Here is a 115343-nt window from a genome sequence, read left to right on the forward strand (position 1 = left end):
TCAGGTTCTTGATCGCGATATAGATCAAGGTTCTGATCTCCATCAGGTTCTTGATCGCGACATAGATCATGGTTCTGATCTCCATCAGGTTCTTGATCGCGATATAGATCAAGGTTCTGATCTCCATCAGGTTCTTGATCGCGACCTAGATCAAGGTTCTGATCTCCATCAGGTTCTTGATCGCGACATAGATCATGGTTCTGATCTCCATCAGGTTCTTGATCTCAATCGCGGTTCTGATCTCGACCACGGATAGAGTCGGCATAGATCGTCGTTTAAAAAGCGTTTGAGTCACGCATTACATGGCGCTTCGGGTCTCTTGCGCAATCGCATCGCGCAGCAAAATGTCCACGGTCGTCCCGATGCCAAGCTCGCTGCGAATGCGGAAATCCGCCCGGTCGCCGTAATTGAGCTTCAACCGGTAGTACACGTTCGCAATTCCGATATGCTCGCCCATTTCCTCGCCGCCGGCCAGCTCGTCCATCAAGGTCCGCAGCCGCTCCGGCTCGATGCCGCCGCCGTTGTCCGCGACCGAGCATAACAGTCCTTCCGGCGTGCGCCGGACGATGACGCGGATGAGGCCCGCGCGCTTCACCGCTTCGATCCCGTGGATGCTCGCGTTCTCGACGAGCGGCTGGAGCGTCATCTTCGGCATGAGCGCGCTCTCGGCGGCCGGGTCGACTTCGATCTCGTAGCGCAACTTGTCCTCGAAGCGATACTGCTGGATTTGGAGAAAGCAGGCAACCAGATCGATCTCCTCCCGGACGCTGACCCAATCCTTGCCCCAGGCGAGCGATCGGCGGAAAATTTTGGCCATGTTATGAATAATGTGCGCCGTCTCCTGCTCCTGCTTGATCAGGCTGCGCATGCGGATCGTCTCCAAGGCATTGAACAGGAAATGCGGATTGATCTGGCTTTGCAGCGCGTTCAGCTGCGCTTGGTTGCGCCCGAGCTCCAGTTCCTTCTTCTGAATGTCCGCGATATAGACGTCGTTGATCAAGCGGCGGATTTGCAGCGTCATCTGGTTGAACGCCTCGGTCAGCTGCCCGATCTCGTCGCGCGTCTCCGGCTCGGTGATCGGCTCGAACGTCTGGTTCTTCACCCGCTTCATCTGCTTCAAGATGCGGACAAGACGCGTGTTCATCGAGCGGTTGAACCAAATAATGATGAGCGTCGGCACGAGCAGATTGACCAGCGCGAAATAGAACAGGAATTGGCGCGACTCGCGCACGTCGGCGAGCACGTCCTCCTCCCGGAACGCCCCGGTCACCTGCCAACCCGCCAGATAAGACGCCGAGAACGACTCCCTGAACAGCAGCATGCCCCGCTCCTGTTCGGCATCGGTCTTCCATACGCCGCTCTCCTTGTCTGCTCCAGGGTCGGTCGAGTACAGCAGCCGCTTGCCCTTGGAGAGATAGAGCGTGCCGGTAAGCGTCGCGTTCTTGAACACGTCCTCCGTCAGCGCAGGGTGAAAATCGATGCGCAGCAGGATCGGACGCCGCACGCCTTCCTCCGACCCGCGAATGCGCCGCAGAAGACTGATCGTCTTCTGTCCGCCCGGCGTCTCCGGCGCCAGCTCCAGCGCGATGACGTCCGATGGCGAAGCGATGCTGACCAGCGGATACCACGACTGCCGGCGAACCCAATCGTCGATCGGCTGGACGCGGCCGCCGTAGACGATCGAATCGTTGTCCGTGTAGATCGTGATCGCTTGGATCGTCTCATAGAGCGGACTGTACTTCTCCAGCATAAGGCTGACGTAGCTGTTGTAATGCTCGACGTAATCCGCCGGTTCGTCGTACCGCTGGCTGACGTATTCCCACAGCAGCGTGTCGTTGTACAGCACCGTCGAAATACCGGCCGCGGCGTTGATACTGCCTTGCAGCTCGTCGCGAATTTGCTTGACGGCCATCGAGATATCGTTCATTTTCTGATGGCGAATGTTGCCGGTCGTAATCGCGTAGAAGACGACGTTCGTCGCCACGACCGGGATGAAAACCGAGAGCACGTACATGAGCAGCATCTTGTTCCGCAGCCGGACGTTGTTCAAGTTCAGCAGCATTCGCAATCGTTGTCTCATGACGTCCTCGCCTGCTTGTATTCCGTCGGCGAGCACGCCTCCACCTTCTCGAATTGCTTGATGAAATACTCCGAGCTGCTGAAGCCGACGAGTTCGGCGATTTCGTAAATTTTGCGATCGGTCTGCCGCAGCAGCCGCTTCGCTTCGCCGATGCGCAGCTGAAGCAGGAAATCGTTGAAATAGACGCCGTACGTATTCTTGAACAGCTGGCCCAAGTAGACGGGGTTGATGAAGAAGCGCTTGGCCATGCCCTTCAGCGTAATCTCCTCGTTGTAATGCGCCTCGATATACTGCCGAACCCGATGGATGCTGCCGCTCGTCTTCCGCTTGCGCTGCTGCTCCATGCAGGCCGCGCTCTCGATCAGGAAGTTCTCCAGCTTCTTGAGCAGCATGCTCAGCGTCTTCGGCGCCTGGTTCCACTGCACGAGCGGCGCGAGCGAAGCGAGCTCGGGCTCCTGCTCCTCGTCCATCCGCCGCAGCGTGTCGAGCACGCGCATGACGCACTTGGACAGCGATGCCATCACCGCGTCGGTCGTGAACGCCTGCCGCTTGAAATCCGCGCCGATCCGGGCGACCAGCCCCGAGAGCAGCGGAATGTCGTTCTCCTCCACGCCTTCCTGCAGAGCGGCATAGACGTCCGCCTCCAAGTCGCGGTAAGCAAGTCCGGCTTGCGCCGCCATGCCGGCGGTCAGCACCTGGCGGTCGTCCAAGGCGAACTTCGCGTTCATCGCATCCCGCGCCGCTTCATAGGAGCGCTTCAGCTCGGCCGGCCGGTCGACGACCGGGCCAACGTACAGGCGGAGGAAGCCGCCTTCCTCGCCCCCTGCCCGGTGCAGCAATCTCGCGCCGAGACGCTCCAGCTCGGCAGCGCCGGAATCGGATAGATGATTCGGCGTCAGCAAGAAGCCGAACGTATAGGGACTCAGGTCGTGCAGGATCGGCGCACCGCCGCCAAGACGCATGAGCGCTTCGCCGATGGCGCGCTTCCACTGCCGCAGCGACTGCGCCTCCGCCTCCGCGCTCTCCCCGCAGCCATTGCGTTCGGCGATGCCGTAGCAGCATGGTCCCGACCCGAGCCGCAGCACCGCCTCCAGATCGGCGGGCAGCGTACCATCCACGCCTTCGAACAGCAGCTCGTTCAGCACCGCATCCGCCGTGCGCTGCCGGCCGCCCTCTTCGTCCCGCCGCGCGAGCCTGCGGTTCATCCGCGTCAGCGTATCCGACAGCTCCCCGTCATCGATCGGCTTCAGAATGAAATCCTGCACGCCGAAGCGCATCGCCCGCTGAGCATACGAGAATTCGTTGTAACCGCTTAAGATGATGAACTCCGGTGCGCGCCCGCCGCCTTCCTTGACGGACTCGATCAAAGACAGACCGTCCATAACCGGCATACGGATATCCGTCAGCACGAGATCCGGCCCGTGCCGCTCGATGAGCTGGGCAGCCTCTTCGCCGTCTTCCGCCTCCGCGACGATCTCGTAGCCGAACGCTTCCCACGGAATCAGCTCTCGGAGCCCTTTGCGCACGAAAATTTCATCATCGACCAGCAATACTTTTCTCATCACGACGCCTCCTTCACATGTAAGCGCTTAAAATTCTAAAGATAGCACAGCACGTTCTATACTTCTTCCATTACGTCCTCATCCTTGGCGGCGGTAAGCTAACGGTGATTCCAAGATAAGCCGGAGCTTGAGGGCTCCGGGAGGGAGAGATCAACGTGTCGACGACGATGAGACGAGGGGCCTATGCGACCGGCCAATACCGGAATTTGCTGCAAGAATACGGGTACGCCGCGGATGCGGTCGACGCCCGCCTCGAAGCTTGCTGGGAAACACTGTTCGGGGATTCGCCCGAAACCCGGATCTATTACGAAGCCGAAGGCGGGATGGGCTATCTGCTCGATACCGGCAATCTGGATGTGCGCACCGAGGGGATGTCGTATGGGATGATGATGGCCGTTCAGATGGACCGGCAGGACGTATTCGACCGCATCTGGCGCTGGACGATGGCGTACATGTACTTAGAAGACGGTCCGAACGCCGGTTACTTCGCGTGGTCGTGCCTGCCGGACGGCTCGCGCAATTCGAACGGTCCGGCGCCGGATGGCGAGGAGTACTTCGCGCTGGCGCTTCTCTTCGCATCCCACCGCTGGGGCGACGGCGATGAGTCGCCGATGGATTACAGCCGCCAGGCGCGCAAGCTGCTGCATGCGTGCATTCATAAGGGTGAGAACGGCGACGGGTATCCGATGTGGAATCCGGCCAACAAGCTGATCAAATTCGTGCCGAACTGCGAGTTTACCGATCCGTCCTACCACCTGCCGCACTTCTACGAGCTGTTCGCCGAGTGGGCGGAGCCGGAGGATCGCGACTTCTGGCGGGAAGCGACGGTCGCAAGCCGAGACTACTTGCCGCTCGCCTGCCACCCCGTCACCGGGCTGGCCCCGGAATACGCGCATTACGACGGCACGCCGAACGACGAGCGCGGCTACGGCCACTTCTTCAGCGACGCCTACCGGGTGGCGGCCAACTTGGGCCTTGACGCCGAATGGTTCGGCGGCGACCCGCGCCACGCCGCGATCGCCGAGCGGATTCTCGCGTTCTTCGCGGACAAGGCGCCGGACGACTACCGCCGATATACGATCGCGGGGGAGCCGTTCGAGGAGAAGTCGCTCCACCCCGTCGGCCTGCTGGCGACGAACGCCGCGGCGGCGCTTGCTGCGCCGGATTCCGCGTACGCCCGCGCCGCGGTCCGGCTATTCTGGGAAACGCCGATGCGCGAGGGAGACCGGCGTTATTACGACAACTGTCTGTATTTCTTTAGTTTGCTAATGTTAAGCGGACGGTACCGGATCTGGGGTCCGGCTCAGGCGTAACAGGAAAGGACGAGTTCGGCTTCGGTCGAATCTCGTCCTTTTTTCACAGGGTTGTAACCCCTTACAAGTTGAAGTGCGGCACTGGCGGCCTTGACATGACGCCCGATCCGCGCTTACAGAATACCATGGGCGTCTGGCGGGCGTAAGGCAATGGATTTTGGAGAAAGTTCCACTATTTTTGGCAATCGGAGCGTTGGACATGCGTTGGACCATATGGATAAATTCTGCCGAAGAAGCGAACCACGTTCGCGAAGAACCAGGCGCCGCCACCGAAAAAATAGTCCCCGCATCTCGCCGATCGATGCGGAAGTCCGCTGACTGCAACCGCCCAGCATTGTATAATATTACTAGTCTTCGTTACACCAAAAACGAGATTCGGAGGTTGCCAGCAATGAAACGAACCTTATTCGCCGCGCTGCTCGCCATCGCCATCACGGCCAGCGCCGCACCACTGGTCCCCGCAATGCCCGTCTCCGCAGCCTCGTTGACGTCCACGAGCGTGTACATCAACGGGGCGCTCATCCCATCATCGGAACTCAAGCCTATGGTAGACAAGTCTGGCGTCTACCTACCGTACAAGCCGCTGTTCGCCCGCCTAGGCTATACGGCCGCTTATGACGCGAAAGCCAAGCTGTACGTGCTGGCCAAGCCCGGCACCAAAATCGTCTTCGCCGCCGGAAGCCGCTCGGCAACCGTTAACGGGAAGGCCATCAAGCTATCCGCGCCTTCGCGAGCGGTCGGCGGCACCGTCTACGTTCCGCTCCGCTTCGCGCAGGAGACGGCCAAAGTTCCGGTTGTCTACGACCGGGAGGCGGGACTTGTCCAATTCGGCAGCACCTTCCTTGCCGACCAGTTCTTCCGGGCTCGCTTCGGCATGACGGTTGGCGAGCTGAAGAAGCGCATCAAGACTGCGCCCTCGGAAGAGCGTCAGACGGAAGAAGGGTACATTGTCGAGTACCACAGGCTGGCGCAGCCGCAAGGACGCGAAGGGTATTACGATTTTACATTCGTTGATGGCAAGCTCGTTGAGATGCAAGTTGCCTTCATGGAACACGCCTCGGATTTCCAAGCGTCTATGACCGCATATGCCAAGGATAAGTCGTACTTGGACCGTCTCTACAACGAAGGCGAAAGCGCCGCCGACGTGCAATGGAACTTGGATGCGAAAGAGCAGCGCGAATATATTCAAACGTTCAAAGACGACGAGTTCAAGCTGATCCAAGAAGCGATCACGGTCGGCGCCATGAACCTGGAGGCTCATTACGCGAACCCCGGATATTCCGTCCAAATTCATTTGTCGAATGCCAATTGGGACGAGGCGAACGACCCGTTCTTCGTGGAGACGTTGACGTATGCGAAGCAATAGCCGCTCGGCGCGAGATGGGAGCGGTAGGATCAGAGGAGGGACACATTGAGAAGCGACACCGACATGTTGAGGCTGCTGCTGGATTTGGCCGAGAGAGACGAACGCATTCGACTCGTCACGCTGGAAGGATCGCGAACGAACCGGAACATTCCGGCTGACATCTACCAGGATTACGATATTTCTTATTTCGTTACCGATTTGGAGGCGTTCAAGCAATCCGATCGGTGGCTGCAGCATTTCGGGGAACCGCTTATGATGCAAAAGCCCGAGGCTATGGAGCTTTTCCCGCCGGAACTGGGCAACTGGTTCTCCTACCTGATTCTGTTCAAGGATGGCGTTAAGCTGGACTTGACGCTGATTCCCATCGGCGAGACGGACGACTATTTCGCCCAAAGCGACGGTCTGGTCGAGGTGCTGCTCGATAAGGATGCGCGCGTCCGAAACGCAATCGTCCCTAGCGATCGTCACTATTGGATTCGAAAACCAACCGCGCGCGAATTCGACGATTGCTGCAACGAGTTCTGGATGGCGTCGACCTACGTGGTCAAAGGGTTGACACGACAAGAAATCCTCTATGCCATCGACCATCTGCACGAAGTGGTCCGGCCGAATTTGCTGCGCATGATGACGTGGCTAATCGGATCGGAGCATGGGTACGCCTTCAGCGTGGGGAAGAACTATAAGTTTATCCAGCGCTACCTTCCGCCTCCTGATTGGGAAACGCTGCTCTCCACCTACTCCGGGAACGGATATCCCGAAATGCGACGCGCGTTGACGGTTTGCCAGGCGTTGTTCCGACAATATGCGAAGGCCGTGGCTGGACGCTTGGGTTATTCGTATCCCGCGTACGACGAGGCCGTCACGATATATACGGAGCGACTCTACGTCGATTAAGCATAGACAAGCACGAATGGCGCCGAGTGCGCGTACGAATGGAAAAAGCAGCAGCGGCGAGCTGCTGCTTTTGTTATTGCCGCGTATCCGTTGAGCGGCGTACGATCGTGGTTATTCGGCGTTCAGACGAAACCAACGGCGGTAGCTCGCACCAGGTTTACTCCTTTATTACAGCTCCGGCCACACGTATCCGGTCGCTTGCTCGCTCCAATCCCAGAAGCGGCGCGCTTGCTCCGCATCGTTCGCCCGCGCCGTGACGGCAGCGGGCTTCTGCTTGTAGTAGTACCCGCCGCTTGCGCCCTGAACGTCCGCGGATGTCGCCAGATAGACCGCGGTGGCCGAGCCCTGCTCCGGCGTCAGGAAGAACGGGCGCAGCAGCCGATGGACCACCGTGCCGAAGCCCGTGCGGCGATCCACGCCGATGTCGGTCGAGACCGCGCCGGGATGGAGCGCGTTCACCGTGACCGATGTGCCCGCGAGACGGCGGGCGAGCTCTTGGGCGAACCATATATTCGCCAGCTTGGAGCGGCCGTAAGCCCCCCACACCGTATAGCGGTTGCGCATGTCCGGATCGTCATAATTCATGCGGCCGATCTTGTGCGCGCCGGAGGAGACGACGACGATTCGTCCGGCCTCGCCGCGCAGCAGCAGCGGCAGCAGCAGCCCGGTCAACACGAAATGGCCGAGATGATTCACGCCCAGTTGGCGCTCGAAGCCATCTTCGGTCTCCTCCCGCTTGAGCGTCACGACGCCGGCATTGTTGACGAGCACGTCGATATGCGTACAGGCGGCGCTCAATTCCGCTGCCGCGGCTCGCACGCTCGCTAGCGATGCCAGGTCGCACAAGATGAGCTCCGCGTCGCTTCTGCCGCTGCGGTCATTGACGTAACGGACCGCCTCCATCCCTTTCTCCCGGCTCCGCGCTACGAGATATACCTTCATCCCGTGCTCGGCGGCGAGCAGCGCGGCCGTCGCCCTGCCCATTCCTCCGCTAGCTCCGGTAATTACCGCAACAGATCGGTTTTGTACATCCGCCATTTTCCCAACTCCCTCCCGGTGATCGATGGAGCACATCATGGTTCAAGCTCTAGAAACCGTCGATTTGGTCGATGCTCCAGTTCCCCGTGTTGTCTTTTAACAGATATACGACTGCATGATGAGCCTCACTATATAAAATCTCATTGTTCACGGCTTGCTTGTAGAGCACGATTCTGTAATTGATCGCTCTTCTATTCTCACTAATCTTGGTGTGGCTCGCAACTTCGATTTTATTGAAATACTGGTGGCGAAGCGCTTCTTTGATATGAAAATAATCTTCATCGGAAATCCGGACCTGATTCATCTGTTGGTTGTTTTTAATACGCTCAAATGCCGGATAGACGCTACTTTCTAGACGTTCATTCGTCCGGCGCTTCTCAACCTGGGAGTAAACCAACCGGAACCAGCAGCCAGCACGATAAGCGTTACTAATAAGAGGGTCTTTCTCATCATAGCAGCACCTCGCACACGCCCAGCTTTCCCGCTGTAGGTCGAACGGTGGAAATCTAGGCCGTTAGTAACAATTTCTTGACTTATTCAACATGACTCCTAATTTAAGCGCATATACGCGTTCGACAAGGCATGCTATATTTTTGTGAATCTATTACACAAAGAGTGGTGAACACAATTGCAAGTCGATACCGATTCTTACTTCTGCCTCATGTGCGGAGCGCTGCATGAACGCCGGGATGCCGAGTTTGTGTTATCAACCGGCTGGGTATACCGGGAACATACTCAATACCCGGTCGGGTTGTGCTGCCAATGCGCAAGGGATAAGGATGGCTTACATCCCCGGCCGATGCCGCCTGCCGCAGGATAATGATCCTCTCGTCCCGTCCCGCATGCCCCCCAATCATCGCCCCACACGGCTCCATGATTGCTTCACGCTTCGTGCTTCCCACTGCCATTTCTATCTTATCCATGATTATATTACAACAACTGGAGCCGGGTAAGACGCCCGATTCTGGATGCGCGGGAGAGTGCTTCAGCGCGGTTACAACTTATATTGCGCCTGCAGCTCCGCCAGTCGCTCCCGAATCGCTTCCTTCAATTCTTCCGGTTCCTCCACAAGCGCCTCCCGTCCCAACCCGATGAAGAAATCGGCGTAGAACGGGATGTCGCCGCGCGAGACGTCGCGGTCGATCCGCCCGCCCCCGTCTTCGTACACCTCGATGAGCGGGGATAGCCACAGCTCGGATTCGCAGCGTTGGACGCCCGCGCGGGTCAGCTTCGCGCCCAGCCGGATCGGATCGTGCAGCACCTCGTGCTCCCGGCGGCTCAGCCGAATCTCGCCAAGATCGAGCGGCTTCACGTCCGCCGCCTCGCTCGCCGATCGGATCCGGTCAGCCCGGAATACGCGGAAGCCTTCGCGCAGGAAGCAATACGCCGTGCAGTACCAGAGGCCGTTGTTCGCATAGATGCAGACCGGCTGTATACAGCGCTCGCCTGATCCTTCTTCCTTCGTCTCGTATTCGATCCGCAGCACTTTCCGATGGACGGCGGCATCGAGCAGAATGGCCAAGCACGGCGCATCCCCCCGCCTCACCGGCGTCACGAAGTCGACCCGATCCTTCATGCTGTCTATCCGGTCCCGGACATCGCCGGGCATGTGGCGGTAGAACTTGCCGAGCGCAGAGGCCGACTCTGCTTCGAACGGCAAGGAGGCGTAGTGGCGGAGCGCGTGTACGGCGAAAAACATCGCCACGGCTTCTTCCTCGGTGAATGCGATTGGCGGCAGCACACGCTCCCGCACTACCTGATACCCTCCATGCGGACCAGCCTCTGAATAGAGCGGGACCCCAAGCTCGCTAAGTTCTTGCAGATCCCGGAGAATCGTACGGGTCGAAACGCCGAATTCATCGGCCAGCTCCCGCACTTTGAACCTTCGCTTGCGGTTGACGGTCATCATCAATTCCATGAGTCGCTTCGACTTGGGCATAGCGGATAAGAACAACTCCTTTCGCGACTTTCGCAACCATGCCAGAAACTGTCACCATTGTACGCTACGATAAGACCGCAAGCAATTCCGACGTTCTAGGAGTGATCTCTATGCGCAAATACCTTGTCCTGTTCTTCCTGATCATGTTCATGATCGGCACCGACACGTTCCTGATCTCGCCGCTGCTGCCTACGCTTCAGACGGAATTCGGCGTATCGACCGCTCAGGCCGGATGGATGCTCGGTGCTTATACGCTCGGCTCGGCGGTATTCGCGCTCATCGCAGGCCCCTTGTCCGACGGTTGGAACCGCCGAACCGTGCTGCTGTGCGGGCTGCTCGCCTTCTCCGTCTCCACGGCGCTGTGCGGGTTCGCGAACGACTTCTGGACGATGTGCCTGTTCCGCCTGCTCGCCGGCATAAGCGCCGCCTTCACCGCACCGCAGGTATGGGCCGCGATCCCGGCCGTGCTGCCCCCCAGCCGGATATCCGGCGCGATGGGCGTCGCCTTCGGCGGCCTTGCCGCCGCGCAGGCGCTCGGCGTTCCGATCGGCAGCTGGCTGGCCGCCGTCGATTGGCCGGTACCCTTCTGGGTCGTCGGCGCCGCTTCGCTGCTGCTCGCCGCGCTCGCTTATGTTTGGCTGCCGGAGATGAAGCCGAAGGACGCCCGGCGCGGGCAATCCGCGATTCTGCGCCGTTACGCTCCGCTCCTGGCGGATCGCAAAGCCCGAACCGGCTTCCTGGCTTACCTGCTCTTGCATCTGGGGAGCGGCGCAGCGCTTGCATTCGCCGGCAAGTGGTTGGCCGACGACTTCGCCTTGTCCATCAGCCAGATCGGCGCGGTGATGATGGCGCTTGGCTTCGGCACGTTCGCCGGCAGCTTGATCAGCGGCTTCGCGGCGCGCAAGCTCGGCAACGTCCGCGCCGTCATGGGCGGGATGACGCTTGTCCTCCTCCTCTATGCCGCGACGCCTCGGCTTACGAATCTGACGGCCGCGACGGCGCTCTACATGGTGATCTTCGCGACGCTCGGCATTCTCTTCCCGCTGATCATGGGTGCCCTTACATCGCTGAACGCCTCGATTCGGGGCACGATCTCAAGCTTGGCGAACGCGACGATGAACGGGGCCAACACGCTCGGCGCGTGGCTGGCCGGCCTGATCTACGTCCAACTGGGCGGTTATCCGTCGATCGGTCTTTTCGCCGCGGCGTGCCTAGCCCTCTCGCTCCTCGTCTTCCGAGCGGGCGGCATCCTCGGGACGCCGGCTCCGCGCGGCGCGGAACAAGAACCACGTGCAGCGTCCCTAGGTGAAAAAGCGAACTGAAGCTGAAAGAAGCTCGCGATCTCGATATCGAGGTCGCGAGCTTCTTGCCGTGCGGCGATAACCGTTGTACATGACAGAACACCAGGAAGACCAGCCAAGGAACGATCCCCGCCCGACATCCTGTTCGCGCGCCGCGAGTACTTCCCTTCCTGATCGAACTATTGTTACAAGCTGATATACGATTTGGTCATTTCCTGCTGCGTGAAGCGGTGAACCGCGACCGGTGCGCCCTTCTTGTTTTTCCCCCAAGCGGATACCAGAACGTTCTGGCTGCGGACGATAAACTGCACCTCGAATTGCAGCAAATTGGCCACGAACAGTTCGGCTAACGAAGACGATTTCGGATTTAACGTCAGCGTCTGCGAACTAATCAGCGTCTTCTTTCCGTTCAGCCGGTATAGATTAATCGTGACCCTCGTCCGCTTCGACCCGTTATTCAACACCTTGGCAAATACAGTCCGGGAGATGCCCGGTACGTCTGCGAATCCGATCGCGTTCTCTACCGGACCCGTAGAGTACTTAATACCTATCGCCATCTATCAACACTTCCTTCCAAGCGGGATAATAAAGCATATGAAAGGAAGCGCGAAGTGTTATGGTCCATCGCATAAATAGGTAGATTAATAGGCACGCGGCTTAAGAATGGGTAACTCTTATGGAATTAACGGGTCCTGCTTGATCGGCGAGGACAGCACGATCAGCGTGGTCGAATCGCCGAAAACGCCAAGCTCGTTGATCGCAAACTCCAGCGTCTGGAGCGATTCCGTGACGACTTTGACGAGAAAATTGTACTGGTGCCCGCTAATGCGATGCAGTTCCACCACGTCGCGCGCCACCTTGCAGTACTCCACGAATCTGTCGCAGCCCTTGGTATAGAACAGGATGAACGCGGCAATCGGCTTGCCGATCTTCTCCGGCGCGACGACGGCGCGGTAGTGATCGATAACGCCCTTCTCTTCCATGCGCCGCACCCGTTCCGTCACAGCCGGCTGGGATAAGGACACGGCCTTACCGAGATCCGTCATCGAGATGCGTCCCTGCTCCTGTAGAACGAGCAAAATATGTTTGTCCAATTCATCCATCACGCGGCCTCCTTTATTTTCACGGTCATTCCGACCAATTACGATTATTTTGAAAGCCAACCCCCGTCAAAACCAGGATTCTGCCATGGGTTAAGCCGTTATTATTATATAAAATACAAGTCAAGAAAGGAATGAACCAAAGGGAGTGACGCTATATGACGAATCATGAGCTATTGCAGCCGGTGCGCGTCGGCGCTTGGCATCTCCGCACGCGAATCGCGATGGCGCCGATGACGCGCGGATTCGCGGACAATGAGGCGGGGACGGTCGACGAGAAGGTCGCCGCTTACTATAGAAGGCGGGCCGCAGACGGAATCGGCTTAATCATTACCGAAGGCATTACACCATCGCCGCTAGGCAAAGGCACCTTCGGCGTGCCCGGCTTATACACGAAGGAGCAAGCTTGCTCCTGGCGCGGCGTAACGGAAGCGGTGCATGCCGAGGGCGGCACAATCGTAGCGCAGCTGTGGCATGTCGGCAGGCTGACTCATCCAGACCTAATCGGCGGCCATGCGCCCCAAGCTCCGTCTGCCATCCAAGCGGAAGGGCTTGTGCATCGTCTGCGCAAGCCCTTCGCAATGCCAAGCGCCATGACGGCGGACGAAATCCGGGAGGCGGTCCGGGACTATAAGCTGGCGGCGAGGTACGCGATTGAAGCCGGCTTCGATGGCGTCGAGATCCATGGCGCGCACGGTTATTTGATCGATCAATACGCTTCGACGGCCACGAATCTTCGCAGCGACCGCTATGGCGGCAGCAGGAGCAATCGGCTGCGGCTGATGAAGGACGTCCTCGAAGCCGTGGGCGAAGCGATCGGGATGGAGCGCGTCATCGTTCGCTTCTCCGAGTTGAAGGACGATCAGCCAAGCTTCCGCTGGGTAGAGCCAGAAGCGGAGATCGAAGCACTCCTTGACGTCTTCCGCGAAGCCGGCTTGCGCGTCATTCATCCCTCGACGAATGCGTTTGCGCAGCCGATGACAAGCGGATTAACACTGCATGAGCTCGCGCGGCAGCGGTGGGATGGAGCCATCATCGGCGTTGGCGGGCTGACCATGAACACGGCCGCCGATGCGATTCGCGCCGGCACGATCGATGTGGCCGCGTTCGGCCGTCCGCTGCTGGCGAATCCGGATTTCGTGGCGCGGCTACGGAGCGGGCGACCGCTGGTCCCGTACGAGCCGTCCGTTCATTTGTCGGAGCTGCTGTAATCGGTTGACGCGCTTGCAGCGATACTTTCGGGAATCCCCGCATCAAGCCAAGAAGAAGCCGTCGCTCGCAGCGACGGCTTCTTCCTTTGATCGGTATCCGTTATTCGAATCCTTCCAGCACGACCTTGCCGATCGTCCTCCCCGTCTCAAGCAGCGCATGCGCCCGCCGCAAACGGCGTCGGCTCGATCGCGACGCAATTGGCGAAGCACGCCGGCCTGACGGTCATCGGTACGGCTTCCCGTCCGGACGGAGGCCGAGGATGACGAGAACGTGACCGGCTACCGGATCATGAACGGTTCGACCGTGGTGAGCGAGATGGACGTCAATACGCGGACGAAAGGGATCGAAGGACTGCAGCCCGGCACCGTCTACACGTTCAAAATCGAAGCGCGCGATCGGTCCGGCAATTGGTCGGCAGACGGACCATCGGTCACGGTCAACACGCTGCCCGCTAATTAAGCGAATATCCGAATTAACCAGCAATCCCCCGCCGGCACATGCCGGCGGGGGATTGCTTATTTCGTCGATTCGCAAGAAGAATAGAGTCGAGGGTGTTGGACGAATCAGTCTAGGTCTCGACCGCCAAATACAGATCCATCTCGAGCTCCTCATCCTCCGCCTTGCTGCCCCAATTGCGCGTCATCTCGATCCGCCAAGCCTGCGGGTCTGGCGTCATTCCGGCTTGCTCCAGCAGCTCATGCATGCGTTGATAGGTCGCTTGGACACCGGAGCGCAAGCCATAGTGCCACTTCACAGCGTAGCGCCGGCCAGGCAGGGTAACCGCTTCCATGCCTGCCGGAATATTCGCGGACGTGCTGACCTGCAAGCCCACCCAATAATCTGCTTGACCGGGGAGATGAGCGCCGATCATGAAGAACGGATCGAGCGCGCCGGCGATCTCGCCTGCCCTTGCCCGAAGCGCTTGAGCTGCCTCTTGGATAAGCGCAATTCGGTCCGCCACTTCCGGCAGCGTTAGTCTGTAGCCGACCAGATGGATCGACTCCACATCTCTCATCCGAATCTCGAAGCTCTGGCTGACCAAGACGGCGTTGCCGTCCAAGTCCCTGAACGCGAAGGACGAGTAATCCGGGAACCATCGGATCGGATCGACCGCAACGCCCCGCTCCTGCAGCATCCGATGGGTCATCTCGATGTCCAACGAGGCGAAAGAGAACACAGGGGAAGGATGAGGCGTCACCGCACCACGGGCCGGCGTAAGGTGGAACATGTACTGTCCGCCAAGCAGCATTTCGGCGAAGGAACCGAACTCATGAGGGCCGATCTCGAAGCCGAGATTATCCCGGTACCACTCGGCGGCTTGTCTGACATCGCGGACGTTGTGAATGAGGTTCGGTTTTTGGTGATCCAAATGTGCGGTCATCGTTCGTTCTCCTTCCATTACCGTTCCATAGGATGGGAACTGCTCCTTATGGCGCAATCCGCCTGCTATGACCTTGAGCGCCAGGGGCAGCGAAGTGGGCTTGTAACCTTCCGTCATCGGCTTCATGGGCTTATTCATCATCTACCTCCACGCCTCGGAATCCACTTTCTGGGATACCTTCAATGGAGTTCATTTTACCAAAGCGGGTCGCGCTGAACAGATCATTTTTTATCAAATCCCGCCAACATGACAATAATGTCATGCTGCGGCTCGTTTTCGTCACGATAATCGATGGCAGCCAACTTCCAGGGACGTTACGTTTAAACAAGCGGGCACAATAAGCCTGCCATTCGCGTTCACGGAAGGAAAGGAGTTTCGTTACCGTATGACATTCTGCCCAAAATCCGCGCTCTACTTCATCGCGTGTTTACTTCTCGCGTGCCTCCTCCTGCCTAAGCCAGCCATTGCCCAAACTCAGGACACGCTGCGAAAAATGGAAGCGTTCGTGGAGGAGCAGCGCCTGAAAGGCAAAATTCCCGGGCTAGCCGTCGTCGTCGTCGAGAAAGACCGCATCGTCTATCAGAGAGGCTTCGGTTACGCTGATCTAAAGCGCCGCATCCCCGTAACCGCCAATACGCTATTCGAGCTCGGCTCCAATACGAAAGCCTTTACGGCGCTGGCCATCCTTCAGCTTGAGAAACAAGGACGATTGCGATTAGACGACGACGTCCGCACCTATATCCCGTGGTTAATCTTAACCTACCAGGGCAAGAGCCAGCCCGTCACGCTGCGTCAGCTGCTGCATCATACTAGCGGGATCGCTTCGAATACAATCGCGCGCATCCCGCCAAGCCGGGCGAACGATGCGCTTGTCCGTACCGTCAAGACGCTGGCAGAGCGGCCTCTTCATCGAATGCCGGGAAGCGCCTACGAATATGCGACCATCAATTACGATGTGCTCGGACTCGTGCTGGAGACCGTTACGAAGAAGCCGTACGAAGACTATATCCAGCAATTCATTCTAACCCCCATCGGCATGGATGCGTCTATGGTCGGACAGCCAGCGCAATCGGTTGGCATGGCTAGCGGGTACAAGATCGGTTTAACGCGGGCGATCGCCTATACGCCACCTGTCTACCGGGGGAACACGCCGGCAGGCTATCTGATCAGCAATGCGAACGATATCGCGAAATGGTTGAATGTTCAGCTCGGGACCGCGCCGGGCCGCCCGATCGATCCGCGTCTCATCGCCGCTTCGCATATCCCGGATAAGAGCGTGAAGCCGTTTGCTGCAAACTCAACCTATGCATACGGATGGAGCATTGAGCAAAAGAACGGACGCGCCTTTGTCTTGCATGCGGGAGAAAACCCGACGTTCTCGTCCTACATCATCATGCAGCCCGAGCAAGGCATCGGCATCGCGGTGATGGCCAATATGCGGACGACCGCGACGACGGCAATCGGCGAAGGTCTGATGGCGCTGTGGCAAGGCTGGCCTGCGGACACGAACCACTTCGATCCCTACCAGAAGCTGGACCAATTCGTTACCGTGGTTTGGATGGTGATGACCGGTACCGGAATCGTCTTGCTGGCACTGCTCCTGAAGCTTGTGAGAAATCTTGCGGGCAAGCGCAAGCAGCGCAGGTGGGCCTCTCGATCCGGGAAACGGGTACTGCTGCTCATCTTGCATATCATTCTCGCGGCAACCGGACTAACAGGCGTCATCGCACTGCCGCAGCTCCTGCTCGGGGGGTTGCCTTGGTCCTTCATTCTCGTCTGGGCGCCGACCTCGATCACGCTGTCGGTTTATACCTGTCTGGCCGTCATGGCGGTGTATTTTGGTTGGGGGATGCTCCTGATTATGACGAAGAAGAGTCAAGCGCGGTAAGCTTATTACCGATGACAAAAAGCAGCCGCTCATGCGGACACATGAGCGGCTGCTGCCGTTTAATGTAACGTCATAATCACCAAACAGACGCCTAAAAAAACGCACAACGGCGAATATAGCGCGGAATCCCATTTGGCGAATACCGTTCCTTTATGCTTCTTGAAGAAACCGACCCAGCGAAAGTCGCCGACGGCTCTGATTAGGAAGATCGCCGATAACGCCCAGCCCCCGTAAGAGTAGAACGATTCGGACAAAGGCAAACGTCCCGCGGCCCCCCCAAGCGCCAGCGCAAACCAGCCCGCTGCCGCCAATGAAAGAGCCACCGCCCCCGTAGCGGCCATCGTCGGCCGAAAGAGCGGCTTCCTGCCCTTGCTCGGCACCACCGCGATCGTCCCTTTCTTCCCGCCGGCCATCCAATAGAGATGAACGCCGCTTAGCAGAATGAGAATGCTCCCTACGATCCAAGTGACAAGATGGACCATCGTCTCTCCCCCCTATATCCCCAATAATTGACGTCGCAGCAGATCGACATGACGATGCGGTTCTTCTTCACCGATTGATTGATCCTTGTGCCGCTCATACCACCCCAAGTAATAGTGGTAGAGGAGGCTGGACTTATGTCCGGCCGTCTCGGGATCCATGCCCGCTTGAATCAGAAGCTGCCGCGCGTAGTCCATTCTTGTTCGCTCGATCTGTTCGAGCACCTCGTCATAATACGGATTCTCCCGGCCCAATTTACGCAAGTAAAATAGAAAGTCCCCCACTCGGGTCACGGAAAACATCTGCGTCAGCAGCGCGATCAGCCGCTCCAAGGATTGCTCGGCACCGTCTGCCTTGCGCATCACTTGCTGGGTCGTTACATGAGCCCAGTGATCCACGATCTTGGCAATAAACTCGCTTCGGTCGTTGAAATACCAGTAGAAGCTGCTTTTGCTGCAGCCCAGCTCCGACGCCATTCGCTCGATGACCAGCCCGTCTACGCCGTTATTCGCGAACCGCTTCATCCCTAATCGAATCCACTGCTCTTCGGTCACGATGACCTTCGGCATGATCCCGCCCCTTTCTGTACGAAACCGTACAGAACATAGCTTAACCCATTTCCTGGAATGATTCAATGACCAGAGAGACTGCGAACGGCAGAGTTTCCCCTGGTCGTCGCGACTTTGCATCTGAAGAACAAGTAGAATAGTCCCGACCAGAAGAGTACCCCGACTAACGCCATCGGGCGGAAGCCGTCAAGCTTGCACATGAGAACGGGGCGTACTCCTCAAGCTTGAGGGTTGAGGGTTGAAGGTTGAGGGTTGAGGCACGCTCCACGCGAAATAGATCAGCATGAACCTATCATCGCATCACAACCAAAAGGGCTCCGCAGATGAATGATCATCGTGCAAAGCCCTATTTGAATTCGAGGAAGTCCCCCGTATATCGGTTTAGCTGTTCAGGAAATCAATCAATGCGGCATTGAATTCCTTGGCGTGCGTCGCATTCAGCCCGTGCGGAGCATCTTTGATGACGACAAGCGAGCTGCCCGGAATCAGCTCATGCGCGCGTTGGCCGCTCACCTCGATCGGGACGATAGCATCGGCATCGCTATGAATGATGAGCGTCGGCAGATCGAACTTAGCCAGATCTTCGCGGAAGTCGGTCCGTCCGAAGGCGGAGACGCAATCCAACGTGCCTTTCGGGGATGCCAAAGCCGCAATATCGCGCGTATAGGCCCGGAACGCCTCGCTAACCAAGTCCGTCCGGCCGCGAACGGCGAAGAAATTCGTCGTGAAGTTGTCCAGGAACGCGATCCGGTCGGATTTGATGCCGTCTTGGAACGCCTGAATCGTCGCTTCGTCCAGTCCGCCTTCCGGATGCGCGTCCGACTTATAGAAAAACGGTGGAACCGCGGCCGCCAATACCGCCTTCGCCACCCGCTTGCTGCCATAAGTGCCAATATAACGGGCCACTTCGCCTCCGCCCATCGAGAAGCCGACCAGCGTGACGTCCTGCAGGTTCAAATGCGCAAGCAGTCTGTCGAGATCGGCAGCAAACGTATCGTAATCATAACCGTCCCATGGTTGGGACGACTTGCCGAAGCCGCGACGGTCGTACGTGATGACGCGATAACCCGCCTCGACCAATGCCGGCACTTGCGCCTCCCACGAACGCCCGCTTAACGGCCAGCCGTGAATCAGCACGACCGGCTTCCCGGTTCCTTGATCCTCATAATAAAGATCTACGGGTGCCCCATTCTCTTGTGCAACAGTTACAAAAGCCATCGTTCATTCCCCTCTCCGGATATCCGAACAGACCGCATTACGCGCTGTCCATGTTTGCCTTCCATGCACTCATCGTATTGGAATAAAGTGGGGCGAACAATGCCGTTTTTTCTATAGCAAAGATAGAGAAATATTATACTCTGCGCTTCTGCTGTCCGGAGCATGGATACCTCGTCCATCTCAAGGTTATGTTTTGTCGTATTGACTGGAAATCGTTGTTCTCATCTTCGACCGCGTGGATTCCGCCCATACTTCGATCGGTGGAACACGCAACAGAAGAGGCGTCCGCTAAGGTACCATTTCTCGTACTCCGCGCACTACAACCGCGGTTTCATCGACTTCCTTTAATTCCTACAGTACGTTCTTTACTTCCTCAAGTGCTTGCCAAACCGCCGAAACGTTATGATGAAAGCGCTTTACTTCACTTAACGAAGGGGGTTACGCAAATGCGCAGCAGCATCAACAAGGCGGCGTCGCTGCTCTTGGCCGCCGCCCTGCTTCTGCCCGGGGGCTGGTCGCCCGCGAAGGCGGAAGCGGCCGAGATCGGTACGGTCGTTCTGCGGCAGGATTTCGAGGACGGCGCGGCCGGCGGCTGGACGAAGCTGGCATGGGGCAAGGCTGGGGACGCGGTCGTGACGACCGATCAGGCTAGCGACGGCACGCATGCCTTGAAATTCACCAAACGGGAATCCAGCGACAGCAAGCCGAGCTTGAATCTAACGGGCATTCTCTTATCCGACCATGTGTACGACATCTCACTTAAGGTCAGACATGGAGACGGCACGGGCACGTACCACATCGGCTCCAAGATCGACTCGCCGAAGCTGGATAACAAGTACCCGTGGATCGTCGGCAACCAGCCGGTGACCGCAGATGCGTGGACGACGTTCGAGAAGAAAGACTTCGAGATGCCGAGCGGCACGAAGGAAGCGCTCATCTGGGTCGAAGCCGGCGACGGCACGACTTCGAGCGCCGATCTGTATATCGACGAAGTGCTGATCGTAGACGTGACGCCGGACTCGGGCGGCGAGCAGCCGGGCGGCGGCGACCAATCCGGCTTGTCGGCCGACTTCGAGACGAATGGCCTTCAAGGCTGGGTCGCGCGCAACGGCGCTGACCCGATCGAAGTCTCGGCGGCCGACAACCATACGGCAGGCGGATCGAAGTCACTGCTTACGGCAGCTTCCGGGCAATACCAAGGGCCTCTGCTGAACGTGCTCGGCAAGATGCAGAAGAACGGCAAGTACCGTTTGTCCGCCTGGGCCAAAATGGCGTCTGGACAAGAAGCGACCGTCATACGCATCAGCGTGCAGCACGGCGACAATACGTTCACGAACGTATCGGCCAACACGACTGTGACCGACGGCGCATGGGTTCAGCTGAGCGGCGACTTCACGCTGCCGAACACGCCGTCCGTCCTGAACGCGTATGTGGAAGTCGCCAACGATTACGGCAGCCCGCGTTCATTCTACATCGACGACTTCAAGTTGGACTTTCTTGGCGCCGTCGAAGGCCCGCTTCCGGTGCAGACGGATATCCCGCAGCTGAAGACGGTCTATGACGACTACTTCGAGATCGGCGCGGCGGTCGAACCCGCCCAGCTCGAGGGGGCGCACGAGGAGCTGCTGCTGCTGCACTATAATTCCATCGTCGCCGAGAACTCCATGAAGCCCGACTCGATCAGCAAGAATGGGGACAGCGCGACGTGGAATTTCGCTACGGCGGACAATATTGCGAACTTCGCGCGGGATCACGGCTTGACGCTTCGCTTCCATACCCTGCTCTGGCACCAGCAAGGGGCGGAATGGATGCTGAAGGACGCGCAAGGGCAATATTTCGAGCCTAGTGAAGCGAACAAAGCGACAGCGCTTAAGCGGCTCTCGGATTACATCGACATCGTCGTTCCCCGTTATGCCGACGTCGCCAAAGCGTACGATGTCGTGAACGAAGTCATCGACGAAGGCCGGCCGGACGGCATGCGGGACAGCCAGTGGTACCGCATTACGGGTGATGATTTCATCCGAACCGCGTTCACGCGCACGCGCTACGTCCTCGACCATCTGCAGGACTTCAAGCCGGATGCCTCGGCAGCCGCGATCGCGAATGCGAAGAACGCCAAGCTCTATATCAACGACTACAGCACGCATAATCCGAAGAAGCGGGATTTCCTGTTCGATCTGGTCACCCGGCTGAAATCAGACGGCGTGCCGATCGACGGCGTCGGCCACCAGACGCACATCAACATTACCGGTCCGTCGATTCAGCAAATCTCGGATTCGATCCGCAAATTCGGCCAGGCCGGCTTCGATAATCAACTTACGGAACTCGACGTCTCGGTGTATACGAACAACACCGACGCGTATACGACCGTGCCGGACAATCTGTTGAATAAGCAAGGCTACCGGTACAAGGAGCTGTTCGACGCACTGCGCAAGCTCGACGACGAAGGCCGCACGGCGCAAAATCCCGGCGGCTGGATCAGCAACGTCACGATCTGGGGCGTCGCCGACGACCATACGTGGTTGACGAACCGTCCGATCACCAGACAAGACGCGCCGTTCCCGTTCAGCACGCGGCTGCAGGCGAAGCCCGCTTACTGGGGTATGGTCGATCCGACTAAGCTGCCCGTCGTGGGCAAGCTCGGCTCCGTCGTCCAAGGGACGCCGGTTCAGGGCGCAGCAGATCCGGCATGGCAGCTCGTGCCGGCCCTGAAGACGGAAGAGGTCGGTACCTTGAGCGCCGACGTGAAAGTACTCTGGGACGAGACGAAACTATACGCGAAGGTATTCGTGAAGGACGCATCCATCGCGGCGGATGACAGCGTTGAGCTGTTCCTCCAGAACAACGGCACGCAGACGGTGAAGATCGTTCGCGGCGGTCAAGGAGCGACGGAAGGCGCCGGCGGCTATACCGCCTATGCGGCGCTCCCGATTCCACCTGGCGCGGCGATCGGCAGCCAACTCGCCTTCGACGTGCGCGTCTCGGACAGCGGCGTCAACGACGGCTCCGAGCAGGGGCGCAACGGCGCCATCGTCTCCTGGAGCGACCCGCGCAGCGCGCAGGACGCGGATGCGGCCGGGTACGGCAAGCTGACGCTCGCCGCCGCGCCGAAGGTCGCCGAATCCATCTTCGGCACGCCTCAGGTAGACGGCGTCATGGATGCGGCATGGAATAACGCCGCCGAACTGGCCACCGGAATCTGGGTCGAAGGCGCAAGCGGCTCCACGGCGAAATTCCGCACGATGTGGGACGCCGACAATCTATACGTCTACGCGGTCGTGACGGACGCCAAGCTGTCCGACGCGAGCGCGAACGCCTATGAGCAGGATTCCGTCGAGCTGTTCGTGGACCAGAACAATGGCAAGACCGAGTCCTACGAGGATGACGACGGGCAATACCGGATTAACTACAAGAACGTCAAGACGGTCGGCGGCCATGCGTCGCAGGACAATTACGTCTCGGCGACCAAGACGATCGAAGGCGGCTACGTCATCGAGACCGCGATCGCCCTCGATACGATTACGCCGGCGGACGGCGCTCTCGTCGGCTTCGACTTCCAGGTGAACAACGACGAAGACGGCGACGGCGACCGGGACAGCGTAGCTAACTGGGCCGACCCTTCCGGCTCATCCTACATGAACACGTCCAAGCTCGGCGGCCTCCGCCTGACGAAGACGAACACGCCGTCGCCTTCGGGCGGCAGCTCGGCCGCTTCATCACCGCCGGCGGGTACGAAGATCGAGACGAAGAACGGACAAATCGTCGTCACTCCGTCCGTGCAGGTGAAGGATGGACGGGCGATGGCGGTCTTGAACGCTAATAGCCTGAGCGAAGCGTTGCAGCAGGCACCGGCGGACGCGCAAGGACATAAGCAGGTGGTCATCGAGCTGCCGGCGCAGCCGAACGCGGCCGGGTATGTCGTGCAGCTGCCCGCTTCGTTCCTCAGCAGCGAGAAGGATTACGCGATTACCGTACGTACCGAAGCTGGAGCAGTCTCCCTGACGGCGGGTATGCTTGCCAGCGCGAATGTAGGCGGTGCCGAGCTGGTTACGCTTCGGATCGGCGCCAGCACCCTCGCGGCAGGCATATCCGATGCGGCCCGCGAACAGATCGGGAAGCGTCCAGTCATCTCGCTCGAGCTCGCGGCAGGCGATAAGACGCTTGCCTGGAACAACCCAGCCGCTCCGGTCGAGATCGCGGTCCCGTACGTGCCTACGGCGGAGGAACGCCAACATCCGGATCGAATCGTCGTCTGGTACATATCGGAGAACGGTCCAATCGAGCCAGTCTCGAACAGCCGTTACGATGCGGCCAGCGGAACGGTTCAATTCCGCACGACGCACTTCAGCACGTACGCGGTCGCCTACTCGGCAAAGACGTTCGGCGATCTGCAAGCCGCGCCATGGGCGAAGGACGCGGTCGAAGCGTTGGCGGCCCGCGGCATCGTGAGCGGTATCACAAATGGGGCTTTCGCGCCCGCAAACGCCATCACTCGTGCCGATTTCGTCGCGCAGCTTGTTCGCGCACTGGAGCTGGAATCAGACAAGCAGGCGAATACACCGTTCGCCGACGTAAAGCCATCCGATTATTACTATGAAGCGGTCTCCACCGCACGGGCGCTCGGCATCACGTCCGGCACCGGCCAGAATCAGTTCCTGCCCGAGCAAGCCATTACCCGCCAAGACATGATGACCATGACCGCGCTCGCCTTGAAGGCGGCAGGCAAGCCGCTGTCAGCGGGCGGTTCGCTCGAAGCGTTCGCCGATGCGGGCAGCGTGGCTGGCTATGCCAAGGAAAGCGCAGCCGCGCTTGTTGCGGCGGGCATCGTGAAGGGCAGCGCGAACCAGCTTCGCCCGCAAGCGAAGCTGTCGCGCGCCGAAGCAGCCGTCATCGTGCAGGCGGCGTGGGCACTGCGGTGAAGGGGGTCCATTCAAGCCGGACTGCACAAAGGCGGACGGTGTCCGTGGGATTAAGACGTGCAGCTTTCGCTTGCCGATAATCAGCTGACGCAAGCCGCAGTGGACCGCAAAAGGCAAATGGCGCTACAGGGATAAGACCCTGTAACGCCATTTTTTGTGCAATTAGGAGGCATGTTGCCCATGAATCCGACATCCGAACTGAGCGGTCGTACGCTTGAGCGTGAGACGCTAAATAATTTTCCTGTTCGCGGCATGGTTAGAGCCGAAGAATGCCGCAAGCTCAGGCGCAATGACGCCGGTATTCAGCTTCTTCGTATGGCCAAGCCCTTTCTTGCTGAGAAGCCGGGCATTCGGTAAGACATCCGCCAGCGCTTGCGCCCCGTGACGCAGTCCGGGCGGGCTCTCCGTGCCTTCCAACACGAGCGTCGGGATGTTGACATGGCTCCATTGCTGCGCAGGAAGCGGTGTTCCGTCCATATAGCCATCCAGCAAAGCCGCGTCATAGGGAAGCGTGTGCGCGACCGCCAGCAGCTTGGACCATACGCCCGGCATCATGCGCATCATGGCGACGACGAAAGAAGGAGCGCCCATGCCGGCTACCATGAAATACTTGATGGCCTCTGCCCGTTGTCCAGCCTGAATGAGCCGATGAACATGAATTGCAAAATCTTTCGGCGGCGTCCGGTCTGTCGGCTGAACGACGAAAGGAGGCTCGTGAAGGGCCAGCTTCGCGATGTTCGCCCCTCGCGCTGCAGCATGCAGTGCAAGGGCCGCGCCGGATGACAATCCCCATACGTACGCTTCCCCGCCAGCCGCCTCGATGATGGCCTTCAGATCCTCAATTTCCCGCTCAACCGCATAATCCCGGGCATCGCCGCTGTCTCCGCGACCCCGACGGTCGTAATTGTAGACGGTGAACTGCGAAGACAAGCGGTTTGCCAGTTCAAGCTGTCCCGGGAACTTCCGATAGCTGAATGCGCCGGCCGTCAGAATAAGCGCCGGCCCCTGGCCTGTTTTGTCATACGCGATGGGAGTCCCATCCTTCGAAATAACAATGTTCATATCGAGGAAATCTCCTTTACCACGTGTTAAAGTCCTTCGGAAGCTTGAGCGACCAACGATGCAAGCAAATCGACGTCGAGCTCCTGATCTTTTTTCGCCTTAATCGTTTTGCGTTCCGGCGGTCCGTCGAACAGACCCTCGGGCAAGACCAGCTCACCCGCATTGAAAATAGTGAAGCTCACGGCATCCTTCGAGATGGAGATGACCGCGGCGTACTTGCCATTTTTCAAAAAATGCGGTTTCTTGTATTGAATCCGCTCCTGCACATCCGGAACGGATTGGTGAACGGCATCCCGAAGGCGGGCTGCCAGTTCGGCCTGCCACGGCTCCTGAATCGCTTCGATAAATTGGGTTACTTCCGGGTTCATAGGGGTCACATCTCCTTTAAGTAGGGTGCAATCCTTTGATCGGATTTGCCGCCCTTTATCTACACGACGAACGGAGAACGATCAGATCGACAGGCTGGCAAAAAAGATTGCGTCTTTTTTCAGTTTTGCCGCAAACACCGGTAAATCCGGCGAAGCCGCTGTCTCCGCGGCCGCCCCGACGCTTGCTTCATAGCCGGCCAGCTGGCGCAGCTCGATCTGCCCGTCGCCATAACCGTTCGGGTCCGGCATCTGTTTGGCCCACGCAACAGCCTCCTCCAGATCGCTCACCTCGATCACGGTGAAAGCTGCAATGAGGTCTCTTGCTTGGTCAAAAGGTCCGGGCTGGACCACCGCCTCCGCTTGTTGAGCCGGGAATGAAATTCGGATCCCGCTTGCGCTTGGCGTCAGTCGTTCTGACGCAACCAGTACGCCATGCTCCGCCAGACGGGCATGGAAGGCATCCATCGCCTCCGCCAGTTCCCGTTTGCCATTGACGCCTGCTTCCGAGAAGCAAGTCGCCTTGATGATCAGTATAAACCGCATTCGTCATGCCTCCATTCCAATGGTAGAACGGCAGCCGTCTTTGCTGCCGTATCTATTGGAGCGACGAATGGGAAGGCAGGAACTCGACATCTCGCATCATGATTGGTTGCATTCGCCGGCGCGTTTGCGCAGCAGGTCGCGTTCCCGCTCATTGCCCGTCATGGCCGCAGCCCGTTCGAAGGCTGCCTGCGCTTCCTCGTAGCGGCCCAGCTGGAACAGGAAATCGCCCTGCACGCTCGGCAGCAAATGATAATGTTGGAGCGCGGGCACTTCAACCAGCATGTCGGCAAGCTGAAGACCGAATTCGGGACCGAATGCTTTGCCGATCGCGACTGCCCGGTTTAATTCAACGACCGGAGAAGGCAGCACGCGCGACAAAGCCTCATATAGGGCGGCAATGCGGACCCAATCCGTCTCCGCTTCGCTGCGGGCTTCGGCATGGCAAGCCGAAATCGCCGCCTGCAGCGCATAAGGCCCCAACGGCCGCCCCTGCGCTCTGGCCCGTTCGAGTGCAGCCAGCCCGCGGCGGATAAGCAGTGGATCCCAGTCCGCGCGGTTCTGGTCCATCAATCGGACTAGCTCGCCATTGCGGTTCACCCGGGCGCGCATCCGGGACGACTGCAGCTCCATGAGCGCGACAAGCCCGTGCACTTCGGCCTCCGCAGGCGACATGGCGGCCAGAATCCGCCCAAGCCGCAGCGCTTCCTGGCAGAGCAGCGGGCGTATTAGATGTTGACCGGCCGTCGCGGTGTACCCCTCGTTAAACATCAGATAGATGACTTCCAGCACGGTGGGCAGCCGTTCCTTGAACGCTTCCCCGACCGGCGTCTCGAACGGAATCTGCTTCTGGCTGAGCGTCCGCTTCGCCCGCACGATCCGCTGGGCGATGGTCGGTTCGGGGACGAGGAAGGCGTGGGCGATCTCGTCGGTCGTCAGTCCGCCGAGCAGGCGAAGCGTCAGGGCTACGCGCGCCTCTTGCGAGAGTACAGGGTGACAGGTCGTAAAAATAAGCCGGAGGAGATCGTCGCCGATCTCCCCGTCCAGTAGACGATCCACGTCCTGCTCGGTGTAAGGCAGGCTGCTGCGTCCGACTTCCTCGAGCTTCTCCTGATACCGCTTATTCCGGCGCAGCAGATCGATCGCGCGGCGCTTGGCGCTGGTCATGAGCCAGGCGCCGGGATTGTCCGGGATGCCGGTTGCCGGCCATTTCTCCAGGGCAATGACCAGCGCATCCTGGGCCAAATCCTCCGCAATCCCGACATCGCGAACGATTCGCGCGAGCGCCGCGATCAGTCTCGGCGATTCCATGCGCCAGATGGCCGCGATCCGCTCGCTTGCGGCCGCCCTCACGATTGAGACTTCTCTACCTGTTCGCGAATAGCGGCTTCCCGCGCCAACCACTCGGCATCCTGCGTCAATTCCGTCAGATCGAATACTTGGCGCAGCTCGATCTGGCCCTCGCCAAAGCCGTGCGGGTCCGGCATCCGGAGTGCCCATTCGATCGCTTCTTCCCTCGATCTCACCTCGATCAGCGTATAGCCGGCGATGATCTCTTTCACTTCCGTGAATGGACCGTCCGTCACTTTCGGCTTGCCGCCGGGCTCCGGGTAGGAAATCCGGATCGCGCCCGAGCTCGGATGCAGGCCATCTGCGGCTAGCAGCACGCCTGCTTTCATAAGCTCCTCATTATACCGCTGCATCGCCTCGAACATCTCCTGGCTTGGCATGACGCCGGCTTCCGAATCCTTCGTTGCTTTGACAACCATCATAAATCTCATCTTGATCGCCTCCTAAGATTGAATGGGGTTAATGTGCTTTCATATAGTCCGACGAAGGGCGGGAGCTGAAATCGACAGGGAATACAAAAAAATCTCTAGATTTTTCTGGCTTACCATTTCGTCATGCAGGAAGAAGACTCCTCTCCCCTTGGCTGTTGAGCATATCGGCTGGCTAAGCCCAGTCGCGTCCCCACTTCTTCATCTCGTGCAAAATGCCGCTGAACGCTTTCCCTTTATCCGTCAGATGGTACTCAACGGTTGGCGGAACGGTGGCATGAATTTCGCGGATGACGATTTGATTCTCCTCCAGATGCCGAAGCGTTTCGGTCAGCGACTTGGAGCTGATGCCGGGAATGGCGCTCTTCAGCCCGGTGAACCGTTTTGTATCATGAAAGAACAGCTCCCGAATGACGAGAAACGACCATTTGCCCCCGATGATCCGCAGCGATTTCTCGATGGCGCATTCATATTCTTCCGGATGTCCCATGGGCGGATGCCTCCTATGCGTTTGGTGAGAGATTTCGATAACGATTTCCCCGCTGCATGCCGCTTCTCCTGCCAATAGTCACCCCAAGGTAACAAACTACGGCAAAAGTGCGTACTTCCGTCCATCGCGTCCTATCGGATAAGATAACGGCAGAGTGCTATTCCAAGGAGGTTCGCGTTTGTTCACGAGAAAGCTTGGCAAGACGGGGATCGAAGTTTCGGAAGTCGGATTCGGCGCATGGGCCATCGGCGGTGACGCCTGGGGGCCGGTCGATGACGCGCAATCGCTGCGGGCGATGGAGGCCGCGGTCGAGCTGGGCGTGAACTTCATCGATACGGCGGATGTATACGGCAACGGCCGGAGCGAGAAGCTCGTGGCGCAGCTGATTGAAGGACGGCGAGACAAGCTGGTCATCTCCACCAAAGGCGGGCTGATGGGCCATCACCGCGATCCGCAAGGCAAGCCTGTCTATGACCGTCCATCCAAAGTCGTGGAAGCCTTCGAGAACAGCTTGCAGCGGCTGAAGACGGATTACATCGACGTCTACTTCTGCCATCTCTGGTGGGATAAGCATGAGGAGACGGAAGCGTTCATGCAGGCGTTCGAGCAGCTGAAGCGCGATGGCAAAGTTAGAGCGGTCGGCGTCTCCACCGAAAATTTCGATTACATTAAGCATTTCAACCAAGGCGGCGGACTGGATGCCGTTCAACTCGACTACAGCATTTTGAATCGCGCCGTCGAGCCCGAGGTGCTGCCTTATCTGCACGAGCATGGCATCGGCGCAGTTGTACGCGGACCGCTGCGGATGGGGATCTTGACTGGTTAATTCAATGCGGGAACGGAGTTTCCGGAAGGCGACATCCGGAGAAACTGGCCGAAGGAAGCCTGGTTCGCAGACAATCTCGCCAAAGTGGAAGCGCTTCGGCCGCTTGCGAACGAACAACGCACCTTATCGCAGTTGGCGCTTCGGTATGTACTGAATCATCCGGCGGTTTCCGTCGCGATACCGGGTGCGAAGACCGCGGAGCAAGCGGCGCAGAACGTATCCGCTTCGGTGCGCCCGCTGCTGACGGATGATGAGGCAACCGCAATCGGAAGCATCTGATCGAGGAACGTAGAACAGAGGAGGAGAAGCCAGCGATGAACGTACTTGTAACCGGAGCATCCGGCAATGGCGGACAGGCCGTATGCCGCGCGCTGCTGCAGGCAGGCCATCGCATCAGGATGGCGGACGTGATGCCCTCGCAGGCGGCAGACCTGGCAACGTCGGAATTTGTCCGATGCGATACGCGGACGGCATCGGACGTCCGCCAGGCGGTTCGCGGCATGGACGGCGTCATTCATCTGGCTGCTTGGCATTGCGCCCATCAGCCGCCAGTTAGCGACGATACGATTTTCGCGGTCAATGTCGACGGCACCTACAATGTGCTGGAAGCTTGCCGGCAGGAAGGCATCCGTTCCATCGTGTACGCCTCGTCGATGGCTTATGGCTGGTGGTCCGTCTACGGCGTCAGCAAGGTGATCGGCGAAGATCTGTGCCGAGCTTATCACGAAATGACGGGCGCCTCGATCGCGATGCTTCGTTATCATGAATTCATTCCGCGCCCGTATTTGGAGTTCGGCGCGCGGCTGCTGCGCAACGGCGTCGACCGAAGAGACGTCGCTTCGGCGACGGTCAAGGCGCTGGAAGGCGCGGACAGGCAAGCCTTCGGCTTGTTCCGCACGGTCGTCCATACCGACCATGGGATGCCCGAGCAAGTGCGGGCGGATTTCGCCCGTCACGGGCTGGACTGGTGCGAACAGCAAGTACCCGGCTCGTCGGCGCTGTTGGCGAAATACGCGATTGAGCTGCCGGAGGAGGTCGAGCAGCACGATCTGTCGGAAGCCCGGCGCATACTGGGCTGGCAGCCTCAAGTCGGGTTTGCCGATTTCCTGAAGGACTTGAAGCGAAGAGATGAGCTCGGTATTGACGTAAGCGGACTTATCGTGCCATCCGAGCTTCCGCAAGCATGAGAGCGTCTGCTGCAAGATGCAGAACAAGCGGCTGTGCGAATGTGCACAGCCGCTTGTTCGCTGCGGCGTGCGCCGCGAGCGTTACCCTTTGACCGACCCGGCCGTCATCCCTTCGACGATCCGGTTGCTCAGGACGAAGAACACGATCAGAATCGGCAAAATGCTGATCATGAGCGTCGCGCCGATCGCGCCCCAATCCGTCGTATACTGGCCGATGAAGTTCTGGATGCCGACGGTGAGCGTCTTTAGGCCGTCCGAGCTGATGAACGTGTTAACGAAGACGAATTCGTTCCAGTTGTAGATCATGTTGATGATGACCGTCGTCGCGATCACCGAGGCCGTCATGGGCAGGATGATCTGGAAGAATATCCGGTTGACCGAGCAGCCGTCCATGACCGCCGCTTCCTCGACCTCGCGCGGGAGCGTCTGATAGAAGCCGAGCAGAATCATGATCGTCAGCGGCAGGTTGAAGGCGGTGTACGTCAGAATGATCGACAACGGATGGTCCGTCAGGTTCGCCTTCATGAACATTTGGAACAGCGGAATGAGCGTCGAGTGGATCGGAATCATGATGCCGACCATGAACAAGCCGAGCACCGGCTTCTTCAGCTTCCAGTTCATCCGCGTCAGCGCGAACGTCACGAGGCTGGCCAGCAGCACAGTCAGCACGACCGCCGCCACCGTGTACCACACGCTGTTGAAGAAATACCGGCTAATGTTGCCCTCGGTCCACACCTTCGCGTAATTCTCCCACTTGGGATCGGTCGGCAGTGCGAACGGCGATAGATTGAACACTTCCTGGTTGTCCTTCAAGGAGAAGAACAGCAGCCAGATCAGCGGAAAAACTTGCAGAACGGCGATGATGCCCAGTACAACGTACAGGAGCGCCATGCCGACGGTGCGGCCGACAGGGCGGCCCGCGGTGCGCGCGGCCGAACCTGGTGCGGCTAATGTTTGTGCCATAATAAGGTCGCTCCTCTCCTTATGAATATTGTATCTCTTCCCCGGCGGTCAGCTTACGAATCAGCCATGTCACGACAAGGCAGATGAGCAGCAGGAAGAAGCCGATCGCACTGCCGTAGCCGAAATCGAAGCTGCGGAATGCTTGGTGGTACATATAGGAGGCCATCACTTCGCTGGACCCGTTCGGACCGCCGTCGGTCATGACATAGATGAGGTCGAAATACTTGAGCGAGCCGACGATCGCCAGCACGATCGTCATCTTCGAGACGCTTGCGATGAGCGGCAGCTTGACGCGCAGCGCGATCTGCAGCGGGTTGGCCCCGTCGATGCGCGCCGCCTCGACGAGCGAGGACGGGATGTTTTTCAGCGCCGCGTAGTAGATCAGAATATAGAATCCGGCATACTGCCAGATGATCGGGATGAAAATCGCGAGCAGCACGATGCGCGTATCCGACAGCCACTCGATCGTACCATCGAAGCCGAGCGAGGCGAGCAGGCTGTTCACGACGCCGTTCGTTGGGTGGTAGATCTTCAGCCATAGCTGTGCGATCGCAACCGACGAGAGCAGCATCGGAATCAGGTATATTTTGCGCAGCAGGTTCGCGCCCTTGATCTCGCCGGATAGGACGAGCGCCACCGCCAAGTACGCGAGCAGGCTCAGCGCGGAGAAGAGCGCGAGCAGCAGCGCGTGGTAGGCGCTCTGCCAGAAGGCCGAATCCTGGACGAGCCTGCTGTAATTGTCGAGACCGACGAATTCCATGGCGCCGATGCCGTCCCACTTCATGAGGCCATAATAGCCGGTGAGTACGATCGGCACGTAGATCAGCGCGAGCACGAGCGCCAGCGCAGGCAGCACGTACAGCGCGATCATTTTTTTGTTCGACATGACATTATCCATTCGAGACACGCTCCTTCGGGTGAACGTTACGCAGCCCTGCGCCGAGTCGAGGCAAGCCAGGGCAAGCGCCTTCACCGGTTGCCGGTTGCTGCATTTTTACGGGACAACTGCACGTCCGCGGGGCGCGATTTCGCGCGATTTCGCCCCGGTAGCGGACTTTTTGGGTGCAGAAAAGGACATATCGCGCACCTAAGGGGGATATGTCCTTCTCCTCAGTTCCTGGATTCCTTGTTACCTTGCGATTATACGGCTGCGGTTACTTGCCCGCTTCCTGCTTCAGCGCCTCTTCGTGATTCTTCGCGAAGTCCGCCGGCGACACTTCCTTGCCGAACAGCGCCTGGATCATATTCAGGTGAGTCTGCGCGACGGCCGGGCTCATCTGCACGTCCGCGAACAGCGTAATGTTGCTGGCCTTGCCCAGTTCGTTCAGAATGTCGATGTACATTTGCGGCAGCTGTCCTTTGGACGTGTCCACCTTAGTCGCCGGGATGACGCCCGCCTTGGTGACCGACTGCTCGCCCCACTTCTCGACGAAGAACTTGACGAACTTCTTCGCCTCCTCCTTCACCTTCGAGTTCTCGGCGACGAACAATCCGACGCCCGGTCCGCCGACCCAGCTGTCGATGTTGCCCTTGCCGCCTTCGATCGTCGGGAATTTGAAGAAGCCGACGCTGTCGCGGAATTCCTGCGGAATCGATTCGTTCGTCGTGAAGTTCGGCAGCTCCCACGTGCCCATCAGGTACATGGCCGCTTTGCCGTTCAGGAATTCGGATTTGCCTTCATCGTTGGAGAGACCGTTGAAGCCTTTGTTGAACGCGTTGCCATCCACGAGCGCTTGCACGTCCTCGGCCGCCTTCACGAGGCTTGGATCCTCGAACGAGCCGCTCCGGTCAATCGCCTTCTTGAGCGTCTCCGGTCCGCCCAGCCGATCGGCCAGGTACATGTACCAAAGCGAGCCGGTCCAGCGGTCCTTGTTGCCAAGCGCGATCGGCGCGATGCCGTTGCTCTGCAGCGTCTCGACGATCTTCTGGAAGTCGGCGTACGTCTGCGGCACCTCAAGATTGTACTTGCTGAAAATTGCCTTGTTGTAGTACACGGGCGCAATGTTGAGCTCGAGCGGCAGCGCGTACGTCTTTCCGTCCACTGCGTATGCCTCGGTCGTGCCGGAGACGAACGTATCTTTCAGCCCGCCTTCGAGCGTGTCGTCGAGCGGCGCGAACAGCTGGCCTTTGACGTACGGCGTCAGGAAGCCCGCGGCCCACGTCATGCCGACGTCCGGCAGATCGTTCGAGGCGGAGAGCACCTTCAGCTTGTTCTTGTATTGCTCGTTCTCGAGAATCTCCTGTTTGATCGTCACGTTCGGGTTCGCTTCCTGGTACTGGGCGATGATATCGTTGACGATCATGTTCTGCTGCTTGGAGCTGCCGGCCGGCCACAGATGCATCATCTTGAGCGTGACTTTCTCCGCCGAGCCCGTGTTGCCGCCCGCATTGCCTTCCGCTGGCGCGTTGCCGCCCGCATTGGATCCGCCTGCCGCATTGCCGTTGTTATTGCTGCTGCCGCACCCGGTCAGCGCCAGCGCGGAAGCGAGCGCGACGGTCATCGCTACGGTTAATGGTTTCTTCTTGAACATGTTTTCTTCTCCCCTTGTCGCTAAGGATAGCGGTTACATTTCCAATGATAGCGCTTCATACACCGCTCAGGTAAGGTCACGGCGATTAGGGAAAAGTCCGATATTTTTAGGTGGCCAGAAGTCCGGTGAAAACAAGCTGCCTCCGGTCGATTTGGGCTTCCACTCGCTGTTCCATCTCCATATCGATCCTCCGGCATCTTCTTCACCGGACTTCTACCGTTCCGGCAGATCCTTGCGGTACTGACTCGGCGTCATGCCCTCGTATTCCTTGAACAGCGTGATGAAATATTTGGCCGTCGCATAGCCGACCTCTTCGGCGATGTCCGCGATCGGCATGCCTGTCGAATAAAGCAGCTTTTTGGCCGCCTGCATCTTGCCGCGCACGACGAATTCGCTGAACGTCATGCCCGTCTTCTCCTTGAACAAGGAGCTGAAGTAGCTGGCGTTCAGATGGACATGCTCGGCCACCTCGCGCAGCGTCAACGCCTGCTTCACGTTCGCCTCGATGTAGCGGATCGCCTCCTGGATCGGCTGCGGCACGAGACGGTCCTCCTCGCGTATGGCGACGAGCTCCTTGTCCACGATTTTCTCCATGGCGCCCGTCCGCACCCGATCCTTCGCGATTCGCAGCGCTTCCTCCACCGCCTCCAGCAGTTTCGCCTTCTGCACCGGCTTGAGCAGGTAGTTGACGACCCCCAGCCGAATGCCCTCCTGCGCGTATTCGAACTCGGAATAACCCGAGAGCAGGATGACGACGGGGTCGCTCCCGCCCTCGCGGATCGCCTTGATCAGCTCCAGCCCGTTCATCTCCGGCATCCGGATATCGGTCAGCAGCAGTTGAATCGGCCGCTTCGCCGCGATGTCGAGCGCCTCGTCGCCGTTCTCAGCCGTCACGATCTCGCAATCGCTGGCCACCCACGTCTCCAGCGTCTTCTTCAGTCCTTGCCGCGTCCGCGGCTCGTCGTCCACGATCAAGATCGTCGTGCCGTTCCTCATGGCGCACCTCCCGGTATTTCGAATCCGACGACCGTGCCTTCCCCGGGGACGCTCGCGATCGTCAGCCCGCCCAGCTCGTCGTCTTTATAATACAGCTGTATCCGCTTGTTCACGTTGGCCAGCGCAAGCCCGCTGCCCTTGCCGGTCGAGAACCCGCCCGAGCCGAGAGAGCGCATCAGCTCCTGCACGAGCGCGCCGTCCATGCCCGGTCCGTCGTCTCTCACTTGGATCGTCCACTTCCCGTCCTCTGATGGAGTAATGACGAGGGAGACCGAGCCCGGCCCCTTCTTGTTCCCCGCGCCGTGCAGAATCGCGTTCTCGACGAGCGGCTGGATGAGCAGCTTCGGCATCCGCACGGACAAGCACGCCTCCGGCGCGTCGATCCGCCACGCGAGCTCCTCGCCGAAGCGCAGCTTCATCAGCGCCATATAACGCTCGACATGCTCCAGCTCCTCCTTGACGCTCACCCACTCGCTCTGATTGTCGCTGCCGATCGTATAGCGGAACAGCTCCGACATCGCCACGACGAGATCGGCCAGCTCTTCCTCGTCCTTCTCCTGCAGCGCCCAGTAGAGCGCCTCCAGCGTGTTGTACAGGAAATGCGGGTTGATCTGCGCCTGCAGCGCTTTCAGCTCCGTCCGGCTGCGTACCAGCTCTTTCTCGTAGATGACTTGGATGAGATCGTTCATATGGCCGACAAGCCCGTTGTACGTCTTCGTCAGCTCGTTGAGCTCCACCGTCGAATGCATCTCGGGACTTGGCCGCAGCTCGCCGAGCCGCGCGCCGCGCATCGTCTTGATGAGCCGCAGAATCGGCCGGGTGATCATGGCGGAGAGGAAGAACGAGCAGACGAGGCAGATCAGGAACCCGACGGCCCCCGAGACGACGATCGCCGTGCGCAGCACGTTGATGCCCTCGGTCAGACTGCTGACCGGCGAGAGAATGACCAGCTTCCAGCCCGTCAGCTCCGAGCGGCGGTCGACCCGGATGTAATCCTCCTGGCCGAGCGTCAGCTGCCGCTGCCCCGCCGCACTCAAGTCAAGCGCCTCCGCTCCCTCGTAATTGGAGGCGATTAACGCTTCCCGCTCGTCGAACAGCATCATGTACTCCCGGCGGCTGTCCTCATTCTCGTCGCCCAGCTGGAAATAATCCCGGTTGATGCGCACGAGCAAGTAGCCGCCGTTCTCGAACCAGTGATCCATCAGCCTCACCTGCCGCAGAGCCAGAAAATAAGACGGGTCCCGCGGATCCTCCCCAATCCAGACCAGCCGGCCCCTCGCCTCGTCCGCCTGACGCACACGGTCCGGGCCGATGCGCGTGACGAGCGTCGTATCGTCGAGCGGGAACAAGCTTCGGCTATCGGCCGTATACAGATCGAACGCGTTGATGCCATCCGAATACACCTGGAACGTGCCGACGCTCTGCATGACGGACTGCCGCTGCTGGAACCCCGCGTGAATGCCTTTCGCCTCCTGCTGAAGAAGCTGCTGCACGTCGCCGGTCGTCATCACCTGGCTGGACAGCATGTCTACCTGCCGGTAAAGCGTTTCCAATCTGCCGGTAGCTTCGAACGCGGTCTGCTGCAGCTGGCGCTCCGCGTTGTTCGTTATAAGTGCGGACACCCGGTTGTAGGTGACCAGCCCGACGAAGCAGAGCACGAGCGCCATGACCAGGAGGCAGACCGCCAATATTTGATTGCGAAGCGTGTTGTGATTGTGAAGCCAAGCCCGCATGCGTTTCCTTCCTTTCGCCCGCTTAGGTCCTCATTCATGGGAATGTGCTTAATTATAGGGGCGTCACAGCCGTAGCGACAAGACCTTTACAGGAAAAATGTACGTGCGTACAGAAATTACCATAACGACCATTCCCCTTTTCTAAGCAGCAGAAAAACCCTGCCTCGGCGGCAGGGTTGAAAGGTTGAAAGCTTCACATTGAGTCTGGACAGCATTCCGGGAATATCGTTCGAAAAGCGCCATCACACCCCCGAATACGCCATGAATCCGCCATCTACCGGGACGGTCACGCCGGTGACGAAGCCCGAAGTCTCCGAGTCTGCGAGCCACAGCAGCGTACCGAGCAGGTCTTTCGGATCGCCGAACCGGCGCATCGGCGTGTGGGCGATGATCTTCCGGGAACGCTCGGTCAGCGAGCCGTCCTCGTTCGTCAGCAGCCGGCGGTTCTGCTCCGTCAGGAAGAAGCCCGGGGCGATCGCGTTCACCCGGATGCCCGCCTCGGCCATATGCACGGCCAGCCACTGCGTGAAGTTGTCGATCGCCGCCTTCGCCGCGCTGTAAGCCGGCACCTTCGTCATCGGGCTAGGCGCGCTCATCGAGGAGATGTTGATGATGACGGCGCCTTCGCGCTCGGTCATCCCGCGGCCGAACACTTGGCTTGGGATCAGCGTGCCGAGGAAATTCAGATGCAGCACGTCCGTGAAGCCCGCCACCGTCAGGTCGAAGAACGTCTTCACCTCGGGATTATCCAAGTCGGCCTGCTCGAAGATCTCCTTGCTCGTGATGCCGTCCGGATGGTTGCCGCCCGCGCCGTTGACCAAGATGTCGCACGCGCCCAGCCGCTCGCGCACCGTCTCCTCCGCCGCCGCGACGCTCGCTTGGTCCAGCACGTTGCAGGCAACGGCGATCGCCTCGCCGCCAGCCCGCCGGATATCCACCGCGACCGCTTCTCCCTTCTCGACCGTTCGATTCAGCACCGCAACCTTAACGCCGTGCGCCGCCAGTTCCTTCGCCATCGCCGAGCATAACACGCCGCTGCCGCCGGTAATGACCGCGACGCGGCCGCTCAAGCTCTCATGCCGTCCGCTCATGCGTGAACGCCTCCCGTCCTATTTTGGTTACCTCGCTTCAGGGCATCCCAGATGCCCCACAAATACATGATGCCAAGCGCCCGATCGTACAGTCCGTATCCCGGTCTGCATTGCTCCTCCCAAATATGACGGCCGTGGTCCGGCCTGGCGTAGCCCGCGAAGCCGCTCTCGTGCAGCGCCTGCACGATGCCGCACATATCGACGGTGCCGTCTTCCGCGCGATGCGACGTCTCGATGAAATCGCCGTTATCGTACACCCGCACGTTGCGAAGATGGGTGAACGGGATGCGGCCCGCGAATTCGCGCGCCATCGCCGGAATATCGTTATCTTGACGAACGCCGAGCGACCCGCTGCACAGCGTAATGCCGTTGGCCGGACTGTCCGCGAAGCTGAGAATGGCCCGCAGATCCGCCGCATTCTTGACGATGCGCGGCAGGCCGAACACCGAATACGGCGGGTCGTCGGGATGGATGGCCATCTGGATGCCGCACCGCTCCGCCGTCGGAATAATCTGCGCAAGGAAGTAGCGGAGGTTGTCCCGCAAATCGTCTTCCGACACATCGCGGTACGCGTCGAACAGCTCGCTTAATCTTGCCAGACGCTCCGGCTCCCAGCCGGGCATCGTGAAATCCGGATTGCCCGCGATCGTGCGGACGAGCTCCTGCGGGTCCATCGCTTCGATCTTCGCCTTCTCCAGGAACAACGCGGTCGATCCGTCCGCTAGCTCCTTATGCATATCCGTGCGCACCCAATCGAATACGGGCATGAAGTTGTAGCAGATGACTTTGACGCCGACGCTTGCGAGCTTCTCGATCGTCTTCTTATAGTTGTCGATGTACCGCTCCCGCGTCGGCAAGCCGAGCTTGATGTCTTCGTGGACATTCACGCTCTCCACCACTTCCAAATGCAGGCCGTGCGCATCCGCCAGCTCCTGATAAACCCGGATTTTGTCCATCGGCCACTCTTCTCCGGCCGGCACGTCGTGCAGCGCCCACACGATGCCTTCCACGCCGGGAATCTGCTTGATCTGCCGAAGCGTTACCGTATCGTTGCCTTCGCCATACCACCGAAATACCATTCTCATCGTCTAAGGCCCTCCTCTTTTGCGCTTGCAATTCCGTTATGCCGTTTTATACTAACGCTATATAAGTTGAACAAAATTGCGGAGAGGCGTAAGTTCAACGCGAGATTACGCGACATGGAGGCCGTGACCGCATGACGTACATCCAACCGATCGATCTCAAAGAAACGCCCCTATATTACGCGCACCGGCGCACCAGCACGAACGCCGAACAGTTCCAAGGCACGTTCCACGCCCATCAAGGCGTCGAAATTCTCCTCGTGCACGAAGGCCGCGGAACGCTCATTCTCGACGGCGTCCAATACGAGGTTGGCGCTGGCTGCATATGCGTCTTTCAACCCTACCAGCTGCATCATGTCCAAATGGAGCTGAGCGAGGAGCAGCCCTTCGTGCGCTCCATCGTCCATTACGAGCCATCCTCCTACGACGCCTACCTGACGCCGTGGCCCGCGCTTCAGACCTTCTTCCGGCATCTTCACAAAGGAAAGCTGGCCGCCCACGTCTGGCTGGAGCCGGACCTGGAATCGGTCGCAGGCACGCTGCTGGACTTGGACGAGCGATGCCTCGGACTGCCCCGGGACCGGCGCATGGAGGAATGCTCGCTCTTCCTCATCGCCTTCTTCCGCGTCTTGAAGCCGCTGTGGGAGAAACGCCATCAAGCAGCCAAGCTGGAGGAGCTGCGCAAGCCTCATCAAGCCGAGCGAATGATCGAATGGCTCGATCATCATTATCGGGAGCCGCTGCGACTTACGCGAATGAGCCGTGATCTGCATCTGTCGACCTACCACTTGTCGCACTTGTTCAAAGCGAGCACGGGCAGCAGCATCACCGACTATTTGACCGCCAAGCGGATGCAGCAAGCCGTGCTTCTCTTGCAATCGACCGACATGGCGGTCGCCCGAATCGCGGAAGAAGTCGGCATGATGAGCGCTTCCCACTTCTGCAAAGTATTCAAGGACCACTATGGCATGACCCCGTACCGCTACCGCAAGCGGTGGAGCGAGCAGCCCTTGGTCCGGAAGACCGGCCGTCTCTAGTGAAATCGTAGCAAGCGGCGGCGGTCGGCGGTGCGGGCCGGTTGCGCAAAAATGCCGCCGCGTTGCGGCGCCGACGCTTCGTGAGCATCAGCTGTTACAACAAACAGGCCATGCTGGACGGCAATCGTCCGGCATGGCCTGTTCGCGTGCGACTTCCGCGTTCTACGCGGAAGGTAACCTCTTAAATTTTAAATTCGCGCACCTTGTCGTTCAGCTTGTTGGCGATGTCCGCCACGTCCTTGGACGCGCCGGCAATGTCCTTCACCGTGGACGTCTGGGCGTCCGCCGACGCTGCCGCTTCCTCGGAAGCCGTCGCCGACACCTCGACCAGGCGGTTAATGTGGTCGATCGCGTCCATGACCGCTTGCGAGCTGTCCGCAAGCGTCTCGAGCGTCCGCTTCACGTCTACCGTGTTCGCCTCCGTCGACGCCGTCATCGCGACAATCTCCTTGAGCGCCTGCCCGCCGAGGGTAATGATCTCGACCTGCTCCTCGACCGACTTCAAGTTGTGCTCCATCGTGCCTACCGTCTCATTCGTCTCCGCTTGCACGTCGTCGATGAGCGCGCGGATCCGCTCCGCCGACTGCTTCGACTGCTCGGCCAGCTTGCTGACTTCCGAGGCGACAACGGAGAATCCGCGCCCGTGCTCGCCGGCACGCGCCGCCTCGATCGCCGCGTTGAGCGCCAGCAGATTCGTCTGGCTCGCGATATCCGAGATGACGTGCACGATGCCGCCGATCTCCGACGACCGCTTGCCGAGCTTGTGAATCGCGTCCGTCGCGAATTCGACCGTCTGCGTCACGGTCGACAGGTTCGCGATCGCGTTGTTGATCGCTTCGTCGCCGCGCTTCGCCACTTCCGCCGCGGCAACCGCTTCGCGCAGCGTGTCTTGAATTTTATGTCCGCCGCCTTCAACTTGACGCAGCGTCTCCTTCATCCGGTACTGGATCGAATGAGCGTATTCCGATTGCTCGGTTGCGCCTTCCGCGACGCTGTGGATCGCGCCGGCGACCTCCTGCGAAGTCTGTCCGGTGCGGGAAGCCGCTTCGGACAAGGAGACGCTGTTCTCCTTCAACTGAACGGACATGTCCCCCACCTGCGTCATCATCTCGCGAAGGCTCAACCGCATCCGCTCGAACGAATCCGCCAGCTGGCCGATCTCGTCCTTCGACTTCGACTGCACCGATAGCGTCAAATCTTTGTCCGCGATCTGTCCGGTGACGGCCACCAGTCCGCGAATGCTCTTCATGACCGGACGGCTGATCAAGTAGCAGAAGATTAGCGCGCCGACCAGAACCAGAACGCTGATCAAATAGATATTGCCCTTGAAGTCGTTGGCCATCTTGTCGAACGGGGTGGACGGCACGCCGACGTACAGAATGCCGACGATCGCGCCCGCGCCGTCTTTGATCGGCTTGTAGATCGTCTGATTGACCGTGCCGACGACATCCGCTTCCCCGACATATACTCCGCCCTTCTGAAGCACGGCCGCGTTGACCGCTTCGGATACTTGCGTGCCGACCGCCCGCTTGCCTTCTTTCAGCACATTCGTCGTGACCCGTGTATCGTGCAAGAAAATTGTGACCGTATCGCCGGTAAGCTTACCGACCTCGTCCACGAATTCGAAATTGTCGTTTAGCAGCGTGGTCCCCTTGTAAAGCTGATCGCCTTGCGCCGACCACTCGCCCGGAATCCTTAATTCCAGATATTTCTCCGTAAGCGCCATGTCAGAGGCTAGCTTCTCTTGTGCTGCCAGGACCAGCTTGTCCTTGACCGCGCCGCCGACGTAGAAGTTGAGAATGATCGCGAACAAGGCGAGCACCACCGCAAGCGCCAGCATTAGCTTGGTGAGTAAGGAATTACGAATCTTCATTGTTCTGTCTGCCCCCCGGGTAGAAATTTCGCCGCATAGCAAATCGCACAATCTTGCCAAGCGACTCTACTATCCACTGGATTTATATCGGCCGCGAGGGTCTAGCATATTACAGTAGTAAACAAAAAAAGGCCTCGCCTGTTCGCATCGCTTGCAGCGGGATGCCGAAAGCGATGGCAGACGTGAACCCTCTTGCATGCGTTATACTTGCATGACGATGGCAGGCCGGGAATAATCACATCGGAAATCACACAATATATAAGAAAATAACGCTCGCTCTCGGCAAGCGACTGCAATTCGAACGCAATTCAGCTGCACGTCTACCTCTCGCAATTCTGAAGCAGCTTCATAATCGCGGCATGGACATCTCCCTGATAACGGCCCCCATGATAGCAAATAAGCTCGTCGATCTCGTAATCCAGCATGCGCCGGACGGAACGGACCGCTTCCTCGAGATCGAGCGTATACTGCGGATTGGCAATCGCAAGCTCGCCTTCCTCGATCACGACGGCATCGGCCGCGATCATCGTTCGGCTTGCGGGCAGATAGAGCGAAATATGGCCGGGCATGTGGCCGGGCGTATGGACGACCTCGATGCCGTCGCACCACGGGAGTCTCTCGCCGGAAGCTGCTGTACGATCGACGGGAACCGGCTCGATCGTGCCGAGGAAGGCAATGAAGCCCGAAGCTGCTTCTTTCGCATCTTCCGGCAGAGCGTCATACGAGGCTTCCGCCTGCGCAAGTCGCAGCGACTTCGCGGCCCCCGCGATATAGGGCGCTTCCGTTTCGTGCGCGATAATTTCAATATGCGGATAAGTACGCTTCACCTCGGCCGCCGAGCCGATATGGTCCATATCGTGGTGGGTCAAGATGACGCGTGTGAGCGACGACAGCGCCACGCCGTGCTTCGCCGCAGCCGCTTCCAGCAGCTGCACGGACTGCGGATACCCGCAATCGACGAGAATCGTCTCGGTGTCGTCTCGCACGATAACCGGCGACAGCTGCTGACCCTGATCACCGCCCGGGATAGGCAAGTCTAATACATAAATGTCGTGCATGGAAAATTCTCCTTTCGGACGGAACGGATCGGACGGACGACCGGTGTCATGGCTGTCCTCCTCGCATTCCGAAGTCGCTCCCATTGAGCATTGTTCGCGCAAACCGGAAGCCCCTTCACTGTATATGGTTGCATACACGCTGGCAAGGGATGGTTTGGTTATAATCGATTGATGCCGAAATAGATCTAGCAGCGGTGTTCCGTATACTCATTAGCAATTAGGTAACCGGACTGAACATCAGTGCGTTGCATGAAGAAGCCCTGACCAGCTCGGTCAGGGCTTTTCGCTTATTCTTTGGTCTCCAACCGCCATTTCTGCCGATCCAGCGCCGAATCTTGAGCGTTCAACGTCAAGCCATCCCCGGTCTCGGCCGCTTCGAGCGCTTTGCCGTTATGGGCCGAGACGATGCTCACCGCGCCGTCCTCGTGCCGGCGAACGAGCCAGCGCTGATTGTCGAAGCCTAAGTACGCGTAGAGCTGGATTTTGTTCTGACCAACATCCAGATCGAGCGCTTGGCCTTCCGGCGTACGAATCGAAAAGGAGCCCTGATCGTCGCCCGTCGGCACGAGCACCCAAGTCTGGCCGCTTGCGCCGACCTCGGCATCCTGGATAGCAACAGGCTCTCCGTTTCGCGATACCGCGGCGTAGAGAAGCTTGCCGACTCCGGCATTCGCAATGCTGACGCGCTGCAGGTTCGCAGGCCGCAGGTCGGTTGCGTACACGTCCTGGTAATACGCCTGACCGCCGAATGCGTTCACGCCGAAATACCCCTCCGAGAACGTCCCGTCCTTCAGGTCGATGATTGGGGCATCATCCACGTATACTTGCAGTCGCGGCCCTTCCGCCACAATCTTCACGCGGTACGTCCGACCCGGCTGCACGAAGGCCGGCACCTTCGCGAGCACCTGCCGGTCGGCGAACGCGCCGTCCGACTTGTAGAACAATCGGAACGCCTTCATGTTCGGATCGAGGTTGAAATAGTACCCGCTGCGTCCGTCCCGGCTCGCGCGGAACAGCAGCGAGCCTGCTCCGCCGGTCTCGCCGAGCCGCATGTTCGCCTCGTAGGTGAAATCTCCCGCCTGCTCCTGCGCCATATAATTGGCGTCGCTGCCATAGCTGCCCCGGATGCCGTACGCCGTCTCGATCCATCCGGACGCAGACAGATCAGCTTGCCAACCTGTCAGATTCGTGCGAAACTCGCCATCCGATACCAGCACCGGCACGCTTGCCGACGTCTTGCCGTTCGGTGTCGAGACCGTGACGAACGCCTCGCCTACGCCAGCCGCCAGAATGACCGCCTGCTTATTATCCGCTGCATCGATCCGTACGACGGCTGGGTTGGAAGAGCGCCATCGAAGCGGCTGCGCGCCGCCCCGCTTGCCGCCGTCGATCGCCGCACGCAGCGTCTGACCGCTCCCGAGGCTCAGCTCGCGGACGGCGGTGTCCATCATAACCCGGGCCGATTCGTCCGCCGCTGTGCGCCATACATTGGACAGCGCGTACACCTTCAAGGACACCACGTTCACGCTGCCTCCTTTGGCGTAGAAGCGCATGCCGCGGCTTGCGGGGTCCGGGAAGATCAGGTCGCTGAAGACGACCGTGCCATCGCCGGCGAACAGTTCGACCGACGACTCATCCACGAAGATGCGCAGCTTGACGCGGCCGTTGCTTGGCGCAAGCGGCGCCTCGTGCCGGGTGGAGAACAGATTCGAGAAGTCGGTCACGCCGGAGGCCGAACGGTCGACGATCATCCGCGCGCCTGCGACGTCATAAGCCAAGTCGGTATGCTCCTCGGCGCCCTCGCGAAGGCGGAATCCGAATTCCTGCACGCCGCTTCCCGACGGAATGGCGATCTCGGCTTCGATCTCGTAGGCTCCGCTCGTCAGCCCCTCCAGCAAATTCGCGCTACTCGGACGAACTTCGCGGTTTACCGCCGAATAGATTTCGCTTCGCAGCGATTGCAGCTCCTTGACCGGCGCCTGCGCTAGCCGCAGCCCTTCGTTCGTCCGTTTGAGCGTCACCTCGCGCGGCAGCGAAATCTCGCCTTTCCAGCCCGCGGTCGGGAACGCGAACGGGTAGTCCCAGTTCGTCATCCAAGCGACCATGACCCGGCGATCGTTCGGCAGTCCGGCGAAGGACATCGAAGCGTAGAATTCTTTGCCGTAGTCGGTGCGAAGCACGCTGCCAGCCGGGTTGTCGTTGACGAATTTGCCTTCAGGCGTCAATGTACCGACGAAATATTCGGCGTCCGAGCCTTGCGTCTTCGGATTGGCGCCGGTGCTGATCATGAGCACCCACTTGGTCTCTCCCGTCCCCTCGACCTTCATCGGGAACAAGTCCGGACATTCCCATACCCCGCCGCGGACGTAATTGCCGTAGCCGAAGTTATCGGTCAGACTCCAATCGAGCAGGTTGGTCGAGGTGAAGAATCGAACGTGATCGCCGCCCGAGACGACCATCACCCAGCGGTTGTTCGCCGCGTCGCGGACGACCTTCGGGTCGCGGAAGTCCCAGCCGCCTAGATCGTCGCCCTGCTTGCCTGGATTCTCGATAACGATCGGGCGCGTTGCCGGATAAACCCACGTCCGGCCCCGATCGGTGCTGGTGGCGATGCCGATTCGCTGGTTGCCGCCCGGCAGATCCGGATTGAACGACGTATAATATGCGATAAGACCTTTGCCGCCCGAGGCCGTGAATAACCCCGAAGCGTTGCTGTCGTCCGCGATAGCCGAGCCGGACCAGACATGCCCCTGATCGTTCCACGGCAGCGCGATCGGCAGCCGCTTCCAGTGCACGAGATCCGTGCTCACCGCGTGCGCCCACGTCCCGCCGTCTTGATGGAACAGATGATATTCTCCTTCGTAATAGACCAGCCCGTTCGGATCGCTGGCCGACCCGCGCGCCGGGCTGTAATGATAGGCCGACCGGAATGTCTCCGTGTAATAATTGGCCGCCGCCGTGATGTACATGTTCTGAAAATATGCGCTACCCGACGACACCGACAGGCCGGCTTGTCCGACGGCGTAACTGCCGTCGGTCACCGCCAACGCAGCTTCTGCGTAGCCATCGACATGCACCTGGATCCGGCTGCCGACCGCGCTGATCTCCACATGATGCCGTGCACCCGGCTGCGAAAGGAACGTGCGTGCCGAAGACGCGATGACCGTGCCGCTGGCCCGCTTCAGTTGGACGCGGACTTGTCCGTTCTCCCGGCGCAGCGCGACCGCATACCCCGTCAGCCCCTTCTCGTCGCTGCGGATGCGCAGCGACGCCTCTGCCGTATCCGAACCGAACGCAACGTCGCCTTCGTACACGAAGTCCCGGTGGCTGGCTCCGTAGATTTGAATGGCTTGCTGCGATGCGGTTCCCGTACCTTTGGCGCCTCGAAGATCCGGCTGCCATAAGCCGGCTCGATAAGCCGCCGTGCCGAGATTGCCGTTCAGCCCGCTCACGCGTACATTTTGGAACACCGCCGAACCGTCCCATACGTGCAAGCCGAGCAGGCCCGAGCGGTAAGCCGCGTCCTTCACGTCGATGATCGGCTTATAGCGGTCGCCCCAATAGACCTTGAGCGCGTCGCCTTCGGCCTTCACCTTCAGATGATAGATGCCTCCGGCCGCCAAGCTCGCCTGCCGCTCCTCGAACAGCCCGCCGCCGCGCGCGTCCTTCAGCCGAATCAGCCCGGCTTGCGGCACGAGCTGCAGCATGTAGGAGGACCAGCCGTCCCCATCCGAACGGAACACGAGCGTCGCGTCGGCCTTCATGTCCGTAATCTGCACGTCGGCTTCGTAGACGAAGTCGTCCGCGCGCGTAGCCGACAGCGCGATGACGTTCTCCTTCGGGTCGGAAGTCAGCACCAATCCCTGCGTCGTATCCTCCAGTCGGCCTTTCCCCTTGATGGTCCAGCCGGCCAAGTCGCTATTCGCTTTGGTTACGCTTACAAAAATAGACGTATCCTCCTCTGCCGTTTGATTGACGGCCGGCTCTTCCGCTGCCATAGCAACAGCCCCGAGCGGGGCCGAGCCGAGCAGCAGCGCAAAAGCCAGCAGCGCGGGCATTCCTTTGTTCCATGACATCCTTACGCACCCCTATTCGATGAATTAAGAAGGGCTCCGCCCCTTTGACCCCACATTTGTTGTTTCCTCCCCCTTCCCCCTCCGCCGAGGGGAACCAGAGGACTTCGCCCTCTGGACTCCCTTTTTCGTGCTGGCACGTTTGTTCGCGGTTGGCGGGTGGGTTCAAGCTGGCACGCTTTTGTCCTCGCGGACAAAGCTTCATGCGTGCGCTGCTCCCCCTTCCACCGCCGCCGCAATGCTGTCAGGTTAAGAAGGGCTCCGCCCCTTTTCGTGCTGGCACGTTTGTTCGCGGTCGGCGGGTTGCTTCGAGCTGGCACGCTTACTGCGCAGTGTTGTTTGTTCGCGTACGCCGCATTGCGGCAAGCCCTGCGCCTAGCCCGCTGCCCCGTTCAGCGCCGCAAGACCCAACGCCACCGCGCCGCGCAATCCCGCTTGCTGACCGAGTCCCGGCGGTACGATGTAGCCGTCGATATTCTCAAGAATCTCGCGAGCGCTCACATAGCCGTTCAGGTTGCGCTTCACTTCCGCGCGAATGAGCGGGAACAGCTGGGCCTGCTGCATGACGCCGCCGCCGAGAATGACCTTCTCCGGCGAGTTGAGCAGGACGGCGCCCGCGATCGACTGCCCGAGATAGAACGCTTCGATCGCCCAGGCCGGATGATCCGCCGGAAGCTCGTGTCCCTTCGCTCCCCAACGCGCCTCGATCGCAGGACCTGCCGCCATGCCCTCGAGGCAATCGCCATGATACGGACACCGACCAGCGTAATTATCGTCCGGATGGCGCCTTGGCAGCGTATGCCCCCCTTCGGGATGAATCATCCCGTGCACGAGCCGGCCTTCCGCATAGACGCCGATGCCGATGCCCGTGCCGACCGTGTAATACAAGCAGCTGTTCAAGCCGCGGGCCGCGCCCCACGTCGCTTCGCCGAGCGCCGCCGCGTTCACGTCGGTGTCCCAGCCGCACGGCACGCCGAATTCGCGCCGCAGCGCGCCGAGCAGGTCGACATTCGACCAGCCCGGCTTCGGCGTCGTGGTGACATAGCCATAGGTCGGGCTCCCGGGCCGAAGATCGATCGGCCCGAAGGAGCCGACGCCGATGGCGTCGATGCCTTTATCCTTGAAATAAGCGATCGCCTGGCCGAGCGTCTGCTCGGGCCCTTCCGTCGGAAAGCTTATAGAGTCTTCGATCTCGCCCCTCTCGCTGCCGATGCCGCAGACGAACTTCGTGCCGCCTGCTTCGATTGCGCCGATACGCATCATATGTCCGCCGCCTCCCTTCAAGCTCCAGCCGATCCGCCAGTTGGCGGCTTCAGCGCATAGACGGACAGGGAAGCGAAGATAAGACCATCGTCTCCGGTCACCGAGAGACCTGCGGCAGCGGCGTTCGGATAGATCAGGTCGGTCAAGACCGCCTGCCCGCCATTCGCGAACGCTTCAACGGACGAGCGATCCACGAGTATCGTCAAGTCGTGCGAGACGCCCGCCGCGCGTCCGGCCGTAAGCTTCGCCGCATGCCGCCCGCCGAATTGCTCATGAAATCCGCTCAAGCCGGAATTCGACCGGTCCACGTACACTTCACCAAGAGAAGCATCCACGCCGACGACCGTCTCTTCGCCGCCTCCGGCTCTCACCTGGAACGCGAAGGAGGAGCCTTGCGCCGCCTCCGCCCGCAGTTCATAGCTATCGAGCCGAAGTCCCACGAGTGCCGCTTGCGCTTGAGCAAGCGTTGCATCCTGCAATGCAACCAGCGGCACGCGCGCGGCAGCCAGCTCGCGAACCGGCTGCTGCGCCAGTGCGGCGCTGCCGTCCGCAAGCGTGCGAAGCGAGAGCTCTCTGGCCACCGTCATTGCGCCGCGGAATCCTTCGGTCGGGGTCAAGTTGGCGTATTTCCAATTGCTCATCCATCCGATGAACAACCTTCTTCCGTCTTCGGCCGGCACGTCGGACCAGCTGACGCCCGCGTAGTTATCCCGCCCGTAATCCAACCAGCGCGCCGTCTGCGAATGCGGGTCCGGCACGAACGTCTCGCCGTCGAAATCCCCGGTGAAATACTGCGTGCGCGAGCCTTCCGGATAGTCCGGGCTATCGCCGATGCTCACGAGCATGACCCACTTCCGCCTCGAATCGTCGCCGTCCACCGGCAGCGGGAACAAATCCGGACATTCCCACACCCCGCCGTGGAATCCGATTCCCTCCCCGAACTCGCTCGCCAGCGTCCACGATTTCAGATCCGGCGAATGATACAGACACACCGATTGGCCGCAGGCGACGATCATGACCCAGCGTCCCTTCTCCGCGTGCCAGAACACCTTAGGATCGCGGAAATCGACGAAGGACGCGTGCGTCAGCACCGGATTGCCCGCGTATTTGGTCCAAGTGCGCCCCGCGTCCTTGCTATAAGCAAGGCTCTGCGTCTGCAAGGCGGCTTGACCTTCCCGCTCCAGATGGTGCGTGAAGATCGCGACCAGCCCAGGCTCCTCATCGAAGAAGCCCGTCGTATTCTGCCCATCCACCACCGCGCTGCCGGAGAAAATCATGCCCAGCTCATCCGGCGCGAGCGCGATCGGAAGCTCCTCCCATGTGATCAAATCCTTGCTGACCGCGTGGCCCCAATGCATAGGACCCCACTTCATCCCGCTAGGGTGATGCTGGTAGAACAGATGGTATTCCCCTCGGAAATACACCATCCCATTCGGATCGTTCATCCACTTCTCGCGCGGCGAGAAATGATAGACGCCTCTGTAATCATGCTGCATCATCGTAGACATGCATGCCTCTCTCCTTTGTTCTTCTCTATATGCGCCTTCGGCAGCGGCGCTACCCGGTTCCGTTTATAGGCCGCCTATATAAGTTGAACTTGTGCATCTAACAAAAGAGCGGAGCAAGAGAGATGAATCTGAAGAAACCGAGAGCTTTCCGCAAGAAAGCTGCATCGGAAGCATAAGCTAGTGGTCGCCTTTGTGAACAGAATCCATCTACAGCTTCTTGAATCAAGGAATCCGTGAACAACAGCGATCGAAAGATCATCACTCTTGCGTAGCAATCTTTGTTGAATAATTCGTTCAACTTATATAGAGCAGCAGCCAATCAGCCGTCGTTACTTCTGCGTCGCCCGGTCGTAGCCGGCCTGCTTGATCTCCAGCCATTTCGGCAGACCCAGGCGGTCCAGCTCCTTCAGGTACTCCTCCCACTGCTCGTCGATCTTGCCGTTCTGGTACCATTCGGTGCGCATGCGCAGCACGTAGGCGAATAGATCCGTCTCGATCGTCGTCAGGGCGTCCAGCTCATCGATCGAATTGAACACGCTCGGCATGACGTTGTCCGCTTTCATGTGCGGCACCATGATCTCCTTGACGATGCGCAGTCTCTCCTTCGCGTCGTCCGGCACGGTTGTATACTTGCCATAGTAGCTGTCCAGAATAGCGAGCGGACCTGCCACGCTCGTCTTCTCCCGCAGCTCGACCGGCGCTGTGCCGTTCAGCGGCAGATGCTTCAAGGAATTGCTCGCTTCGTCGTATTCGAAAATGTTCTGCTGCGTCTCGTCGCCGTAGGTGCCCCAGTTGTTCTGCACGGATTGGATCGGGTCGTACATTTGGTCGATCCACTTGGCCGTCGCCTCCAGGTTCTTGTTGGTGCTCGTCACGACGGTCCGGCCGCGATGGAAGCCAAGCGCGTTCGTGCGGGTGACGTTGATCTCGCCGCTCGGGCCGGCAATCGGAGGCATGACGTCGTAGCTGTCGTTGGCGCCGGTAATATTGCTCTTGTCCCAGGAGAAATAAAGGCCGTATTTCTGATCCTTGCCCTTGGCCAAATACGTGCTCCAATCCTGCGTGTACGCCTCTACGTCGATGAGCCCTTCCTTATACAGCTCGTGGATGTACTTCACCGCGTTCTTGTAGCCTTCCTCGGCCGGCGTGAAGACGACCTTGCCGTCGTTCGTGACGACCGCGTGGTCCGGGTTCTCGCCCAGGCCGAACGAGGCGAACAGGAAGGCGAGATCCTCGGCGCCCGGCTTGTTGATGAAGGAGAGCGGAATTTCGTCCGCCTGGCCGTTGCCGTTCGGGTCCTGCGTCTTGAAGGCGATGAGCGCCTGCTTCAGCTCTTCCGTCGTCTTCGGCATCGCAAGGCCGAGCTTCTTCAGCCACTCGACGTTAATCCATGGCACCGCGTCTACCGCCTGGATCCGTTCCTTGCCGCTGCCGAGCTCTTCGATCCAAGGGAAAGCATAGATGTTGCCGTCCGGCGCGGTCATCATCGACTTGTACTCGGGCGCTTCTTCCAATACTTTCTTCAGGTTCGGCATCTGCGTCTCAATTAATTCGTTCAGCGGAATGATCGCCCCGTCCTTGGCCAGCTTGAGCAGCTCATAGTCGCCGTAGCCGGCGTCGAAGATGGCGTCGGGCAGATCGCCGCTCGCCATGGCGAGGTTGCGCTTCTCGGCGAACACGTCGCGAGTGAAGTTCTTCCAATTGACATGAACGTTCGTCTTCTCCTCGAGCCGCTTGAAGATGAGCTTCTCGTTCGGATCGGCCGGCGCGAGCGGCGAGCTCTGCGTCATGATGTTCAGCGTCACTTTGCCGCTGCTTGCGTCCTGATTCGGACTTGCGGCGCCCTCGCTGCCTCCATCGCCGCCCCCATTGCTGCAGGCGGACAGCAGAAGCGCGGAGACGAGCACGGTGGCGGAGACGGTTTTCAAAGCGGCTTGCGGTTGTCTGGTCTTGTTCATCGGTTTGACCTCCCATTTTATCGCTGAGATGAAGCATTTATGTGCAGCCGATCGCTATTTAAGCGAACCGACCATGACACCTTTCTCGAAGTACTTCTGGAAGAACGGGTACATGACGAGCAGCGGCAGACTGGAGATGACGATCGCCGCGTATTTGATCATCTCGGACAGCCGCTTCATCTCCGCCATCGCCAGCTGGTCGCCGATCATGCCGGGATCGACCTGATTCTGGATGAGAATGGAACGCAGCACGAGCTGCAGCGGATGCAAGCTGGCGTTGTCCAGATAGATCATCGCATCGAAATAGGAGTTCCACTGGCCGACGAACGCGTACAGCGCCAGCACGAAAATAATCGGCTTCGAGAGCGGCAGCACGATGCTAGCGAACACTTTCCACTCGGAAGCTCCGTCCACGTAAGCCGCTTCCTTCAGCTCGAAGGGCACCCCGCGGAAGAACGTCCGGGCCAAAATGATGTTCCACACGTTCACCGCCCCCGGAATGACGACAGCCCAAATCGTGTCGATCATGCCGAGCTTCTTGACGAGCAGGTAGGTCGGCACGAGGCCCCCGCCGAAGAACAGCGTGATCAGGAAGAGCGTCATGAAGATTTTCCTGCCCTTCAGCCGGTCGTCGGCCATGGCATAGCCGGCGCATACCGACAGGAACACGGTCGTCAGCGAGAACAAGACCGAGTAGAGGACGGCGTTGCCGAAGCCGCGCACCATCGCCGGGTTCGCGAGGATTTTCTCGTAGCCGTCCAGCGTCCAGTCCGACACCTTGAACGACAGGCCGCGGCTGAGCAGCACGGACGGGTCCATGAACGACGCGACGACGATATACAGAAGCGGCAGCACGACGACGAGAACGGCGAGCGTCAGCAGAATGCCGTTCAAGGCGAGCAGGAAGCGGTCCAGTCCGGTTGGTTTGACGTACATGTGTGGTTGCTCCTCTCTAATAAAGTCCTTCGCCCTCGTTCAGCTTCTTCACGACGAGATTCACCGTGATGAGCAGCAGGACGTTGATGACGGAATTGAACAGCCCCACGGCCGCGGAATACGAGTAGTCCCCCGCTTGCAGGCCGATTTTGTACACGTAGGTCGGAATAATCTCGGAGGTGGGCAAGTTCATCGCCGTCTGCATCAGGTAAGCCTTTTCAAAACCGATCGACATAATGCCGCCGGCCGCCAAAATGAAGACGATAGCCATGATCGGACGAATGGTCGGCAGATCGATATGGCGGATGCGCTGCAGCAGATTGGCCCCATCAAGACTGGCCGCATTGTGGAGCTCCGGATCCACATTGGCGAGCGCCGCCACGTAGATGATCGATGCCCATCCGGCACCGGTCCAGATGTCGGAGAGGATGTAGATCCACCGGAAATACTCGGCCTTCAGCATGAACATGACCGGCTCGCCCGTCGCCCAGACGATAAGCTGATTGATCGGACCCGTCGGCGAAAGGAAGATGAACAGCATCCCGACGATGACGACGACGGAGATGAAGTTCGGCGCGTACAGGAACAGCTGGATGTTCTTCTTCACGGCCGCCCTGCGCACCTGATTGAGCATAAGCGCCAGCAGAATCGGCACCGGGAAACCGAGCAGGAGCCCGTAGGCGCTTAATTTCAGCGTGTTGAGCAGAATGAGTTCGAAATTAGGCGAAGACAGGAATTTGTCGAAGTGCTTGAAGCCGACCCATTCGCTGCCCATGATGCCTTTGATCGGGCTGAAATCCTTGAATGCGATGACCGCGCCGTACATTGGACCGTATTTGAAAATAAGCGTCAGGATAAGCGCGGGCGCCAGCAGCACGTACAGCACATAATGCTTCTTCAAATAATCGAATCCGCTCTGCCTGTCGGCCCTTTCCGCAGCCTTCTTGCCTTCCATTGCCTGTACTGAATGTTGCATCTTGTATCTTTGACCCTCCTTATTTTTACATTTGTAAACAGTAAGGGCTTTCAATTACGGTCTCCCAACTGTTTCTGCTGCTGATTCCACTATCAATTTAGCATCGCATTGTGCATTCGTCAACATATTTTGTAAAATTTATTGTGTTCATATGACAATTAATATTCGACAAATAAAGATAATATAGTTTACATTTGCACACTTCATTTGAATTCTTCCGTGCATTTTAAGGGTTTATGAAGCCAGACTGTCACCAAACTGCCTATTATTTAAGGGCAATTCGATGTGACGAGGTAGATTTTCCCTATTCTTTTGTAAACCTCCGTGACAACCACGCAAATGTAATTGTGCATTTGTAAAACCTGCATTGATATTTTTCACAAACTGATATACATTTGTAGAAGAAAAGCATAGAGAAACTTGAGGTGAACCGATGGCGAAGGAACGCGTGACGATACAAGACATCGCCGATGCGCTGGGGATCTCGCGCAATACCGCCTCCAAGGCGCTGAACGGGAGCGGCGGCATCCCGGACGAGACGCGAAGCAAAGTGATCAAGAAAGCAGTCGAATTGAAATATAAACAGTTCGCTTATATGGACGGCGAGAACCTGCTGCCTCGCACGCCGGGCAACATCGCGTTATTAACGGCCAACCTGCCGAACACGTCCCACTTCGGCTCTGCTTTAATTAGCGGGCTGGAGAAGCGGATTAGCGCCGAGGGCTATAATTTGTCCATCCATATCATCCGGGACATCGAGCTGCGCAGCCTGTCCTTGCCGAATAACTTCGACGCCTCGAACGTCGACGGCATCATCTGCATCGAGCTGTTCGACTTGGCCTACAGTCAGGTCATTACGGATCTGAGCATCCCGACGCTGTTCATCGACTGCTCGGCATCCGTCAGCTACCCCGACTTCCAAGCCGATGTGCTGCTGATGGAGAACGAGCACAGCACGTACAGCCTCGTCAAGAAGCTGATCGACGGCGGGTACGGCAGCGTCGGGTTCGTCGGCGATTTCAACCATTGCCGCAGCTTCCGCGAACGGTGGGTGGGCTTCAACCGCGCTTTGGCCGATGCCGGCATCAACTTGAATGCCGGCCAATGCATTACGGGCGAGGATCGGTATTACGGGCAGCCCGGCTGGCTGGACGAGCAGTTGGGCGAGATGGCGCAGCTGCCGGCCGCGTTCGTGTGCGCGAACGATTTTCTCGCCGTTAATTTGATGAAGGCGCTCAAGAACCGCGGCGTGCGCATTCCCGGCGACGTCGCCGTGTGCGGCTTCGACAACAGCCCGGAATCCGACATCGTGGAACCGCACTTGACGACGGTCCATATTTATCGCAGCGAGATGGGCATTAAGGGTGCCGAAATGCTGCTCTCGCGCATCGCCGACCCCGAGCAGCCGTATCAGGTGTCGCATATTTACACGAAACCGGTTATTCGGGCATCGACGCCGAATATCGGGTGAGCGGAGAAGGTTATCCGGAACGTTCGACCCGCATAGCAAAGCCCTGCCGACGCGCTTGCGGCAGGGCTTCTGATCGTTCCACCTGATATCGGCGATCGCGGCGTTTTTCCCCAAAGACTTGATTTATCGCGATGACTAAGTACAATAGTTGTATGACTACTCAAAAAACGGCAGATGACGAACTCCGAGTCAAAATCTTCAAGGCATTGGCCGACGAAACCAGACTAGACATCATACGAGCGCTATATGCCGGCAAGAGCGAGATGAATTGCGGCGAAATCGGCGACATTCGCGATACGACGAAATCGAACACGTCGTATCACCTGCGCATGTTGAAGGAGGCGAGATTGATCCAAGTACGAAAAGAAGCGCAATCGAAGTACATGCGCATCGATGCAGAGACGTTTCAAACTTACTTGCCGGGATTTCTGGATACGTTGTAGAAGGAAGTCTCTTTTTTTGTTCATTAGTTCAATTGTTTTTGAACTATACAACAAAACGAAAGGGTGATGACCATGTTTCGATTAACCGCCTTATTCTTCCTCGTCATGTTCGTGATCGGCACGGATACGTTCTTAATTTCTCCGCTCATTCCTACGCTGCAAGCGTTGTTTCATATCCCGACCGCGTATTCCGGGTGGATGGTGGGAGCCTATGCATTAGGCTATGCCTTATTCGCGCTAATTGCCGGCCCCCTCTCCGATGGCTGGAACCGCAAAAAAGTCATGTTCTTCGGCATGGTCGGTTTCTCGGTTTCCACCGCTCTATGCGGATTCGCCACCGGGTTTTGGTCGATGTTCCTATTCCGTTTGTTAGCGGGCGTGAGCGCGGCATTCGCGGCGCCTCAAGTGTGGGCTTCGATCCCGGCTCTCATTCCAGCGCCCCGCATCGCCCAAGTATCCGGAATCGTAATGGCTGGGTTAGCCGCTTCCCAAGCTTTCGGCATCCCGCTCGGAAGTCTGCTTGCCTCCACCCATTGGTCTTATCCTTTCTTTACGATCGGAGCCTGTTCATTGGCCGTGGCGGCGTTCATCTCCTATGCGTTGCCCGACATGAAACCGAATCTTGACCCTGCTGCCAGAACTCCGATTTTCAGTCGATATCTCCCGCTGCTCCAGAGCCGAATCGCGAGAAGAGCATTCCTCGCCCATTTCTTGTTTCAATGCGGATTTTTCGCCGCCTTTTCCTTCATCGGGAAATGGGTGACGGACCGCTTTCACCTTTCCGTCGATCAAGCGGGCTATGTGATGTTTTTTCTTGGTCTTGGGAATATCGTCGGCAGCTTGGGCGGCGCCTATGCGGTTAAGACGTTCAACCGTTTCCGTACGCTCGCCGCGGGCTTCCTGGTCGCTATCGTTTGTTTTATCGCGCTGCCTCACTTGCCGTCGGTCGCGGCTTTCGAAGGGGTATATTTCTTCATCTTCGTACATATGGGCATCGCGTTCCCGCTCATATTGGGTCTCTTGAACGCCTTAAATCCGACGATCCGCGGCACGATCTCCAGCTTGGCCAACTCGATTATGTATGCCGCGACAACGCTCGGCGCTTGGCTCGCGGGCTTGATGTACGCGACGTTTAACGGTTTCGCCGCCGTCGGCTTGTTTGCCGCGGTTTGCTTTGCCGGTTCACTGGCCGCTTTTGTATCCAGCGGTTTGTTAACCCGCCGGGCGGGCGAAAAAGCTTGAAGACGGCGCTGCAACGGCGCATGCGCTAACATGCGTCCATCGATATGACAAAGGGAGCAGGTCCTGCCGAACGCGGCAGCTGCTCCCTCATGCGAGAAGACAACGGACGGATTACGATCGCGATTCAGCGTTTCTTCTTCGTTTATACAGCCATATCCCGCTTATCCCCGTCAATGCGATCGCGAGAATGCCTTCCGGGCTCGGCATGGCGATGACGGCGAATTCCTCGTGGACGAGAATGAATTTCTTCAGAATTAACGGATCGATGAAGGCATTGCCCGCCGCGTGCATCAAGACGGCCGGCCAGACGCTGCGGGTCATCAGCAGCAGCTCGCCGTACAGAACGGCCATCGCGATGACGCCGAGCATCATGCGAGGGATGTACGTGATCATGCTCTCCGTGGTGTCCACGAATAGGAACAAATAAGGAAAATGCCACGCTCCCCATATGACCCCGACGGCGATATGGACGAGAAAGCGATTGTACCCGAGGGAGAACAATCTCGGCGCCAGATAGCCCCGCCATGCGAATTCCTCGAAAATATTCTTGATCAGGCTCGGCAGAAGCGCCATGCCGAATGCCGCCAAATACGAGGACGACGACGAAGGCGCATCCACCCACCCGCTTCCCAAGCCGATGCCGACGATGACCGTCGCTAACAAAGGAAAGAATAGAATGCTGAACAGGTAGGGAAACCCGTTTCCTTTGAAACGAGGCTTCAGACCAAAGTCCTGCCACCCGTCTCCCGCCCAGACGCGCAGAACGACCATGCATAGCAGCGGCGAAACAAGCCAAATCAGCTGCCCGAGACTTCCGTTCTCATCCCTGCCGACCAGCATATCCACCAGCCGTCCGATCCATCCGCAGCTCAGCGCCACGATCGAGAAAATGACCGCGTTGCGCAACGCCTTGCTCTCCCGCGCCTTCAAGGCTCCAGCTCCTCTTCGATTCGATTGAGATACTTCCCGTACCAGTCCTTCAAGAACGCATAATACGCCGAACCGAATTCCAGCGTATCCAGCCTGCTCTTCACCTTCGGATCATGCAGCAGCGCTTCGTTCTGCCGGAGATGCTCTGCATTCCGCTGTTGAAACATGCTCAGCATACCCTCGACCTGCTCGATTTCTCGCAGATATGCTTCGACAAGCTCGCGCTGCTTGGCGCTTTCGACATAGTTGAAGAAGAACATTTTGACCAGCGCGGGATCTCTTGGCTTCTCCAAATCAATCGGCTCGCCGGCCCAGCGCAAGAACGCCTTCTCTCCTTCCTCCGTAATCGAGAACGTCTTCTTGATCCTAGCCCCCCGACGCTCCTCCGTAATCCGGACGTGCCCATGCTCGGCGAGCTTCTTCAAGGCCGGTTGGATGCTGCCTTGGCTGGAATTGTAGAAGAATCCGGTACTGGATTCCATGCTCTTCTTCAGGTCGTAGGAAGACTTATCGCCGTCGAGCAATAAGCCCAGAATGATTTTGTCTTGCAAAGTGTACTCCTCCATTGCCATATGTGTCTTATAGATATGTCGTCTAGAAATATTCGTTATAGCCAAGATACCATCTCCGCGCCAACTTGTAAACAATTGGAACAATCGCTCTCAAAATATGGTATCGTACTCGTGAGGCGGGTACACGCCCAAACGCGGATCGAGCCGCGAATTAGGAGACGAGAAGGGGTGCACGCATGACTTACGACAACGCCAAAACAATAATTGAACGCTATCTCGAGGCTTACAACGCGTTCGATATCGAGGGGATGCTTGACCTGCTGCATGAGGGGATCGTATTCCGCAACGTCGTGAGCGGCGAAGCGAACATGGAGACGCAAGGAATCCGCGACTTTCGCAAGTTGGCCGAGCAATCGGCGGCGTTATTCGCCAGCCGTTGTCAGCAAGCGCTCCATTATCGCGATACCCCTGACGGCATAGAGGTCGAGATCGATTACGCGGCCGTGTTGGCGGCGGATTTGCCGAACGGATTACGGGCAGGAGAGCAGCGGAAGCTCAAAGGAAAGTCCGTATTCGGCATTAGCGAGGGCAAAATCGTGCGGATCGAAGATTACAGTTAAGACGATGACATGGATGGAGGCAAGGGAACCTAAAATCCCCTTGGCGTGGAAGCTCGCATTCGGTTTAAAGCTCGCGTTCGACTTTGCTTTATCCGCCGTTTTTTATGTCGAACAATCGATCGCGCCCTTTTGGAAACTCGTTCTTGTCGTCCTGCTGCTCCTGCTGTTCCTTGGTATGAATTGGTACTATGTCCGCGGGAAGAACCGCCGGCGTTGGCTGCTTCACATCCTCCTCCTTGATTTCCTGGTGACCGCCGCATGCGGTTATGGTTATACGATCGGCGATTTTCCGAATCATCTCTTCATCGGCATCACCGCCCTCGCGATTCTCATGTTCATCCAACGCACGCGAATGCTCATCGCGACCTGCGTCCTGCTAATCGCCGTCTACGTCGCGACGATGGCGAGCGTAGACTGGTATTTGCACGATCAGCTCCAAGCCGCCGGCTACTTTGTTTCCGGCTCGTTCATTCTGTTCGCCGGGATCGTGAGCGCCGTCATCCAACACTATCAACGCGCCCGCGACGAGGCGAAGCAGCTATACGCCGAGTTAAAGCAATCTCATGAGCAGCTGCGGGAATACGCGCTCCAGACGGAGGAATGGGCGGCAACCCGGGAGCGCGTGCGCATCGCGCGGGATATTCACGATACGGTGGGCCATAAATTAACGGCCCTATTGGTGCAAATGCAGCTGGCGCGCAAGTTGAGCGAAAGGGATGCTTCGCGTAGTCGGGAAATCTACCTGACGTGCGAAGAGCTGATCAAGTCCTCCCTGCAGGAAGTCCGCCTGTCGGTAAGAGCCATCCGGGACGAACCCGCGGGGAACGACTCCCTGCCGGACAGCCTCGAGAAGCTGTGCGCGGAGTTCGCGAAATTCACCGGCGTGCAAACCGATTTTGAACTGAAGGGAGTGCCTCACGCGCTGCCCCGCAATCTTCAGTTGACGGCCTATCGCATCGTGCAGGAATCCCTGACGAACGCGCAGAAGCACGGCGGCGCCAAACATGCGAGCGTGTCGTTGGCCTATTCGGCGAGCGACCTCACGCTAAGCATTCGCAATGACGGCGCGATCCCCGAAGAGTTGACACCGGGTTTTGGTCTCGTCGGTTTGCAAGAAAGAGCGAAGGAGTGGAACGGGGCGATGCGTTTCGTCTTGGATCGAGACAACGGATTTGCCGTCGAAGGCGTATTCCCCTATGCCGCGGCGGAAAGGGAGCGTGCCTCGCAATGAAAGTTTTGATTGTGGATGACCAACGGCTCATGCGAGAAGGGTTGGCCTCGCTCATCGGTCTTGAGCCCGATATGGACGTGGTCGGGACGGCGGTTGACGGCAGAGATGCCTATACGAAGACGCTGGAGCTGCGGCCTGACGTCGTGCTGATGGATATTCGCATGCCGGGCATGGACGGCATTGAAGGAGCCCGGCTGATCTTCAACCATTTGCCGGAGACGAAGATTCTGATTCTCACCACCTTCGACGACGCGGAATTAATTCTGCGGGCGTTGGAGGAAGGCGTCCATGGCTATTTGTTGAAGGATATGCCGTCCGAGGCGATCGTCAGCGCGATTCATTCCGTTTATAACGGAGGGACGGTGCTTCAAGCCGATATTACGGCCATGCTGCTACGCGAGATGAAGAAGATGGAGGCATGGTCCAAGCCTGCGCCGACCACCCTCCTCGCGGGCGAATCGGCCGCTTTGGAGATGCTGACCGAACGCGAGAAAGAGATTCTCGCTTTACTGGGCCGGGGATTGAATAACAAAGAGATCGCAAGCTTGCTCGTCATCACGGAGGGCACGGCGAAAAACCACGTCTCCAACCTCATCGCCAAGCTTGGTTTGCGAGACCGTACGCAGGCCGCGCTCTTTTCCGTCCGTTCTCAGACCGCTTCCCTGTGAGGGCATGACTTTCGGCATAACCTATGCGATTCGTCATGCGATTGCGATCGCGCGTTCGGCCTTTCGCTTCGCGCATTCATGACTTTAAGCAGCTTTCCCGTATCCCGTTCTCCGCTAGAATTGAATTACGGCACAACCAAACGAGGATACGGGGGAGATGTTAACATGAAATCGATCAAAATCGCTTACTGGATCATCACGGCATGCACGCTCATCGGATTCGCCATCAGCGCATTCAACGAACTTGCGCATTCGCCCAAAACGTTCGTTGGAACGACCGAGCTGCTTGGCTATCCGGTCTACTTCCTGACGCTGCTAGGCGTCGCCAAGGTCATCGGCATTATCGTGCTGCTCGTTCCGAAATATTATCGGCTCAAGGAATGGGCCTATGCCGGCCTGACGATCGATTGCATCTCCGCCTTCTGGTCCCAATTGGCGGTCGGCAACCCAATGGGCGTCATCCAGCCTGTCGCGGTGCTCTTCTTCGTCCTGCTGTCCTATTACCTATTGCGGAAAATGGAGAGCGGTCTAGCCCAAAATCAGAGAAGCGGACTTGCGGCGTCCCGCGCGGAACACCACGTCGTCTGAGCAATCGCGTTCGGCAGACTGGAAATGATTGCGACCAATTCGAAATCAATGGCGGTCGACACCAAAGATCTGCAATAATATACTATAGCGTCTTTCTTCCCGGATGTAGGATATGAGAAGAACCGAAAGGGGTTTTCTCATGGACACTGCATCTTTTTTTATTTACTGCACGGTTGCGACGTTTACGCCGGGACCGACCAATATCGTCCTCTTATCCACCGTGCATCATTCCGGGGCGAGAACGGCCATGCGCTACGCCTACGGCGCCACGATAGGATTTGGCGTATTGCTCGGCCTCTCCGCGCTGCTCAATACGATTCTCGCCGCCTACATTCCCGCCATCCTCATGGGGATGCGGCTCATCGGCAGCGGTTATATGCTCTATCTAGCTTATCGGCTGTACAACATGAACGCCGCTCACTCCGCGACGCCTCATAACGCGACCTTCGGGTCGGGTTTCCTGATGCAGTTTTTGAATCCGAAGGTCGTCCTCTTCGCGTTGACGGTCATCCCGACGTTCTTCTCGCCGAACTTCGCCTCAAGCTCCGCGGTGGCGACCGGCGTCCTCGTTATTACGGGAATCGGATTCGCGGCCTTTGTCGCCTGGGTGCTGTTCGGTTCGATCTTCCGCTCGCTGCTGCTGAAGCATACGAAGCGCGTGAACATCATACTGGCTGGCTCGCTCGCGTATGCGGCCGCGATGATCTGGACCTAGCTTGAAGAGAGGAGCCTGTTGGCAATGGATGCGAATAAATTTATGTATCGGCAATCGGCGGGCGTCACGGCGCTGTCCGCGAGCATGACCGATTTCACCTATAAAAAGCACGCGCACCAGGAGTATGCCGTCGGCGTCACGCTGCGCGGCATTCAAGCGTATACGCTGGAGGGCAGCAAGCAATTATCGTATCCGAACGGCGTCATGCTCTTCAATCCGGAGCAGCCGCATGACGGCATGGCCCACGACCGGAGAGGCTTGGATTACGTCATGCTCTATATTCCGCCGGACTTGCTGCTGGAGGTCATGGAGCGACAGGAGATCGTCCGCTTCTCGAGCCCGATCGTGTACGATGCCGGACTCGAACAAAGCATTTTGGCCCTCTCGCATGCCATCTTGACCGGACAGGACGAGGCATTGTGCAGCGAACGTCTCGTCTCCCTGGCGGATCGACTCGCGCCAGCGACGCTTGCGACCGGCAAGAAGAAGGATCATGCAGCCATACGCAAAGCGAAGGACATGATTCACGCGAATCTGGAACAGGTGCTGAAGCTGGACGAAATCTGCGGCGAGCTGCAGCTCTCCAAGTTCCAGTTGATCCGCTTGTTCAAAGCCGATACCGGCATTTCGCCGTATCAATACTTTCTGAACGGCAAAGTCGAACGCGCGAAGCAGGTGATCGAACGCAGCCAAGACATCTACGCGGCGGTCGCCGCTTGCGGATTCGTGGATTTAACCCATTTGAACAAACACTTCAAGCGCGTCTACGGCATCACGGCGTTCGAGTATTTATCGCATTTGACGTAAAAGGCCAGGCCCTTTAGAACCCGCTTTTCCCCCTCCCCTTCCCCCTAGCCCAACGCTGTCAGGTTAAGAAGGGGCCCCGCCCCTTTGACCCCACTTTTGTTGCTCCTCCCCCTTACCCTCCGCCGCAATGCTGTCAGGTTAAGAAGGGCTCCGCCCCTTTGACCCCGCTTTTGTTGCCCCTCGCCCCTTCCCCCTCCGCCGAGGGGAACCAGAGGACTTCGCCCTCTGGACTCCCTTTTTCGTGCAGCCACAATGGTGCGCGGTCGGCGGGTCGGCTTGAGCTGGGCACGCTTTTGTCCTCGCGGACAAAGCTCCAGTGGGTTTTGAAATCTGTCCCAAGTCATAAGCCTGTCAACTATAGGCCATCGGTGGCTTCACCGGACGTTTTTCCTTAACCTAAAAGCATTGCCCCCTAGCCGAGGGGAACCATAGGACTTCAGCGTCTGCTGCCGAAGTCGTTTTACATTCGGAAAACATTCACCTCTGGACTCCCTCCTTCGTGCCAACACGATTTGTTCGCGGCGGGCGGTTCGAGCTTGGCACGCTTTTGTCCTTGCGGACAAAGCTCCAATCGCGCGTTGGTTCCCTCGTCCTCCTCCGCTATGGGAAACGAACGCTTGGCTTGCTTTTTTATTTGCACGGCAAACAGCCGCCTGAATCTTCCGGCGGCCGTTACTTTTTATATCATTCGTGCACGCGCTCCATGCCCGCCTCTACGCAAGACGGAAGGTTACGCTTAAGCGCCCATGCCTGCGAAAAGCTTAAAGTCCTCCGCCGCAAGCGGTCGCGAGAAGTAATACCCTTGAATCCAGTCGCACCCTTGGAGATGCAAATACTCATATTGCTCGCTCGTCTCTACGCCTTCCGCGATTACCTTCAGCTTCATGCTCGCCGCCATGGCCAGTATCGCGTTCACGATGGTGCGCTGTTCTTGATCGTCTGACAGATCGCGGATGAAAGGCTGCGCGATCTTGAGCGAATCGACCTGATACTGCTTCAGCACGCCAAGGGACGAGTAGCCGGTCCCGAAATCATCCATCGATATATGAAGCCCGCGCTGCTTCAGCGCCTTCAGCTTGAGAATCGCGTCTTCGCCCTCCCGGATGGCCAAGCTCTCGGTAATCTCCAGCACGAGATTGGAAGCATCAATGCCCGTCTCCTCGATGATCGCGACGAACCGTTCGACGAAATCGGGCTCTTCGATCTGGTGAGGAGAGACATTCACGGACAACAGCATATCGTGCAAGCCTCGCGCCCGCCATTCAACGTATTGCTCGCAGGCGCGCCGGAAGATCCATTCGCCGATCGGGATGATCAGGCCGGTCTCTTCCGCCAGCGGGATGAACTGCGCGGGCGACACCATCGGCTGTCCGGATGGCTGCCAGCGCACCAGCACCTCGGCGCCGACGAGCGCCTGCGTTCGCGCACAGATCTGCGGCTGGTAGTGGAGCAGCAGCTCGTTCTTCTCCATCGCCTGGCGGAGCATCTGCTCCAGCCGCATCTTCTTGGCGGTCCTCTCCGCCATCTCGGGCTGATAGAAGCAGTATTGGCTCAATCCCCGGCTCTTCGCCTTGATCAGCGCCATATGAGCGCTTCGCAGCAGCTGGGAGGATGAGCCGCCGTCATACGGCGCCCGAGCGATCCCGATGCTGGCGGTAATGCGCAGCTCCAGATTGCCTAGCGGGAACGGCGCCGAAAGAGCATAGATACAGGCTTTGGCCACCGCCTCGATCCCTTGATTCGAGACTCCGCCGTGGACCATTACAGCGAATTCGTCCCCGCCTTGCCTGGCGATGAGCAGCGAATCCGTGTCAACCAGGCTCTCCAGCCGGGATGCCGTCTCCTTGATGACCTCGTCGCCGATATGCAGTCCGTATGTATCGTTGACGTATTTAAACCGGTTCAAATCAATGAGCAGAATCGCGAATGGCCGCTCGGCTTGATAGCCTTCCGTCAGCTTCATCTCGAAGAAATTCCGGTTCGGCAGACGGGACAGCCCATCGTAATGCGCCAGAAATTCCGTCTCGGCGAGCATCCGCTCCTTCTGCCGAATCAGCGCTTCGTTCTCGAGGATGACCAAGATCTGTCGAATGAAGGTCAGCACGGCGATGAGCGAGCCGACGACAAGCAGCTCTTCCATCTCGTGCAGCCGTTCACGCTTGAAGAGCACGATGATGGCGAGCGCGAAGATGCTGGCGTACGGCGGCAGGATGAGCAGCCACTTATCCACCGCGATTCCCTCGGTTCGCGCGCCCGGGTAAGCCTGCTCCGCAACCGAATCCCCCCTTGCATAGAGCCCGGATACGCCGATGAACAGAAGCGCCGCGCTGTATACCGCGTTAACGGGACTGCCCGCCGAGTAATTCTGTTGGTTCACGATCATGCTCAGGTAATAGCAATCCGCCGCCCAGAAGCACGCCAGCCCCAAGCCGAGCAGAGCGAGCGTCCCGGCGGGGAAGCGGATGCGCTGCGAGTACAGGACTAACAGCAAAATACAGATCATCAGGAAATCCGCAACCGGGTAGAACGCGCTCACGATAATGACCGGCCAAGGCTGGCCGGCCAGCAGCGTATCGATATGGGGCTCCAGCACGAATTCCCACACGAACGTACCGAGCAGCAGAATCACGATGGAGCAGTCCAGCAAAAACCGGGTCCCGCGCGCGTAATGCCATTCCTTGACCAACAAATAACAGAACGCGACGATATACAATAATCCTTGAATGTTCCATAGGATGTCGATCGGATTCGGACTGGAAGGGACACCTCCGGCCAAGCGGTATAGAAGCCTGACCAGCCATGCCGAGGCATAGATGGCCGTCCCAATGCCCAGCAACCGCCAAAATACCTTGCGATGCGGCGCTTCGGCCCGTCCGCCCTGCAGCAGCATGAGGCTGGCCAAGCCCGGAGCGAACATATTCAACGCGATGTGCGCAAGCGAGCCCTCAGGCAATACGTACAACAGAGGCAGTTGTATCAGCATGAAGGCGATGCTGGCCAAGAGCCACGCGCGCGGGTTGCGAAATATGGATACCGGCAAATGAAGTTTCCCCTCTCTAGATTGCCTGATCTTGCTGTCCTATCGATAACTTCAACGCTTGGATCGCGGGCGAGCCGTACGTCCCGCGCAGCCATCCACGTTTTTCCTAATTCGACAAAATTCATGTTTGTTCGACTTCAATTCTACTATGATTATCGAATCGGTAGTAGGCCTATTTTTTGTGTTCCGGCAGCACAGTTAATATGCTGACCCCACCGGCTTGAAAACGCTTGCGCTTAAGCGCGCAAAATCGAGAACGTCGAGCGCCTAACGAATGACAACGACTATCGGACGAGATTATCCATATAATAATGAAAATGATATGGTAGGCAGGTTCTCCGATACACGCAACAAAGCAGCCGATCGTCAGATCGGCTGCTTCGTGATCGTTATCGAGGCATATCGGCCTCATGCCATCACTTATTCCGTTACTCTCCAGACTTGGCCGGCTCGATGTCCAGCACCATCAGCATGAGTACCGCGACTTCCGCGCGAGGCGGCTGTCAGCCTACCTCTTCCAGCATGTTCAAGAAGACTTTCATTGCCGCCCGGTCCGAATCGGTGCGCCACGCTTTCAGCTTCGATTCATTGCCGCTGAAATGCCATTCGATCGCTTGCCTTAGCTGCGACTGGTAATCGCGCTTGCCTGCCGCCTCCTGCTTCATAGCTTGTAGTTGCGCGAGCCAATTGGCCGGTGTCTGTCCGAAATTATGCTCCGGGTACAGCATTGCGAGCTCGAGCGCCGACTCGAAGCCGTCCGACAGCAACAGCTCGGCCGCGAGCAGGTTGCCGACGAAGCGGTGGCTGCCGTCCGCTTGGACGGAGGCGAGGAGCAGTTCCCGCGACTCGGCGTACTTCCCCTGCTCTAGCAGTCCGCTCGCATAAATCGCATCTTCATAGGAATGATCCTTATCCGGATTTCGCGCCACGTACGAAGCATAGTACTTCTCGGCCTCGGTCCAGTTGCGCGTTCGAGCTTCATAATCGAATAAACGAAACAAATAACGATCACTCGGCACGAGCGCATACAGCCGCTTCAAATAAGGTATCGTCGCTTCCTCGCCCGTTGCCGACCGTCCGTCCATGGAAGACTTCGCGTCGTACGAGCGCAGGATCATGCGCAAACTGTGCGTATCCTCGGGATTCGCTTCCGCCTCCTTCTTGTATGCGGTCAATGCTTCAGCGAACCGGTCCGCCAGCAGCAGACGGTCCGCTTCGGTCAGCGAACGACCGGGGAGCCGAAAGAACGGCAGCTCGCCGACGGTCTCCGCGTTCAACCGGTAGCCGTTGCTGCGGGAGATCATCGTGCCGTCCGCGCGGAACGCTTCGACGCTCCAGGAGAATTTTCCCTCCCGATAAGCGAAACCAAGAAGCGAGATCGGATCGGGGATCTGCTTACCTTTGGGCGTTCCGTCCACGGATTTGTACTGAATTCCGCCTCCGCTGGCTTCCAGCTCCGTTAGCGGTACATCCGCCCGATGGTCCTTGATTCGTCCGCGAATCAACGTGCCGGACGAGGAACCGTCGATATGAATATTACCGGACAACTCATAATAAGCCGCCCCGTCTACCGGCTCCCATTCAAAATGGACCGATTCGCCCGTAATCTCCTCGTTATTCACCGGCTCGACGATCGCGATCAACGGTTCAAGGGTAACGGAGCGACTCAGCGACTCCCCGCTCTTCACCTCGATCCATTCGTTCGCCCTGACCGCCCATGCCCACCCGTCAATCTGCTCATAGTCCAAGCCGATGAACAACTGATAATAACCGGGCAGAACATCGGGGAACACGAAATGTCCATGCGCATCGGTCAGCACCTGATAAGGCTCATCCTCCGTCACGCTGTGATTGACTGCCCCTTCTTGCCGTAAGTAGACGCCAATCTGTCCCAATGGCTTGCCGTCGCTTCGCTTAACCGTTCCCGACACGCTCGATAGCTCGATTCCGCCGCCTTGCTCGTACCGACTTGTCTCTAACTGTTCCGCCAATCGCTGCAGCGCTTCCAGCTGGAAACTCGCTTGATCGTTCTTGGCGCCGGCCGCGTCTGGCTTGAGCTGTTCGAGTTCCCGCTTATAGGCGGCCGTATCCGCCTTCACTTTGGCGATCGCCTCGTCGATGCTGCCTTTCCGCAGCAGCAGGGTGGCTTGAAGCTCGGTTAATTGCTGGAGCATCGTATAATTACGCGATTTCTCGTTGCTTGCAAGAACCTGATCCAATATCGCGGACGCTTCCTCATCGCGGCCCATGGACGTCAGCAGCTTGGCCTGATCGATTCCCAGCTGAGCGGATTGCCAGGAATCCGCTATCCGCCCCCTGACACGCTCGAGCACGTTAATCGCCAATTCGGGCTGGCGGTTCGCGTTATAATACATGACCAGCTGCTTCGCCGCCCGGGGCAAATAGCCATCCGCCGGACCGCTCTCCGCGTAGGCTTCGAGATAAGGCAGCTTCTCTTCCCAGGCGAGCTGCGGTTTCTTCGGTTCGGCAGAGCCCGTGGATTGCGACGTCCCCGGCCCGATACGGACATCGAACCCGTTAACAATCGAATCGCCGCCATCCTCTAGGATATAAGTGCGGATCAGCTCCCATTTGTCCTTTCCGTCCTTCGCATTGGCGAGCCGTGCAAGCAGCGTCTCCATCGCCGGAACGCCTCCCTGCTCGATCGTTTGCTCCGCCGCATAACGATTTAATGCAGGTTCGATTACGGTCAAATAACAAGAGAGCAAAATGACGGCACTCGCGGTGGCAAGAACAAGATGTTTGATTTTAATGCGAATCCGCAATCGAAGCCACCGCCCTCTCGTAATCGTCCTTCCAATACGTATTGCCGCCAACCTCGATCAACTGCCGCGGTTCATCGACCGCGAGCGGTTGTTCGGGCGCCGTCTTGTCGCGCGTAAGCAGCAGAGCGCCGATGAGAAGGATGCAGACCGCGGCCACGGGAATCAGCGGCAGCTCGATTTCTGTATTCCACCACGCATTCACACGCTGCTTCCAGCTGTTCCGCCGCAAGGCGCTTTGGAGGAACAGATCCGCGCTCGTGTAATGCAGGCCGTCAAGCTCTTCGTCCAACCGTTTCTTGATCTCCGCTTCCGTATGCTCCACTTGCTTATCCATCATGGCTGCTCCTCCTGATCCAGCTTCAATATTTGTTTCAATTGCGCTCGTCCGCGCGATAGTCTCGCTTTGACCGTGTTGATGTTAACCGCGAGCTGGCTCGAAATTTCGGCAACCGGCATTTCATGATAATAATAAAGCGTGATGACTTCCCGGTAAGTGTAATTCAGTTGATGAATCGCTTGACTGACGTGTCCGCTTCGCCATTCGTTAAAGAACATCTCCTCGGGTCCCGGCTCGCCGCTCTCGATGTGAAGACGCTTCTCCGCCAAAGTGGGGAAAATATGGCGCCAGTTCCACGTCCGCTGCTGCATGCGACAACGATTCATGACAATTCGCAGCAGCCAAGCGTGAAGTTTATCCGGGTGCTGCAGCTGGCCAATCTTCCGGTAGGCTTGCAAAAATGTATCTTGAACCGCTTCTTCCGCGGCTTGCCGATCCTTCGCGAGCAAATAGGCCGTACGCAGCAGTCCGTCCCCGTAGCGGTCCATTAACAGTCGAAGGACTGTTTCATCTTGTTCTTTCAAGCGAGCAACGACTTCCGCAGCTTCCAAGTACAGCCTCACCTCTCTCCTGTTCTAAAGATGCGTCTTGCCTCGAATAGGTTGCATCGTTCCAAACCTTCCTCTTCGCCGCACCTATCTTCGAAGTCTCGGTTGTTTTTGTTCCGTCCGTCATATTCCAATATGTGGTATTATTAAACTAAGTATCGTATTTTAGGTTAGGAGGGATGCGTTGAACCGCCATGTCTTTTATATACTTGTTTCCATCGGGTGTTTTATTTTCCCTCTCGCCATTTTGATATATGGGTATTGGGACGCCTATCAACCCAAGGTTGGCCCCGTAGGGGACGGCGAACCTAATCTTCCGACTTTCGCCCAGATCCTTCCGCTGGCCGCTATGCTGCTCCTCAGCCTCGTCAATATCCCCATTGCCATCATTCGTTACAAAGCATACAACAATTCTAAAGCTCAAGATGGGGAGAGCAAGGACAGGTGAAGGAGACGCGTTATAACGGATAAGGAATCCGGAACTCCAACGGGAGAGACCGGCCGGCATACTCCGGTTATCGTCCGGCGCATTTGATTTGAGAGGAAGATCACTACTTAACGTCAGGCAAACAGATTACGATGATGCCATCGCCCAGCCTGGTACATTCCGCAATCCAGAAGAAACCTTTCCGCTTCCTTTCGGGCATAATCAAGACATGAAATTCAACCAAAAGATTCCAGAGGAGAGGTTTGATTATGTCGATTAGTTTGAACCCGTATTTGAATTTCGATGGCAACACGAAGGAAGCGGTCTATTTCTATGAGAAAGCGCTAGGCGGCAAAGTGATGGGCATCATGCTGTTCGGCGACATGCCGGCGGACCCTGAACATCCGGTTACGGACGAGATGAAGGATCGGGTGATGCACGCGCATCTGAAAGTCGGCGACTTCGATCTCATGTTCTCCGACACGTTCCCGGGCATGCCGTTCCAAGCTGGCGGCGATACGGTGCAGATCGCAATCCACCCGACTGAAGAGGCGCAAGCAAGAGCCATCTTCGCCGCGCTGGAAGACGGCGGGCAAGTCGTCATGCCGCTGCAGCAGACGGAATGGAGCCCGCTCTACGGCATCGTGAAAGACAAATTCGGCGTGACGTTCCAAGTGAACATGCCAGCCGAGCAGCCTTGTGTAGAGTAGGGAGTCGACACGCAACAGCTGCAAACCAAGACCATCTTCGTTCAGACAACCGGAACCACGGGAGCAGGCCGACGCGCCGCTCCCTTATTCGATCTCATGGCGGTGAATCAATTTGGAATTAATCGACATCCATTCCGACAACGTTCACGAGCACGGCTTCTTCTGCATGAGAAGCAAGCCGAAATCCACGGGCTACCGGAAGAAGCTGGCGTGGCTGACGGAACGGTTCAAAGAAGGGCTGCATTTGAAAATGGTCGTCGACGAGGGACAGCCTAGAGGCTTCATCGAGTACATGCCGAGCGAGTATAACTGGAGGGGGATCTCGGGGGCCAACTACATCGTCATTCATTGCCTCTGGATCGTCGGGAAAGGAAAGGGAAAGGGCTACGGCTCCTCGCTCTTGCAAGCCTGCATCGCCCATGCAAAAGCGTTGAACAAATCGGGCGTTGCCATGGTGACCAGCTCGGAGACTTGGCTGTCCGACAAGGCCTTTTTCCTTAAACACGGATTTGCTTCGATCGATGCCGCGCCTCCCTCGTTCGAGTTAATCGTGAACCGGTTCGACGATCAGCCGCCTCCGGCTTTTAATCATGGCTGGGAGAAGCGGGCGGAAGCTTACGCCGAAGGGCTGACGGTAATCCGTGCCGATCAGTGTCCGTATTTCGAGGAAGCGGTCAACACGTTCCGCGAAGCGGCAGCCGAGCGCGGAATTCCCTTTACGCTCGTCGACATCGATCACTGCCAAGATGCGCAGCACGGCCCTTCCCCTTACGGCGTGTTCCATGTCCTCTTGAACGGATCGCTTCTGACGTATCATCCGATGAGCAAACGCGAGCTGCATAAGCGATTGGATGTTCATCTTCTCCAGCATGCGGGCAACTAAATAACGGTCTCATCCATAACGAACGCAAACAGCGGCAAGCCAAGGCGATGCTCATATTCCTGCTTGCGCGATACGCCGCTACGAATGACAAACGGATAAGAAGCTTGGCTGCGGTCGACCGCAGCCAAGCTTTTTTTTGCACGCAAGATCAGCGCCTTAAATCCGCTCTTGCTCGTCCTCTTCTTGCTTACCCGCAATCCGATCCAATCCGGTTAAGATGACCGACAGCGCATAGAGGATCAGCGCGGCGGAATAGCCGCCGATCAACCAGAGGAAAAAGCCTTTATCGATGTACACATTGCCGTAGTTTTGCTCGAATCCTTGATTGAGCGCTCCGATGACCCCGATGATTAGAATGATGGCCGCATGCCACTTGAGGAAGACGGCGAGCTTGCGATACGTGTCGATTGTCGTCCACTCCTTTCCCGAAGGCCACTTTAAAGTGCCTTCTTCTCACATTAAGATGCTTGCAGTATCGTGAAGTTAACGGATCCGGACCGTATTATCCCGCTGAAAGAAGGTCGTTGACGTGAACGAAACACTGCCCGAGCAAACGAAGAAATTCCTGGAGCAAATGTCCGGCTTACCGGCGCTGCATCGGATGACGCCCGAGGAAATCCGTAAGGTCATCATCGCGAATGCGATCTCCGAACGCTTCGAGCTGGCCGGCACGCAGGATGCCGAGCTCCAAGGACCGCACGGCCCGCTGACCGTGCGCATCTACCGCCCGACGAACAAGGAGAAGCTCCCAGTCATCGTCTTCTTCCATGGCGGCGGCTTCGTGTTTAACCGGATGAAGGATTACGATCCGATGTGCGGCAAGCTGGCGCACGCGACGGGACATGCGGTCGTGTCCGTGGATTATCGCCTGGCCCCGGAGTACAAGTTCCCGGTTCAGATCGAGGAAGCGCTCCATGCCACGCAGTGGGTGTACGAGAACGCCGGGACGCTCGGCTTCGACGCCGACAGGGTATCCGTCGCCGGCGAGAGCGTCGGCGGGAGTCTCGCCGCGATCGTGGCGCAGCAAGCGGTCAAGCGCGGATCGCCGCGGATCGCCCAGCAAATTCTGCTCTGCCCGGTGACGGACTGGTCCGGCCGCTACGAATCCAAGTCGACCTACGCTGCCGGATATTTCCTTGAGACCGCGCTGCTCGACTACTGCGCGGGCCACTATCTGCCTAGCGACGACGATCGCGCCAATCCGCTCGCCTCTCCCCTGCTCGGCGACGCTGAGGGTCTGCCTCCCGCGTTGGTCGTGACCGCCGAGCTGGATCCGCTCCGCGACGAAGGCGAGCTGTACGCCCGCAGGCTGGCCGAGAGCGGCGTTCGCATCAGCTGGAAGCGGTACCCCGGCATGATCCACCTGTTCTATGCGCTGACGGACGTATTCGACGACGGGCACGACGTCTATGCGCTCATCGCTCGCGAACTCGGCGCGCCGGATTAATCCGAATCCGAATTGGCCGCATCTGCGAGATCCGGCTCGGCGCCGTCCGCTGCATCCAGCCGGCCATCATATGCCCTCCTCGCCTGCAGGACCGAATCATAATGAGCTTCCGTCCACCGGTGAAGTATTCGCATCGGTTCGATCAGCGTAAGACCGAGCGTCGTGAGCGTATAATCCACGGTCTGCGGGACGGTCGGATAGACACATCGCTTCACCAAGCCATCCCGCTCCAGCTGGCGAAGCGTCTGGGTAAGCATCTTCTGCGTCACGCCTTCAATCCGTTTCTTCAGCTCGCTGTACCGCTTGCTTCCCTCTTCCAGCTCGTAGAAGACGAGGACGGTCCACTTGCTGGAGACAACCTCCAGCGCCCGCCGATAGTGGCATGGCGATTCGGGCTCATAGCCCGGTTGAGACGGATGGGGCATCGAACACGACCTCCGATCGTTGTGCATCTGCTTCGGTACCCATTATAATGCGGAATGGGAATGGAATATAGTGGATGATTGATACCGCCAGGAAGCAGCTTGCCGCAGGCAGGCTGCTTCTTCTTTTCGGCTGATCGGAATTGCCGAACCTGTAACCTTTTCGTGCAAAATATTGCTTGGCGAGGATATTTTCGCGCGTGGAATCGTGTACCTATTGGAGGTGATGGCATGGACGAATATGCGACCGGACGCACGGCGCGCGAATTCGCCGAGATCTACGATCGGCACATCGATCGGGTATACCGGATGTGCTTCATCTTGCTGCGCAATACGGCCGATGCGGACGACGCGGTCCAGTCGGTCTTCCTGAAGCTCTTCAAGCATGACAAGGCGTTCCGCGAACCCGAGCACGAGAAAGCCTGGCTGATCGTGACGACGAAGAATACGTGCAAAGATATGCTGAAAAGCTGGTGGCGCTCCCGACGGGTCGACCTGGACGTTCTACCCGAGAAAACGTATTGGGACCGGCATGACGAAGGGCAGCGGGACGTGCTCGAACGGCTGCTGCGGCTGCCGGAGAAATATAGAACCGTGCTGTACCTCTACTATGTCGAGGATTATTCGGTGCGGGAAATCGCGCAGCTGCTGGATCGCAAAGAGAGCACGCTGCAGACGCAGCTGGCGAAGGGACGCGAACGACTGAGAGCGGAATGGGGAGGGAAAACGATTGACGGGACACCGGATCAAGGAACAATTGGAATCGCTGAAGCCAAACGAGGCTCATAAGGAACGATTATTTCGCGGCATTATGGGCGCGGCCGAGTTCAATCCCTCGGGGAGACGGGAAAGGCGGTCCCGGAGACCGCTGCGATCCGCAATGCTGACGGCCGCGGCCATGATCTGCTTAATCACGACCACGGCTTACGCGGCGGCTTATATGGGGTTGGATGTCAAATGGCTGAACTTCCTTCGTCCGGCCGATAGCGGGCAAGCGGCTTATTTGGAGAATGGCGCTTACGTGGTCAATCAGCGGGTGACGAACGAGAATGGCACGCTCGACGTGAAGCAAGTCATCGGCGACAGCCATCTCATCTACGTGCTGATGGATTTTACCGCGCCGGAGGGTGTAGCGCTGAGCGCAGAGCGGTATCGGTTCGAAACCGACCTGGACTTCGAAGCGCCTGGATCGTATAGTGCCGGAATCGGCTACGAGGTGCTGGACGATGGCCACCCGGATGACAATAAAATCAGTCTTGCTATGAGTTATCAGCTCACGAGGCAAGCGCCGATCGGCAGTCCCGTTACCTTGCGGGTTCGCGATTTGGAAGAGGCGGCTGCTCTTCCGGATGAATTCGAGACGATTGTGCCCGGCGAATGGGAAACCACGTTCATTCTAGATTATAAAGATCTGTCGACTACGCACGCGATACAACGGGAGATCCGACTATATAGCCATCTGGCGACCTTGACCTCCATATCTATTTCTCCCATTGCCGTAACCTTAAAGGTGGACAGTCCGCATCTCAGACAGATTAATGAGGCAGCGCATCTTGAACCGACGGAAATGGCGCCAAACGAATACACGGATCCCTACCCGATCACCATCCACTACAAAGACGGCACTTCGGACACGACAACCATCTGGGAGGGCACGATCGTAGGGGACTACGTAAGCGACACCCTGACGATCATCAAACCGTTCACCCCGATTCTCAATAGCAAAGAAATCGAGGCGGTTTCGTTCTTCGGCGCCTACATTCCGGTGAGCTAGGGCAAGCAGGGGGAGACGCACTACTTCAACACGTACTCGCTCTGATCCCCCATAAGCTGCTTTAAGAACGGAGCCATCAGCTCGTTCGAGACGGCAAGCGCCTCCTCCCGGGTCTTCGCCGGTCCCGCGAACATGAAGCCGTCCTCGCCGTTCCAGCCGCCGCCGGCCTTGTCGTCGGCGCCGGCTTCTTTCGTGTGGCGCAGAAGCGTTAACGAGCTGAAATCATCGCTGGCGAAGAGGATGCCGTGCGTGTCGACGAACGGCTTCGCCTCGGCCGTTCCCGCATGCTCGATACCTCCGCGCACCACGGGACCGTATCCGTTCCGGTCGAAATTCACCGTGACCTCTTCTCCGTTCTTCGGCAGATCGATCGTGCCGCTGGCGGAGCCAATCGTGCCTTGAAAGGTACGCCGTCCCGTCCAGCTTCGCGTCACTTTGCCGTTGATCGTCACGGACTCCGGCTGCACGCTGCCGCTATTCTCCGTCCCAAGCTGATAGTTCACGCCTTCGATCGTCATGTGAATCTCGCGCGGCTGCAGGCTGACAACCCAATAAATAACAATGGCGATAAGCGGCAATACCAGCAGCGTATATTTGCGTTTCATTCGCTTCCTCCTTTTTCCAGAACCCCTACTCTAGTACGAGGGAACGCTTGTCTTTGTTGCACGAGTTGGCAGCAAGAGTAGCTTCGCCTTCACACAAAGGAACCGCTCCCGACCATCAAGAGCGGTTCCTTCTTCGTCTATAACGCCGCATAGTAATCGATGACGAACTGCCGGAACTCGCTCGCCGCTGCTGACATATAATGCCGCTTCGACCATGCCAGCCCCATCGTCACCTTGAATTCGGCGTCGTCGATGAAGACTCGGTTCGGCAGCAAATGCGCTCGCTTCGACCATGAAAATTCGGGCAGGAAGGCGAGCCCGATTCCCCTTCGGAACAAATTCACGATGGCATCCGATTCCTCCACCTCGATAACCGTATTCGGCTTGAAGCCCGCCTTCATGCACATCTGGTCGGTCAAATCCCGGAACCAATAGCCCGTTCGCTGGCCGATGAACGCTTCCTCCTTTAATTCGATCAGCGAGACGCGCTCGCGGCCGGCCAGCGGATGGTGTTCGGGTACGCAGAGAACGATCGCGTCCGTGCGAAGCCCCCGCCACTCGAGCCCCTCGCCTTCGATCGGCGCGGTCGTCAGGCATAAGTCGATCTCCCCGTCCTCCAACATCCGCTTCATGACGGCGGTCGGTTCGAGCACTTGGCGAAAATGCGTCTGCGGATGCCGCTCGAGGAACGCGCTCAGCAGTTCGGGGAGTACATTCGAGATCGAGGCTGCGAGCAGCACGCTTCGCTTGGCCAACCCCGCCATATCCAGCACCTCCCGCTTGCCCGCCTCCAGCTCGGCGAACACGCGCTCCACGTGCTTCAAGTACGCCGCGCCGTAAGCGTTGAGCTTGATGCTTCGTCCCTGACGTTCGAAGAGCGGGACGCCGACATGCTCCTCCAGCCTGGAAATCGTCTTGCTCAAGGATGGCTGCGCGATGCTTAGCGCCTCTGCCGCCTTCGTCATATGTTCGTACTGGGCCACGATCCGAAAGTAATGCAGTTGCAGAAGCTCCATAATAACCTCCGATACATAGACTTCAGTCTATCGAACGATAGTTTAACATGTATTATACAATATAATACCGCTCCCCTATAATTAATCTCATCTTCGATAACGATCGCACGTCCATTTCAAATAAAGGGGTCCTGCACTCATGTCTTCTTCCACCGCAAATCAAGCGCAAACGGCGGCCGTCTCCGCCCAACAGGCGAAGCCCGTCAGCATGCTCAGCCAGCCCAAGGCGGTCTGGGCCGTCGTCTTTGCCAGCATCATCGCCTTCATGGGTCTTGGTCTGGTCGACCCGATTCTGCCGGCAATTGCCGAGAAGCTGCATGCGTCGCACAGCGACGTGACGCTGCTGTTCACCAGCTATAACGCCGTCATGGCGGTCGCAATGCTCATTACGGGCGTCATCTCCTCCCGGCTCGGGGCGAAAGGGACGCTGATGACGGGCATCGTGCTGATCGCTATTTTCTCCGCGCTTGGCGGGATGTCCAACGGTATATGGAGTCTCGTCTGGCTGCGCGGCGGCTGGGGGCTCGGCAACGCGCTGTTCGTCGCCACGGCGCTGTCGGCAATCGTCTCCCTCTCCAGAACCGGCGTCGCCCGTTCGATCATTCTGTTCGAGGTCGCCGTCGGCCTCGGTATTTCCGTCGGCCCGCTGCTCGGCGGCGAGCTGGGCGCAATCTCCTGGCGGGGGCCGTTCTTCGGCGTCGCCGGCCTCATGGTGCTGGCCTTCCTGCTGATCGCGATTGTGATGCCAAGACCGGCTGTCGCTCCGCGCAAGGCGAAAGCCTCGCTCGCGGACCCGTTCCGGGCGCTCAAATTCCGCGCCTTGCGCACGTTCGGCATTGCAGCCGCGCTGTACAATTTCGGATTTTTCACCCTGCTCGTATACGCTGCGCTCGTCCTGGGTAAGTTAGGACTTGATGAACACCAGCTGGGCTACGTATTCCTCGGATGGGGATTGATGCTCGCATTCACATCGGTATTCATGGCGCCGAAGCTCCAGAAGCGGTACGGCACGATTTCCTCCATGCTCGTGCAGCTGCTGCTGTTCGCGGCGACGCTGTTCGTGATGGCGATCTGGACGACGGACAAGGCGGTGCTCATTACGGCCGTCATCATCGCCGGCGCGTTCCTCGGCAATAACAACACGCTCATTACGACGGCGGTTATGAACGCCGCGCCCGTCGAACGCCCGACTGCTTCGGCAGCGTACAGCTTCCTGCGCTTCATCGGCGGCGCGATCGCGCCTTTCCTCGCCGGCAAGCTGGCCGAGTGGTTCAATCCGCATATGCCGTTCATCGTCGGCGGCGCCTTCGTCGTCTTGGCGGTCATCTACTTGGCCGTCAACCGCAAGCATCTTAGCCATGTCGATGCCGTTGAGAGCGGACATTAAGCGAATCGGCCGCAGATAGACTGTGGTGGAGCGGAAGGTTGGGGAGCGGGAAGCGCAAGAGGTGATTGCACGTCTCCCGGTCTCCCCACGGCCTCCGCCGCCACAACGACAAAGCGCTTCGCGCGAGGCTTTGCCCGCGTGAAGCGCTTTTGCTATACCGTTCTATTCGCGACGGCTGGTTGATGAACGTCTTCGCCTCTACGCGGCATGTTCACCGACGAGATCGGGCTGTGCGGTAATGCCCTCTATATGGCAGCTTCACGCTCTGACGCATGCAGGTTTCTTTCGATTTCGCTCAGATGCTGCTCGTAGGACGCAATCTTGTGGTCCAATCTCTCCAACGTCTTCGTCATCTCCTCTACCCGGACTGCGAGCTGCGCCCGCTGCTCGGTTAGCAGATCCTTCCTCGCGTTCATCGACTGATCGCCTTGCTGGAATAGTCCTACGTATTCCGATAGCGCTTCGATGGACAGTCCGGCTTGCCGCATGCATTTTACGAACTCGACCCACTTGAGGTTCTCTTCCGTATATTCCCTGATCCCGCTTGGATTGCGGTTCACGGGAGGCAGCAGTCCGATTCGTTCATAGTATCGCAAGGTGTCCTGCGGGATGCCGAACTTGGCGCTTACTTCGGCCATTCTCATATTCCGTCACCTCCGTGCTCGATTGCCGGATGCGCCGGAAGGCGGCTCCGGGCGAAACAAAGTTTTGCTCCATGATCAGACAACTGTATCCATTATAAATCCAGGCAGGATGAACGCAATAGCAGCCTACGCTGCAGCACATCGCCAAGTCGATCGCCCCGTCCGCCACGCCCAAAAAAAAAGGAACAGCCGCGCCGAGGCGATGCTGTTCCTTGCTGCTCTATCTCCTACCCTGCCATAACCTCGCCCGGCTATCGCGTCGCCCGCTGCCATTCCAACCGGCGCACCGGCTCGGCCGTCACGCTATGGAACTTCGCGACCGCCTTGCCTTCCGATTGCCGCTCCGCCATCTCGGCATCGGGCGCGAAGACCGCCGGACCATCGCGCAGCGGCGTCGTCTCCAGCACGAGCTCCCCGTCCGGCAGCCGGTTACGGAACCGCGACAGCCCTATCTCCCATGGCGCCCCGTTATAGAAATTGTCATGGATGAGCTGCCCGCCTGAGAATGCATAGCCGACATTGCCCGTGTACGAAATACGGAGTATAACATCATCCACCTCATCGAGCGCGTCGGTCGGCAAAACGACCACGAGTTTGTGATCGTGGATTCGCTTCACCTCCAGGGCGATTGCCGCGTCTGGGGCAGCGGCGGTATAGGTCATGAACCACCCCTGCCGCTCCGCTGATGCGGCGCGGTTCTCCTTCGCCGGGAACCACTTCGGTTCGTCATCCCGTGCAGGGACATATTCCCGAAAGGAAGCCTCGCTTCTCCCGCCGCCTAACCAAGCCAGTCCCCCCTCCGCGGGAATCATCGCCTCTGCCGAGAACAGAATCCGCCGCTCGCCTTCATGCTCCATCTCCCACAGCATGGCCGCTTCGCCAGCTTCCATCGCATAGATGCGAACCTCCGCCCCTTCGGCGCGCTGGATACGAATCATGCCGGACGTCTCATGCGGCACCGTGACGCGGTAAGCGCCGTCCGGATCGCGCTCCGCTTGGCCTGCTTCCGCCTCGATCGAGACGATGGACGCGCCGTCCAGCACGAACTCCCCGTCGATTCCTTTCGGCATGAGGAAGAAGTACGTGCGAACGCAATTCGATTCCAGCTCGGTCACCGGCTGAGCCGAGGCGCTGATCAGGTCAAGTCCGTCCAGGTCCATATGCAGCGGCACGAAGAACGAGGCGTTCCGCCTGATCGACCACGACTTGCCGCGCGGGAAGCGGATCGTCTCCTCCTCCAATTCCACGGCGAGGCGGATATCGGCCTGCTCCGCCATCTCGGCATGATCCTGATAGTTGTTCACGAACAGGAAGCCGGATCGGCCATCCGTGCGAAGCGCATACCGCAGCGACTCCGTATCCTCCGGGACAAGACTATCCGCCCCGTCCGGGAGCCGGGTCGCCATCGGGGCCAGCCGACCGCCGAACCGCTGCAGGAAATAATGCAACGGCCGCAGCAGATGGTTGGAAGACCGGATTTGCCCGAACTCGCCGATCGGCGCTTGGAAATCGTACGTAATCCGCGGCGTCGAGCTCTCGTTCAAGTAGCCCGTACGGCCGACCGGATTCGTGCCGCCGTGGAACATGTAGTAGCCGATGAAGTTGCAGCCGCTCGCGATTTTGACCAGACTCATAGCCGCGACGCTCTCCGGCTCCACCTGGAACCGGTCCAAGTACCATGTCTGCATGCCGCCCCCCATCTCGCAGCAGGCGAACGGATAGCTTTCCTTCGGATACGGCGGGTTGAAGTCCCGGGCTTGGGCGGCGTTATCGTGATAGCGCGTGAACAAATATTCGCCCGTCGGCTGCTGCTCGCGCTGCTGCGCCGTAATCGTCCACGGCGTATAAGCGTAGCCGCCATAGAGCGGCAGCACTTCATCTGTCGGCACGGGGGCGTTGCCCCATCCCGTGATGGAATAGATCGGAGCAATGAGCCCCGCTTCCGCTGCCATCGCCTTCAAGCGAAGAATATGCGCCTCCCCGCCGCTGCCCCCGCTCAAATACTCGTCTCCCTGCTTGGCGGTCAGCTCCCACAAGGCGGCAGACGCATTGAACTCGTTCTCCAGCTGAATGCCGATAACCGGCCCGCCGTCCTTGAACATGAGCCCTGCGGCTTGACGGCCGATCTCGTCGTACAGCCGCTTCACGTAACGCAGATAACCCTCATCGTTGGAGCGGACGTCGAACGCCCGGCCGAACAGCCAATCGGGCAGCCCGCCATTGCGGACTTCTCCATGACAGAAGGGGCCGATGCGCAAAATCACGTACATGCCGTTCCTTCCGCACTGCTCGACGAACGCGCGCAGATCGCGGTCGCCATCCCAGTCGAAGCGGCCTTCTTCTTCCTCGTGATGGTTCCAGAAGATATACGTCGGGATGACGTTGATGCCGGACATCTTCATCTTGCGGATCTCGGTCTCCCATTGATCGTGCGGATACCGGGCATAATGGAACTCGCCGCAGATCGCGAAATACGGTCCGCCGCTCAGCTCCATGTAATAATTCGTAAACCCGATCTCGTCCCCTTCGGGATTCGCGCCGCCCAATCGCAGCGTCGACGGATAAATCTCCTTGCGTATGCCTCTTGCTTGAATCGTATGCTCCACCTGCATACAGCCCCTCTCGCGCATGATCCGGCCCAAGCTTCACCCGGCCTTGTATGCTTCGACTATAGGGGAATCGCCACGCCGACCCGTAGCATTTATCCGACGAAAAATCGTACGATCCTCGCAAGTTTGGGAACGTTTGCAAGGGCGGCTCCCCGGACCTCAGCTTTGGCGCCGGTATTCCGCAGGGCCGCAGCCGAAGTGCCGACGGAACAAGGCGGCGAAATGGTTATAGCTCATGAAGCCGACGTCGTAAGCCGCCTCGGTCGCCGTCCGTCCCGCCTGCTTCATAAGCAGCGCCGCCTGCTCGAGCCGCATGCCATTCAGCGTCTCGACGATCGACCTCCCGGTCTCGGCCTTGAACAGATGCGACAGCCGGGAGGCCGACAGTCCGACGCGAGCGGCCAACTCCTCGATTGTCAGCGGCTCCTGCATATGCGCCGACAACAGGCGGATCACCCGGCTGACCCGCGGGTCCAGCCTGTCCGCGAGCTGGCCGGCCATGAGGAGGAGCAGCCCGCTCAGCTGATTGAGGCACAATTCCTCCCAGAAGGCACCGCCTACGCGGGCATCGGACAGCACGGACCGGAAGGCGCGCAGCGCCCGCCGCTGCATAACGCCGGCTGGCAGCCGGGCGATCAAGAGCTCCGTCTCCGGCAGCAGCGCGGTCTCCGGCACGCCCGGGAAATGCGCCCACATGAAGTTCCAGGTCTGCCCGGCGCACGTCCCGTACTCGTGCGGCGCCCCTTTGCGAAGCAGCGCGAGCTCGCCCGCCGCGCAGCGCTGCTCATTGACCGCCGTCCGGAAGTACCCTTCGCCTGCCAGCGTGTAGACGAGCAGCCAGTCCGCCCTTCCGGCTGGCCGCGCCACCGCATACGCATCCGTCTCGCGAAAATGCCCTGTCACAATGCCGCTGCTCGGTTCGATTGCCTTCATCGTGACCTTACTCCTTCTCGTTTTCGTTTGATGTCGGCCTCTCCGTCAAGCCTCGTCCAACTTGGCCTTGGTCTAGGGGAAGGGCTAACGCGCATCGCTGCTCACGGCATGACAGAATCGCGCCATATCCGTTAAGCTCATTATTGTTACTACCATACTCATTTGGCCCCCCGTTGTCTACCGACGCAGCAGAATCCAACCACTAATGTGCATGAATGCGACTTCTGCTATCCACCTCGGCTCGCTACACTAAGCTTAAGCAAACAAGAGGAGAGATGGACAATGACGCGATCGTTAAGAGTATTGACGGACGAACAATTGGCGAGCTTCGAGAAGGAAGGCTATCTGATCGTGCGCCGGTTGTGGAGCGAAGATGAAGTGGACGAAATCAAACGAACGTTCGAGGCGATCGGCGCCCAGCCCGTGCCGGGCTTCTTCGAGCCGGATCTGTCCGGCGCGGCTGACGACCCGCTGAAGCGTTATCCGCGCGTGATGCACCCGCACCGCTTCGATGCGGTCAGCAAGAAATACATGCTGCATCCAGGCGTGCTCGCCATCTTGGAGGATCTCTACGGCGAAGAGGCGCTCGCCGCGCAAAGCATGTTCTATTACAAGCCGCCCGGTTCGCGCGGGCAAGCGCTGCATCAGGATAATTTCTATTTGAAGGTGGAGCCGGGGAACTGCATCGCGGCTTGGGCGGCGATCGACCGGTGCGACGAGGACAACGGCTGCATGCTCCTCGTGCCGAAGACGAACACATACGACATCGTCTGCCCGGAGGTATCCGATTCCCGCGAGTCGTTCACGACCCACTACGTGAAGCCGCCGAAGGAAGAGAAGCCGATCCCCGCGGTCATGGAACCGGGCGATATTCTGTTCTTCAACGGCAATCTCATTCACGGCTCGTACCGCAACCGGACGACCGACCGGTTCCGCCGCGCCTTCATCTCCCACTACGCCAACGTGAGCGCGACGAAAATCTCGCATTGGTACAACCCGCTCTACCGCGCGGACGGCACGGCGCTGACGCTCGAGACGAATCCGGACGGGGGGCCATGCGGCATTGAGACACCAGCTTATCACTAACGGCGGCGCAAGCCTCGGCGTTCACATGTCCTGGTGGGGGATGAACCATCTTCGGACGCACGGACCGGAGCTGGCCATGGAAGAGAAATTCCGAATGATCGCGGAGGCGGGCTTCGATGGCATCGACGCTTTCGTGCCGAAGCCAGGCGAAGCCGCCGCTTGGCGCGACCTGCTGGACCGCTATGGGCTGTCGCTGAGCGTGAACGCTTACCCGTCTTCCGTGAATGACTTGCGGGAAGAATTGGCGCGCGCGTCTGACTTCGGCGGCATCCGCGCGGTGAACGTACAGGTCATGACGCCTTTCGCGACCGGAGATGACGCGAGCCGCCTGCTCGAAGGCATCGCGACGCTCGCCGGCGAGTACGGACTGCCGGTTAACGTGGAGACTCACCGGGGGACGATCACGCAGGATCTGATCCGGACCGCCGAATACGTGCGGCGCATTCCCGGACTGCGGCTGACCGCCGACTTCTCGCATTATATACTCGCTGGCGAGATGCTCCGCATTCCCGAAGAAGCGCAGACGCTATTCCGCCTGCTGCTGTCGCGCGCGGATTGCGTGCACGGCCGGGTCTCGAACGGCGAGCAGATTCAGGTCGGCTGCTTCGCCGCCGAGGAGCATCCGATGCTCGCCCATTACGGCCGATGGTGGGAGAGCGCGATGCGCGGATGGCTGGAGCGAGGCATGGACGGAGACGGCCGCGCCTTCCTGTTCGTTCCTGAGCTAGGACCGCCGCCTTATGCCATCACGAATGAAGATGGGATCGAGTTGAACGACCGGTGGCGGCAGTCGCTCGCGCTCGCGGATTATGCGCGGCGGCTGTGGGACCGCGTGCTCCAAGCCGAACGTGCGGGAACGGGGAACGATGAGCGCGGATCGGAGAACAGCTAGCGGAGTGAAGCAGATCGCATGGCGGTCTGCTTTTTTTTGCGAAATGAAGGTTGAATATAGCGCTCGGCCTCGAGCTGCTCATGGATCACGGCTGGATCGGCACCTATGGCTCCGACGAGACGATGAACGTGCAAATCAGCTTCGCCTCGCAGGGGGGTTCGGACACGCCGGTGCCGGATCTGTCGATCGAGGTCGACGACGTCGACGAAGCGTTCGAACGGATGCGGAGCGCCGGCTTCAAGGTCGAATACGGACCGGCGGACGAGCCTTGGGGCGTACGACGCTTTTATGTCCGCGATCCTTTTGGCAAGCTGGTCAACATTTTGGCTCACGACAGGTAGCCCGTGATTGGTATATAATGGGCGCAAGGAGCGTGATTTTTTGCCAACGATTCGAAAAGAAATCTTGATCGACGCCTCGCCCGAACAAGTATGGGATGCGGTTAGCGATGTCGGCGCCGTGCATCACCGTCTGGTTCCCGTCTATACCTTGGATACGCGGATGGATGGCCACGAACGAACGCTTATCTTCCCTCAAGGCGGCAAGGCGCGCGAGTACATCGTGTCCATCGATGATGCGGAGCGTCGAATGGCCTACGCGGTCGTGGAAGGAAGCATGCCGCTGCTGCATCACCACGCATCGTTCCAGGTATTCTCGAACGATCAAACGTCCAGCAAGCTGGTGTGGATCACCGATTTCCTCCCGGCAGAACTATCGGCGGAAATTCAAGCTCGCTTAGACCGCGGAGCGCAGGTCATGAAAGCGACGATCGAGGCTGAGGCGCGAAGAGGGTCTTGAATTGGCAAAACATAATCCGCATGAACCCCGTTCTTATATAGGGTATGTGAGGCAGCATATTGAACGAAACAAGGGCAGCCATCTCCGGCTGCCCTTGTTTATGTTCATGAACGTTCTTCGAGCGGGCTGAACGACGTACGCGGGGGCGTTGGGAGTAACGACAGCGCGGAATGGATGCAGTTCTCGATCCATTCCCGATTAGGATTAGATTTCCTTAAAACGGTTATTCCGATAAAAGCCGCCACAAGGGAATGAGCGATTGCTCGGCAGTGGACCGATCCATCGATCTCTCCGGAGGTTACTCCCCGTTCAAGCGTCTCTTCAAATATCGCCGCCAAATATTGTTGATGCTCTCGTGTTAAAATTTCAAACTTCGCGTCGTGCGGAGCCAACTCCACCATTGTATTGATGCAGAAGCAGCCATTCCGCTCATGCGGTCCTTCAGGAAATGCCCCTTCCAGAAATAGGAGCCTGAAAGCAGTCTTGACGCTAGTCATTTTGTTGAGCTTCAAGCGAACGAATTTAGCATGCAATTGGTTATAGTTACGAAGCGCGGATTCAAACAAAGACAATTTGTCTCCGAACGCAGCATATAAACTAGGCTTCTGAATGCCCATGCGAGAGGTTAAGTCGCTTAGCGAGGTAGCTTCGTACCCTTTTTCCCAAAAAACATGCATGGCTTCCGTTAATGCCTTTTGTTCATCGAACTCGCGATTTCTAGCCATAATTGCCTCCTGAATACAATACCTTTTGGTACAATAAATATGATAGTAAAAACGTCCATAAAGATCAAGATGCCGTTGACACTCTCGCTGTTTTATGGGTTAATTAGACTCAATAATAACATACCGTTCGGTAAAGTAAAAGGAGGCCTTCCAATGTCAAGTTCCTCAAAGCTCCGTTCGCATTCCATAGAGTCACAAGCTCAACTTTCGAGCGCAGCGCTTTTACTGTATGCGGTCATCTGCGGATCGGCTGTAGCCACGGTCTATTATTCCCAACCTTTGCTTGACGCGATGGCTTTAGAATTTGGCATCAAGAGCACGATTATCGGCACGCTGGTAACCGTCACCCAGTTGTGTTATGCGCTTGGGCTATTTTTCCTCGTTCCCCTAGGGGATTTGCTTGACCCACGCAAGCTTGTAACCGGGATGTTGGTGATGATAACGATCGCTTTAAGTATCGTTGCGTTAGCTTCGAATACTTTGTTTCTGTTCACCGGCATGGGAATGGTTGGGTCCCAGGCTGTAGTAGCACAAGTCCTTGTTGCACTTGCCGCTAATCGAGCGCCGCTCCACAGTCGTGGCCGGGCCATTGGTGTCGTTACGAGCGGAATCGTAGTAGGGATTCTATTGGGCCGTACCTTCTCGGGCACCTTAGCGGATTTGGCCGGATGGCGGTCCGTATATATAGTCACAGCAGTAATCATGATCTGCGTGGCTTGTCTATTCCTAACCGTTACACCCGCTACACGGCGTCCGCCTAGTCAAAGCACGTATCGGAGCATGCTCAGCTCCATGAAAGATTTATTCGTTCAATTACCGCTATTGAGAATTCGCGGATTACTTGCCTTCTTCATATTTTCGGACTTTAGTATTTTATGGTCCTCCATGGTATTGCCGATGAGCTCCCCGCCCCTTTCGTTCAGCCACAGCGTCATTGGATTGTTTGGCCTTGCCGGTGTAGCGGGGGCCGTGGCCGCCAGCAGTGCGGGACGACTGGCAGACCGGGGATTAGGACAGCGGACGACTGGCATCGCTTTGTTGCTGTTAATGCTTTCTTGGCTGCCAATAGGGTTACTACAGCATTCCTTGTTGCTGTTTATCATAGGGGTCGTTATGTTGGATTTCGCAGTGCAGGCGATTCACGTTACGAATCAGAGCATGATATTAAGCGCTCGTCCAGAAGCAAGGAGCAGGCTAACCGCCGGGTACATGATCTTTTATTCCTTTGGAAGCGCAGCAGGTGCAATAGCGTCAACCTGGATTTATTCATGGGCGGGGTGGTTCGGCGTGTGCATACTAGGGACCCTGGTAAGCATGATAGCGGTATGTTTTTGGGGATGTACGTTGAAAATGTCCTATCGTTCTACGAATGCACTGCCATGAAGTAAAGGCCTGAATGAAAAAAAAGCAGCTGCCGCGGCGACAAACTGCTTCTGGATCGTTGAACTACATTTCCCAGATCGTTTAACGAGCTGCGATGCGCATGATCTAAACCTTGCTTAGCACCCATTCCTTAATTTGGTGGGCGACGTCCTGAACCGGGGTATTCGTGGTATCGATAATTGGAATATTGGAATCGAGCGCCGAAGTATACAGATCCCGAGAAGCAGCTAATCCCTTGTGAATTAGTTCCTCACTCCAACCTCCTCTAGCTGTCAGGCGCTCAATTCGAGTTGATTCATTGCAGTGCAGAAGAAGTTTATGAATAGGGTTAAACAAAAGAATGTGTTCGCTTAATTCTAGATTGTAACCGTATGGCACGCTACCAAATAAGATCGTATGATTCCCGCAGAGATAGTTAATATAAGCGATCAAAAGCCAGTTGTTGCAAGCTTCTTGATACTGCTCGTTTACGACAATCAAATCCATATCGTATACCGTGAAGCCTCGGCCCAAAGCTTGCCCGACATTCGTGAATGTTGTACTCTTTCCAGCGCCACTATACCCGTATACTAAAAACAAGGGAGCATTCGGAGCATTCATTCTTTATAATCCCTCCTTTCCGTTATATCGCTACGCGTATCACACTCTCTCTCTCATAAATTATGTATTGCGTGCACCAATTGCTTGTACGGGCGCGCATGGCAGCCAGCGTCCTGTAGGAACAAGAAACGAGCGAGACTTCCTATTAAAAACTCCCCTCCTTGCAGCAGGTTTGGATGGTTCTACCTGTCTGCCTGAAGGGGAGTCTCTGCAAATCGATAGACATTGCATTCTCGTTAAGCGCGGTTATTCGCTATCATTCACTGGGCCGCGCGGCCTGAGAGCAGCCGCGCCTCCCTTATTACCCCAGCTTCTGCTTGATCGCTTCCTCGATCGCGTCCATCGGGTCGGTACCGGGCGCTGGCACGTAGGGCCCCTCCGAACCCTTCGAAGTCGAAGGAGCCGACGACTTGACGTACAAGCCGCTTGCAGCCGCCGTTCCGGCATCAATCGCGCCTTCTTGCTCGACTAGGGTTTGGAGCAGCGTCAGACTGCTGCCGGACGGCTTGGCAAGCAAAGCGGCGTGCGCGATTTCGACCATATGGCCGCGCAGGAACGGACTTGCCGCGCTTAGCCTTGCGGCCGCATCCGCCTGCAGGAGACCGCTTGTCTGCGCGAGCTCAGTCGTCACCTGCGGCGCGGCGTCCGGATAACCGAGCAGCCGAAGCATTAGCGTCAGGAACTCCTTTCCGGTCATCAGGCGCTCTGGCGCGAAGCTTTGGTCGTTCACCCCGCGTACGTACCCCTGCTTGTAAGCATAGGCAATCGAAGCGGCGGCCCAATGCGTGCTCTTCACATCGGCGAAGACTGGCTTCAGGTTTGCCTTCTTCGCATCGTCCTCTTCACCGGCGAGACGAAGCAGCATCGCCGTCCCTTGCGCGCGCGTGAAGACCTTATCCAGCTCGTAGCCTTGCGCCGTGCCGGTGAACAAGCCGAGTGCCTTCAGCGTATCGGCTTGCTTCTGCTGGCTGGCCGAATCCCCGAATGCAGAAGTGGCGAGCAAAAGCAGCAGGGCGACAATCACGGAGAGCGTTGTTGCTTGCTTTTTCATGCCGACGCCCCTCCCTTCATCTGTTCAGGCTCCGCCGCTTCATTGCCTGTACCTTCTGAGGTCCCGGTCGACGGCGCTTCCGTTTTGGGTGCCTCGATTGCTTGAGACGGCTGCTCGCCGGCTTTCGGTTCTTCCTTCTTCGGCTCCTCGGTCGACGGTTGGGCAGGCTCGGATTCGACTTGCTTGCCGTTGATCGTGCCTGCCTGATTAACGCTGTTCGGGTCGGAGGAGTAGGTGCTGACGTAGTTCGAGAACGGGTCCCAGTCCGTGCCCTTCTGAACGAGCGGCTGCGCGTTGAGCTGGAAGCCCGTCACGTTGCCTTGCGGATCGAACGACTGGATGAGCGTGACCGACTTGAGCGGTTCGCCGAAGTCCTTCACGACATCCTTGCCTTCCAGCTTTTTGCCCGACCAGAATTGCACGGAGGTCTGACGTTTGACCGTGTAGGCGGAATCGTAGAAATCGTTGCGCATCGAGTTGCTCAAGAAACGCTCGGAGCCGCCTTCACCGGACATTTTGATAAACTGCTCTTCGATGAAACGCTCTCCGTTATACAGATGCACCATGCCATACATAACCTCGATCGGCTTGTCCGTCCCGCCCGCCAGCTGCGTGAGCCAATGGTCCTGCGCAGCCGCTGTCGGGTACATCTTGAATTCCGCGGCGTACACGACTTCGATCTTGTCGAAGTTATACGTATACATCTCGGCCGCGGCAGCCTGCGACCATGGGACGAGCATGAACATGGCAAGCAGAACAACCGCTAATTTGTTGCTCCTCTTTAACTTCACCTAAGACACCCTCTCTAGCATATTTCCTTCACTTCTTTATGGTACAAAGGTCATGTCCTTTTGTCACGATGTAGTTACACTCCGCACCGGATGTTAATTGTTCTCGACGTTCTTCACACATTTTTCGTAAACAATGAAACGATCAGCAATCGTCAATCAACGAAAGGCCCGCCGTGATTCGCATTCGGCTGTCCCGCAGAAAATCGCGCGTCCAATCGTCAGGCTGCCTTAAATCCCAGCTGCGGTGCATGCCGACGAATACGATAATTTCGCGCAGCCTGAGGAATAGCCCGAGCTGCTCTCTCCAGCCTTCGGGCAGTTGACGGCCCTCTTCCGTGTACCCATGCTCGAAATGCTTCATGAAAAGCTCATACTGCGCCTTCCGCTCGGATTTCGAATCTTCGCCAAACACGTACAGCAAATAGTAGAGCTGGATGGCAATGTCCTCGGCGTACCAGCTGTACTGACATTCATCGAAGTCGAACAGCGTAATCCCGCCCAATTCATCGACCATGAAATTCCCCACATTGATGTCGCCATGGATCAGACCGTAAGTATCAGCCGTAACCGGTAGACGACCCAAGACACCTCGTAGTTCGTCCAGGGCATCGAGAACGGGACGATGCTCCTCCGGGATATACTTTCCCGCCTTCAGGATATATTCATTGTGCTCCCACGTATGCCGCTTCGCCGTAGGCTCGTATCGCTTGGCCAGTGCATGGAGGCGGCCGGTCATACGACCGCATTGTTCATATAGCATGCCATTGTCCAAACATTCCGGATATCCGATACGACGCCCGGGCGCATAGGTAAAGGCGGTTGCGTAGAAATCCACCGTGATGCCCTGAATTCGTTCAACCGATTGTCCGTGGACCGAGAGGATAGGAACTGAAAGCGCCATGCCATGGCGGGAAAGGAAACGAATCCATTCCAGTTCGGCCGCAAGCCCTTCCGGCGTGCGCAAGGTGCTCGGGGTGAAGCGCAAAATATACTTCATTTCATCACGAACGTAAGAATAAATAAAGTTTTGAAAGCCGCCAACGAAAGTCAATTCCTCGGGACGAACACCGTATCGCGCGGCGCCTGCCGCGGCATGCTCGTCCATGAACAATGATCTGGTTTGAGGGTCCATGCGCGTTCTCCTTAAACTTCTAGTAAAGAATCCATTCCTTGTCATCTTACTGATCCATTATTTTACAGTCCATTCAAAACCGCAGCATGCAAAAACAGCCGATCGACGCGATTGGCTGCCTCTATCTTATCTTCAACTAACCCGTTAGCCCGGAGAGTCGGTCGACTTTCACCTATATCTCCAATTGCAGCTTGCGATAATTGTTGATCATGTACTTGTAACCGGAATATGCGGTCAACACGACGGCCGCCATCATGATCGTGCGGTCAACGGGGAAGCTTGTGAGATACGAGAACGGGAAATTTCCTAATAACACGGCCGTGATCGCGACGACCTGGAGCACCATCTTCACTTTCCCATGGTTGTCCGCCGCAAGCGCGGTTCCCTTAGCCGCAGCCAGAATGCGAATGCCCGATACCATCGCTTCGCGGCCAATGATGACGACGGCGATCCAAGAAGGAATCATATCGTGCTGAACCATCATGATCAAAGCCGCCGAGACCAGAAGCTTGTCCGCGAGCGGGTCTAGAAGCTTACCCAGATTGGTGATCTGATTGTACTTGCGCGCGACATATCCATCTACCTTATCTGTAGCGGAGGCCAGTACGAAAATGGCAATCGCCGCATACAACCCGTACTGATTGACGACATGCAGCAATTCAATCCGCTCGGCCATCCACGACGGATACGGTTGAAGCGCCAAGATAAAGAGCGGAATCAACCCGATTCTTGCGATTGTGATTTTGTTCGCGAGGTTCATCTCATCACCGCCTAGTTCGATTCACGGTTCTAAATCGTTCAAGTAAAACAACATTCCCGCCCGGTCCACGTTCGAAAATTGCAGCGGATCTTCCCCCATCATCCGTCTTAATTCCTCTACGGCAACCCAGCGAGGGTTCTTCGTATCATCGCCCGAAGCGAGCATCTCGCCCGATGCTTTGCAGCGGAAGTAGGCGCCGATGGAGTCGAAAGGGCCGTTCAGCGTTTGGTAGACGCCGTAAGGCCGGAGGCATTCCACCTCGAAGCCGGGGTCGATACCGGTCGTCGTCACCCGCATCTCCTCGCCTTCGATCTCAACCACGTCCAGTCCCGTCTCTTCTTTCACTTCCCGGATCAACGCCGCCACGAAAGATTCATAGGGCTCGATTCTGCCGCCGGGCAGTTCGATAGCGGCTGCTTCCCCCGGTTTATTACGCGTCTGTACGACAATCTCCCTCGATCCGTTCATCGTTCTCTCGATAATGGCACGCGAATTGACGAAAAACATGCGATCAGCTCCCATTGGCGCGTTTGTCGATATTCGATTTCATGTTCGTCTGTCTTCCATGATGCCCCATTCTATTCATTGCCATCATACTAACCCATCATTTGACAGTCAATTCGAAGTGATAGGATGTACACGCCCGGCGCAAAAGCAGCCGATCGATCCGATCGGCTGCCCCCGAGCTGGTCACGCGACGCATGGCCGCCATCCCCCAAGCCCTTCCCACGCTAAACATGAATGACAACATTGCCCTTCTTATGTCCGCCATCCACGTAACGATGAGCTTCCACGATCTGCTCGAGCGCGTAGCGGCGATCGATGACCGGGCGCAACTCTCCCGACTCCAGGAGCGTCTTGAGCAAGCGCAGATCCTCCGCCTTCTCTCCCCCGGCCGACGCCCGGAATTTCTTCCCTTCGGACATACGCAGCCGCACACGGCTCCTCATCGCGGACAGCCCCAGGCTGAACGCGCTAAGATAGCTCCCTCCGGGCTTCAGCGACCGGATGCAGCTGTCGAGCTGGCTTTTGCCCACCGTATCGAAGATCAGGTCGTAACGCTCGCCGAGTGCGGCAAAGTCGGATGTCGTGTAATCGACGACGGCGCTCGCTCCTAGCGACTTCACCAGCTCAAGGTTGCCCGTGCTGCATACCGCGGTGACTTCCGCGCCGAATACTCGGGCCAGCTGAACCGCATAGGTGCCAACGCTGCCGGACGCGCCGTAGATCAGAACGCGCTGACCAGCCTGAACGTTGCCGGCGCGTAGGAATCGCAAGGCCGTTCCCCCGCCGATCGGCACGGCTGCCGCTTCGCCGTAGTCCAAGTTGGAGGGCTTCATCGCGATGACGCCGTCCTCCGGCAGACAGCGGTACTCCGCATAAGCCCCGAATCGGATTCCGCAAGAAGCGAAAATTTGATCGCCCGCCTTGAAACGGGTAACCTTGCTCCCGATCGATTCGACCTCGCCCGCCAGTTCGAAAACCAACGTCCGGATGCGGACCGGCTTCGTCAGACCATTGAACAGACGCGCCGCGAAAGGATCGGCCCTGCGCATTCGGCAATCTCCCGCCGATACGGTCGTAGCATGGATTTTGATCAAAATCTCGTTGTCTTTGGGCACAGGCTTTGCCACCTCGCGCATCGTCAGCACGTCCGGTGATCCGTATCTTTCATAGACGACGGCCTTCATCCGAGCCCTCCCCCTTCTATCGCTTCACCCAATTTTCTATCCTATCACTTACTTGTTCGTACTATGCGAGCAAGCACGAGAGTATGCGGACTTTCATGGAATCTCAACGTCCTTACTCGACCGTAATCGTCGTATAGACGCTCTCGTTGTAATGACTGTCGACAACCGATTCGTCCAACGAGAATAAACATGGTCTCGTTCTTCAGCAGTCTCGTTCCCATCAGCTCCGCCGTGCTTGCGCCCTCCATATCGAAATCCAAACCGTCCCTAATCCGGAAACCTACAATCGTACGGCTGCCCCAAACGGTGAATGCATCCCCGTCTCCGATGTACGTCAAGCTCGCGGAATACGGGATCGGTTCGCCTTTCGAGAACGTCACCCTCATCCCCCTATCGCGGTGTTGTACCAAGATAGACGCAAGGAGGAGCGGAGAAAGTTACACCGCCCGCGCAAGAATATACGACCGAACATCCGCTAGTTCCTCTCTCCTACTCGCCCCCTCGATTTTTGAAGATTTCTGACAGAAAGCATGTCTAACCACCTGCCTCATCGACCTATAGATTAATATTTATACGAATTAAACCCGTTAATATTCAATACCATTAACATATTATACCAAAATTAGCTCTTTACAACCTTTTTGAAAGCGCTTATATTATTGCATGAAGGCAAACGCTAATGGATTAATGAAATACTAAATAACATTGTTGTTAAACTGATGGTTGTTTGCTCCCCCGTGTTACATCTTTGTAATCCGGGCAAGAACGCAAGCAGGTTGGACCAAAATGGGAGGTTCGCGCATGAAGAAATGGTTGATGGGTTTGACAATGTTGAGTATGGCGGCCGGCTTGATCGGCTGCGGCGACAATTCTTCCACGGGCGCGACCACGTCCGTCATGAACGACGGAGCCGGGGAAAAGGCCACGACGCTGAAGTATTGGACGTTCGTCGAGCTGCACGGTCAGCACTTTCAATCGATGCTGAAGAAATGGAACGAGACCAATCCCGACCGGCAAATCAAGCTGGAAGTCTCGGTCATGCCTTACGACGATATGCACAATAAGCTGTCCATTGCCTTGCAGACCGGCCAAGGAGCACCGGATATTTCAGACATCGAGGTCGGCAAGTTCCCTAACTTCCTGAACGGCACGCCGCAGCTCGAGCCGCTGAACGATGTCGTGGAGCCGTACAAAGATAAGATCGTCAAGTCGAGGCTGGATCTCTACACGAAGGATGGCACGGTGTACGGGCTGCCGACGCACGTCGGAGCCGCCGTCGCCTTCTATAACACGGAAATTCTGGAGTCTGCCGGCGTCGACTACAAGTCGATCGTCACGTGGGACGATTACAAGAAGGCCGGCATTCAAGTGTACGAGAAGACTGGCAACTACATGGGAACGGCGGATACGAGCGCGGGCTGGCAGGCGTCCATGATGCTCGCGCAGCAGGGCACCGACTTCACGGACGATTCCGGCAAGCCGATCGTCAATTCCCCGGAGATGATCAAAGGCCTCTCCATTCTGAAAGACCTTCAGAAGAGCAACGTTCTCGCCACGGTAGCGGGCGGCCAGCCGGATACCGAGGAAGCTTACGGCGAATTCAACACAGGCAAGTACGCGAGCGCCATGATGCCGTTCTGGTTCATGTCCCGCTTCGTCAACTACATGCCGGATCTGAGCGGCAAGATCGCGATCGCGCCGATTCCGGTCATCGAGAAAGGCATGCCGACCTCCTACGGCGGCGGCGGCACCGGCACGGTCGTCACGAAGCAGGCCAAGGACGTGCAGTTGGCCAAAGACTTCCTCGCCTTCGCGAAGCTGACGCTCGACGCGAACATCAACATTTGGAATACGCTCGGCTTCGACCCGGTCAACATGGACGTGTGGGCGATGGAAGACGTGACGCATAACAAGGACAACAAGTTCGTGCAGTACTTCCAGAACAACCCGTTCGAGGTCTTGAACGAAATTAAGGACGGCATCAATCTCATCAAGTCGACGCCGGCTTCCCCGACGATCAACAACGTCATCAACACGACGACGTTCAACGAAATTTTCGAGAACGACAAGGACGTGACCGAAGCGCTGAACGAAGCGCAGAGCGAGATCGAGCAGCAGCTGAAGTAAGGCATGCTGGTTACGCAGCCGCGCTCGCGAAGCGTCGCTTCCGCAGCTTCCCGGCATCATCCCCGGCTACCCTGGCACTTCAGGGTAGCTTTATTTTCAAATTCGCAAGGAGGGCAGCGTCGTGCTGAAGAACTTTCTCTATTCGCAAAAGGTGGCGCCCTACGTGTTCGTCCTGCCGTTCGTGCTCATCTTCCTGGTCTTCTGGTTCTATCCGCTCGCAAGCTCCGTCGAAATGAGCTTCCAGAAGGTCATGCTCGGGCAGTCCGCGCAATGGGTCGGCTTCGATAATTACGCCAAGCTGATCGACGATTCGATGTTCCTCAAGGCCGTCATGAACAGTGTCACGTATACGGCGTTAACCTTGGTTATCCTCATCCCGTTCCCGATGCTGTTCGCCGTCCTCATCAACGCCAAATTCATGTGGGGCCGCGAGCTGTTCAAATCGGTGTTCTTCTTCCCGGCGCTGACCTCCGTCGTCGTGGCCGGCACGATCTTCCGGCTCATGTTCGGGGAGATGGAAGGCTCGCTGATCAACAGTCTGCTCGGCCTGTTCGGCCTCGAGCCGATCAAGTTCCTGAAGGGGCATACGACCGGCTTCGTCGCCCTGCTGTCGCTGGCGACCTGGCGCTGGATGGGCGTGAACATCCTGTATTTCCTGGCCGGATTGAAGAACATCCCGGAGGATTACTATGAAGCAGCTTCGATCGACGGGGCGTCCACATTCCAGAAATTCCGTTTTATTACGATTCCCCTGCTCAAGCCGACGACGGTCTATGTCCTGACGATCAGCATCTATGCAGGCATGGCGATGTTCGTCGAGAGCCTCATGCTATGGAATGGCAATAACTCGCCGCAGAACATTGGCCTGACGATCATCGGCTATCTGTACCGGCAAGGGATCGAGAAGAATAACCTCGGCTACGCGGCGACGGTCGGCCTCGTGCTGCTGCTGGTGACGATGGTCATCAACCTGACGCAGCTGGCGCTGTCCGGGCTGTTCAAGAAGGAGGAATCGTAACATGGAACGAAGCGCGCGCCTTAACAAAATCCTCCTGCTCGTCTTGTTCGTCCCGCTCAGCCTGTTGGTGCTGCTGCCGTTCTATGCCATCGCGCTCGCGTCGTTCAAGCCGGGCAAGGAGCTCATCCGCTACGGCCTGAATCTCAAGCTGGATTTCTCCGTTATGAGTCTCGACAACTATACCTTCTTGTTCTCGGGAAACAACGATTATTTCACGTGGTTCTTCAATTCCATGCTGCTGACGATCGTGCAGGTCGCGCTCACGCTGTTCATTAGCGCCACCGTCGCGTACGGCTTCTCGGCCTACGAATTCAAAGGGAAGACGTTCTTGTTCATCTGCGTGCTCATGATCATGATGGTGCCGTTCGAAATCCTGCTGCTTCCGCTGTATCGGCTTATTTTCAACCTCGGCCTCATGAACACGTACTCGGCGATCATCCTGCCGGGCCTGGCGAACGCGTCGACGATCTTCTTCTTCCGACAGTACTTGCTCGGGGTGCCAAGGGAGATGATCGCCGCCGGACGGGTCGACGGCGCCAGCGAATACGGCATCTACCTCCGTCTCATCCTGCCCGTCATGAAGCCGGCTTTCGCGGCGATGGGCATTCTGAATGCGATGGGCAGCTGGAATAACCTGCTATGGCCGTTCATGGTGCTGAGCAATCCGGCCAAGTTCACCCTGCCGATCGGGCTGAAGACGCTGCTGACGCCGTACGGCAACAACTACGATCTGCTCGTCGTCGGCTCGTTCTTCTCCATTATCCCGATCTTCATCCTATTCGTCATGTTCCAGAAGTACTTCATCGACGGCATGACCGCAGGCGCGGTGAAGGGGTAATCACTACAATGCGCGACAAAAAGCAGCACGTTCCCACTGATGGGACGTGCTGCTTTTGTGATTTCGGCGGCGGTTAACGCCGCTGCCGATTAATTATGTTTGATGTCGAGCGCATCCGCGAACCGCCTCATATTCGCGCCCGTGAAGTTCTTCACGTTGGCGCCGCCGTCCGGATAGTAGCGCCCGATCACATAGTTGCTGCCCTTCGCCGGACCGATCGTAGCCGTCAAACCGCTGCCCGCAGCCTGTCCCGTCCGATCCCCGGCGAATGGAGCTTTGAAATGCAGGTCCTTCAGTCTTCCGAGCGTATGACGCAGATGCCCCAGCACGTCGTCCGGCGATTTGGCACTCGGCCAGATCGAGTTGTACGCCTTGATATCCATGAAGTCGAATGTCTGATACCGGTGACGGTACATGAAATGCCGCATGCGCTCGTCAGAGATTTCTTCGAACCCAAGCGGACTCGTCCATCCTTTCCCGATAGCCTGGACCGCCCCAACGCCGCTTCGGTCCGCGAACGCGAGCAGCGCATTCGTCTCCGTCGCCAGGATATTCTGCGCTTTCATCCGGCTGGCAACCCCGCCATCCTGCTTGTGGGTCGTCATGAGCGTCTGGATCGCGGCTCTCAGCGGATTGGCGTACGTCATCAGATTCGCCGTCTCGACCGGCGTCAGCCCTTGGCACATGGAGGCGAGCTGCGCCGGCTTCCACCCTGCGTTCAAGTACCCTTGCACGGCGGCCGAAGGCACGCCGCCATCCAGCATCGGCTGGACGTGCAGCGACGGGTCGAGCTTCGACAGGTCAGCTACCATCGCCGGATCGGTGATCGGCGCCTTCTGGTAGAGCGTCAGCAGCTTGCTCCCTTTCGCGCCTTGCAGCGGAAGCAGATCGTCCCGCAACCGGTCGCGGTCCGGCTGGAGCTGAAGCAGCTGTTCCAGAATATCCAGCTCCTTGACCGTCCCCATCAGTCCCATAATAGCCGCCGCATCCGTCAAATCGCCCGGCTTCATCTGCTGCAACGCCCACAGCGTGTCGGTGTTGACTTTGCCTCGGGCAAAGTCAATCACGTCCTCCAGCTTGAGCGAAGGAAGCCGCAGCAGCGATTCCCCGGCAGCCGCTTGTTGTCCTTTCTGACTTAAAATGTCGACCATCCCGGCGACATGCGCTTCGCCGAGCTGTGCGGTCTGCGCGATCGCCCATACCTTCACGCTGTCCGCCAGCTTGGAAGCGATGAACGCCCCCATTATCTGCAGGACAACGGGATCGGCCGACGTATTCTTCACAACCTCTGCCAGATGGGTCAGCTCATCGGGCGCGGTCCGATAGAGGTCCAGAACCGCTTCCAGTTTCGGACCGTCATACGCCGACGCTTGTCCCGCGACGGCTTGAACGAACGGCCCCGGTACGGCGGGAAGAGAACGCAAGTAGCCGTACAGGCGAATCGTTTTCTCCAGCGTTAGTACGTTCCCTGCCGTCATGTCCGTCAGCCAGTCAATATGCTTGGCCGCGACTGCGTGATCTCCCGCATGCTGGAGCACGAGCTGGGTGAGCGCCGCCGCATCGCCGTGGGTCGGCTTGTGCTTGTACAGCCGGATAAGCTGACGGGCCATGTCCGGATTGCCGCCGGCCGTTTGCAGCGCCTCGTGCGCTTCCTTGCTTTGCTGCTCGTCCTGCAGGAACCGCTTCGCCGCCTCGATTTCCTTTTGTTTATCGGTTTCGGCTTCGGACTGTGCCTTTTCTTTATCCGTTGCGACACTCTCGCGGACGGTCTTAATCTCGCCATCCAACTTCTTCTTGGCGGTCTGATCCGTTTTAGAGGCTTTGGCAACAAGACTAACTTTATCGCCCGAGATGCTGGAGATTTTCTTCTCCCGCCCCTCTTTGAACTTCGCGATCTTCGCCGCCACGTCCTGATCGGCCTTCACGTCGATTCCTTGCTCCCTGGTGACCAACGCGTCGTTCTTCCGCTTCTCGGCCCCTTCCTCGACCTGCTGCTTCGTATCCTCCCGGAATCCATACAGCGCTAGCTCGTTCAAGACTTCGCTCGCCCTGGCTAGATCCCGGCCCTGCTGCATGTAGATGTCGCGCGCCTTCTCTAGCAGATCCGGATCGGCGCAATCGTAATTCGGACGCTCCTTCACCAAGTAAGCGCACAGCTTGAATAACCCTTCCGCATCCAGATCGTCCTGGGAAGCAGCCCACCAGGCGATCTCGTAGTTGAAGCCGGTCGCTTGCAGAAAGTGGCCAAGATGTCCCGCCTTCTCGACATCCCCGCCCGCCAAATCGAGCGCCACCCCTCCAAGGCTCTGCAGCTCGCGATGCCGTTGGATGACCGGAAGCGCGAGAGCCGCCGCTTGCCGCGGCTCGTCTGCCCGGCGCTGAAGCGCAAGCATCTGACGTACCGCGCTGTTGCCCGCCATGCGCTGCATCGTTAAGATTGACGCCGCCCCGCCTTGCGCCGTCTGTCCGGCGTTAGGCCGATTGGCCCGCGCCGTCTCGCCGTCATGGCGCCCGACCTCCCGCTTCGCGGGGACGAGCCCGCCGCTTTTATCGCTCATCGTCATTGCTTCTCCTTCAAGCCCGGAATGATCCTCTTGATTCCGACGGCTTAGCGCCTTTTTTAACCTCTATTATACGGTACAATCATGGGGGCGTGGAGCGAATTTCCATTCTCTTGCACCTCGTGTGCCGCAAAATGAATGCTAGCCTGGTTGCCTGCCGTATAGAATGGAGTCATACCTGTTTGAGAAGCTGCTGCATATCCGTAGGATAAGGCGACCGATTGCAATAAGCTGCAGCGATGAACCAATCCAAAAAAGAAAAGAGGCTGTTCATGAAGATCGAGCTGACGACGAATGGACATCAAGCGACACCGGCGGCAGGCACCATGAGAGCGCTAGTATACGAGCGCTACGGAACTCCCGACGTCCTCCGCTTGGAGGAGGTGGACATCCCGAAACCGCGGGACCATGAAGCGCTGATCGCGGTCCGCGCCGCATCGGTCAATTCCTGGGATTGGGATCTGCTGCGCGGCAAACCTTTTATTACCCGGCTCGGCGGTTGGCGTAGTCCCCGTTACCGTACGTTGGGCGCGGACATTGCCGGGCGCGTCGTGGCCGTCGGCACGGCCGTGACGAGATTTCGCCCGGGCGACGAGGTGTTCGGCGACCTGTCCGGCTGTGGGTGGGGCGGATTCGCCGAGTATGTATGCGCCAACGAGGAAGCGCTGACCTTGAAGCCGGCAGGAATCAGCTTCGAACAGGCTGCGGCCATTCCGCAAGCGGCCGTCCTCGCCTTGCAAGGATTGCGCGATCTAGGGAAACTGCGCGAAGGTCATCGCGTGCTGATCAACGGTGCCGGCGGCGGCGTGGGCACGTTCGGCATCCAATATGCCAAGCTGCACGGGGCGGAAGTGACGGGCGTGGACAAATCCGAGAAATTGGAGACGCTGCGCGCCGTCGGGGCAGATCATGCGCTCGATTATACGAAAGCGGATTTCACCGCCAGCGGCCGGCAATACGATCTCATCCTCGACGTGGTCGGCAACCGTTCGATCCGGGCGATCAAACGCGCGCTCGCCACGGATGGTACGTACGTCATGGTCGGCGGCCCAATGCCGCGCATCCTTCAGGCCGCATTGGCAGGTCCGGTGTCGGAACGGCTGGAGCGGAAGAACGTCAAAGTACTCGTACATAAACCCAATCATCACGATCAGTCGATTTGGAGGGACTTGGTCGCGACGGGCCAAGTCAGACCGGTCATCGATCGGCTGTTCTCATTGCAAGAAGCCGCCCAAGCCCTTAGGTATTTCGGAGAAGGCGGCGCGATCGGCAAAGTAATCGTCAGTATGGAGGAGCAGACGAAATAAAGAAAGGATTACGAAAAATCGGCTGCTCGACGGCGAGGTGCCTATCGATGATACAAGTAGCGGATCGATCATGCTAATACGAAGCTGCTCGGCGTGCCGCTCTATAGCGGGTGTAGCTCAATTGAAGCATGTGCAGGCGGGGCGGACGACGTGAGATACCTCGTCTGCCGCTTTATGGATGCACGCCAACAGACAGCCGATCAACTGATCGGCTGTCTGTTGGCACGCTAATAGAGACTGCTGTGATGGCGAGGTATTAGTAGGATTGCTGTCTCGCCAGGCGGCGGAATTTGATGAACGATACGATCCGCCACGGGAGCACATAGCCGAATACGACCGTTATGAAGAGCGCCATCAAGCTCTGAGGATCCATGCCGGATAATTCCTGACGAAGCACGAAGCGAACAATGAGCACCCCCAGGAAGGCCGCGATAAATCCCCAGTTCTTCTGGGTATAAATCTGGTTGTCCTCTCTCACCTCGTAATTCGTTGTCCAAATCAGCGGGATCGAGAATAGAATGCCGAGTCCGAAGGCGGCCCCGAATTCCCAGCCGGGTACGTCGACGTTCTGGTTCGCGATCAGCGACAAGCCGGGAAGCATGAATAAGATCGGGATCAACAGACGAAGGCCTTTGCCTCTTATCGGGCGATACATGCTTCGCGTCCTTCTCCACAATACCAAGGCTGCTATTACGGCGATAATTACGTATAAATTGTATCCAGTCATTCCAGTTCACCTCATATATTGGATAAGTTGTATGTTACGATTTAAGGCGGCACATGGGTAGTGACAAATATCATAACTTTCACCTCCCACCCCAAAAAAGTGATAAACTGGTTGAATGAGGAAGGGTGGTGCTATGCAACAGAACCTTATACCGAGACTCGATCGAAGCGTCCTATGGGGAGTCACGGCGATCCTCATCGCGGCAAGCTGGATCGGCAATCTGTGGTATTACGAGACCATGCAGCTGGAGAAGCCGGTCTTTCTGAAGCATTATATGGTCGTCTATCCCAATGCGAATGATTGGATCGAGCTGACCTATGCGGAGAACAAATCAACGGGCAAGAAGGTGACCGCGGTCCAGATCGAGGAACTGCCTTCGCTCCTGTTCCGAATCGATCCGCACCCGAATACCTACACGCATCAAGTGCTCGGGAAAGCCTATGGCGAATGGAGAACCGGGGACGAAGAGCAGGCGGAGAAGGCATCGATCACGGTCAAGGAAGCCACCGTGTTCTATAGCGAGGGTCCGCCCGAGAAGGTGCCAATTGGGGAAATCCAGATCGTATGGGATCGTCGGCAAGGCGTATTGGAAACATCATCGACCTCGGGTTCCACGGATGGCAGCGGCCATTATAGCGTGAACGTCACGCAGCCGATCACATTGGAGCATGTCGATTACAGCTTCAGCGACAGAACGAGCGCGACGTTCGAGTTGACCATGCAAGGCCGGGGAGAACCCGAACCGCAACTCCCTTTGCATCTGTCCACCGGGGATCTCCTGACATTCAACTATCGGTGGAACATACCGGATAATTCCGCTGCCGCCTACGAGGTTTATAAAACATACATTATGCTGACGTACAAGACAGAGGATGGCCGCACGATACAGGATCGCCTCCCCGTCAATTTCAACAAGAACCTGAGCGAGAAGCAGATGAAGCGGCTGGCGCGCGCGGGAGGTGAGCTTTCTTGAACTATTCCATGCGAACCACGCTCAGGCGGCTCGGCTGGGGACTTGTATTTCCGCTCGTCGATATCCATGTTGGTCCTATCGATGTCCTCCCTGATCTGATCGGATATTTGCTTATCGTAAGCGCCTTAAGGCAGTTGGGAGCCGGATACGGGGTGGATAAGACGGCAATCTGGCTGGCAGCCATCCTGGCTCTCTTGGCTGTGCCGCGGCTCTTAGTGAATACGAGCATGAACATCGACCAATACACGACCAGCCCGTTTGCCCTGCATATTTATGGGCAAGGGGTTGTCATCCTGCACAGTCTGTTGGCGTATCGGGTATTTCAAGGACTGTATGCAAACGCCATAACGGTCGCACCGCCGAAGCTCAAGGATGCCATCGTGAACCGACGCAAATTCTACATGACCGTGTTTGCCGCGCAGCTATTCTTTTATCCTTTCCTGTTGAATCTCGAGTCAGGTTGGGTCATGCTGCTCATGGGTCTGCAGCTGTGCTTTATTCTCGCGGAACTTCTGCTTATCCGGCTGCCTTTTCGGTTGTCGCGCATCCGTATCGCGCCGCCTATAGGCGACCGCGATAATGCGGCAGCCGAACTGTTATAGCGAGCGTACATTAACGCGAATGTCCGTAAAATCCCTCCTCTTTAGCCATCGTTCGTTTTTTGATTGCCGCTATTCACGCAATGAAGCAGCTGCCGGTGTCATCGGCAGCTGCTTTTTCATACGGCTGGCGCTATTCTCTTCTTGCTTACAATCCTGCCGACTGCGCCACTTTCATCGATTCCTCGCCCGTGATCGGACCGGTCACGCCATAGTGAACGCCGTCTACCGACCAGAACAGCTCGGTCATGCCCGGCTGCTCGAAGATCGCCCCGTCTGCGTCGCCGACCTTCGTCTTCGTGAACAGCTCCGCCGGATAGGCGGGAGCCATGCGGCTGGCGGAGAACGTCACCGTCTGCTCGCCGGACGTATACGTCAAGAGAATATCCCGGACCGGCTGGCCAGGCATCCCTACGGCAACCATCTCCGTTAAGGCATATCCTTGCGGCACATCGGCCGGCAGCCGCAAGCCTTCGCCGAAAGCGGCCTTCGCTTCTTCGATCGAACCAAGCGTCGTCGTTGTCAACCGGGACAGATCCGAGCCCGCGACGCCTCCGTTCGTCTGCCCCGGCGGAACGTTCTCCGCCGTGTTGTCCGCAGGCGCCGGCACCCTTGGCTGCCCGACCAGCGGGACGGCGATGACGATCATGACTGCGGCTGCCAGCGCCGCAGCTCCCGCTTTCCATGACTTCGCCAGCGATCGCGGACGCTCTATTTTCTCTCCGGCCGCTTCTTGACGTATTCTCCGCTTCAACTGCTGGCTCATCTCCATGCCCGAAAATAACATCTCGTCCGACTCCTCTCGAAATTGTCGACGCAGCTTCTGATCCCTATCCATCATGCAAAGTTCCCTCCTTACCCATATCGCGGGCAAGCATTTCGCGTGCCCGGTGCAGTCTGTTGCGCACAGTGCCCTCCGGCGTGTTCGTCGCCTCCGCAATCTCGCGCGTGCTAAGGTCCGCGTAATAATACAAGTACAGCGCTTCCTGATACGGTAACGGCAGGCGAAGCACATGCTGCAGCACTTCGCTCTTCTTCAATCGTTCGAGCGCCTCTTCTTCGACGCTAATCGTTCGTCCCAGCTCTAACTTACCGGGCTCGGTGGGCTGCTCCGTAAACATGCGTACGCCCATTTTGTCGTGGCAGACGTTAACCGTGATCGTCGTCAGCCACGTCTTGACGGCGCTGTCGCCGCGGAACGCGGACCAGCTGCGGTATGCGCGGAGGAAGACCTCTTGACTGATATCCTCGGCGAGGTAGGCATCGCCTGTATAGAAGAACGCGGTCCGCAGGACGTTCGCGCCGAACGCATCCATCAGCTGTTCCAGCGCTTGCGCGGGTTCTTTGGCGAAATCTTGCTTGTGTCGTTGGCCGGCCGGCTTCACTTGATCACCACCTCCACCCTATTAGACGGCCCGCGTGCGCAATCCGCTGCACGGCATTCGGCGCCAACGCAAAGATAGGCATCAAGGCAGGTTGTCCGCATATGAAAAAGCCGCAGCCTTGGAAACGAATTCGTCCCGAGACTGCCGCTGTTGTGGGTTCGCGCTACTGTTCGACGTTCGCATGCCGCATCAGCCATGGCTTGATGAGCGGAAGGACGGCTGCCGGCTGCATCGCTTTGGTATGGTCCATGCCGCTCCCCGCCATTATCTCGACCTTCCAGCCCAGCTCCGCCAGCAGTGTCCGGTTCCGCTTGAGCGCCCCGGCAATATCGACGGTGACGCCGCCGAACGGCTCGCCGTAGACGATCGTGTCGTGCTCTCCTGCAAAGGCGAGCCGCGGAAGATGTTGCAGCTTCTGTTGAATCAGGCGGTCGTCGAAATCCGCAAGGCTCTCGTACATCGTCACGAATTGCTTCGTAATCTCGGGCCGGATCGTCACTTTAATATTGTCCCAATCGATATCCTGCGGGTCCGCGAGCGGGTCGGAAGGGCCTGCGGGCGTCTCCGCCTCTTGCTGGTTGCGCAGCGCCTGCTCATGCGTACGCTTCGTCACGATCAACATTTCCCGGTACGGTCCTTCGTAGGGCGGGAAGCCGCCCATGATCAAGCTGTCCAGCCGATCCGTCCTGATCGCCAGCTGCAGTCCCGCGAGCGCCAGCCAAGAGTAGCCGTAATAGCTGAACGACTTCACCTGCATGGCATCCGCGATGTGAAGCAAGTCTTGGACGACCCGCTCGGCCGTCAGCTGCTCCACCGGATGCGCGAACAGATAGCTTTCATAGTCGAAATAGAGCACTTGAAACGCGTCAGCCAAGCCTTCCACGAAATGCTTGCCTAAATCGGGGTCGACGCCCCACAGCTTCAGGTTGTCAGCTTCTGGTCCTTCGACGGACTTCTTCGCGACCGGCAGCATGACGACCGGACGATCCGGGGCGCCGGCCAATCCCACTTCGATGTCGGCGCTGCTCGAGAGGCGTATGTTTCGAATCAATGGCATTCGCTCCTTTATCGTGTCCTCTCTATAAGAATAGTACATTCATGCAATCTTTCGGTTTGGTCGGCCGATCGCCTTGATTCCCGCCCGACAAACACGTATCCATGTTGTTGGAGCACTTGAAGGTTTCACTTGAAGTTAACCCCATGCACATTCCGAACGCGATTACGCCCCATATGAGCTTCACGAATATAAAGGGAATTTCGATGATGCCGTAGATGCCAAGCAGCGCGGATACTGCCATCAGAATCAGCGATATGCCTTTGGACGGTCGAGATTGGTACATGCGCGATTCCTCCTTGGATTTGGTTGCATTCACTAAGCCGTTCATGCCCGCGTCCGCCCAATTGTAACCTGTACACCACTATCGAACAGCGCACGGACGCCGACGAGATCGATAGCGACCTGTACGTCTCTATCGAACCGCGTACTAGCGCCGACGAGATCGATAGCGACCTGTACGTTACTATCGAACCGCGCCCCGGCGCCGACGAGATCGATAGCGACCTGTACGTCACTATCGACCCACATACCGACTCCCACAAGCTCGATAGTGACCTGTACGTCTCTATCGAACCGCGCACCGGCGCCGACGAGACCGATAGTGACCTGTACGTCACTATCGACCCGAACATCGACGCCCGCGAGATCGATAGCGACCTGTACGTCTCTATCGACCCACATACCGACTCCCACGAGCTCGATAGTGACCTGTACGTCTCTATCGAACCGCGCACCGGCGCCGACGAGATCGATAGCGACCTGTACGTCTCTATCGACCCGCGCACGGACGCCGACGAGCTCCATAGTGATCCGTACGTCACTATCGAACCGCGCACCGACGCCGAACGAGCCCCGATTGGGATGTGCCAGCACCCGCTTCTAAGCAACAGTGGCGGCCTAGGCCTAACACCGCAAAGCGCCAACTCGCGCTTGCCGACTGCCGGCAAGCGCTATTCGGTTGCCGGCAGCAGCGCCGGATCGAATTCGACCGTAACGATCAGCTGGTGAATCGGGCTGCCATCCTTGGCACTCTCCTCGTAGAGAATCAGCGTGCCCGTCGGACTCGTAGGGCTGATCGGCTCCTTCATCTGCACCTCGAATTCGAAATCCCCCCACTCCGGCGCCCCTTGACTCGCCTGTACGTGACCCTCCGCCAAAACCTCGTGCCCGTCTTCGAGCGTGTAGCTGAAGGCTGCCTCGAATACACGGGCCTGCCCTTTCACCTTGAAGGTTCGCCCAACCTCGGCTCCCTGCTCCGGACTTAGGATGCGAAATGCCTCGTTCTCCGCGACGTATGTCTGCCCGGATGTGCCGTCGTCCGCCTTTGGCTCTTCCTTACCGCCCGAAGCGGAACCGGCGCCTGGCTGGCCACCTCCCGTATTCGTACCCGGCTCCGGATTAGCGCGGCCCGGTTCTTCGTCGGACGCCTGGCCCTTCCCTTCACCTTCGCCCTTGCCCGCGTCATTCGAGTTGACTGCTCCTTTATCATCATCGACGTCCGGCGTCGCCGCTCCTTCACCCTGCGCCTCGTTCGAGACCGCGTTGCCACCATCGCTCGCCGTATTCGCGCACCCGCTCGCCGCAAAAATAAGCGCCGTCATCAGAACGGCCGTGACTGCAATTGTATACACCGATGTTTTCGACCTCTTCATTACCTATCGCCTCCTCTTTCGGTATGGAGCTTTCTGTCTCCTTGGTCCTTACGACGAAGACGGACAACGAAAGGTTTCAATCCCCAGAACTGGCAAAGCCATCACGCCGAACGAACAAGCCTTAAGTAAAACAAACTTGACTGAATGTATAGTTTATATTACATTGTGTATAGAACAACATACGTTATGTAAAATCTTAGTTACAGGGGGAGCCGCTTGTGACCTACCAGGAAAAGAAAAGCATCGTATCGCTGATCAGTGCCATACTCATCTTCGCGTCGTACTGCGTGTACATGGTGCCGCGCTACCCGGAAGGAGGATTGGCGACGGCGGACACGTTCCGATATTGGGGAACTTTCGTCCTCATGCTGGCGCTATTCTCCGTCATCGCGAACATCGTCATCAGCATTGTTTTTAACGTGATCTATCGCATCACGACCCGGGAGAAGGAGCCGAACTTCGCGGACGAGCTGGATAAACTGATCGACCTGAAGGCCTTCCGCAATTCATTCTTCGCGTTTATCCTCGGCTTCCTGCTCGCTATGGGATCGCTCGTCATCGAACAGCCGACCGCGGTCATGTTCGCTATTCTGATCGGCGCGGGTTTCGTCTCCGAGGTGACCGGCGCGGTGACGCGGATTTATCACTATCGGAAAGGAGTCTAGCATGGGCAAAAATCTTGTCGGCAATCACATCCGCAAATTACGGTTCAATCAGGACGAAATGACCCAGCAGCAATTGGCTGACAAGGTAGGCGTAACAAGGCAGACGATCGTGGCGCTGGAGAAAGGCAATTACTCTCCGTCGCTCGAGCTTGCCTTTCGCATTGCGAGGGCGTTCAATCTGCCGCTCGAAGAGGTATTCTTTTACGGGGAAGACACGAAGGGGTAGTCCATTATGACGATGAGAAGGGGAAACACGATGAACGCGAATCCAACCTCCGCCAGAATTGTAGGCGTCCTGTTTATTGTAGCGGCCGTTACGGCGGTCGCCGGTCTTCTGCTGTACGATCCGATTCTCAACGGCTCCGATTATCTGCGCACGGGAGCCGAGCATGGCAACCAGATCATCCTCGGCGCGGTGATGGAGCTTGCGCTCGTCGTATCCGCGATCGGCACGGCCACGACGATGTTCCCCATTCTGCGCCGATACAACGAGACGATTGCGCTATGGCACGTCTGCTTCCGGTTCCTGGAGGCGATCGTCATTACGGTCGGCATCGTCAGCGTGCTGGCGCTGCTCACCGTAAGCCGGACATTCGTCGCCGCCGGCGCGCCCGATATCGCCGCGTTCGAGCCTTCGGGGACGCTGCTCAAGGCGATCCACGATTGGACTTTCATGCTCGGCCCGTTGTTCCTGCTCGGCATCAACACGATGATGTACAGCTATATTTTCTATCGGACGAAGCTTGTGCCCCGGTTCATCTCCACCTTGGGCATGACCGGCGCGGCGCTCGTGTTCGTCTGCGCGCTGCTCGTCATGTTCGGCGTAATCGAACAGGTCTCGACGTGGGGTGGCATATTGGCCGCGCCGGTCGCCGCGAACGAAATGATTTTGGCCGTATGGCTGCTAACCAAAGGCTTCTCGACAGATGCGCTCGCCGGGAAGCCGCTGCTGCGAACTGCTCCTTAATACTCGCGGTAACCGCTCCGAAACATAACGAGGCTTCCGGTATCCGCCGGCAGCCTCGTCTTTGGTTGGCAAGATGCCTCGAATTGGTCCTATCAAGGCCGCGATTGCAGCTCCGCGTGATCATTAACCAGACCGTCTGACTTACGAATCGGAGCGGCACATACGTTAATCCGACTTGCATCAATTGGGCCGGCACATCGAGTTCAATCTCCCGCTGATTGACGAGAACGGTCGCGGCGTTCAACGCCAGTTGCATCTCGATCGCCCCTCTGGTGATGATGCACCAAGATTCTCCGAGACGATTCGCAGCGGAATGAGAACCGGTTGCCAACGAGCGAGGCCGCATCCGCTGCCGCAATCTTGGCCGTTCTTCCCATTCCTAGGAGGGTGGCGGCGCATACAACCGGGACGCCAACCTCTCTTTCACAGCTGCCCAATCCTCGTCGATGATGCTGAACACTACGTAATCCCGGCCATTATACTTCTTTCGCAGCGTGCCCTCACGCTGGGCGCCCAGACGCTCGATCGCCCGCTGCGAGCGGGTATGCGCGGTCGTCGTAATGAGCTCTACCCGTACGGCCTTCCACGCCTCGAAGGCGTATTGGAGCAGTAAGTACTTACACTCCGTATTCACCGCGGTCCGCCATACCTCCGGATCGTACCACGTCCATCCGATGTTCAAATTTTTATGAGACTCCGAGATTCTCAAATACCGGGTCATGCCCACCATTCGGTTCAGCGACTTGTCGTAGACGGCATAGGGAAATTCCTCTCCGCGTTCCTTTCCCGCGATGGCCGTGCGAACAAAGGCGAGCATATCGTCGAAATGACGGATTGTCGCCGGGAGATTGTCCCAGATCAATGGAGAGGCCGCGCATGAAAATAACGCTTCGGCATGTTCCAGCTTCAACGGGATTAAGGATACGCGATCGCCCTCTAATTGCACGAAATTCATCGTCTGAATGCCTCCTCTTAAAAATCCAGCGCCTTCTCCAGCCCGGCCACGATCCGCGCTTGCGTCGGCAGCCAATGATCTTCGATTTGTCCGAAAGGATAGACGGTGTCCGGAGGAGCGATCCGCATAACGGGCGCTTCCAAGCTCAAGATGGCCCGTTCGTTGATCTGCGCGATAATCTCCGCGGCTACGCCCGAGGTACGCTGGGCTTCCTGCACGATAACGGCCCGATTCGTCTTGGTCACCGAAGCGACGATCAGATCCATGTCCAAGGGCGCCAAGGTGCGCAGGTCGATCACCTCGACCGTGACGCCCCGCTTCGCCTCCAACTCCTTCGCGGCGCGGAGCGAAGGCAGGACCATGGCGCCGTAGGCGAGCAGCGTAATATGCGCGCCTTCCTTCACCACCTTCGCTTTACCGATGGGCACCGTGTAATCCTCCTCCGGCACCTCTTCCCGGAAGAGATGGTACAGCTTCAGATGCTCGAGGAAGACGACCGGATCGTTGTCGCGCACCGCGGAGAGCAGCAGTCCTTTCGCATCATACGGATTGGAAGGGGCGACGACCTTGAGGCCAGGCGTTTGCAGCAGGAGGCCCTCCAGCGAATCGTTGTGCATCTCCGCGCCTTTGACACCGCCGCCGAAAGGAACGCGAATCGTCAGCGGTGCCTGATACCGGCCGCCGGACCGATACCGGAGCCTCGGCGCTTGCACCAGCATCTGGTCCATCGCTTCATAGATGAATCCGATGAACTGAATCTCCACGATCGGACGGAACCCTTGCGTGCACATGCCGACCGCGACGCCGCAAATGGCGGATTCCGCCAAAGGCGTATCGAACACCCGGTCTTCGCCGAAACGCTGCTGCAAGCCCTCCGTCACCCGAAATACCCCACCTACACCGCCGACATCTTCGCCGAAAATCAACACCTCGTCATGCGCGGAGAGCGCAAGCCCGAGCGCCTGGCGAATCGCTTCTTTCATGTTCATGAGCATTAGACGCACCACCTCGTTATTTTACCTGATTTTTCCTCATCCTTCCAATCGGATTATATAATACAGGCATCAAATAAATATATAACAAACAACAATATTGTCTTATAAAAATATAATTTAAAGCTATTTATGTACTAATACAGATTAAATATTTTATGTAACAGAAAACTAAACATTCCAATTCTACATACCTTCCCCCTATTGTTGGATCACGAAGCGGCATGCTGAATGTCCTGTGAACGAACAAAAAACAGCCGGTCCTTGACCAGCTGCTTCGATAAGCCGATGTATGGGCGGCAACCCGCTCATCGCTCCATTCACATTAAAAGTCGCTTTGCATAACAATGTCTCATTTTCCCGCCGTACATTGGCCTTGTGAACTGCAGACGCAAGCCGGCCGCCTCCAAATTCCGAATGCTTGGCGCATTCTCCGGATGGACGGTAGCATACAGGTGCAAGCACCCCCGCTCCCGGGCGCGACGTTCGCGCAGATCATGGAACCGTCGCTGCAGGCCAAGGCCGCGAGCCGACTCGTGGACGACCGTGGCTTCGAGCACCGCGACGCGGGACAGATGCTGCTCCGGCACGCCGTATTCACGCGCCAGATTGTCCTCGTCAAGCCCGGGGAACGCCACAATCGTGTAGGCGACGAGCGCCTCCTGAATATAAGCGCCATAGATTTCGCCTTGTTCGTCCACGTGCCGGAGCAAGTACGCTTCGTCCCCCATGGCAAACAGCTCGTCTGATGGCAGCCGGGAGATGACATCGGTCATGAACGCGTAAATGCGGCTCACATCCGCGGGTCCTAACCGGCGGATGCGGATATCTGTGCTTTCTTTGATTTGCATGCCAAGAACTCCTCTCACTAGATACGGGGCTGCCTAACCAGATGACCGCCCTCCTCACTTTCGGATGAGAATCGGAACTAGGTTGCGACTCTCGTATATCACGCTTCATAATAGTAAGATATTACAGGTACGAGCGGTAGCCGCAGCTCCATTCATACCCAACGGAGGACCTAATCATGAAGAAGACGCTCTATCTCGCTGTGCTGGCCCTATTGGTCGCGGCCGTCACTTATTTTGCGCGCCAGCCATCCGAAACAACTGTGGAAGACACGGTATTCTCGAAGCTGTCCGGCGATCGCATGACGGCCATCGAATACTATAACTTGGACCGGTCCGTGCATCGGGTAATCACCGATCCGAACGAGATTGACCGGATTATTCAAACGCTGGCCGATGTAACCATGAAAGCAGACAACGATATGGACACCCCCGGCGACAAGCTGTACTCCCTGTATATCGAGATGGATGACAAGCGGAGAGCGGGAATCGACTTCTACTCCCGCTACCTGACTGTTTATACGGATGAAGATATCAAAGACAAGCTGCGCAGCTATCGAATAACATCGGAGCTGGATATCGCAAACATTCTAGCGCAATAAGACAATGATGAAGAGCTGCTGGCGCGCGCGTTACCGGCAGCTCTTCGCGTTCGTGCGCGCATTCGTCAACGTGTGCGTCATTCGCCATTTCCTCCGTTTTCTTCTCTTCGTTTACGCCGGCAAACTCACGGTCGTGCGTCGACCCGTCCGCGATCTCACCAAGCTCCTGTGCTTAACTCTACCACATTCCCATCGTTTCCTCTCTAACCCATAGGTCATGGCCTTCTACGTACGATGCGAGAGATGCGACCTCTCTGGCCCGCAGCGCGCCCTCAGCCCCAGGACGGCTCCGTCCGAAGGATGGCGCTATTTTCCGCCCGAAGGCGGTTTGGCGAGATTGCCCATTCCTTTACGATAATATGGCAAACACTTCCAATTTCTTAAGGAGCGAAGAGATGAAGTCTATCCAACGGAACAAGACGAAGAAGACGCAAGCCGTCCTGTCGTCCATCGTCGCGGTTACTCTGCTGATCGTACCTGCAGGCGCCTATGCGCAAGCGCATTCGTCGCCATCGGCAATCGCCGCCGCGGCAGCGGCCAGCCCGGCCACAGCCGTCAATGCACAAGAAGTGCAAGCTTTCGCGGATGCGTATTTCGCCAGACCCGAGGTTCAGGCCAACCTTGCGGGCGCGCTGGTCGTCGTTGTGAAAGGGAATGACGTGCTCATCAACCAAGGCTACGGCTATGCGGACATAGCGGCCAAGAGGAAGATCGACCCCGATCAAACTTTATTCCGCATGGCCTCCATCTCCAAAGTCGTCACCGCTACGGCGGTCATGCAGCTGGAAGAGCAAGGCAAGATCGACCTGACGAAGGATATCTCGGCCTATATGCCAGACATCCGGATTCCGAATCGGACGGGAACGCCCGTCACCGCCGAGCATCTGCTCACGCATACCGCAGGATTCGACTATACCGACGTGTACCGGATTCCGCCGGACCATCAGGGGACTGAGGTCTCGATTGATGAATTAATTCGCGCCAATCTGCCCTCCGTCGTCCGCAAGCCGGGTGAAGCTTACCGTTACGACAACCTGGGCTACACGATGCTAGGTTCTATCGTGCAGCATGCGGCTAAGCAGCCGTTCGAGGACTACATTCAGCAGCGCCTGTTCGATCCGCTGCAAATGAAGCATGCGACTTTTCGGATGGATGAACAGGTTCTTGCCCATGCCGCCACCGGCTATCAAGCGGACATGAAACCGCTCGAGCCGTACCCGATCATGCCGACGATCGCGCCCGGCGGCGGGATGTTCGCGACGGGCAGCGATATGGTCAATTTTATCAAAGCGCATCTGAACGAAGGACAATTCGGCGGCACTCGCATTCTGAAGGAAGACACCTCCAAACTTATGCATCAGCAGCATTATGAGCTCGCGCCAGGCGTGCCGATAATGGCCTACGGCTTCGAATCGTTCTTCCACCGCAGCCATAACGGGCAATACGTCATTGGCAAAGGCGGCGACCTCGAGGGCTATCACTCTTGGCTGTGGCTGATGCCGGAGCAGAATGTCGGCGGCCTGATCGTCGTCAACAGCGATGCCAGCATCGGGATTAGACAGCAGTTTTTCGATGCGTTCATGGATCATTTTTATCCGGACCAACCGCGTTCGCAGCCGCAGCCAGACACCGCGCTTCCGGCCGACCAGCTCGCCGCGTTCGAAGGCACCTACCGCAGCTTGCGCGCGCCGATTCTGGCGCTGAAGGTCACTGCCGTGAACGGGAAGCTGCAGGTGAGCGATTCGAGCGGCACTCATAAGCTCCGCGCGATCAGCCCGCCTCTATTCGAGGATGACAACGGCAGCCCAGCCGCATTCAAGACCGATGCCGAAGGCAACGTGGCCTATATCTACTATTCGTCCCCGGACAGCATGTACGAAAAAGTAGAGGAGGCTGCGCCCTATTCCGATGTGAGCGAGGAGAGTCCGTATGCCGCGGATATTCAATTTTTGCGCTCTATGCAAGCCTTTGACGATGAAGGCGCGCTTTCGTTTCGCCCGGAAGAGCCGATGACAAGAGCTGAATTCGTCAGTATTCTAGCCCGATTCTCCGGGCAGCGACCTTCCCCCGACCCGGTCGCGTTCCGGGATGCGCAAGGGCATCCGCTCGCAAGCTGGATTCAGACGGCTGCGGAACTCGGCGGACTCACGGGAACGGGGAAGCAGCTGTTCGAGCCCGACCGGCCGATTACCCGCCAAGAAGCGGCCTCGTATCTATGGCGCGTGGCCAACAATGAGATCGGCCTCCCTTCCGTTGAGACCAAACTTAGCGCCCCGCCTGCGGCATGGGCGAAGGAGGGCGTTCACTATATCGTGGCCAAGGGCATGTACGGGCCGGAAATCAAGACAGACGCCAGCGGTGCCGTAGATTTCCAACCGGTACGCGTGATGACCAGACAAGAGGCGGCCGCCATGTACGCCAGATTCATACAGAAGCTGTTCATGCCTTAGGTCGCGGCCGCGAAAGCGACCTAAGGCAGCCGGAATTCAAGCAAAAAAGGTATCCCCTCGCCATCTTGGATGACGGCCTGGGATACCTTTCGTTCGTTCAGGCATTACCGCAGGTTATCCACCTGCACGTCCGGATTCAAGTCGGCCTCGTAGTCGACCCCGTCGGTCTCAAAGCCGAACAATTGGAAGAACTCGCGGCGATAGCCGTCCAGATCGGAGATCTCGTGAATATTGTCGGTCGTCACGAGCTCCCAAATCTTCTTGACCTCTCCCTGGACGTCCTCGCGCAGCTCCCAATCATCGATGCGAATGCGTCCAACTTCATCC

At 57.9% G+C, this 115343-nt stretch carries 108 protein-coding genes and 2 pseudogenes (1 of these 110 running past the window's edge); 44 read left to right on the forward strand and 66 right to left on the reverse strand.

Annotated features, from left to right (window positions below; all coding sequences use genetic code 11):
• Positions 1-298: 298 nt before the first annotated feature.
• Both ACFFSY_RS23045 and ACFFSY_RS23050 read right to left on the reverse strand, forming a co-directional pair.
• Positions 299-2080, reverse strand: a complete 1782-nt coding sequence (locus tag ACFFSY_RS23045) for a sensor histidine kinase (RefSeq protein WP_377498509.1) — start codon at positions 2078-2080, stop codon at positions 299-301.
• Entirely contained in the window at positions 2077-3642 is a 1566-nt protein-coding gene (locus ACFFSY_RS23050; protein WP_377498511.1) for a response regulator transcription factor, read from the reverse strand. The genes ACFFSY_RS23045 and ACFFSY_RS23050 overlap by 4 nt, the downstream gene beginning before the upstream one ends.
• Positions 3643-3809: 167 nt before the next feature.
• On the opposite strand from ACFFSY_RS23050, the gene ACFFSY_RS23055 reads away from it, so the two are divergent.
• The 3 genes from ACFFSY_RS23055 (at position 3810) to ant(6) (ending at position 7215) form a co-directional block, all read left to right on the forward strand.
• On the forward strand, positions 3810-4955 hold the full coding sequence (locus ACFFSY_RS23055) for a family 8 glycosyl hydrolase (protein ID WP_377498825.1): 1146 nt from the start codon (positions 3810-3812) through the stop codon (positions 4953-4955).
• 391 nt (positions 4956-5346) lie between these two features.
• A complete protein-coding gene (locus ACFFSY_RS23060; protein ID WP_377498513.1) occupies positions 5347-6321 on the forward strand; it encodes a copper amine oxidase N-terminal domain-containing protein in 975 nt (324 codons plus the stop codon).
• Positions 6322-6366: 45 nt separating this feature from the next.
• Positions 6367-7215, forward strand: a complete 849-nt coding sequence (ant(6), locus tag ACFFSY_RS23065; protein ID WP_377498515.1) for an aminoglycoside 6-adenylyltransferase — start codon at positions 6367-6369, stop codon at positions 7213-7215.
• A 168-nt stretch (positions 7216-7383) separates the two neighbouring features.
• Here the strand turns inward: ant(6) and ACFFSY_RS23070 are convergent, their stop codons facing one another.
• From ACFFSY_RS23070 to ACFFSY_RS23080, 3 genes are all read right to left on the reverse strand, one after another.
• Positions 7384-8253 carry an SDR family oxidoreductase gene (locus ACFFSY_RS23070; protein WP_377498517.1) on the reverse strand — a complete coding sequence of 290 codons (870 nt, stop codon included), beginning with the start codon at positions 8251-8253 and terminating at the stop codon, positions 7384-7386.
• Between the two features lie 49 nt (positions 8254-8302).
• Complete coding sequence (locus ACFFSY_RS23075; protein ID WP_377498519.1) at positions 8303-8650, reverse strand: hypothetical protein; 348 nt, start codon at positions 8648-8650, stop codon at positions 8303-8305.
• A 597-nt stretch (positions 8651-9247) separates the two neighbouring features.
• On the reverse strand, positions 9248-10192 hold the full coding sequence (locus tag ACFFSY_RS23080) for a helix-turn-helix transcriptional regulator (protein ID WP_377498521.1): 945 nt from the start codon (positions 10190-10192) through the stop codon (positions 9248-9250).
• Positions 10193-10302: 110 nt separating this feature from the next.
• On the opposite strand from ACFFSY_RS23080, the gene ACFFSY_RS23085 reads away from it, so the two are divergent.
• The gene (locus tag ACFFSY_RS23085; protein WP_377498523.1) at positions 10303-11514 is read left to right on the forward strand and encodes an MFS transporter; all 1212 of its coding nucleotides are present in this window, start codon (positions 10303-10305) and stop codon (positions 11512-11514) included.
• A 164-nt stretch (positions 11515-11678) separates the two neighbouring features.
• On the opposite strand, the gene ACFFSY_RS23090 is transcribed toward ACFFSY_RS23085, so the two are convergent.
• Positions 11679-12050, reverse strand: a complete 372-nt coding sequence (locus ACFFSY_RS23090; protein ID WP_377498525.1) for a hypothetical protein — start codon at positions 12048-12050, stop codon at positions 11679-11681.
• A gap of 117 nt (positions 12051-12167) precedes the next feature.
• Positions 12168-12596: an Lrp/AsnC family transcriptional regulator gene (locus ACFFSY_RS23095; RefSeq protein WP_377498527.1), complete on the reverse strand. Its 429-nt coding sequence runs from the start codon at positions 12594-12596 to the stop codon at positions 12168-12170.
• A gap of 155 nt (positions 12597-12751) precedes the next feature.
• Here ACFFSY_RS23095 and ACFFSY_RS23100 point away from each other — a divergent pair, with 155 nt between their 5' ends.
• Positions 12752-13804: an oxidoreductase gene (locus ACFFSY_RS23100; RefSeq protein ID WP_377498529.1), complete on the forward strand. Its 1053-nt coding sequence runs from the start codon at positions 12752-12754 to the stop codon at positions 13802-13804.
• 271 nt (positions 13805-14075) lie between these two features.
• Positions 14076-14264, forward strand: a complete 189-nt coding sequence (locus tag ACFFSY_RS23105; RefSeq protein WP_377498531.1) for a fibronectin type III domain-containing protein — start codon at positions 14076-14078, stop codon at positions 14262-14264.
• 109 nt (positions 14265-14373) lie between these two features.
• Here ACFFSY_RS23105 and ACFFSY_RS23110 read toward each other — a convergent pair whose 3' ends face one another.
• A complete protein-coding gene (locus ACFFSY_RS23110; RefSeq protein WP_377498533.1) occupies positions 14374-15327 on the reverse strand; it encodes a GyrI-like domain-containing protein in 954 nt (317 codons plus the stop codon).
• A gap of 352 nt (positions 15328-15679) precedes the next feature.
• Here ACFFSY_RS23110 and ACFFSY_RS23115 point away from each other — a divergent pair, with 352 nt between their 5' ends.
• Positions 15680-17074: a serine hydrolase domain-containing protein gene (locus tag ACFFSY_RS23115; protein ID WP_377498535.1), complete on the forward strand. Its 1395-nt coding sequence runs from the start codon at positions 15680-15682 to the stop codon at positions 17072-17074.
• A 59-nt stretch (positions 17075-17133) separates the two neighbouring features.
• On the opposite strand, the gene ACFFSY_RS23120 is transcribed toward ACFFSY_RS23115, so the two are convergent.
• From ACFFSY_RS23120 to ACFFSY_RS23130, 3 genes are all read right to left on the reverse strand, one after another.
• Positions 17134-17556: a DUF3995 domain-containing protein gene (locus ACFFSY_RS23120; RefSeq protein ID WP_377498536.1), complete on the reverse strand. Its 423-nt coding sequence runs from the start codon at positions 17554-17556 to the stop codon at positions 17134-17136.
• 12 nt (positions 17557-17568) lie between these two features.
• Entirely contained in the window at positions 17569-18123 is a 555-nt protein-coding gene (locus tag ACFFSY_RS23125) for a TetR/AcrR family transcriptional regulator (protein ID WP_377498538.1), read from the reverse strand.
• Between the two features lie 381 nt (positions 18124-18504).
• Positions 18505-19341, reverse strand: a complete 837-nt coding sequence (locus ACFFSY_RS23130) for an alpha/beta fold hydrolase (RefSeq protein ID WP_377498540.1) — start codon at positions 19339-19341, stop codon at positions 18505-18507.
• 446 nt (positions 19342-19787) lie between these two features.
• Here ACFFSY_RS23130 and ACFFSY_RS23135 point away from each other — a divergent pair, with 446 nt between their 5' ends.
• The gene (locus tag ACFFSY_RS23135) at positions 19788-24260 is read left to right on the forward strand and encodes an endo-1,4-beta-xylanase (RefSeq protein ID WP_377498542.1); all 4473 of its coding nucleotides are present in this window, start codon (positions 19788-19790) and stop codon (positions 24258-24260) included.
• Between the two features lie 228 nt (positions 24261-24488).
• Here ACFFSY_RS23135 and ACFFSY_RS23140 read toward each other — a convergent pair whose 3' ends face one another.
• From ACFFSY_RS23140 to ACFFSY_RS23165, 6 genes are all read right to left on the reverse strand, one after another.
• The gene (locus ACFFSY_RS23140; RefSeq protein WP_377498544.1) at positions 24489-25322 is read right to left on the reverse strand and encodes an alpha/beta fold hydrolase; all 834 of its coding nucleotides are present in this window, start codon (positions 25320-25322) and stop codon (positions 24489-24491) included.
• 26 nt (positions 25323-25348) lie between these two features.
• Positions 25349-25690: a DUF1801 domain-containing protein gene (locus ACFFSY_RS23145; protein WP_377498546.1), complete on the reverse strand. Its 342-nt coding sequence runs from the start codon at positions 25688-25690 to the stop codon at positions 25349-25351.
• Positions 25691-25771: 81 nt separating this feature from the next.
• Positions 25772-26233 (reverse strand): YciI family protein, encoded by a 462-nt coding sequence (locus ACFFSY_RS23150; protein WP_377498548.1) that lies wholly within the window; start codon positions 26231-26233, stop codon positions 25772-25774.
• A gap of 96 nt (positions 26234-26329) precedes the next feature.
• Positions 26330-27541, reverse strand: coding sequence for an RNA polymerase sigma factor (locus tag ACFFSY_RS23155; RefSeq protein ID WP_377498827.1), 1212 nt, complete (start codon positions 27539-27541; stop codon positions 26330-26332).
• A gap of 38 nt (positions 27542-27579) precedes the next feature.
• On the reverse strand, positions 27580-28011 hold the full coding sequence (locus tag ACFFSY_RS23160; RefSeq protein ID WP_377498550.1) for a YciI family protein: 432 nt from the start codon (positions 28009-28011) through the stop codon (positions 27580-27582).
• A 172-nt stretch (positions 28012-28183) separates the two neighbouring features.
• The gene (locus tag ACFFSY_RS23165; RefSeq protein ID WP_377498552.1) at positions 28184-28498 is read right to left on the reverse strand and encodes a winged helix-turn-helix transcriptional regulator; all 315 of its coding nucleotides are present in this window, start codon (positions 28496-28498) and stop codon (positions 28184-28186) included.
• 178 nt (positions 28499-28676) lie between these two features.
• On the opposite strand from ACFFSY_RS23165, the pseudogene ACFFSY_RS23170 reads away from it, so the two are divergent.
• Together ACFFSY_RS23170 and ACFFSY_RS23175 are read left to right on the forward strand one after the other, a co-directional pair.
• Positions 28677-29603 (forward strand): annotated as a pseudogene (locus ACFFSY_RS23170) (aldo/keto reductase).
• Positions 29604-29638: 35 nt separating this feature from the next.
• Entirely contained in the window at positions 29639-30511 is an 873-nt protein-coding gene (locus ACFFSY_RS23175) for an NAD-dependent epimerase/dehydratase family protein (RefSeq protein WP_377498554.1), read from the forward strand.
• 81 nt (positions 30512-30592) lie between these two features.
• Here ACFFSY_RS23175 and ACFFSY_RS23180 read toward each other — a convergent pair whose 3' ends face one another.
• From ACFFSY_RS23180 to uxuA, 7 genes are all read right to left on the reverse strand, one after another.
• Positions 30593-31474 carry a carbohydrate ABC transporter permease gene (locus ACFFSY_RS23180; RefSeq protein ID WP_377498556.1) on the reverse strand — a complete coding sequence of 294 codons (882 nt, stop codon included), beginning with the start codon at positions 31472-31474 and terminating at the stop codon, positions 30593-30595.
• 19 nt (positions 31475-31493) lie between these two features.
• Positions 31494-32372, reverse strand: a complete 879-nt coding sequence (locus ACFFSY_RS23185) for a carbohydrate ABC transporter permease (protein ID WP_377498558.1) — start codon at positions 32370-32372, stop codon at positions 31494-31496.
• 256 nt (positions 32373-32628) lie between these two features.
• Complete coding sequence (locus ACFFSY_RS23190; RefSeq protein WP_377498560.1) at positions 32629-34005, reverse strand: extracellular solute-binding protein; 1377 nt, start codon at positions 34003-34005, stop codon at positions 32629-32631.
• Between the two features lie 213 nt (positions 34006-34218).
• Positions 34219-35001, reverse strand: a complete 783-nt coding sequence (locus tag ACFFSY_RS23195) for a response regulator transcription factor (protein WP_377498562.1) — start codon at positions 34999-35001, stop codon at positions 34219-34221.
• Entirely contained in the window at positions 34998-36734 is a 1737-nt protein-coding gene (locus tag ACFFSY_RS23200) for a sensor histidine kinase (protein WP_377498564.1), read from the reverse strand. The genes ACFFSY_RS23195 and ACFFSY_RS23200 overlap by 4 nt, the downstream gene beginning before the upstream one ends.
• Positions 36735-36976: 242 nt before the next feature.
• Complete coding sequence (locus ACFFSY_RS23205) at positions 36977-37825, reverse strand: SDR family oxidoreductase (protein ID WP_377498566.1); 849 nt, start codon at positions 37823-37825, stop codon at positions 36977-36979.
• Positions 37822-38910: a mannonate dehydratase gene (gene uxuA / locus ACFFSY_RS23210; RefSeq protein WP_377498568.1), complete on the reverse strand. Its 1089-nt coding sequence runs from the start codon at positions 38908-38910 to the stop codon at positions 37822-37824. Before uxuA ends, ACFFSY_RS23205 begins: the two co-directional genes overlap by 4 nt.
• A gap of 131 nt (positions 38911-39041) precedes the next feature.
• Here uxuA and ACFFSY_RS23215 point away from each other — a divergent pair, with 131 nt between their 5' ends.
• The gene (locus ACFFSY_RS23215) at positions 39042-39944 is read left to right on the forward strand and encodes a helix-turn-helix domain-containing protein (protein WP_377498570.1); all 903 of its coding nucleotides are present in this window, start codon (positions 39042-39044) and stop codon (positions 39942-39944) included.
• Positions 39945-40125: 181 nt separating this feature from the next.
• On the opposite strand, the gene ACFFSY_RS23220 is transcribed toward ACFFSY_RS23215, so the two are convergent.
• The 8 genes from ACFFSY_RS23220 to ACFFSY_RS23255 form a co-directional block, all read right to left on the reverse strand.
• Positions 40126-41817 (reverse strand): methyl-accepting chemotaxis protein, encoded by a 1692-nt coding sequence (locus ACFFSY_RS23220; RefSeq protein WP_377498572.1) that lies wholly within the window; start codon positions 41815-41817, stop codon positions 40126-40128.
• A gap of 320 nt (positions 41818-42137) precedes the next feature.
• Positions 42138-42875, reverse strand: coding sequence for an MBL fold metallo-hydrolase (locus tag ACFFSY_RS23225; RefSeq protein WP_377498574.1), 738 nt, complete (start codon positions 42873-42875; stop codon positions 42138-42140).
• Positions 42876-43162: 287 nt separating this feature from the next.
• On the reverse strand, positions 43163-46951 hold the full coding sequence (locus ACFFSY_RS23230; RefSeq protein WP_377498576.1) for a GH32 C-terminal domain-containing protein: 3789 nt from the start codon (positions 46949-46951) through the stop codon (positions 43163-43165).
• 372 nt (positions 46952-47323) lie between these two features.
• On the reverse strand, positions 47324-48208 hold the full coding sequence (locus tag ACFFSY_RS23235; protein ID WP_377498829.1) for an ROK family protein: 885 nt from the start codon (positions 48206-48208) through the stop codon (positions 47324-47326).
• Positions 48209-48228: 20 nt separating this feature from the next.
• Positions 48229-49719, reverse strand: coding sequence for a glycoside hydrolase family 32 protein (locus ACFFSY_RS23240; RefSeq protein ID WP_377498578.1), 1491 nt, complete (start codon positions 49717-49719; stop codon positions 48229-48231).
• Positions 49720-50048: 329 nt separating this feature from the next.
• Positions 50049-51677: an ABC transporter substrate-binding protein gene (locus ACFFSY_RS23245; RefSeq protein WP_377498580.1), complete on the reverse strand. Its 1629-nt coding sequence runs from the start codon at positions 51675-51677 to the stop codon at positions 50049-50051.
• 54 nt (positions 51678-51731) lie between these two features.
• Positions 51732-52613, reverse strand: coding sequence for a carbohydrate ABC transporter permease (locus ACFFSY_RS23250; protein WP_377498582.1), 882 nt, complete (start codon positions 52611-52613; stop codon positions 51732-51734).
• 16 nt (positions 52614-52629) lie between these two features.
• Entirely contained in the window at positions 52630-53568 is a 939-nt protein-coding gene (locus ACFFSY_RS23255; RefSeq protein WP_377498831.1) for an ABC transporter permease, read from the reverse strand.
• A gap of 454 nt (positions 53569-54022) precedes the next feature.
• Between ACFFSY_RS23255 and ACFFSY_RS23260 the strand changes: the two genes are divergently transcribed.
• From ACFFSY_RS23260 to ACFFSY_RS23270, 3 genes are all read left to right on the forward strand, one after another.
• Complete coding sequence (locus tag ACFFSY_RS23260; protein WP_377498584.1) at positions 54023-55060, forward strand: LacI family DNA-binding transcriptional regulator; 1038 nt, start codon at positions 54023-54025, stop codon at positions 55058-55060.
• 152 nt (positions 55061-55212) lie between these two features.
• Positions 55213-55503 (forward strand): ArsR/SmtB family transcription factor, encoded by a 291-nt coding sequence (locus ACFFSY_RS23265; RefSeq protein ID WP_377498586.1) that lies wholly within the window; start codon positions 55213-55215, stop codon positions 55501-55503.
• A gap of 72 nt (positions 55504-55575) precedes the next feature.
• Positions 55576-56745, forward strand: coding sequence for an MFS transporter (locus tag ACFFSY_RS23270; RefSeq protein WP_377498588.1), 1170 nt, complete (start codon positions 55576-55578; stop codon positions 56743-56745).
• A 111-nt stretch (positions 56746-56856) separates the two neighbouring features.
• Here ACFFSY_RS23270 and ACFFSY_RS23275 read toward each other — a convergent pair whose 3' ends face one another.
• Both ACFFSY_RS23275 and ACFFSY_RS23280 read right to left on the reverse strand, forming a co-directional pair.
• On the reverse strand, positions 56857-57675 hold the full coding sequence (locus ACFFSY_RS23275; protein ID WP_377498590.1) for a CPBP family glutamic-type intramembrane protease: 819 nt from the start codon (positions 57673-57675) through the stop codon (positions 56857-56859).
• Positions 57672-58226, reverse strand: coding sequence for a PadR family transcriptional regulator (locus ACFFSY_RS23280; RefSeq protein ID WP_377498592.1), 555 nt, complete (start codon positions 58224-58226; stop codon positions 57672-57674). Before ACFFSY_RS23280 ends, ACFFSY_RS23275 begins: the two co-directional genes overlap by 4 nt.
• A gap of 197 nt (positions 58227-58423) precedes the next feature.
• On the opposite strand from ACFFSY_RS23280, the gene ACFFSY_RS23285 reads away from it, so the two are divergent.
• The 6 genes from ACFFSY_RS23285 (at position 58424) to ACFFSY_RS23310 (ending at position 62816) form a co-directional block, all read left to right on the forward strand.
• On the forward strand, positions 58424-58807 hold the full coding sequence (locus ACFFSY_RS23285; RefSeq protein WP_377498594.1) for a nuclear transport factor 2 family protein: 384 nt from the start codon (positions 58424-58426) through the stop codon (positions 58805-58807).
• A 13-nt stretch (positions 58808-58820) separates the two neighbouring features.
• Positions 58821-60038, forward strand: coding sequence for a sensor histidine kinase (locus tag ACFFSY_RS23290; RefSeq protein ID WP_377498596.1), 1218 nt, complete (start codon positions 58821-58823; stop codon positions 60036-60038).
• Positions 60035-60706, forward strand: coding sequence for a response regulator (locus tag ACFFSY_RS23295; protein WP_377498598.1), 672 nt, complete (start codon positions 60035-60037; stop codon positions 60704-60706). Before ACFFSY_RS23290 ends, ACFFSY_RS23295 begins: the two co-directional genes overlap by 4 nt.
• A gap of 165 nt (positions 60707-60871) precedes the next feature.
• Positions 60872-61294, forward strand: a complete 423-nt coding sequence (locus tag ACFFSY_RS23300) for a DoxX family protein (protein ID WP_377498600.1) — start codon at positions 60872-60874, stop codon at positions 61292-61294.
• Between the two features lie 139 nt (positions 61295-61433).
• Positions 61434-62009 (forward strand): LysE family translocator, encoded by a 576-nt coding sequence (locus tag ACFFSY_RS23305; RefSeq protein WP_377498602.1) that lies wholly within the window; start codon positions 61434-61436, stop codon positions 62007-62009.
• Positions 62010-62033: 24 nt separating this feature from the next.
• On the forward strand, positions 62034-62816 hold the full coding sequence (locus tag ACFFSY_RS23310; protein ID WP_377498604.1) for an AraC family transcriptional regulator: 783 nt from the start codon (positions 62034-62036) through the stop codon (positions 62814-62816).
• 736 nt (positions 62817-63552) lie between these two features.
• Here the strand turns inward: ACFFSY_RS23310 and ACFFSY_RS23315 are convergent.
• The 4 genes from ACFFSY_RS23315 to ACFFSY_RS23330 form a co-directional block, all read right to left on the reverse strand.
• Positions 63553-65856, reverse strand: coding sequence for a putative bifunctional diguanylate cyclase/phosphodiesterase (locus tag ACFFSY_RS23315; RefSeq protein WP_377498606.1), 2304 nt, complete (start codon positions 65854-65856; stop codon positions 63553-63555).
• Between the two features lie 503 nt (positions 65857-66359).
• Positions 66360-68642, reverse strand: coding sequence for a hypothetical protein (locus tag ACFFSY_RS23320; RefSeq protein WP_377498608.1), 2283 nt, complete (start codon positions 68640-68642; stop codon positions 66360-66362).
• Positions 68626-68979, reverse strand: coding sequence for a hypothetical protein (locus tag ACFFSY_RS23325; protein ID WP_377498610.1), 354 nt, complete (start codon positions 68977-68979; stop codon positions 68626-68628). The genes ACFFSY_RS23320 and ACFFSY_RS23325 overlap by 17 nt, the downstream gene beginning before the upstream one ends.
• Positions 68976-69530 carry an RNA polymerase sigma factor gene (locus tag ACFFSY_RS23330; protein WP_377498612.1) on the reverse strand — a complete coding sequence of 185 codons (555 nt, stop codon included), beginning with the start codon at positions 69528-69530 and terminating at the stop codon, positions 68976-68978. The genes ACFFSY_RS23325 and ACFFSY_RS23330 overlap by 4 nt, the downstream gene beginning before the upstream one ends.
• Positions 69531-69711: 181 nt before the next feature.
• Here ACFFSY_RS23330 and ACFFSY_RS23335 point away from each other — a divergent pair, with 181 nt between their 5' ends.
• From ACFFSY_RS23335 to ACFFSY_RS23345, 3 genes are all read left to right on the forward strand, one after another.
• Entirely contained in the window at positions 69712-69975 is a 264-nt protein-coding gene (locus ACFFSY_RS23335) for a hypothetical protein (RefSeq protein ID WP_377498614.1), read from the forward strand.
• Positions 69976-70223: 248 nt separating this feature from the next.
• Positions 70224-70664, forward strand: coding sequence for a VOC family protein (locus ACFFSY_RS23340; RefSeq protein WP_377498616.1), 441 nt, complete (start codon positions 70224-70226; stop codon positions 70662-70664).
• Between the two features lie 112 nt (positions 70665-70776).
• On the forward strand, positions 70777-71547 hold the full coding sequence (locus ACFFSY_RS23345; RefSeq protein ID WP_377498618.1) for a GNAT family N-acetyltransferase: 771 nt from the start codon (positions 70777-70779) through the stop codon (positions 71545-71547).
• Here the strand turns inward: ACFFSY_RS23345 and ACFFSY_RS23350 are convergent.
• Together ACFFSY_RS23350 and ACFFSY_RS23355 are read right to left on the reverse strand one after the other, a co-directional pair.
• Positions 71544-71693 carry a hypothetical protein gene (locus ACFFSY_RS23350; protein ID WP_377498620.1) on the reverse strand — a complete coding sequence of 50 codons (150 nt, stop codon included), beginning with the start codon at positions 71691-71693 and terminating at the stop codon, positions 71544-71546. The genes ACFFSY_RS23345 and ACFFSY_RS23350 overlap by 4 nt on opposite strands.
• Before the next feature lie 10 nt (positions 71694-71703).
• The gene (locus ACFFSY_RS23355; RefSeq protein ID WP_377498622.1) at positions 71704-71844 is read right to left on the reverse strand and encodes a hypothetical protein; all 141 of its coding nucleotides are present in this window, start codon (positions 71842-71844) and stop codon (positions 71704-71706) included.
• 232 nt (positions 71845-72076) lie between these two features.
• On the opposite strand from ACFFSY_RS23355, the gene ACFFSY_RS23360 reads away from it, so the two are divergent.
• Positions 72077-72994: an alpha/beta hydrolase gene (locus ACFFSY_RS23360; RefSeq protein ID WP_377498624.1), complete on the forward strand. Its 918-nt coding sequence runs from the start codon at positions 72077-72079 to the stop codon at positions 72992-72994.
• Here ACFFSY_RS23360 and ACFFSY_RS23365 read toward each other — a convergent pair.
• Positions 72991-73419 (reverse strand): winged helix-turn-helix transcriptional regulator, encoded by a 429-nt coding sequence (locus ACFFSY_RS23365; protein WP_377498626.1) that lies wholly within the window; start codon positions 73417-73419, stop codon positions 72991-72993. The genes ACFFSY_RS23360 and ACFFSY_RS23365 overlap by 4 nt on opposite strands.
• 228 nt (positions 73420-73647) lie before the next feature.
• On the opposite strand from ACFFSY_RS23365, the gene ACFFSY_RS23370 reads away from it, so the two are divergent.
• Both ACFFSY_RS23370 and ACFFSY_RS23375 read left to right on the forward strand, forming a co-directional pair.
• Positions 73648-74205: an RNA polymerase sigma factor gene (locus tag ACFFSY_RS23370; RefSeq protein WP_377498628.1), complete on the forward strand. Its 558-nt coding sequence runs from the start codon at positions 73648-73650 to the stop codon at positions 74203-74205.
• The gene (locus tag ACFFSY_RS23375) at positions 74147-75190 is read left to right on the forward strand and encodes a hypothetical protein (protein WP_377498630.1); all 1044 of its coding nucleotides are present in this window, start codon (positions 74147-74149) and stop codon (positions 75188-75190) included. Before ACFFSY_RS23370 ends, ACFFSY_RS23375 begins: the two co-directional genes overlap by 59 nt.
• Positions 75191-75210: 20 nt before the next feature.
• Here the strand turns inward: ACFFSY_RS23375 and ACFFSY_RS23380 are convergent, their stop codons facing one another.
• The gene (locus ACFFSY_RS23380) at positions 75211-75795 is read right to left on the reverse strand and encodes a hypothetical protein (protein WP_377498632.1); all 585 of its coding nucleotides are present in this window, start codon (positions 75793-75795) and stop codon (positions 75211-75213) included.
• Between the two features lie 137 nt (positions 75796-75932).
• Positions 75933-76811, reverse strand: coding sequence for a LysR family transcriptional regulator (locus ACFFSY_RS23385; RefSeq protein WP_377498634.1), 879 nt, complete (start codon positions 76809-76811; stop codon positions 75933-75935).
• 139 nt (positions 76812-76950) lie between these two features.
• Here ACFFSY_RS23385 and ACFFSY_RS23390 point away from each other — a divergent pair, with 139 nt between their 5' ends.
• Positions 76951-78198, forward strand: coding sequence for an MFS transporter (locus ACFFSY_RS23390; protein WP_377498636.1), 1248 nt, complete (start codon positions 76951-76953; stop codon positions 78196-78198).
• A gap of 245 nt (positions 78199-78443) precedes the next feature.
• On the opposite strand, the gene ACFFSY_RS23395 is transcribed toward ACFFSY_RS23390, so the two are convergent.
• The 3 genes from ACFFSY_RS23395 to ACFFSY_RS23405 all read right to left on the reverse strand — a co-directional run bounded on the left by ACFFSY_RS23395 (position 78444) and on the right by ACFFSY_RS23405 (position 82384).
• Positions 78444-78842 (reverse strand): MerR family transcriptional regulator, encoded by a 399-nt coding sequence (locus tag ACFFSY_RS23395; RefSeq protein ID WP_377498638.1) that lies wholly within the window; start codon positions 78840-78842, stop codon positions 78444-78446.
• A gap of 251 nt (positions 78843-79093) precedes the next feature.
• On the reverse strand, positions 79094-81448 hold the full coding sequence (locus ACFFSY_RS23400; RefSeq protein WP_377498640.1) for a beta-galactosidase: 2355 nt from the start codon (positions 81446-81448) through the stop codon (positions 79094-79096).
• A 162-nt stretch (positions 81449-81610) separates the two neighbouring features.
• Positions 81611-82384 carry an AraC family transcriptional regulator gene (locus tag ACFFSY_RS23405; protein ID WP_377498642.1) on the reverse strand — a complete coding sequence of 258 codons (774 nt, stop codon included), beginning with the start codon at positions 82382-82384 and terminating at the stop codon, positions 81611-81613.
• A gap of 282 nt (positions 82385-82666) precedes the next feature.
• On the opposite strand from ACFFSY_RS23405, the gene ACFFSY_RS23410 reads away from it, so the two are divergent.
• The 4 genes from ACFFSY_RS23410 (at position 82667) to ACFFSY_RS23425 (ending at position 85160) form a co-directional block, all read left to right on the forward strand.
• A complete protein-coding gene (locus ACFFSY_RS23410) occupies positions 82667-83470 on the forward strand; it encodes a phytanoyl-CoA dioxygenase family protein (RefSeq protein ID WP_377498644.1) in 804 nt (267 codons plus the stop codon).
• Positions 83448-84362 (forward strand): sugar phosphate isomerase/epimerase family protein, encoded by a 915-nt coding sequence (locus ACFFSY_RS23415; protein WP_377498646.1) that lies wholly within the window; start codon positions 83448-83450, stop codon positions 84360-84362. Before ACFFSY_RS23410 ends, ACFFSY_RS23415 begins: the two co-directional genes overlap by 23 nt.
• An 80-nt stretch (positions 84363-84442) precedes the next feature.
• Positions 84443-84703 (forward strand): VOC family protein, encoded by a 261-nt coding sequence (locus tag ACFFSY_RS23420; RefSeq protein ID WP_377498833.1) that lies wholly within the window; start codon positions 84443-84445, stop codon positions 84701-84703.
• A 40-nt stretch (positions 84704-84743) separates the two neighbouring features.
• On the forward strand, positions 84744-85160 hold the full coding sequence (locus ACFFSY_RS23425; protein ID WP_377498648.1) for an SRPBCC family protein: 417 nt from the start codon (positions 84744-84746) through the stop codon (positions 85158-85160).
• Positions 85161-85264: 104 nt separating this feature from the next.
• On the opposite strand, the gene ACFFSY_RS23430 is transcribed toward ACFFSY_RS23425, so the two are convergent.
• Positions 85265-85885, reverse strand: coding sequence for a TetR/AcrR family transcriptional regulator (locus ACFFSY_RS23430; protein WP_377498650.1), 621 nt, complete (start codon positions 85883-85885; stop codon positions 85265-85267).
• A gap of 153 nt (positions 85886-86038) precedes the next feature.
• Here ACFFSY_RS23430 and ACFFSY_RS23435 point away from each other — a divergent pair, with 153 nt between their 5' ends.
• A complete protein-coding gene (locus tag ACFFSY_RS23435; protein WP_377498652.1) occupies positions 86039-87268 on the forward strand; it encodes an MFS transporter in 1230 nt (409 codons plus the stop codon).
• A 105-nt stretch (positions 87269-87373) separates the two neighbouring features.
• On the opposite strand, the gene ACFFSY_RS23440 is transcribed toward ACFFSY_RS23435, so the two are convergent.
• From ACFFSY_RS23440 to ACFFSY_RS23470, 7 genes are all read right to left on the reverse strand, one after another.
• Complete coding sequence (locus ACFFSY_RS23440; protein ID WP_377498654.1) at positions 87374-87868, reverse strand: hypothetical protein; 495 nt, start codon at positions 87866-87868, stop codon at positions 87374-87376.
• 301 nt (positions 87869-88169) lie between these two features.
• Entirely contained in the window at positions 88170-88919 is a 750-nt protein-coding gene (locus ACFFSY_RS23445) for an S-layer homology domain-containing protein (protein WP_377498656.1), read from the reverse strand.
• On the reverse strand, positions 88916-89710 hold the full coding sequence (locus tag ACFFSY_RS23450) for a hypothetical protein (RefSeq protein ID WP_377498658.1): 795 nt from the start codon (positions 89708-89710) through the stop codon (positions 88916-88918). The genes ACFFSY_RS23445 and ACFFSY_RS23450 overlap by 4 nt, the downstream gene beginning before the upstream one ends.
• Before the next feature lie 142 nt (positions 89711-89852).
• Complete coding sequence (locus tag ACFFSY_RS23455) at positions 89853-90842, reverse strand: phosphotransferase enzyme family protein (RefSeq protein WP_377498660.1); 990 nt, start codon at positions 90840-90842, stop codon at positions 89853-89855.
• A gap of 172 nt (positions 90843-91014) precedes the next feature.
• Positions 91015-91602, reverse strand: coding sequence for a CDP-diacylglycerol--glycerol-3-phosphate 3-phosphatidyltransferase (pgsA, locus tag ACFFSY_RS23460; RefSeq protein WP_377498662.1), 588 nt, complete (start codon positions 91600-91602; stop codon positions 91015-91017).
• A gap of 21 nt (positions 91603-91623) precedes the next feature.
• On the reverse strand, positions 91624-92109 hold the full coding sequence (locus ACFFSY_RS23465) for an NUDIX hydrolase (protein WP_377498664.1): 486 nt from the start codon (positions 92107-92109) through the stop codon (positions 91624-91626).
• 224 nt (positions 92110-92333) lie between these two features.
• On the reverse strand, positions 92334-93293 hold the full coding sequence (locus tag ACFFSY_RS23470) for an NAD(P)-dependent alcohol dehydrogenase (RefSeq protein ID WP_377498666.1): 960 nt from the start codon (positions 93291-93293) through the stop codon (positions 92334-92336).
• An 801-nt stretch (positions 93294-94094) separates the two neighbouring features.
• On the opposite strand from ACFFSY_RS23470, the gene ACFFSY_RS23475 reads away from it, so the two are divergent.
• The 3 genes from ACFFSY_RS23475 to ACFFSY_RS23485 all read left to right on the forward strand — a co-directional run bounded on the left by ACFFSY_RS23475 (position 94095) and on the right by ACFFSY_RS23485 (position 97276).
• On the forward strand, positions 94095-95420 hold the full coding sequence (locus ACFFSY_RS23475; RefSeq protein ID WP_377498668.1) for an ABC transporter substrate-binding protein: 1326 nt from the start codon (positions 94095-94097) through the stop codon (positions 95418-95420).
• A gap of 121 nt (positions 95421-95541) precedes the next feature.
• Positions 95542-96438 carry a carbohydrate ABC transporter permease gene (locus ACFFSY_RS23480; protein ID WP_377498670.1) on the forward strand — a complete coding sequence of 299 codons (897 nt, stop codon included), beginning with the start codon at positions 95542-95544 and terminating at the stop codon, positions 96436-96438.
• 1 nt (position 96439) lies between these two features.
• Positions 96440-97276 carry a carbohydrate ABC transporter permease gene (locus tag ACFFSY_RS23485; RefSeq protein WP_377498672.1) on the forward strand — a complete coding sequence of 279 codons (837 nt, stop codon included), beginning with the start codon at positions 96440-96442 and terminating at the stop codon, positions 97274-97276.
• A gap of 89 nt (positions 97277-97365) precedes the next feature.
• Here ACFFSY_RS23485 and ACFFSY_RS23490 read toward each other — a convergent pair whose 3' ends face one another.
• Positions 97366-99834 carry a hypothetical protein gene (locus tag ACFFSY_RS23490; protein ID WP_377498674.1) on the reverse strand — a complete coding sequence of 823 codons (2469 nt, stop codon included), beginning with the start codon at positions 99832-99834 and terminating at the stop codon, positions 97366-97368.
• A gap of 275 nt (positions 99835-100109) precedes the next feature.
• Between ACFFSY_RS23490 and ACFFSY_RS23495 the strand changes: the two genes are divergently transcribed.
• On the forward strand, positions 100110-101144 hold the full coding sequence (locus ACFFSY_RS23495) for an NAD(P)-dependent alcohol dehydrogenase (protein WP_377498676.1): 1035 nt from the start codon (positions 100110-100112) through the stop codon (positions 101142-101144).
• A 256-nt stretch (positions 101145-101400) separates the two neighbouring features.
• On the opposite strand, the gene ACFFSY_RS23500 is transcribed toward ACFFSY_RS23495, so the two are convergent.
• Complete coding sequence (locus ACFFSY_RS23500) at positions 101401-101871, reverse strand: CcdC family protein (protein WP_377498678.1); 471 nt, start codon at positions 101869-101871, stop codon at positions 101401-101403.
• A gap of 133 nt (positions 101872-102004) precedes the next feature.
• Here ACFFSY_RS23500 and ACFFSY_RS23505 point away from each other — a divergent pair, with 133 nt between their 5' ends.
• Complete coding sequence (locus tag ACFFSY_RS23505; RefSeq protein WP_377498680.1) at positions 102005-102844, forward strand: hypothetical protein; 840 nt, start codon at positions 102005-102007, stop codon at positions 102842-102844.
• Positions 102841-103446, forward strand: a complete 606-nt coding sequence (locus tag ACFFSY_RS23510; RefSeq protein ID WP_377498682.1) for a hypothetical protein — start codon at positions 102841-102843, stop codon at positions 103444-103446. The genes ACFFSY_RS23505 and ACFFSY_RS23510 overlap by 4 nt, the downstream gene beginning before the upstream one ends.
• A gap of 145 nt (positions 103447-103591) precedes the next feature.
• Here the strand turns inward: ACFFSY_RS23510 and ACFFSY_RS23515 are convergent, their stop codons facing one another.
• From ACFFSY_RS23515 to ACFFSY_RS23530, 4 genes are all read right to left on the reverse strand, one after another.
• Positions 103592-104284 carry a hypothetical protein gene (locus ACFFSY_RS23515; protein WP_377498684.1) on the reverse strand — a complete coding sequence of 231 codons (693 nt, stop codon included), beginning with the start codon at positions 104282-104284 and terminating at the stop codon, positions 103592-103594.
• The gene (locus ACFFSY_RS23520) at positions 104274-104828 is read right to left on the reverse strand and encodes a sigma-70 family RNA polymerase sigma factor (protein WP_377498686.1); all 555 of its coding nucleotides are present in this window, start codon (positions 104826-104828) and stop codon (positions 104274-104276) included. The genes ACFFSY_RS23515 and ACFFSY_RS23520 overlap by 11 nt, the downstream gene beginning before the upstream one ends.
• Before the next feature lie 163 nt (positions 104829-104991).
• Complete coding sequence (locus ACFFSY_RS23525; RefSeq protein WP_377498688.1) at positions 104992-105879, reverse strand: alpha/beta fold hydrolase; 888 nt, start codon at positions 105877-105879, stop codon at positions 104992-104994.
• A 28-nt stretch (positions 105880-105907) separates the two neighbouring features.
• Positions 105908-106168, reverse strand: coding sequence for a hypothetical protein (locus ACFFSY_RS23530; protein WP_377498690.1), 261 nt, complete (start codon positions 106166-106168; stop codon positions 105908-105910).
• A 23-nt stretch (positions 106169-106191) separates the two neighbouring features.
• Here ACFFSY_RS23530 and ACFFSY_RS23535 point away from each other — a divergent pair, with 23 nt between their 5' ends.
• Positions 106192-106893: a hypothetical protein gene (locus ACFFSY_RS23535; protein ID WP_377498692.1), complete on the forward strand. Its 702-nt coding sequence runs from the start codon at positions 106192-106194 to the stop codon at positions 106891-106893.
• On the opposite strand, the gene ACFFSY_RS23540 is transcribed toward ACFFSY_RS23535, so the two are convergent.
• Positions 106836-107537 carry a Gmad2 immunoglobulin-like domain-containing protein gene (locus ACFFSY_RS23540; RefSeq protein WP_377498694.1) on the reverse strand — a complete coding sequence of 234 codons (702 nt, stop codon included), beginning with the start codon at positions 107535-107537 and terminating at the stop codon, positions 106836-106838. The two genes, ACFFSY_RS23535 and ACFFSY_RS23540, sit on opposite strands and share 58 nt — an antisense overlap.
• Positions 107538-107755: 218 nt before the next feature.
• On the opposite strand from ACFFSY_RS23540, the gene ACFFSY_RS23545 reads away from it, so the two are divergent.
• The 3 genes from ACFFSY_RS23545 to ACFFSY_RS23555 are packed head-to-tail and all read left to right on the forward strand — an operon-like array spanning position 107756 to position 109169.
• On the forward strand, positions 107756-108202 hold the full coding sequence (locus ACFFSY_RS23545; protein ID WP_377498696.1) for a hypothetical protein: 447 nt from the start codon (positions 107756-107758) through the stop codon (positions 108200-108202).
• A 1-nt stretch (position 108203) separates the two neighbouring features.
• Positions 108204-108428, forward strand: a complete 225-nt coding sequence (locus ACFFSY_RS23550; RefSeq protein WP_377498698.1) for a helix-turn-helix transcriptional regulator — start codon at positions 108204-108206, stop codon at positions 108426-108428.
• Positions 108429-108458: 30 nt separating this feature from the next.
• Positions 108459-109169, forward strand: coding sequence for a DUF4386 domain-containing protein (locus tag ACFFSY_RS23555; protein WP_377498700.1), 711 nt, complete (start codon positions 108459-108461; stop codon positions 109167-109169).
• Between the two features lie 142 nt (positions 109170-109311).
• Here the strand turns inward: ACFFSY_RS23555 and ACFFSY_RS23560 are convergent.
• The 4 genes and pseudogenes from ACFFSY_RS23560 to ACFFSY_RS23575 form a co-directional block, all read right to left on the reverse strand.
• Positions 109312-109515 (reverse strand): annotated as a pseudogene (locus tag ACFFSY_RS23560) (stalk domain-containing protein); the annotation flags it as partial.
• Between the two features lie 33 nt (positions 109516-109548).
• The gene (locus ACFFSY_RS23565; protein ID WP_377498702.1) at positions 109549-110124 is read right to left on the reverse strand and encodes a GNAT family N-acetyltransferase; all 576 of its coding nucleotides are present in this window, start codon (positions 110122-110124) and stop codon (positions 109549-109551) included.
• Positions 110125-110141: 17 nt separating this feature from the next.
• Positions 110142-111119, reverse strand: a complete 978-nt coding sequence (locus ACFFSY_RS23570) for an alpha-ketoacid dehydrogenase subunit beta (RefSeq protein ID WP_377498704.1) — start codon at positions 111117-111119, stop codon at positions 110142-110144.
• Between the two features lie 317 nt (positions 111120-111436).
• Positions 111437-111967 carry a GNAT family N-acetyltransferase gene (locus tag ACFFSY_RS23575; protein ID WP_377498706.1) on the reverse strand — a complete coding sequence of 177 codons (531 nt, stop codon included), beginning with the start codon at positions 111965-111967 and terminating at the stop codon, positions 111437-111439.
• A gap of 176 nt (positions 111968-112143) precedes the next feature.
• Here ACFFSY_RS23575 and ACFFSY_RS23580 point away from each other — a divergent pair, with 176 nt between their 5' ends.
• Entirely contained in the window at positions 112144-112566 is a 423-nt protein-coding gene (locus ACFFSY_RS23580) for a hypothetical protein (RefSeq protein WP_377498708.1), read from the forward strand.
• A 395-nt stretch (positions 112567-112961) separates the two neighbouring features.
• Entirely contained in the window at positions 112962-115016 is a 2055-nt protein-coding gene (locus tag ACFFSY_RS23585) for a serine hydrolase domain-containing protein (RefSeq protein WP_377498710.1), read from the forward strand.
• A 104-nt stretch (positions 115017-115120) separates the two neighbouring features.
• Here ACFFSY_RS23585 and fabV read toward each other — a convergent pair whose 3' ends face one another.
• Positions 115121-115343, reverse strand: partial view of an enoyl-ACP reductase FabV gene (gene fabV / locus ACFFSY_RS23590; protein ID WP_377498712.1) — the 3' portion only. 968 nt of this gene lie beyond the right edge of the window; 223 of the gene's 1191 nt are visible here — the last part of the coding sequence; the start codon falls outside the window, past its right edge; the stop codon is at positions 115121-115123.

It is taken from the genome of Paenibacillus aurantiacus, from assembly GCF_042431225.1.
Lineage (GTDB): Bacteria > Bacillota > Bacilli > Paenibacillales > Paenibacillaceae > Paenibacillus_Z > Paenibacillus_Z aurantiacus.

Bases quoted from the DNA above. Each gene is read 5' to 3' on its own strand.
- pgsA (WP_377498662.1), bottom strand. From the start codon at position 91,602: ATGAACCTCGCGAACAAAATCACAATCGCAAGAATCGGGTTGATTCCG.
- ACFFSY_RS23295 (WP_377498598.1), top strand. From the start codon at position 60,035: ATGAAAGTTTTGATTGTGGATGACCAACGGCTCATGCGAGAAGGGTTG.
- ACFFSY_RS23155 (WP_377498827.1), bottom strand. From the start codon at position 27,541: ATGGAATCGCCGAGACTGATCGCGGCGCTCGCGCGAATCGTTCGCGAT.
- ACFFSY_RS23190 (WP_377498560.1), bottom strand. From the start codon at position 34,005: ATGTTCAAGAAGAAACCATTAACCGTAGCGATGACCGTCGCGCTCGCT.
- ACFFSY_RS23095 (WP_377498527.1), bottom strand. From the start codon at position 12,596: ATGGATGAATTGGACAAACATATTTTGCTCGTTCTACAGGAGCAGGGA.
- ACFFSY_RS23410 (WP_377498644.1), top strand. From the start codon at position 82,667: ATGACGCGATCGTTAAGAGTATTGACGGACGAACAATTGGCGAGCTTC.
- ACFFSY_RS23145 (WP_377498546.1), bottom strand. From the start codon at position 25,690: ATGAACCCGGAAGTAACCCAATTTATCGAAGCGATTCAGGAGCCGTGG.
- ACFFSY_RS23305 (WP_377498602.1), top strand. From the start codon at position 61,434: ATGGACACTGCATCTTTTTTTATTTACTGCACGGTTGCGACGTTTACG.
- ACFFSY_RS23135 (WP_377498542.1), top strand. From the start codon at position 19,788: ATGCGCAGCAGCATCAACAAGGCGGCGTCGCTGCTCTTGGCCGCCGCC.
- ACFFSY_RS23490 (WP_377498674.1), bottom strand. From the start codon at position 99,834: ATGAGCGATAAAAGCGGCGGGCTCGTCCCCGCGAAGCGGGAGGTCGGG.
- ACFFSY_RS23205 (WP_377498566.1), bottom strand. From the start codon at position 37,825: ATGAGCGGACGGCATGAGAGCTTGAGCGGCCGCGTCGCGGTCATTACC.
- ACFFSY_RS23530 (WP_377498690.1), bottom strand. From the start codon at position 106,168: ATGTACCAATCTCGACCGTCCAAAGGCATATCGCTGATTCTGATGGCA.
- ACFFSY_RS23230 (WP_377498576.1), bottom strand. From the start codon at position 46,951: ATGTCATGGAACAAAGGAATGCCCGCGCTGCTGGCTTTTGCGCTGCTG.
- ACFFSY_RS23570 (WP_377498704.1), bottom strand. From the start codon at position 111,119: ATGCTCATGAACATGAAAGAAGCGATTCGCCAGGCGCTCGGGCTTGCG.
- ACFFSY_RS23240 (WP_377498578.1), bottom strand. From the start codon at position 49,719: ATGTCTACGATGATGCAGCATGATTACAGAGGCGTCTATCATTTCTCG.
- ACFFSY_RS23290 (WP_377498596.1), top strand. From the start codon at position 58,821: ATGGAGGCAAGGGAACCTAAAATCCCCTTGGCGTGGAAGCTCGCATTC.
- ACFFSY_RS23540 (WP_377498694.1), bottom strand. From the start codon at position 107,537: ATGAAGAGGTCGAAAACATCGGTGTATACAATTGCAGTCACGGCCGTT.
- ACFFSY_RS23200 (WP_377498564.1), bottom strand. From the start codon at position 36,734: ATGCGGGCTTGGCTTCACAATCACAACACGCTTCGCAATCAAATATTG.
- ACFFSY_RS23125 (WP_377498538.1), bottom strand. From the start codon at position 18,123: ATGCCGAAGGTCATCGTGACCGAAGAGCAGTGGATTCGATTAGGGATG.
- ACFFSY_RS23185 (WP_377498558.1), bottom strand. From the start codon at position 32,372: ATGGATAATGTCATGTCGAACAAAAAAATGATCGCGCTGTACGTGCTG.
- ACFFSY_RS23070 (WP_377498517.1), bottom strand. From the start codon at position 8,253: ATGGCGGATGTACAAAACCGATCTGTTGCGGTAATTACCGGAGCTAGC.
- ACFFSY_RS23370 (WP_377498628.1), top strand. From the start codon at position 73,648: ATGGACGAATATGCGACCGGACGCACGGCGCGCGAATTCGCCGAGATC.
- ACFFSY_RS23260 (WP_377498584.1), top strand. From the start codon at position 54,023: ATGGCGAAGGAACGCGTGACGATACAAGACATCGCCGATGCGCTGGGG.
- ACFFSY_RS23085 (WP_377498523.1), top strand. From the start codon at position 10,303: ATGCGCAAATACCTTGTCCTGTTCTTCCTGATCATGTTCATGATCGGC.
- ACFFSY_RS23100 (WP_377498529.1), top strand. From the start codon at position 12,752: ATGACGAATCATGAGCTATTGCAGCCGGTGCGCGTCGGCGCTTGGCAT.
- ACFFSY_RS23160 (WP_377498550.1), bottom strand. From the start codon at position 28,011: ATGAGATTTATGATGGTTGTCAAAGCAACGAAGGATTCGGAAGCCGGC.
- ACFFSY_RS23215 (WP_377498570.1), top strand. From the start codon at position 39,042: ATGACGTACATCCAACCGATCGATCTCAAAGAAACGCCCCTATATTAC.
- ACFFSY_RS23150 (WP_377498548.1), bottom strand. From the start codon at position 26,233: ATGCGGTTTATACTGATCATCAAGGCGACTTGCTTCTCGGAAGCAGGC.
- ACFFSY_RS23175 (WP_377498554.1), top strand. From the start codon at position 29,639: ATGAACGTACTTGTAACCGGAGCATCCGGCAATGGCGGACAGGCCGTA.
- ACFFSY_RS23470 (WP_377498666.1), bottom strand. From the start codon at position 93,293: ATGAAGGCCGTCGTCTATGAAAGATACGGATCACCGGACGTGCTGACG.
- ACFFSY_RS23390 (WP_377498636.1), top strand. From the start codon at position 76,951: ATGTCTTCTTCCACCGCAAATCAAGCGCAAACGGCGGCCGTCTCCGCC.
- ACFFSY_RS23045 (WP_377498509.1), bottom strand. From the start codon at position 2,080: ATGAGACAACGATTGCGAATGCTGCTGAACTTGAACAACGTCCGGCTG.
- ACFFSY_RS23475 (WP_377498668.1), top strand. From the start codon at position 94,095: ATGAAGAAATGGTTGATGGGTTTGACAATGTTGAGTATGGCGGCCGGC.
- ACFFSY_RS23420 (WP_377498833.1), top strand. From the start codon at position 84,443: ATGGATCACGGCTGGATCGGCACCTATGGCTCCGACGAGACGATGAAC.
- ACFFSY_RS23550 (WP_377498698.1), top strand. From the start codon at position 108,204: ATGGGCAAAAATCTTGTCGGCAATCACATCCGCAAATTACGGTTCAAT.
- uxuA (WP_377498568.1), bottom strand. From the start codon at position 38,910: ATGAGAATGGTATTTCGGTGGTATGGCGAAGGCAACGATACGGTAACG.
- ACFFSY_RS23115 (WP_377498535.1), top strand. From the start codon at position 15,680: ATGGAAGCGTTCGTGGAGGAGCAGCGCCTGAAAGGCAAAATTCCCGGG.
- ACFFSY_RS23300 (WP_377498600.1), top strand. From the start codon at position 60,872: ATGAAATCGATCAAAATCGCTTACTGGATCATCACGGCATGCACGCTC.
- ACFFSY_RS23225 (WP_377498574.1), bottom strand. From the start codon at position 42,875: ATGCACGACATTTATGTATTAGACTTGCCTATCCCGGGCGGTGATCAG.
- ACFFSY_RS23385 (WP_377498634.1), bottom strand. From the start codon at position 76,811: ATGGAGCTTCTGCAACTGCATTACTTTCGGATCGTGGCCCAGTACGAA.
- ACFFSY_RS23380 (WP_377498632.1), bottom strand. From the start codon at position 75,795: ATGAAACGCAAATATACGCTGCTGGTATTGCCGCTTATCGCCATTGTT.
- ACFFSY_RS23140 (WP_377498544.1), bottom strand. From the start codon at position 25,322: ATGAACATTGTTATTTCGAAGGATGGGACTCCCATCGCGTATGACAAA.
- ACFFSY_RS23265 (WP_377498586.1), top strand. From the start codon at position 55,213: ATGACTACTCAAAAAACGGCAGATGACGAACTCCGAGTCAAAATCTTC.
- ACFFSY_RS23435 (WP_377498652.1), top strand. From the start codon at position 86,039: ATGTCAAGTTCCTCAAAGCTCCGTTCGCATTCCATAGAGTCACAAGCT.
- ACFFSY_RS23340 (WP_377498616.1), top strand. From the start codon at position 70,224: ATGTCGATTAGTTTGAACCCGTATTTGAATTTCGATGGCAACACGAAG.
- ACFFSY_RS23495 (WP_377498676.1), top strand. From the start codon at position 100,110: ATGAAGATCGAGCTGACGACGAATGGACATCAAGCGACACCGGCGGCA.
- ACFFSY_RS23445 (WP_377498656.1), bottom strand. From the start codon at position 88,919: ATGAAAAAGCAAGCAACAACGCTCTCCGTGATTGTCGCCCTGCTGCTT.
- ACFFSY_RS23325 (WP_377498610.1), bottom strand. From the start codon at position 68,979: ATGATGGATAAGCAAGTGGAGCATACGGAAGCGGAGATCAAGAAACGG.
- ACFFSY_RS23165 (WP_377498552.1), bottom strand. From the start codon at position 28,498: ATGGGACATCCGGAAGAATATGAATGCGCCATCGAGAAATCGCTGCGG.
- ACFFSY_RS23235 (WP_377498829.1), bottom strand. From the start codon at position 48,208: ATGCGTATCGGCGCAATCGAAGCAGGCGGCACGAAGTTCGTCTGCGGC.
- ACFFSY_RS23285 (WP_377498594.1), top strand. From the start codon at position 58,424: ATGACTTACGACAACGCCAAAACAATAATTGAACGCTATCTCGAGGCT.
- ACFFSY_RS23505 (WP_377498680.1), top strand. From the start codon at position 102,005: ATGCAACAGAACCTTATACCGAGACTCGATCGAAGCGTCCTATGGGGA.
- ACFFSY_RS23055 (WP_377498825.1), top strand. From the start codon at position 3,810: ATGAGACGAGGGGCCTATGCGACCGGCCAATACCGGAATTTGCTGCAA.
- ACFFSY_RS23555 (WP_377498700.1), top strand. From the start codon at position 108,459: ATGAACGCGAATCCAACCTCCGCCAGAATTGTAGGCGTCCTGTTTATT.
- ACFFSY_RS23060 (WP_377498513.1), top strand. From the start codon at position 5,347: ATGAAACGAACCTTATTCGCCGCGCTGCTCGCCATCGCCATCACGGCC.
- ACFFSY_RS23405 (WP_377498642.1), bottom strand. From the start codon at position 82,384: ATGAAGGCAATCGAACCGAGCAGCGGCATTGTGACAGGGCATTTTCGC.
- ACFFSY_RS23195 (WP_377498562.1), bottom strand. From the start codon at position 35,001: ATGAGGAACGGCACGACGATCTTGATCGTGGACGACGAGCCGCGGACG.
- ACFFSY_RS23120 (WP_377498536.1), bottom strand. From the start codon at position 17,556: ATGGTCCATCTTGTCACTTGGATCGTAGGGAGCATTCTCATTCTGCTA.
- ACFFSY_RS23485 (WP_377498672.1), top strand. From the start codon at position 96,440: ATGGAACGAAGCGCGCGCCTTAACAAAATCCTCCTGCTCGTCTTGTTC.
- ACFFSY_RS23180 (WP_377498556.1), bottom strand. From the start codon at position 31,474: ATGGCACAAACATTAGCCGCACCAGGTTCGGCCGCGCGCACCGCGGGC.
- ACFFSY_RS23050 (WP_377498511.1), bottom strand. From the start codon at position 3,642: ATGAGAAAAGTATTGCTGGTCGATGATGAAATTTTCGTGCGCAAAGGG.
- ACFFSY_RS23250 (WP_377498582.1), bottom strand. From the start codon at position 52,613: ATGTACGTCAAACCAACCGGACTGGACCGCTTCCTGCTCGCCTTGAAC.
- ACFFSY_RS23585 (WP_377498710.1), top strand. From the start codon at position 112,962: ATGAAGTCTATCCAACGGAACAAGACGAAGAAGACGCAAGCCGTCCTG.
- ACFFSY_RS23220 (WP_377498572.1), bottom strand. From the start codon at position 41,817: ATGAAGATTCGTAATTCCTTACTCACCAAGCTAATGCTGGCGCTTGCG.
- ACFFSY_RS23080 (WP_377498521.1), bottom strand. From the start codon at position 10,192: ATGCCCAAGTCGAAGCGACTCATGGAATTGATGATGACCGTCAACCGC.
- ACFFSY_RS23365 (WP_377498626.1), bottom strand. From the start codon at position 73,419: ATGCCCCATCCGTCTCAACCGGGCTATGAGCCCGAATCGCCATGCCAC.
- ACFFSY_RS23395 (WP_377498638.1), bottom strand. From the start codon at position 78,842: ATGAGAATGGCCGAAGTAAGCGCCAAGTTCGGCATCCCGCAGGACACC.
- ACFFSY_RS23465 (WP_377498664.1), bottom strand. From the start codon at position 92,109: ATGTTTTTCGTCAATTCGCGTGCCATTATCGAGAGAACGATGAACGGA.
- ACFFSY_RS23440 (WP_377498654.1), bottom strand. From the start codon at position 87,868: ATGAATGCTCCGAATGCTCCCTTGTTTTTAGTATACGGGTATAGTGGC.
- ACFFSY_RS23580 (WP_377498708.1), top strand. From the start codon at position 112,144: ATGAAGAAGACGCTCTATCTCGCTGTGCTGGCCCTATTGGTCGCGGCC.
- ACFFSY_RS23575 (WP_377498706.1), bottom strand. From the start codon at position 111,967: ATGCAAATCAAAGAAAGCACAGATATCCGCATCCGCCGGTTAGGACCC.
- ACFFSY_RS23455 (WP_377498660.1), bottom strand. From the start codon at position 90,842: ATGGACCCTCAAACCAGATCATTGTTCATGGACGAGCATGCCGCGGCA.
- ACFFSY_RS23500 (WP_377498678.1), bottom strand. From the start codon at position 101,871: ATGACTGGATACAATTTATACGTAATTATCGCCGTAATAGCAGCCTTG.
- ACFFSY_RS23565 (WP_377498702.1), bottom strand. From the start codon at position 110,124: ATGAATTTCGTGCAATTAGAGGGCGATCGCGTATCCTTAATCCCGTTG.
- ACFFSY_RS23430 (WP_377498650.1), bottom strand. From the start codon at position 85,885: ATGGCTAGAAATCGCGAGTTCGATGAACAAAAGGCATTAACGGAAGCC.
- ACFFSY_RS23130 (WP_377498540.1), bottom strand. From the start codon at position 19,341: ATGGCTTTTGTAACTGTTGCACAAGAGAATGGGGCACCCGTAGATCTT.
- ACFFSY_RS23245 (WP_377498580.1), bottom strand. From the start codon at position 51,677: ATGAACAAGACCAGACAACCGCAAGCCGCTTTGAAAACCGTCTCCGCC.
- ACFFSY_RS23270 (WP_377498588.1), top strand. From the start codon at position 55,576: ATGTTTCGATTAACCGCCTTATTCTTCCTCGTCATGTTCGTGATCGGC.
- ACFFSY_RS23310 (WP_377498604.1), top strand. From the start codon at position 62,034: ATGGATGCGAATAAATTTATGTATCGGCAATCGGCGGGCGTCACGGCG.
- ACFFSY_RS23255 (WP_377498831.1), bottom strand. From the start codon at position 53,568: ATGGAAGGCAAGAAGGCTGCGGAAAGGGCCGACAGGCAGAGCGGATTC.
- ACFFSY_RS23110 (WP_377498533.1), bottom strand. From the start codon at position 15,327: ATGATGAATAAGCCCATGAAGCCGATGACGGAAGGTTACAAGCCCACT.
- ACFFSY_RS23515 (WP_377498684.1), bottom strand. From the start codon at position 104,284: ATGATGGATAGGGATCAGAAGCTGCGTCGACAATTTCGAGAGGAGTCG.
- ACFFSY_RS23090 (WP_377498525.1), bottom strand. From the start codon at position 12,050: ATGGCGATAGGTATTAAGTACTCTACGGGTCCGGTAGAGAACGCGATC.